Here is a 115,343-nt window from a genome sequence, read left to right on the forward strand (position 1 = left end):
GTGACCGTATCGCTGGCATCGGGATTGGAAACGGAGGTTACGGTAACCTCCGCCGTGCCCAGCCCTACCGCGATACATACATTGTTTTCGTCTATGAGAACGACATCGGGGTCACTGGAGACCACCGTTACCTCCTGATCGGTAGCATTGGGCGGGTCGAAGGTGAACGCAGGGGGTATCTCGTCCCCGAGCTTCATCTTGATCGTATCCTGGCTCGAAAGGGTTATCGATATTACCTCTATAAATTCCACCACGTTGAAGTCCACACCGGCCTCGATCTCCTGTCCGTTGCTGTCTCGCAGGGTGAAGACCAGTTGCTGCGGGCCTATCTCCGAAGGGGTGAAGACGAGCGGGTAGGTGCCGGGGACGATAGGGCCGTATTCCCCCTTTGGGGCGTAACCGTTCTCCTCCGAGGGCCCGAGGCTTCCCGCGCCCGAACCGAGCCCGTATACGGCCTGGTAGCCGACCTCCAGGTCGGTGTCCAGCCTTTCGAACACCAGTGAAACGTCCACCGGTTTTTCCAGTTCGAGCTCCGAGAGCTCGCTGGAGGCCTCCCAGACCACCGGTACATCGGAGAGCTCGTAGGAGACCTCTATATCCTGTGAGATCCCGAAGTTGTCCGCCCCGGTTATTTTTACCCTGTGGCCGCCGGTCTTGGAACCCATGTACACCAAGGGAGCGGAAAGGCCCTCGGATATGGGCCACCCCTTCCCGGGTTCCACGCGGTTGCCCTCCATGTCCTCGAAATGGCCCTCGCCGTCGAGTATCTCATAGGTGATGGTATATTCGTAGTTCTCCAGTACCTCCTCGGGAACGATGGTAAAGGTGCTGGGAAGCCCCTGGTTCACATAGCCCTCGGCGGTGTGCTGCTCGCTGAGCTCGAACTCCACCTCGGTGATGAGCCCTACCTCCTTGGTACAGGCAAGGGCCAACAAAAAAAGACAAAAAAAGGATATCGGGATCTTTATGTAGTTCTTCATTTTTCCAGTATGGGGACCAACGACTTTTTTTAATTATCCGTAAACAATAAAACTCTCGCTTTTAAAAGAAAGTCCTACAAGATATGCAATCCGTTCCAACCCTGCATAACCAAGGAACTTTTTTGATCGGAACTCTGGACCAAATGCAGGATTATTGGATAAGACGAAAATAAAGTCTAAATCCATACCGCTATAGATCAATTGAAATAGTAACGGATACCCAAACCGCTATAGTTCGTAAGATTACCGAAATCACTATTAACATGATAGAACTCAGAGGTCTTTATCAATAACGAAAGATGTTCCGTAAGTATAATGTCCAAATCTGCCGTAACTACACCGCCGTATATAAACTTGCTCTCCCCATCAACGGATACGATATTGCTTAACTGCAAGTTTCCGTTGTTAACCGACTCATATCCTGCCAAGACTCCTCCTCCCAAAGAAAGTGACTGCATTTTCCTGTTTCTACTATAAACTGTTATAAAATAGGAATAACTGGCTGTTACGCTCATATATGGAATACGGACGGCTCCACTTTTATAGTTGGCATACGTACCGTTCAAAGCTATTTGAGTATGGGTTGTTTCACTTAAGTTGGTATTATACGTTATCTCTCCTCCATAACCGTCACCAAATAACCCCCCAGACACCGAGAAAGTATTGGAATAAGTTTGAGAAAAAGCTAGTATTGGAAAACATAGCAATGAAAATATAATTGTGATATGTTTCAATTCGAGGGAGAATTAATTAATAAATAATCGAGTGGCAGTATCACCAAGTTGTCACTATTTGTATCAGCTAAAACTACAGAAATTTTTTCCTTGGCACTAATATTAAAATTTTTAAACACATAAACAACCTCATTTATGCCTTCTGGATCTATACTTTCTTGAAGATTAAAAGTGTATAGGGGGTTCATGATTTTTTCAAGTTGCCCCACTTTTGCTTTTTTAAAAAAGCTGAGCCCCGCGATATCATATTTTCTTTTTGAGTTATTCTCTATTTGCACCACAAAATACTTCTCGTTCCGATCCACCAAAATATTATTGAGCCGAACAGCAATTTTTTTGTTTTGTCTAAAACTACGTTTAAATACGGTTTTCTGCAGATAATTATTTTCACAAAAAATGCGATAGTACTCTTCACGATCTACATCATACAAATCTTTTTCTTCCGTATCATCATTACTCATGTACACCGGTTCTTGAATAATCGTATATTTTTGACTTTCTGAAACATTCGTAGTTAGTGCTTCGCTTACCTTATTTTTTGGTTGATTGTTGGCTGTGACATTTTCAATAGGAATTTCATTGGTTTCCACAGTTTCTTGACTGTCATTACCAGAAGGTTGTTCAACAATTTCAGGCCTCTTAGAGCTCTCGCCATTACCTGACATGGTTTTACTTATTGCTTGATCTGTTGTTAAAATAAAACTGAATTCCGGAACTTCCTCTGCATAACTCAATGCAAACGAGTAGATATAACCTTGTTCGGTAATAACCAAAAGATTGCTCGCCCTACCCTTCCTTCCTTTCAGCAATCCAATGTTAGAACCACTTTCATAACTAAAACTAAAATTTGCCGCAGGCTCAACTACCTTTTTAATAGTAGATGGAAAAAATATGGTTGTAGTTACAAAATCATTAGTTTTTACAGAAATAGGGGTCTGCGACCAAAGGATGTGACTCGAAAATAACAGGCTACCCAGAAAAAAAATAAGTTTTATAGGGAACGACTTCATAAGTAGGTGTAATTTCTTTCAATGAATAATTTAGTGTCTTACACGAGAATGAAAAACACAAAAATACTAATTAACTGGACAACTATCCAAATAATCGATTAAGAGAAGGATTTAAGGGTTTTAGGTACTGTAAACCTAATATACAAGAGGAATGACACCAAAAGAAATAATTACAACACACTTTTTTAACCCAATAATCCATATTGAATACGAAGGGTTAACCTGTTGCGTAATCTAATACAATCATCCCTTCAAGTATTTTCTAAGACTTCTTTAATTATAGGTATATATCCATAAGTTTTGCGTGAGGCAATTATGTTTTATTATGTTGGTAACCATCACCTATATTTGAAAATAAGTCTTAACTAAACTATCAATATCTTTGACCTTAAAAATTTTATCAATTATAATAAGGTGATATTTTAGGAATCAACCATATCAAACCAATGTACAGAAGTGAAAAACTAGCGCTTAAATATGATATCAGATAAAAAGTACCTACATTTTTCTCTTTTTTGCTTTCCATTTCAAATTCTGCCAAGTATTTTAAGTGCTTATCTTTATAATGATAAAAAAGTTCGCAGAAATATAAAAACACTAAAGCTATAATAGCAATTACTACGTTACTATTTCCAGTAAAGACCGACACCAAAATAGTTTTATCATTCACTGCATATAGAAACACAAGAGTGAGAAAAAAAAGTTGTAAGATATGTGTAAATGCCAATGTAATAGCAACTGAGGTCTTTGGAGTGCTATTTTTAGTCTCCATTGCAAAAATGTACAGGCGATAATAAATGTAACGCAAAAATTTTGGCGGGTGTAGTTTGAACATAAAATCCATTAATATCTATAGTTGAAAATCATTTTCCTTCTGCTGCGCACAAGTATTCAGCCTTTACTTCAATCTGTTGTAGTTTTTTCAATTTACGATTTCTAGATGACCTAAATCCGTATTTACTTTTTTATATGTGGCCGTATCAACTTCGTTGGGCTGGTTTATGACCATTAGACTATCTTTAAAGGCCACTTATTTGATACAACGGTTCTTCATTTGAATAAATAGTATTATCAACAATGTTATATTTTGAACAAAACCCTATGCCTACCTTGTATTGAATCATTTGACCCTGATTATCAAAAACCAAATAAAAATGGTCTATGTCGTCACCGTCTTCCGGTGCATCGTTTGATTCTTCGACAACATCTTCACCATCTATTTTCATGGTAAAGCCTATTTCCGGCTTTGAACGGCGTGCATAATGCCAAGTTCCGTTTAAACCAATTTCTTTTTCATTATTACTATCTTGAAACGATAAAACGGAAATAGAGAACAAGCTAAGGTATACTATTACAAAAATTTTCAGTTTAAAGTTTAATTATCGTTCCAGAAATTGATTTACCTTATTTTTTTGTAAAGAAAATCCCGCTTTCTTTATTTCGCTAGTGTCGGTTATAAGAAATCCTTGCTGTAATACAGAATGTTCCGGATTTCTCGTTGAGTACTTTACCGTATAGTACTGACCGATTTTGACTTTATGATCACTATCATAAGCATTACTATTTTCATAAACTTGACCCGACACATAATACCTATAGTAAATATACTCTCCTGATGTAACACCTTCCATATAGTCGTATACGAAACCAATGGTATACTCTGCATTTGTATTTATATCATTTTTGATATACCTAGAAACAAAATAAGTGGTCAGGAACAAAAAAACCACTATAATAAGTACCTTAATTTTACTTTTGTCCAAAATCATTCTCGAAATGAAATATTATCCCCCCCCCCGCTAGCGCTCTTATTTTACGAGTGCCGTCTATGCTACTCACATTACAGTTTTCATCTTACTATCTAAAATACAAATGACTTTAGGTAGCTTTTTCTAGTTTAATCCAGCTCTTTCTATGTACGTCACTCGTTGCAAACGAGCGCTATAGAAGGAAACAGTCTAATTAAATTTTATAGTAGAAGTCAATTGATTGAACTTTTCAATATTCTCCTGAAAGTTTTCTTTGGCACTTCCCATTATAACCACCACTCTTCTCCCATTATTGATTGCCGTAAAGACAGTCTGGGTTTTCACTCCTTCGGATTCGCCATACACCATTTCCTGAAAACAATCATAACCATTGATTTTATTTTTAGAAGTCTGTTTTCTGCTGGTAACTTTAAACCCTTTCTCAATACTGGAATTGATGATATTATCAACTACGAGTTTCAAATTTGGGTTAGTGGGATCGACGAGTATTTGGTTTATAACATATGAAGAACTTGTGTCGTTGGGGTATTCGCCGTTTTCAGTAAAGTGAAATATTTCATTAGCCTGAAAAAATAGTTCGAAGCCACTTTTTTCTACATCAACGGAAAAAAATGCAGCTTCCATCGAACCTATTTCTCGGTCTTTGTCATATTTTATGCTTTTAAATGAATTTATTATATGACTAACTTCAGTATTATTTGTATTGTTCGTAACGGCAACCGCTAATACAGAAAAAAAAGCATCGCCAAAAACTAAGGTAACCGATCGGTTTGCATAATCACTATTGGTAACGAGCACTTTTCCATAGTAATCATCAATTATCGTTTCTTCAAAGTCATATACTTTTGCACCAATGTTCTCGTAAGCTTCTTTTGAATATTTGTTAGAATTAGCATAATAATCTGTACCGTACATATCGTAAAACCGGATTATTTCATCATTACCATTTTCGAGACCGATAAAATCTTTGGACAAATGAAACCCCAAAGGGAGTTCAAGGTATATTCTGGTACCAGGAATTAATGTTAAACCTCTTTTTGCTTTATCGCTGACAAGGTTCTTTTGAGAAGAACATAGAAATGTAAAAAGAAACAGTGTAACTAGTAATAAAGATGTTTTAAGATTTTTCTGTTTCATGTCAACTACATTTTATTCTTGAAACTGATTTCTTTTCTTTTGTGGTAAAGAAAATCCCGCTTTCCTTATTTCGATGGTATCAGTAACGGGTTGGTCTAATAAAATCTCACTCCAACTTGGGTTTTTCTCAGCATATTTTACTTTATAAAACTTAAATGAGTTTTTGGAAAAGTAGTGTATATCAAATCTTCCTTCAAACTTTTTCTTATCTACATAATATATGTACACACCATATTTGGATCCCTTACCTTCCCTTTTTCCCAATATTTTTGCAATACCATAACTATCAATACTATTTAAGGTTTTTTTTCTACATTCATCATAACCTATCAAAAGTACTGTAATAATAACAACTAGGACAATACCTTTTCCTTTTCCACTTAAAGTCATTTAGTCAATAGTTCGAATTAGTTTTTTCCTCGGAATTTTTCTTTTTAATAGTTTCTATTGTCGTATTGATATTAAACTGTATTGTTTCATTCATTAAGTTACCAAAAACAGGGGATATTTTTTCCATGGTATGACCGATAGTCTTATTAAACCTCTCATTAGTAGTTCCTAATACTTTTCGATCATCTATATAAAATTCAAAAAATACAAAATTTGAAGAATTTTCTTTTTGAATTGATACACATTTTGCTATACCATAAGTATCTAGACCATTACTTCTTGAGGCCTCTAACTTATATGAATCGGAATTTTCATTGGAACGAATAACTGTAGAATAAATAGCTATAAAAAAACAAAAAATGAGATATAAAAAGACAAAATAAGTACCTTTACCCCGTTTTTTCTTATCCAAATGTTTAAATTCTTTTAAAAACCCCTTCCATTTAGCCTTATAAAAAAAAAGATAATAGTGTAAAACAAGAATAAAACCAATAAATAACAGCATATTCCCCTTACTTATCCTTTGAACATTATAAAGACTACAAATAAGTATGTATATAAACGTATGAGGAATAGCTAAAAAAATCGCCGCAGTATAATGGGCCGTTGGTTTTTCACTACTATATGAAGAATACCACCTGTATATAATGAAAAAAAAATACCTTAAGTATTTTGGAGGCTGTATTTTCTTAAGCCAAACTTTCATTAAAACTTCAATTTTTGAATATTTACGCTTGGAGCCACAAAAGTATTATCTATTTTAACCTGTCTTTCTTCCTAGTATAAATCAATTTCTTGAGATTTTATAGGAGCCTTATAATCCACTTCAAATTTTAGAGGTTTACTCTCATTACTTTGATATTATCCAAAAGCTAGCAATTAACATTACTAAACTTACAAAAATATAAATAAATAGATAGACCGATTTTTTACTGTCAATTGGGGTATTCTCAAATTCTTCAATATAATTAAGGTGCTTGTCTTTATAAGAATAAAACAACTCTACCAGATAAAGAAATAAGAGTGCTACAATCCCAAAAGCCCATCTTCCAATCCCATCGAAAAAATATGTCCATATATCAATCCCGAACCCTAAATTTAGTAAATCAATAAAAAAAAGAAATTGCACCCCATGCGTAAAAGCCATTGTTATTGAACTGGATAACTTTGGCGTAGTATTATTTATAGCTAATGCATAACTATACAAACTATAATATATAAATCTTAAAAATTTAGGTGGTTGTAGTAAAAGTAAGGACTCCATCAATATCTAGTATCGAAAATCATTTTTTTCCTTTCCACTCACAAATTATCTTGATTACCGTGCGTCTTCAAGAAAATATTTGTTTCAAGTTTTAATCAAAGTAACTCTAATTCGATAAGTCTATTCCAAGGAAAAAATCAAAAAAAATAGGATATGACGCTAAGAACAAACACACAAATAAATATAGAAAAAAATGAAAATTTCTATTTTCTTTTTCAAGGTTTCCAAATTCATTTATAATAGCTACCCACTTATCATTTTTGTAAAATAAAAGATAACTTAAACCTAAAAATAAAAAATAACAAATTAAAACATAATGGGGTCCAACATTCTTCAGCAAATTAATCCCGAAAGAAAACTTAAGAACATAGGAGATCGTAACAATAAGAAATACGAACTGCGCCATTAAGGTTAACGCAGTGCCTACTAATGCAGAAAACTGAGCGTCATTGTCCCAAAGACTCCGAGAGAACTTGTACTGGAGGTAAAACATATACCTATAAAACTGTGGTGGACGTAGATTTTCTATCCAACTCATTAATAAAATTTCTTAAAAAGCCCCTCGCTAGCGCTCATATTTTACGAGTGCCGTCTACGTTACTTACAATACCATTTTTCATCTTATTGTCCAATAACACTAATGATTTCAGATAGCTTTCTTTTTAGTTAAATCCTGTTCTTACTTTGTGCGGTACTCGCTGCAAGCGAGCGCTAGCTGAGGGTTACTTACATTACCATTTTTATCTTATAATCTAATAATACTAAAGATTTCAGATAGCTTTCTTTTTAGTTTATTGCTGTTCTTACTCTGTACGGCACTCGTTGCAAACGAGCGCTAGCGAGGATTCGACCTTACTTGACACATAGCCCAGAGTTGCATTTGAGTCTATTTTTTGAGGCAATATTTTTCTTATTGCGGTTAGATATTCAGGGCAGTTTTCCATTAGATTACCAGTAAAAGTAACTGCAAAAGCATATGCTACTTCCTCTTGGTTGTCGGTTCCTATTTGCCGGGCAATCTCTTTTCTTATCGACTTAACCTTATCAGGATTATTATTTCGTAAATTTAAACTAAGTTTGGCCATATCCTTCAAGATATTTTCTGCGGAACTATTCGATAAATCTAGCTGCTTAATGCCTTTACAGAATTCTGTAGACATATCTTGCGAAAAAGCCTTTTCTTTACAAGAAATAGCAGAAATAAAAAGAACTATCATTAATATAAACCTCATAGCTATTTTTTTTATTCACATTATAAAAAGTAACCAACTCTTTTGGTTTCTCCATTTTTCACTACCCACTATATTCGTTAATTTGTTATGCCAGCTAATGGTTGCTCAGTCCGAACATTGAACGGTGCCATGCAATATTTTCCTCTACTAAAATACCGAAGTTTTACCTATTAATTTTTGCTCTTCATTCTGTTTCCAATTGCATTACCAACACCGCCTAAAAGTGCCGCCGTTACAACTTCTATCCAATTTATGCCACTGTTTGGCTCTCTTGTTAAAGAAGAATAGACCATATAAATTATGACCGGTGCATAGGAGGCTATAGTAATCAAATTGTTTTTCATACGGGATACTTTCAAATTTTAAACGTAGCAAATACTAGATTATTTTTTTAAGCTAAAACAGAATGCAGTATGATCATAAACACAAAAAGAACATGACTATTCTTTTTTGCTTTTTAACTTGAAGCCCGCCGCTTCAACGGCAGAGGCATCGGTAATCATTTCATCCAATAGAATCTCATTTATTTCAGGGTTTTTACTTGAGTATCTTACCTTGAAGTATTTGTTGACCAAAAATTGATCTATATTTCCTCTATCGTAAGTTGCTCCTTCTATTTTTTTGTTATCCACATAAAATTCATACATGGCATAAGTAGAAGCATTTTGGTACTTAAAATGAGTAAATTTACCAATGGTATAAGCCGAATAATATTTGAAATGATAAATTGACCTAAAATATTTGAACGAAAAAAAGCAAATGACTAATACCAGCAGTAATTTCACCGGTTTTTTGGAATTTAACCAATCCATCATTTGTCCATTTCTTTTTTAATTTCAACTTCAATAGCGAGAAAAAGGTCCTATTACTTTGGGATATTAATGTTATCCCTTCTAATCCAAACTAAACCCAGCCTTCTTTATTGCTACGGTGTCCGTAATTGGATGATTCAACAACAATTTACTTTCGTTGATTTTTTTTCTTGAATATTTTACCTTAAAGTATTTATTGATCAATGATTCATCAATATCTTCTACATTGGTAGTTCCTAATATTTTTCGATTATCTATATAAAATTCAAAAAATACAAAATTTGAAGAATTTTCTTTTTGAATTGATATACATTTTGCTATACCATAAGTATTATAATTTTTTGCATCATCTTTAATCCTCTTTTCTTTTCTCGTTTTATTTCGCTCTAATTCTCCGAAGTAAATTGGACTAGCGGCAAGCGTAATTGAAAAAAAAAGATACGTAAACAACAAAATTGTCCCTTTAAATCTTTGATTGTCACTAAGATGTTTGAATTCTTTTACATAACCTTGCCATTTATTTTTATATAGAAATAAAAAATAATGAATAACACCTAATATAATTACTATTGAAAACACTAATGGGTATTTGTAAGAAATTGAAACAAAAACATTTGGCAAAAAGACTAGTAGAAGAAAAAACAATAAGAAGAAATGAATAAAAGACAAAAAAAGTACAGATGTATAATGCGCTTGATACCGCTCACTTACATAGCCAGTATACCATCTATATGATATATAAAAAAAATATCTTAGAAATTTGGGCGGAGTTAATTTCTCTAGCCAAACTTTCATTAAAACTTCATTTTTTGAATATTTATGCTTGGAGCCACAAAGGTATTATCTATTTTAACCTGTCTTTCTCCCCTATACCAATTAATAAACATTGGGTTGAAACAATCGAATTTAATTAGGCTAAAATCAATGATAATAAGGCGAAAAACTGATAATGATATAACCTATAATGAACAATGATATTGGGATACTTAAAACCAAATATAGAATTAAATAAATCGTTCCTCGCTTATGTTTGGCTTCTGTTTCACTTTCAAACTCCGAAATATATGTTTTAAATTTGTTACCGTGCTGATAAAAAATCTCAACCACATAAAGAAAAGTTAGAAGCATAGCAGCTAAAACAACTCTATTAACCTCTTCAAATATAACACCCCAATAATCTTTTCCAAGGATTGCCCCTACACTTAGTATTATCAATAAAAGTTGTATAAAATGTGTGAAGGCTAAAGTAATTGATGCTGACAATTCAGGGGTTCTGTTGTTTGTTTTTAAGCCGAATATGTAAAGGCGATAAAAGATATATCTTAAATACCTTAGAGGTCTAATTTTTGTCAAAAACTCCATTAATATCTATTATCAAAAATCATATTTTTCCTTTCCACTCACAAATTATCTTGATTACCGTGCGTCTTCAAGAAAATATTTGTTTCAAATTTTAATCAAAGCAACTCTAATTCGATAAGTTTATTCCAAGGAAAAAATCAAAAAAAATAGGATAGAACGCTAAGAAAAAACAAAAAAATAAGTACATAAAAAAATGAAAATTCCTATTTTCTTCTTCAAGGTTTCGAAATTCATTAATAATAGCTTTCCATTTATTATTTTTATAAAATAATAAATAACTTAAACCAAAAAATAAAAAATAACAGATTAGAACGTAATTAGGTCCAATATTCTTAAGCAAATTAATCCCGAAAGAAAACTTAAGAACATAGGAGAGCGTAACGATAAGAAATACGAACTGCGCCATTAAGGTTAGCGCAGTACCCACTAATGCAGAAAACTGAGCGTCATTGTCCCAAAGACTGAGAGAGAACTTGTACTGAAGGTAAAACATATACCTATAAAACTTTGGCGGACGTAGATTTTCTATCCAGCTCATCAATAAAATTTTTAAAAAAGCACCCTTTTCCTTGGGACTCCTGTATTATCTTGCTTCACCGTACGTTCTTCTATATAGTACTTTCTTTCTTCCTCCATAGTTGGTTGGTACTCAATTTCAAAATTCATGTCTTTCATAAGAAATCCATATTTTTGGTCAAATAGCATCTTATTTCGTAAACTATTCTCACTCAGTGACATTCCACTTGGCTTGCCCCCGCTAGTGCTCGTGTTTTACCAGTGCCCTCTATATTACTTACGTCACTAATTTCATCTTATTATCTAAAAACACAAAAAAATTAAGATATCTTTCGTTTTAGTCTATCCCTGTTCTTACTCTGTATGGCACTCGTTGCAAACGAGCGCTAGCGGGGGGATAAAATTAATAAAAAGGCGAAAAACTGATAATGATATAACCTATAATGAACAATGATATTGGAATACTTAAAACCAAATATAGAATTAAATAAATCGTACCTCGCTTATGTTTGGCTTCTGTTTCACTTTCAAACTCCGAAATATATGTTATAAATTTGTTACCGTGCTGATAAAAAATCTCAACCACATAAAGAAAAACTAGGAGCATAACGGCTAAAACAACTCTATTAACCTCTTCAAATATAACACCCCAATAATCTTTTCCATGGATTGCCCCTACACTTAGTATTATCAATAAAAGTTGTATAAAATGTGTGAAGGCTAAAGTAATCGATGCTGACAATTCAGGGGTTCTGTTGTTTGTTTTTAAGCCGAACATATAAAGGCGATAAAAGACATATCTTAAATACCTTGGAGGTCTAATTTTTGTCAAAAATTCCATTTTCCTTCTGCTACGGACAGGCAATCTCCTTTTACTACAATCTGTTGTATTTTTTTTCAATTTACGATTTCTAGATGACCTAAATCTGTATCTACCTTTTCATATGTGGCAGTATCAACTTCATTGGGTTGTTTTATGACCATTAGACTATCTCTAAAGGCCACTATTTGATACAACGGTTCTTCATTTGAATAAATAGTATTGTCAACAATGTTATATTTTGAACGAAACCCTATGCCTACCTTGTATTCAATCATTTGACCCTGATTATCAAAAACAAAATAAAAATGATCCATGTCGTCACCGTCTTCCGGTGGATCGTTTGATTCTTTGATAACATCTACACCATCTATTCTCATGGTAAAGCCTAATTCCGGCTTTGAACGGCGCTCATAGTGCCAAGTTCCGTTTAAATCGATTTCTTTTTCTTGGCATGAAACAGCTAATGGAAACAATACAGCCAAAATTACAAAATAGCGCATTTACTATTGTTTTAGCTTGTAATTACTTTATAAAATCAATCTTAAATTTTAGGCATATAATATCTGTTCTTACTTTGCATGACACTCGTAAAATACGAGCGTTAGCGTGAGGATTAACTATAATACCCAAAGATTACAGCTGCTAAAACAAGAATCAAAAAAATTATGCCTCCAATCTTTATTTCCTTCGCTACTTCTATTTTACCATCAGCTTTATGAGCTAGATTCATTTTTTTATATCAAATTTATAAATGAAAATTAACCGGAAAACACTTCCAATTGTTTGAAACATGAAAAAAGTAATCTATTATCCTCTACATTAATATTCATAATTGTCTGTACCTCTGATAATCATTTCTATAGTTTCTCATTTAACATAAACATTATACATAACATGCTGGGTACTCGTTTTTATTTGTATGCTATCGTTGCCTCTATCTATAAATAGATAATCTCTTATGTACCCTTCAAATAACTGACTACCTTTTTTCTCAAAAGTTATATCATAAATAGGGATAATGCTATCTCTTATTCTTGCATAAGTATCATACCTTTTCCTTTTGAATTCTTCAAAATTATTAGATAAAGAATCCGTTTTAGCAAAATGAAAATCAATGACATGGGTATCATCATTCCCCATCTCATCAAATTCAGAATGATAAATTAAATGCCCCTTCAAAGTATCATTAATTTGAATAGTATCAGGAAGATAATATCGCATTTCCTTATCAGTTCCTATTATTTGAAACGTTTTCTCATCCAGTACTTCTACACTTTTTGTTTGCTTTATATTATACTTATTGTCTCGACATCCAAAACAAATCAATAAAACTCCTAAAATACTGATTCTAGTAATTTCCATTATCGAATTTTTCTTCAGCTAATTTTTGATTCTTTTTATTGGTAGTAATTATAAAGTCCTTCAATTTACCAAGCTGTCGTTTATCAACCAGAGTATCATTGATTTCTCGAAAACCAATATCATAAAATGCTCCATTCCTATATGTCATTTTCCCCACTAGCGAGGGGGTTATTGAACGAACACATCTCTTTCGAAGTATTTGATATGCTCTTTAGCAACTAGAGAACTATCGGAAGGAATGTCGTATACTATTTCCTCCAAGATACTACCTCTAACTGTCTGATTTCCTTTTTTTCTAGCGAAAATCCCAAAACCCGGAGTAAAAGACCCATCACTAAAAGTGTCTTTTTTTATCAACCCATTTTCATATTCATTTTCAACGATTACGGTTAAGAAATGGTAATCCGACAGGTAATATTTATCCGATGAATAGTTGGAATTATAGTTCAAAACTTTTCCTATATTTTTACCTACCTCAATCGTATCTGGTATTTCCAACCTAAAGAAAGAACTATTTTTCAGGTCTATTTCCCCATTATTCATATAATGTAATGATTGATTCTTGTACATACTGTCATGGATGACCAGGTACTCCTCCAAACTTTTTGGTTTCCCGTCTTCTTGATAATAGTACCACCAACCTTTTTTAATATCATTTTGAAAAAGTCCTTTTGCTTTCAGTTTCCCATTTCTGTAAAATAAATAAACCGTATCCGAAATACTACCATCTATGTATTTCCCTTTGGTTTTGACTTCTCCCGAATCATAATATTCAGTATATCCACCATTAAACAATCCATTTTCCCCTATCGTAGATTCAAACTTTAAATTACCACTTGGGTAGAACTCTTTGTGTACTTCATTTTTACAGGAGAACATAACAAAAAAAATGAGTAGAAAAATTGACGTACGAAACATTATTAATTTTGTTTTAACCAATGGTTTACCCCTCCTCTTTTACTATCATTTTCTCGACGGATTGAATCTCGGACTTTTTGTCTTTGGGCAGGACTACCTTTTAAAATCACCTTTACTTTAGTAGAGTCTACCCATGTAGTGAGCTTACCATGAACATCTTTATAAGAGTTCCACTGAGTTATCTAGAGCGCTTCAACACTAGACTCTTCCCGAAACTCTTCTTTCAATATTTCTATTGCTTCCCCACCACTACTACCTTGCTCAATACCTCCAGAAACAATCTGAACCGCTTTTATTCCATATTTTGCCCAGTTATCTAAATGCGCCCAGAATTTCATCCCTGCTCCGCCGCCACCAGGTATAACAAATTCATCCATATAATACGGGCTTCCAACGACACTGTTTCTTCCCCTTCGATTACCTAATTCCATACTCCCGCCTCCAGTACCCCAGACCGGGTTTCCACTAACTCGGTCTTCAAACCAATCCCAACGCGCTTCTGGAAAAGGGTTTTTGAAACTAAGATCAATTGACTTATTCCACCAATGATCTTTTTCCACAAGATTAGTGTTCAATTTATGCCGCCTTTTAGACTTATCCACTCCTATCACCACAACTTCATCCAACTCATTATAACAATTTTCATCGGTAAAAGTATACCAATCTGAACCTCCACAATTACAAGGATCGTTATCTCTAAACTCTTGGTTGGACATTGCCCGTTTTAAATTTCGTTTTAAAACCGAACTCGTTCTTTTCTTTCGTTTTTCTTCACCCTCCAAACCATAATGGTTGAATTCATCAATATCCTCAGTATTAATATTTGACACCGCAACTTTTGTTTTCTGTAATGCCTTTTTTATACCGTAACGTTGAATTACATCTTCCATTCCAATCATGAGCGAAATGTTTTTAAATTTAAATTTGAAAAGTGGCTAGCAAAGGATTTATTCTCCCCAGCTATTTTCGAAAACCATATCGCCAACCGTGATACTTTTGGCAGAAATAACCAGTGTCTTTTGCATAGGCATTTCATCATTTGCATCAAACTCTTCCTCAAGACTAACACAATACGCTTTAGAGAATTTTACCTCTTGCAGCTTTGATAAGGCATCACGTTTAAAAAAAACAATGGAACCATCTTTTGTCTGCTCTGGCTCTTTCATCCAATGAAAAAGGTCCTATTACTTTGGGATATTAATGTTATCCCTTCTAATCCAAACTAAAACCAGCCTTCTTTATTGCTACAGTGTCCGAGATTGGATGATTCAACAACAATTTACTTTTATTGATTTTTTCTTGAATATTTTACCTCAAAGTATTGATTTATAAAATCATCCAAACTCAATAAAGTATTAAAAATTTTGTGTAAACCGAATTTCGGATACCGTCAATTAAAAATTAGCTCAATCGATTTCTTGAAATTCGAATTCTATAACATTTGCCCGGGGAAAATCTTCCGCTGGTAAACCCATTGCCCGAAATTGTTCATTTACTAAAAATGCTTTTAAATAAGTATCAGATGTGTTTAAAAGATGTATATGAATATCAGTTATTGGTTGTATGTTGGTCCACTGGTCTTCTGATTTGTAATCCGAGAAATAAGAATTTGAATAATCAATATTTGTTATTATAGAGTCATTAGCTCTTTTATAAAGTTCGTTTAATGGGAGATTTTGCCATTTTGCCATAAAGCCTTGTACTCTGTTAGAAACATACTCTATCGTACCGTTAGTCTTAATTGGTCTTTCAATTATTGCTCTTCCCATTTTAAAGTAAGAAGGGCAATTCTCCATCAAATTCGTTACAAAATCTGTTGCGAAAGCGTAACCGATATTCTTTTCGTCCGTCGATTTTATTTCTTTAGCTATTTCTTTTTTAATCGTATTCACCAAATCAGTATTTTCACTGCTTACCGCTTTTGCAGCTACTAGCATATCTTCTAGAATGACTTGGTTAGATTTCCCATTCATTTCAATATTTTCAATAGCCTTGCAATATTTTTGTGAAAGTTGTTCGACCAATACAACTTTGTCTTGGGATTGACAGTTTGTTAAAGTCAATAATAGTATTACAAGATTAAATTTCCTAAAATTCATATTAAACATGAAATTAATTACAATTCTTGTGTATATGCAACAAATGTTAAGCTTGATTATTGTTTTAGTTCGCAATACTTAAATCAAAACCAGCAGCTTTAATTCTATTTGTATCAATTACCTCCTTATCTAACTGAATCAGTGATTTTGAAGGATTTTTTGTTGATATGTATACTTTATAATATTTATTTACTATAGCCTGCGTCACTTCTATATCTGCAAACTCATCAGAGTTATAGATTTCGTTATCGTATACATATTTATATTCCACAATGGTAATGTTTCGATTATCAGGAAGGCCCGTAACCATTGCGACAGTTTCGTGAAGGTTTGAATTTATCTCATTTTTATTCTTTTTCTGTTTTATCATGGTAATAACAACGATAAAAAAGCCAACAGAAAGTAGTGTTATCGAGAATAAATATTTTTTTGGAATAGACATCAAGGAACTTGATTTTTAATTTCATCTGATATTCCTTTTCCTACAGCATTCCCTCCTGTATTAATAATTATACCTCCATAAATATCAAAAGAAGTCTTAAAGACAGGTGAAAATTCGTTTATCGGTTTGACCAAAGCATTAAATTTATCAGAAGCTTTTCCTGCTAATAAATTAGAAAAAAATGTTCCATAAAAATCTGATTTTAAACTGGGACCAAAGGTAAATCCATCCACAGAATCATAATTTAATTGGAAATACGATTCACCTAAATTAGAAACCAAACCTCTTGTTGCACCGGCAAAAACAGGTTGCATTAAGTTAATTTCCTTATCAAACTTAAAATCATTAACTACAAATTGTCCCACTAAATTTGTAGCTGCATTAACCCCTCCTAGATAAGCATTTGTTTCTAAAACACCATTAATAGTCATTGTAGATGAAACATAGTTGGTCCAAAGATTACTCCAAACCGGTCCAGATGTAGAAATTAACTCTGCTTCGACAGCTAACACTGGCATTATTTCAACTATTCCAATAGTGGCTAGGGGAATACCTAAAGTAACCATTATAATCCCTTTCTCATCAACAGAGTTATAAGAATTATAAATTTTTTTCTTATCCTCTAAATCAACCGTTATGTTATATAGTTTGGAAAATATTTTTTTCGAACTAGAAACAATCCTACTAAACTCCACATCTTCAGGAAAAATTTCTCTTTTCCGAATATGCCAAGTCCCTACTTGTGAGTTTAAAAAAACTTCATCATAAAATTCTATTACAAAATACCTATTTTTTGGCGTTCCGTTTTTTTGCCTATAAATTTTACCTAAGGTTTTATCAAAGTACCAATCAAGACCCCGCGTATGCGTACGTCTCAATTCATTTAAAAAATATTGCTGCAACCCTTTTTCTGCTGCAAGTTTAACTTTTTGTTTATCAGCCAATGTCAAAGACCGATTACAATCGATTTTGACACGGGACACTGATTTCTTAAGCTCATTATTCAATCGCTGAATCCGTGCCTTTTTTAAAGCTTGCTCCATAATACTACTCCCCCCAGCTATTTTCAAAATTCATATCACCAATAGTAATAGTTTTAGCCGATATGATAATTTGTTTCGTCATTGGTGTATCACTTATAGCACTAAATTCTTCCTCAAGACTAACACAATAAGCCTTTGAAAATTTCACCTCTTGCAGCTTTGATAAAGCATCACGTTTAAAAAATACAATGGAACCATCTTTAGTTTGCTCCGGTTCTTTCATCCAATGAAAAAGATCATATTTCCCCTGAGACTCTACGGTAACCATTATTCTTCCTCCCAAAGGTTTACCTGCGGGCTTCCCTGTATTATCCATGGGTTGTTCAAAATGATATTGACAATGAAGCACATTATAAATCTGTCCATCAACAGTAAGCTTTGCTAAAAATGACATAATTTTTCAGTTTTTTAAAGTAGCGGGTTACTGTTTACAAGTTAACTTTTAAGCAAAAGCCTCCTTTACAAAACCCAAGTTTTTGTTTATTATTCTCTATAACAAGACCTTAGAAGATATAACTTCGTTTAGAACTGTCTTACTGTTGTGCGTATTCCGTATCCCAATCCGTACCTTCGTCTCCTTTTTGACCATCCATTTTAATCATAAAGTTTTTAGCCGGGAAATAAGGTTTTAGGCGTACATCTAAATAAATACGGTCTTTTTGGTTCGGGTCTTGCTCAAACCTTCTAATCTCAAAATTTTCAATTAGTTTGTCCGGCCCTGTAATATCATCTAAAAACCGTACAATCTGTGATTGTATTTCATTACGGGTCTTTGTGCTAAAGTTTTCAAAAGCCCTACGGTTTAAAAAGTCCATTAATACTTTGGCCACATAATCAAACACTCGTACTACAGAATAGGTTTGAAGCCCTAAGTTATCTCCGTTAAAGAGCGTCTTGGCAGAAAAGGCCATAACCTTACCATATTCATTAACCATAGGTACAAGACCTAGGTTCTCTAGATTGGCAATTTCACTTTTTCTCAAATCAAAACTTACACCATCTACCTCACTTAGGCCACCGTGTTTTTTACCTGCGGTTACCTGAGACATTAAGGTTTTATATATTTTACCGGCAAGGGCTCCAGAAGGCGGTACATGTACGTCTTCTTCTTCGCCTACTTCTTCGTGTTTGCCACGGCCTACCAACCAGTTACAGGTCATGATAGTGTTAGACAAATACATATCTCCACTAGCCAAATTGGCACTTTCAAACATTTCCATTACATCGTCCGGCTCATCTAAATGTGCAAAATCTGTCACTAAGGTAACTTTATTGTCGTGTGCTACTTTTGCCCATTTATCCACAACAGATTTAGAGCCCAAATACCCAGGAAGAACCATAAGGGAGTAGTTTTCACGAAGATCCAAACGATCATATTTAGAAACCAACTCTTCTCTTATGTGATCAAAGAAACGGGTATTATCCAAATCCGTTAATTGATCAAGTTCCGCATTAATAATGGAAACATTTTTTAAAGATGGTAAATCTGTATTCTTATAGAACAAGGCTACGGAACGGTAGGACGTTTCAAGTTCACGAGTTTCCTCAAGAGCAGATTTTAAATTTTTTGTTAGTACCTGCTGCGATAAAGCTGCTTTATCATCTGCTGCCTGTACTAAATCTATGATATCATCACCAGATTTAAGTGTTTCTGACCAAAGCTCCAATTTTTTCAAGAGATCATTGCGCTCTTGTTTTTTGGTATTTTCCGTAAGGAACATTTTCCGACGTGCCTTACGATCGGGGTTTAGATTCTGTACATCATCAATGGCAGATTCCAAAAGATCGTACCCGCCGTATTTGACAAGTCCATCCGATTTTTCCTTTATCTGTTCCGCATAAGGTTTTTCACTTAACTGTGCGGCTTTTTGGTTGTTCTGTGTATCGGCCATGTAAAATTATTTAGCGTTTTTAATTTCAGCGATCAAAGCATCTATGGTATCTACCAAAGATTTTTTAGCGTCAGGATCTTCCAAAGCAGATTTCAAAATCTTGTTGGTCTTTAATTGCTTGATCATTTTTTTATATTGATCGCTCTCTATTTCAAGCTCTTTTAAGAAAACACTATTATTGATAATGCCTTTTTTACCGAAATCACCAAGATTTCTGAACTTCAAGGTTTCGTTTACGGTACCGCCATTTTTATCCTCAAACGGGATTTTCAGTTCGGGTTCGTAATGCTCAAAAATATCTTCAACAGTTCTAAGACCTTCTACCACTTCGGGCTTTACAGGTGCATTAGGGGTAAGTTTACCCGCAATTAAAGCCCTGTTCTGTGGAATGCTGTTCAAGGCTTCACTAGCGTCACCTTTTACCTCATTACCACCAATACCTACGTTATCAATAGCCATATTTATATATTGTTTTAAGTTTTAAATTTACTCAAAAAAATGTTATACGCAAACAAAGTACCTGAATGAGCCTGAGTAAGTTTTTTCTTTACTACGCTTCATATATCATCTACAACAAAAACACAACTAAAGCATTTTAGAACACCAAACCAGTAACGTATTGCCGTACACGGGCATTATTACTATTTAGAAATCATTTTAATCAGCTAAAAAGTAAAATATACAATCGTAAAAGCTTGGCGCATTCATTAGAAAAGTAAAAAAAAGGAGGCGTTTGCTTGCCTCCTTTTTAAAAAATTTATTGCAAAATGGATTACATTACCCATTCGTTCTGGTGCTGACCACCACCAATATTCAATTCCTTAGCAGACAAAGTAAAAGTCTCCGTTAAAGGATTGGTACCTGTAGCATCAAAATTCTCTCTGTACTTTACCATATAGGCTTCAGTAAACTTGATTTCTTTTAGGGTAGCATCCGTATCTCTTTTTGTATACGTTATAGAACCATCCTTTTTACCAAAGTTATCCATCATTAACTCAACACCAGCGGTGTCATCATTGGACTCTACAGTAACAGTAATCTTACCTCCTCTTGTAACAGAAGACGGACGGCCTGTTGGATCTGTTTCTTGAAAAAGATCGTAGTTACAGTTTAAGATGTTGTACTCTTTTCCTCCTAAATTTAATTTAGCTTTAAAAGACATAAAAAATGATTTTTGTGGTAAATAATACCTGATTAAAAATTTATATAAACGTCAATAAGACGATGCTAAACTATTAAATATCTGATACTCTCCAAATATTTTTCGATAAAGTGCAAGCTTTTATAATTATTCTGCAGAAAAAATAACGTAGGAAAACAGCTATTTCAAAAGAACTAAATACGACTAATTTCTGAAGTTAAATTCATTGTAAAAATATCATCTCAACACTGAATTTTATTAAGTCTCACCCTACCCCAATTATAGGTGAAAATTCATAAAACTAACTTATTCTAAAAACCGATTCTTGGTTACGCAGAAAAGAAATTATCCAATTTTATCAAAAAAACTAAATCAGCCACCATTTATCGGTTTAAACAAAATTTGTGCGTCAAATACATTTTTTATGATTGCGCTTGCTTATATGCGCTCACTAAAAATTCTTCCAAAACAATCCTTTTTTGGTGCGCATATCTACAGTCATACTTTTTATGCAACCTGTTTTCTTGTCCCTGTACAGTTTAAGACTCTTAATCTCAATCTTAACGTCTCGAACAGCTTTAAAGAACTGACTAACGGTAAAGCGATCTCCGCTTTTATTGAAAACGGGAATATTCGTTACGCAAAAATAATTCCGAATACTAATGTCATCAAGATTTCTTACCGAGTACCTTAATAACATATCCTCTATTTCTCCACTTGAAATTTCAATATAAGGTGGTTCATCTACATTATCCTTATCTTCAACTACAGGCTCCTCTTCTTTTGGCGCTTCCGGAATTGTAGCCAGTACATTCTCTATAGGGGCACTTGCATTTCTGCTTCTACCAATACGCTCTTTCTTTTTTGAAGGATATACAGTTAAAATACGTTTAGCTTCATGTCTACGATCACCATTAACGACCAATAAAATTGTTTTTTCGCCAGGAGTTTTATAAGTATATTTCTCCCTTCTGTCATTACCATCTACTGCTGCAGTTTCGCCAAAGCTCCATTGCCATGAAGTGGCAAATTTAGAATCGTTGAAAAATTCAACTTCGTCTCCTACCCTGACTTTTTTTGGTAGAACAATATTAGGTATGAGCTTTGCATCACGTATTATTTTGTCTTTGGAAATTACTATTTCACGTGAAGCTACACATTCGCCGTTCATTTTTAAGGAAACGGAATATTTACCGGGTTTCTTAAATTGATGAACAACATCGGACCTATACGCTTCCGGTTCATTATCCCCAAAATTCCACGTCCAGTTAAACCCTGAAGCATCTGTACTTTTGAACTCTATTAAATCCTCTGTAGTGTAGGAATTTGAAATAATCTCAAAATCTACATTACTACAATCTACCTCACTGTTCAAACGAAAAGAAAAAAGGGCTAATCCAGCAAATAACAATACTAAAAAAGTGATAAACACGTTACTATCAAAGTGAGTTTTAATACTTTTATTATTCATAATTAATCTCTAATTTTATCCATTCTTCCTTTCAATTAAATGTACGATTTTTAATATGAAATTAAAACTGTCTTTTCTTTTAATTATTGCATTGCTTGCCGGTTGTGCCAATAAATCCTCGGTAGCGGGACAAGGCGAGTATTACAGACAAGAAATAGAAAAATCAAAACGTTTAGCTGCCCAAAAAGAAGCACAAGATAACAAACAAATAGTTACTGTTGAACCTTCATACCTTACCAAAGAACAAAGATTGCATTTTTCCGAACTTTTAGAAATCCCGTACGAAGAAATTAAAAACGAAAAACTATATGCCAGTATAAATGAATGGATGGACACACCTTACCTATGGGGCGGTACTACCAAAAGTGGAGTGGATTGCTCTGCGTACGTGAGGGATATTTATCAAAAAGTATATAGTTTTGAGCTCCCAAGAACTTCCATAGAACAATTTAATTTGGATCTTAAAGCACACTTTTCCGGTCAAAAGTTTTTGCAGCAAGGAGATTTACTTTTCTTTAGGTTAAAAGATGAGGATAAAGTGGTTTCCCATGTGGGCATTTACCTTCAAAACGGAAAATTTACAGGCTCAAATTCCCCTACTGGAGTTCAAATTGCTGATTTGAACTCAAAATATTGGCAAGATAGGTTCGTCTCTGGCGCACGCTTGCTAAAAAACCTTTAAAAATGACCCCCTTATCTCCAGATAAAATACGACATGAGTTATTTGACCTTGATTTTGACCTAAAGGCCGAAACTTTTATTTCTTACTTAAATGAAGAGACCGAACTAGATATTGTCCTCTCTGATTTTTTCAAAAGACGCTTTAGTAAGGACATTACCTCAATACAAGAAAGTCTAGACAAAAAAAACACTTTAGAGGTTAAACTTAGCCGTAGAAGTTTTTACAATATTTTTCCTGAACGTTTTTTTCATCGCACCTATTCTAGTACACCTTATGTGGAAACAATGGTTACCGATTACAACGGAAGGAAAATTGAGGAAGAAAATGCGCGAAAGTTTTTCAGCCCTCTGGAAACTGAGTTTTTCTTGCAGCGGGTTGCTATAGAATCGGCAGAAGACCTTACCTTTAAATCTTTAGGTAGCCCAGAATTAGTAGATTTTTTGTTGAATCTATGGCAGATAGACTCAAGAATTCCCGGGAGCATAGCCGCAAAGATTTTAAAGACTATGCCCTTCATGTATAAGATAGCAGGTAATTTACCGTTGTTAAAAATAGTTTTGGAAAATATTATTGAAGAACAGTTAATAATTGAGAAGGATTACGCCACAATAGCAACGGAAACCAAACAGGAACCGTGGCAATTGGGCATAAACATGGCAACAGAAGGAAAACCGGTTACGTTTCTTCCAAAATACATTTTTATCATCAATAACATTAGAAGACCTGATAAAATAGTTGATTACATGCCAAATGGAAAAATTAATACGCTAATTCAATTCTTTTTAGAACATACATTGCCCTATGAAGCCGATTTTGAAATAAAATTTACACTGGCCGAGAAGAAAAGAAAATTTGTGATTAGTGAAGATGTATATTCCGGAAGACTTGGAGTATCCGCTACAATTTAGACCCCTATGATTGGAAGTTACCTAAAGAGATTTATAAACATAGAGGCCTTGATTCCTTTTGCGATTGTCTTGGTCTTTATTTTGTTGGCACTTGGCCTAATTGGTCGAAAAACCCCTGGGTTCAAAAAAAGAAGGAAAAAATACTACTATTACCTTGCGGCGTTAATTGCGGTAATGGGTATATTTTTAGCTATTATATACAACTTAAGGCAGTCTACAGTAATGTTCCGTTATTTCTGGATGCTTGCCTTTGCTACAATTATGGGCGGGCTTCATGTATTTTTCTATCGCTATCTCTTTGAAAAATTCGATTCCAACCAGGGTCTTAAAGAATTACTTTTCGGGATAATTACCTCTTTTGCTGTAATGGTTCCTGTAATCATGATTGCAGCACACTATCAAGATTTGCAGTATCTGTCCTATTATTTTTTAACGATGGCCGCATTTACAGTGCCTACTAGCTTTTTTGTACTCTATAAATATTCCGTTTCCATTCCTGTAAAGTTATACACAAAATGGTATTACCCTCTTCAGAAAAAATATGACACACCGGAGCATTACGAGCTAAAGAACATGATTATACTCAACTTCATGTTCTATAAAAACACCGAAGCCGGAAATATGACTAGCTTTAAGGCCAAAGCTCCAAAAAATATGGAGTTCGGTAGATTGTTCTATTTTTTTATTAATGATTACAATGCCAAAAAAGCAACCACAAAAATAGAACTTACTGACACGTCCGATGACCCGCACGGCTGGTATTTTTATAGCAAACCTAAGTGGTATGGGGCTTCTAAACATATTGATTCAGAGCTTACAGTAGAAGATAATAACCTAAAAGATGGCGATGTAGTCATTTGCCAACGCATATAAAAAGAACATCATGATAGAGGATATCAAAAATTTTAAAATCAATTGGGTAGATGGCATGAAAATCTCCAAGGAGCATTTTGAAAGCCTTCAAAATTTTGCCGAAAACAGCATAAAGGATGCGTATGTGGTTCGTAAAGGCAGATACGGTCATGGGTTCTTGGCTTCCTATCTTAATGGCAACAATGAATATGCTATTAATCTAGATATTCACAAAAGCCTAAAAGTAAGCATCAAAAAATTACGGGCAATTACCCCAAACGGTAACCGAATAGAAATTACGGAAAATACACCATCCGTAAAAGAAGAAATTGTTGTTGATGAATTGGCCGACAATAAGTTGGATGAGGGTTTTTTACTCATAAACTTAGATACGGAGAAAACCATACCTTTTGGAGAGCAAGACCCTAAAGAAATGCCTCCAAGGCATCCATTTTTAACCAATGGTCAATTTTTTACTTTTATTACAAGTGATGATTTGGCAAAATCAGGATTATCCGGCAACCAATTACCGATCGCCAAAATTCATAAAGAAGGTAAAAGCCTATCCATTGCAACAGACTATATTCCTCCCAGTTTAACTCTAGGTGCTCATGAAAGTTTAGTAGACTTTTATAATGACGCCGAGAACTTTGTAAAGATGACGGAGCGAAATGCAATCTTGATCGTTCAAAAGATAATGGCCAAGCAGACCGACAATCCTATTGCAGATGCCATGCACTTGGCCGTTGATAAAGCCTATGGCTATCTCGCACAACAGATTACCAAGATAAAATGGGAAGAATATGACATGCATCCTAAAGAACTTTTACAGATCATAGTAAGTTTTGCAAGAGTCTTTAAAGGAGCCGTAGATGTCTCCTCTCCACAAAACAAAGAAGAACTTTTTAATTATTTTGGAGAATGGACCGACCTAAAAGGAGGTGATTATGAAAAGATATTTACAGATGTGATCAATATGCAATACAATCATAACGATGTAAACCAAAATGTACTTTTAGCTACTGGTTTTATGAACGTTATTGATCGTTTACTTACTGTACTAACACAAGTAGATTATATTGGAAAACGAAGGGATATGGGAATTTTCGTAAATGAAAATATAGTACAGAACAAACAAGATAAATCAAACAAGCCTTCGTTTTTATCTGAATAAAACATACTATGGAAATACTTAACAAAAAGGAAAGAACCTCTTCTTTTCTACTATTTTTATTAATGTTCGCCATAACGGTCGGTATTCTGTTTACCGCATTTTTCTACAGTTATAAACTGCCGTGGAAAGAAAATGCCGTATTACGTGAGGACAATAAAAAAATGCAATATGAATTTCTTTACCAAAAGAAATTCATAAAAGCCTTAGAGGACGTAGACAAACAAATAGACTCTCTAGACACGGTAAAAGAAGGCTGGTTCTTTGTAGAACAATCTATCATCAAGAATTTAATAGACCTTAGAAGTGATATTCCAAAAGATTCCTTGGACGATCGCAGTATGTACGAGAATTTGGTGTTGACCTATAATAAACTTGTAGATGCCAAGAGAGATTTAAAACAGGTAGAAAGTGCAAGACATGAAATAAATGAGCTTGAGGAACAAGTTGCAGATTATGAAAAAGAAATCAGCAGACTCAATACCGCATTAGATCTTGCTAAACGTATGAACCGAAACTAACCATTGCATGAATACCGAACTAGAGAAAGCTATACACATTGCCACGCAACTTGCAGAAGAGCATCAACATGAAAGTTTTGGTCCCGCACATTTAATAAAGGCCTCATTAAACAGAGACCTTTCTTTACTCCGTATATTACATGAAAAAGGAGTAGATGTATATTTTATTGAAGAATGGGCCGATGTTAATATGGAATCCCATCCCAAACGTACTAGTCGTACCTTATCGGTAAAGGCTAGTTCAGAGGCCAAGATGGTTTTTGTTGAAGCGGAAGAAGTACAAACCAAATTGAACAGATCTGATGTTGATCTTGTTTGTTTGTTCATATCTGCAATTACACCTGGAGTAGGCTTCAGTTTTGACCAAGTAAAATCACTGCCTGTAAGTAGTTCGGAACTGTTCGATAGTTTTTCGGCGGGAATCAACACCTCCGGTAGCTCAAACAAAAAAGTCGTCAACAGTACTAGTGACTTTACTCCGGATACGGATATCCTAAAAAAATACACCAACGATCTACTTGTTGAAGCTTCCAACGGTGATTATGATCATATCATTAATCGTGATCGTGAGTTAAAGCAAATTGCCGAGATTTTAAGCCGAAAATCCAAACCTAATGTTATGGTCCAAGGAGAGTCCGGCGTGGGCAAAACCGTTTTAATTAACAATCTGGCCCAAGAAATTTATTCCAGAAAAATTGTAGGCACCTTACAAGAAGCCAGTTTACTAGAAATAGACACTGCCGTATTACTATCGGGTGCATCCTATAAAGGCGAGGTAGAAGATCGCTTGCAAAGCATCTTTAACGAAACTAAAAATTTGGTAAAACCTATTTTGTTCATTGATGATTTTCATGTGTTATTACAAGATGCAAGTGCCAGCCAAGGCATTTTAAACGTCATAAAATCAGAATTGAACAAAGGGGAAGTCATTTTGATAGGTGCAACTACTGCGGATAATTACAGGAAACACATTGCAAATGATGATGGACTCAACAGAAGGTTTGAATCTGTTACTGTGGAAGAGCCCGATTCCGAAATGGCTTTTCGCATACTAAAAAGTGTGGGCCAAACCTATACAGAACATCATGCGCTTGATATTGATGATGAAGCCTTAAAGGAATCCATTCGTTTATCAAAACGGTATTTAAAAGAAAAAAGCCTACCAGATTCTGCCTTGGACCTGGTTGATAGAACTATGGCCGCAGCAAATGTTTCTACGCAATCTTTACCGACCGATTTGGAAGATTTGAACACCAAACTTGTTGAAATAGAGTCAGAAACTGAAAAACAACAGGAATCGGACAAAATCCAAGCTATAGATTGGGTCTATATTGAATTAAAAAACAGATTAAGCCCAATTGTAACGGGCAAATTTGATACGGAAGATAGCCTACGTTTACCTACCTATGAAAAGAAATCGGCTTACATAAAAAAAATACTTTCAGGTATAACAGACCATTCAAAAGAAAAACGAACAGCAGTAAACGAAGAAGACCTAGCAGCCATGGTTGCTGGTATTACGGGTATTCCGGCCGGTAAAGTACAGAGCCAGGAAAGAGAGCGTTTGTTAGAAATGGAAGACACGTTAAAGAAACGGGTTATTGGTCAAGATAACGCCATACAAACGGTTTCGGAAGCAATTATAGAATCTAGATCCGGACTTTCAAAAGGTGGGCAGCCCATTGGCTCATTTTTCTTTTCAGGGCCTACCGGAACAGGAAAAACGGAATTGGCAAAATCGTTGGCAGAATTTCTGTTTAACGATGAGACCGCCATTATTCGTTTTGACATGTCGGAATTTAAAGAAGAGCATTCTGCAGCATTATTATATGGAGCGCCTCCAGGATATGTAGGTTATGAAGAAGGAGGAGTTTTAGTGAACAAAATTCGCCAAAAACCGTATTCAATAGTCCTCTTTGACGAAATTGAAAAAGCCCATCAATCCGTTTTTGATGTGTTTTTACAAATTCTTGATGAAGGAAAATTAAACGATCGTTTAGGAAAGGTAGGAGACTTTTCAAATGCCGTTATCCTATTTACCTCCAACATTGGCTCAGATTTTATTAGTAAGTCTATTGAAGGAGGCAAAATCCCTAAATCCAATGAGTTATTGGAGATTATGTCCAATTATTTTAGACCTGAATTTTTAGGCCGTATCACTGAAATTGTGCCTTTTGCTCCAATTTCCGAAAAAAATGCCCCTTTCATTTTTGACCTCCATTTGAAAAAAGAATTATTGGTGCTCACAGAAAGATTGGGAATCACCTTGGAAATAGACAAAAAAACCAAAGACCATTTGTCTTTGGATGGGTTCTCCCCTACTTATGGGGTACGACCGTTAAAGGCCGTTATTCGTAATAAACTAAAAAGGCCGTTGTCCAAAATGATTATCTCTGGAGAGATAAAGGCACCACAAACGGTAAAAATTACGTTAAAAAAAGGTGACCTTGACTTTAAAGTAATAAAAAAGTAGATAGATACCGTTCTATGTAGTTTAGCAAGCAGTACTAATCGTATTTGATTTTAAAACAATGGCGAAACCGTATTACCAAGCACCATTTGATTTTAAGCGTTTTTTTGAGAAAAAAGAGCTTAAAAAACTATCGCTCCAAGATTCTATTTCTCAGTTCATAAGTGTTATTATAACCACCTATTTTGAAGAATATACTTTTGATGAGCAGTTTGGCAGTGAAATATGGGAAACAGATTTTGACCTTTTAGTCAATACCAACGTTCTAAAAGAAAGAATCAAAAAGTCATTGACCAAACAAATCAAAACCTATGAAAAACGTTTGTCTAACGTAGACTTGAATATTGAATTGATGGAAAGCCTATCATCAAAGACCAATAAGGTACGTTTAAAAAAATACCTCTATATAACTATTAAGGGAACCATTGTAAAAACAGATGAACCTTTTACGTTCAATGGAGATTATTATTTAGCTCCTTTATCCTATAAATAGATACCACACAGTAAATGATAGCGAAAAATCCAAATTCAATTATCAGCCAAAAACGTAACTAAATGAAAAGCCTTACAAAAGAAGAAATAAAAGATAGGCTTATTCGCAGGGCCGCAGATCATTGGGGTGTGGACGATATGGAAATAGAATACTCCTTTGATCCTATTGTGGGTATTCTTTTTGATGCCTGTGCACATGAGTTTGAACGTATTTCAGATACCATAAAAACGAGCCGTACCAAAGTCACGGAACGTTTGGTAGACCTCCTTACCCCAGAAATATCAGTAACCGCTAAGCCAGCGCATGCCATTATGCATGCCTTGCCTATTGATGATAAAATGGTAATCAATGAACGAAGCCAGTTCTTTCACCGAAAAAGAATGCCCTTGTTCAGAGATAGCGGAAAGGAAGATTTTAAGGATTTTTTCTTTTGCCCATCGGGTGAATTTACCGTAAACAACTGCGAACTAAATTATATTGCTTATCCCAATAAAGTGGTCTCGCACCAAAATCACCGGACCACACCTTGGCTTAAAAGTTCCGATTTTGAAGGTAGCACAGAAAACTCGAGTATTTATATTGGTATAAAGCCCGCCCCTGGTGTAAAAACTCTTGATGATTTACTGTGTTATTTTGACCTTCTAAATTTTGCAAATAAAGAGCTTTTGGTACACCACCTAGGTATTGCGGACTGGTCTATAAACGGGGAATCATTAAATGTATCCAAAGGGTATGCCCAGCGAGAAATCGTTAAAGACGATTATAGCGCCTACATTAACGAAAGCATTCAAAGTAAGATTCAATTTTACGAGGAATACGTAAGAGAGTTCTATAGAAATCATTTTTACACCGTAGAAGGAAGTATTGACATAAAAGGAAAGCTAAAAAAATACCCTGAAGCTTTCAAGGCCTTCATGAAGCAAAAAGATCTTGATGCTCTTACTACTCCGCTGTTATGGATTAAAATAGAATTTTCTACAGTGGTTTCTGCCGAAATGCTGGACAACCTACATTTTCACGTGAATTGTTTTCCTGCGTTGAATAAGAAATTGCACAATGTTAATAAAAGGCTACAGCCCAACTTTAATATCATTCCATTGGAATCTGGAGACGATTTCTTTCTAGATGTCCAAAACGTACTGGGTGATAGCGGAAACGAATATTATGTTCGAGATAGGAACAAAAAGGATGATGCAAGACCTCAAGCCTATTTGCGTTATGGTGGTGTGAGCAGATTTGACGAACGAGATGCTTCGGAACTGTTAAATTACACGCTAGACCTACTTAAAGAAGACAGCGTAGCTTTTTCGGCCATGGGCGATGATTTTATCAATTCAAACTTAAAAGACCTTAAACAGATTGTTTCACGGATTGAGCAACAGATAGAACTGCGCAATTTCAGAAAACACAAAATTCCTTATTTAATAGTAAACCGAAATAGTGTAGAGAAGAATAGGGACAAAATTGTCTTTACCGATTATTGGACGACTACAGGGGAAAAAGCAAACAAAATAAACCCTTACAGTAAATTGTTTCAGTACTCGGGAACCGCTTTTAAACCGGATACATTAGTGTTTATAACCGGTAGCTTGGGCGGTCATGACGAACCCAACCCTAGCGAGAAGATTTATGCCTACAGGGAACAGATTTTATCAAGAGGACGTATTATAACACGGCAGGATATTATACACCATTGCTATGCCGTCTTTAAGGATGCCATTAAAAAGGTAACCGTAGAAAAAGGAGTTATGGTTTCACAGAACAACAGCGTAGGCTATACCCCCACCACTGATATTCATATAACCCGGAGTGCAGATGCGGATTATAGCGAAACAGATTGGGAGCACTTGAAAAAGGAGTTACTTATAGGAATAAAAACCAGATCGGCCAATGTTTTGCCTTTTCGGGTTTTCTATACCTAGAAATATACAATAAGCCAATCTCCGTTTACGTTGAATATTGGTTAGTAAGATAAATTTATTGTTCTTTTCTGTTTAATATGTTACTAATTGGTGTTTGGCCAAAATGGGCAAGCCTGTAAAAAATGACTTGAAAATCAGTTGCATATTCAACAGTATTTTCGGTTCAAATAATAAAAAATAATGGGATTTCTTATCTCAAAAATCAATATATACAATAAACCTTGTACGAAATACCGTTCATCGAATTCAATTCTAATTTTTTGGTAGCCCGTACAATTCTAAATATCTTAATCAGCTTAAAAACCTCCGCATGTCTAAAATTGTTGATATCAAGCTTATTTTAAACGGTAACGCTTTTCTTCCAAATTCGGGCTATTCCGTTTCCGTAGAACAGGCCATTGGCGGCCATAGCACTTTTCGTATCGCTTTTCCAGCGCATGCCACGGAGACCTATGCAGGCCCCCTTATGAAAAATGCCTTGGGCTATATCGGCAAGAAAATGTCTATTGGCCTAAATGCGGGCCAAATGGAGTTTACGGGTATTGTCACCAACGTAGACCTCCAAAAAGGAAACGGTGCAGCGGGCACCCTGGTAATTTCAGGGCATGGACCATCAGTTCTACTAGCTAATTCGGCGCAATGCTTAAGCTACGAAGAGGGCACATCCTTATCTCAAGTGGTAGAAGACACCCTAAAAGGACATTCCACCGATATTCTTAAAAAAAGCATGGGAACGGGAACGGATTTTTCGCTCCCCTATACCGTTCAATACAATGAGAGCGATCTCTCTTTCTTACAAAGGCTCTGTAGCCGTTATGGAGTTTGGCTATACCACAACGGCAGGAATTTTTGTGTTGGAAAAGCCGATAATACCACGCTTAACGGTGTTTACGGAATAGATGTACTCTCTTTTAATTTATCCACCTCACTTAAAGAACAAATTTTTGATATTAAGGGACACGATTGGGTAAACGACACCTTTTTGGAGGCTAGTTCAACTTCCCACGCGGCCAGTTCGTCCCACCCTTATCATGCATCCGTAAAAGGTGAATCCGATACTTTGTTCAATAAGAAAAGTAGTTACGACTACACTATAGGCCAACATGAGTATAGTGCTCAGGGCGGTTTGGATACCGCTGCCAGAGTAAACACCTTGGGGCGGGCATCAGGTATGGTTACAGCTTCCGGAACCTCCGAACTTGTAGCATTGCGCGTAGGTGATACGCTTTCATTAAAAGGCCTTAATTTCTCGGACCCGAAAAAACAGGATCCTTACGGATCTTACGATATTATAAAAGTAGTGCACCGTTTTGACCATAGCGGACATTACAGTAATTCTTTTGAGGGCGTACCAGAAGGTACGGAACACCTACCCTACTCCAACAGTTTTGCAGCACCCCGATCGGGCGCGCAAAGAGGTTGGGTATTGGACAATGCAGACCCGGAAGGACTGAGCCGTATCAAGGTACAGTTCCCTTGGCAAAAACCCATGGGCACCAGTACCCCTTGGATCAAGATGGTCACACCCTACTCAGGTAGCGATAAAGGCTTTTACTTCATCCCCGAAAAGGAGGAAGAAGTCTTGGTTGGCTTCGAGGCCGATAATCCTGAAAAACCCTTTGTACTCAGCGCCGGTTTTAACAGTAGTGCCAATAGCGGTTTTGCAAATGCCGACAATAACATCAAGGCCATCAAAACAAGAAGTGGGCATACCATAGAACTGAACGATACCGATGGAGGGGAGAGTATTACAATCACAGATAAGAATGAGAATATCATCAATATAAATACTGCCAGTAATGATATTACTATTTCGGCACACAATGATATTTCGATAACTGCAGCTGAAAACATGACTTTGAATTCCAAAAACATGCAGATTAACGTTGAGGAAAACCTAGACATTAGCGTAGGGGCCAACAAGACCGAAAGCATTAACGAAGGCTACACCTTAATGGCCAATACCGAAGAACACCAAATTGGCGAAGACATTAAAATCATCAGCAGCTCCTACAAGCAAGAGGCCCAAGAAATTTCTACGGACGCCAGCGGCGGGATAACAACCAATGCCGGTGGTAAGATTACCATTGCAAGTGGTGATTCCATTGAGTATGGGGAGTAGCAAAACGCCCAATTAGATGACAAAAAAGAATTTTATAAAAAAAGGCGCCTTAGGCGTTTTTATTCTAGGCTGCATATGCCTTGCAGCTTGCCAAAGCAATCTGTTTATGAACAAATATGAATACACCTCTGGTATAACGGCGGCACGTTTTTATCCTGCCTATATTATAAATGGTAGCTTCTACTATCCTGGGGGCAGCGTATATATACCAAATAATCGTGTCTTAAGTTTGGGCACTTGGGGAATGACCAGTACCACACATGTTAGCGGTGAGGATTTTAAGCCCGTACCCGACTCCTTTAGCATTAGTTGGCTATGCTTGGCAGAAAGGCAGTCCTACACAGGAAAGTTCCAGTTACCCTCAGAAAAAATTGATTCCCTGTTCAAGACAGGTTATAAAAATCGTTTAAATAAACAAGAAACCTATGATGAACTGATAGTTGGTGTAGCTCCTGGCGGCGTAGCAGTGGTATGGATATCCGGAGGCGACCTAGAACTGGAGATAGGACGCTACCAAGCGGAAAAAATACCGCCTATCGACATCAAAAGGTATATGCCCTCATCCGATTATAAGGACACCGACGACTTCATAGATTTTCAGCTATCGACATTGGATGAAACCGCCAAAGCGGCCTTGGATGTAAACAATATTCCCTTTGGGCAATGGGACAAATGGAGAAAGCGCTACACATGGCACCCGATTTTTAAATTTAACAATGATAATCAAAAGTTCTTAGATTTAGTGGTTCGATATTATAACGGTGAGCGTTTTTTTATAAAAAAACCGAACCCCATACTGACCGAAGACAGGAGCTGGGGAGTGCCCAAATATATAAAACCGAATTGGTATGCAGCTGACACCCTTTACGGAGCCATTATAGAACTGGACGAAACGGAAACCTTTGAGGCCTTCCAACATATTTTCGAGCAAGAAAACAGCGCTCATCCCCAGTTTATGGTGGAAGTCGATAAATACAACTCCGAAATCAAGGTTTACCTGAAAAACGAGGCCCAGACCATAGAGCTTGTCAAGGCCCGAAAAAATGTATATCTACAACGGTAATAAAATAGTCTAAAATGAGTCAAATAGGATTATCATCACAAAGTGTAGGTGCGGAAGAAGTTAAAAATGTCTTAAATGGCATAGAGGTTCAAACCGCACCGGTACATGTAGGCGACTCCGACTATGAGGAAATGATAGAGGATGATGCCATAAATATAACCATTGGGGTATTTTTTGACGGTACCGGAAATAACCGTAAAAACACGAAGGCTAGAAAACTATATGAAGAAAGGGAAAACGGAAAACAACTGGGTGAAGATAAAAATGAGATAGCCGCTAAGTATCGCAAATTTGATATTTGGTCCTCAGGTGTAGATATTTATAAAAATAAAGGGTTTCATAAGAATAGAACCGGTAGTTACGAAAATGACCTGAGCAATGTTGCCAGGTTAGAGCAATTTTATGAGGATACCGACAAAGGGAAAAATTACTTTGAAAAAGTCTATATAGAAGGTATTGGCACTACCGATTACGAAGATGATGACATACCGGGCATGGCCACAGGCATGAGCGCTTTATGGAAGTTCTATAACACGGGCATTAGGGACAAGGTCGAAAAAGGCTGTGAAAAATGTGGCAAACTAATATCAAAAAAAATTACGAAAAATATCAATCATTTGACCATTGATGTTTTCGGTTTCAGCCGTGGTGCTGCAGCGGCCCGTAATTTTCTTCATGAAATACATAAAAAGAAAGGGGACTTCAAGGAGCTTGTAGCACATGCGGGAACCACTCCTATGACACCCTATTCAACAATGATAACCTATTCCGAAGAAACATATAAGGCAGATGGTGGTTTTTTAGGGGAATTTCTTGTAGAAAACAACATAAAGGTAAAAAATGCCACAATACGTTTTGCTGGACTTTTTGACTCCGTAGCCTCCCATGGCCTTATTCAAAGTAACGATGTTAAAGACCTAGGTTTGAGCGCCGTTAAACATGCTCAGCACACCTTTCACTTGGTAGCAGCAGACGAACATCGTTTTAAATTTAGCCTGACCGATATTAGCAGTGCTGGAAGTAAAGGAGTCGAAAAATACTTGCCTGGGGTACACTCAGACGTTGGTGGTTGCTACGAGCACAATAAACCCGAAGAGAATATATTTTTAAACTTTGCCACCTCTAGCTCTTCAAGTCAAAAAAGGTTTAAAAAAGACTATGAATACCTCCAAGAACAAGGATGGTATGATAAAGAACAACTAACTATTCGAGAAGAAATTTTAGATTTAACCACCTTACTCGGTATCAATGACGACTCCTGCAAAATCCTATATGGAAATAGGGAAAAAATTAGTAACAAATACAGTTATATCCCCCTACATTTTATGGGAAAACAACTTTTTGACAAAAAAGTTTTCAAAGAAGATAACTTAACACAACTTAAGAAAGAATTTAAATTTTCAGATGATCCTGTTCTTGCAATGGCAGAAAAACGATTAAGAGAGTATGTTTTTGAAGGTGGCAAACCCTTAGATTTTTATGGCAATGAGGAAGACCGGAACATTTTATTATCGTTACGTAATAAATATTTCCATTTTTCAGCTCAATACTTTCATAATATGGACAGCATAGGAATGCAACCAGAGTGGAGCGGTAGCTATAGAGCAAGGGAAATTTATTCTGATACTGGTAGAGCTCCTAAAATGGTTCCATTACAATATTATGAGTTCAGACACAAAAAAGTAAAAACAGAAAACCAAAAATATCAAGGAAATAAAACTATTTACCAAAAGCAAATAGATGAAATACAGAAAGTACCTGAAATAACCCCACTTAATAAGTTTATTCCGAGAAATTAAAAACTCAACTATAGCTTTTGAAATAGGAGCAAACCAGTAAAAAAAAATTGGACATTTGCTAAATCTTCATGACGAAACTAATAAAAATTTATGTTTCTAAAAAAATTAGGGTTTGTATGCTTCTGTTTAATTCTTGTTTGTTGTAAGCAAATAGGAAAAGATAAGAGAACCCTGAACTTAGAAGCATCAGCTTTAAAAACATTTGAATGGCTACCCACCGAATCTGCCCCTAAGCATTACCCTATAGGAATTTATCAAGGTAGTTTTATAGCCGAGAACGATGACTATATTATGATTCCCAGTGGTGGTGTGGTTTCCAACGGCTGGGGAAACTTTGGCTCTACTTGGGTCACCGGGCCTAATTTTAAGCCCGTTCCTAATAAATTAAAAATAATTTGGATATCCTATACTGAAAATCAATTTTATTTTGGAGATTTTAATTTGCCCAAAGACAAAATAACAGGACTGTTTGAACAAGGATATATAGACGAACAAGGAAAACCACAAACTTATGATAACTTAACGGTTGGTTTGGCCCCGGGAGGTGCTGTATCCGTTTGGATTATGGGTGCGGGTGCCAGTGTAGAAATAGGGCATTACCAAGCGATAAAAACAGAAGTGGCCATGGGAGATTTTTCACCTCATTCCTCTATGAGCCGTGACGAATATGTACAAGATGTAAAAAATTATTTTTCAGATGAAACCAAAAAAGTCAGAGCCCAGGAAGGGATTCCCATAGGTAAATGGACGGATTACAGGCAATCCTTTCTTTGGAAACCTACTTTTAAGCACAAGGATGACGGAGTTCTTGTAGATTTTTCTAGTGAATTTTACAACGGCGAAACTTATCTGGTACGTGTGGACAACCCCATTCTAAAAGAATTTAAGCATTATCCCCCTTCTAAAAGTTTTTGGTTTCATTGGAAGGATAAAAACAATAATGGCTACGGTGCTAAAATAAAATTTGAGGAAAAAGAAATCTGGAATGCCTTTAAAACGGTATACGATAATCCTGAAACAACACAGGCAGACTTAGTTTTGGAAATCGATAAATACAATACTAGTTTGAAAATCAGCCTAGAGAGTGCCAATGACACCATTTTAATTGAAAAGGCAGCCATTAAAATGTATCCATCAAATTAAATATAACAGATTATTACAAAATCATTTAATGCTAAAAACCCAAACATCATACACATCTATAATAGAACTCAATGGAGAGTCTGTAGTACGTGGTTATACTGCTGAAATCAAAAATGTAGTGGCCAAGGGCAAAAAAACAGAACATTCGTGTGTAGTTCTATTTTTTACACTTCAATATCTTGGAACTACCGAAGAAGGTAATTTAAGATATAAAAGCAGTATACAACGTAGATTCTTTTTAGATGACAAAAACAGGCCGGTATTCAAACCTTCCAAGGCCCAAAAATTAGCGCTAAACGTTGCCAAGATCAATGATGAACTAATTCTTGAAGTCAGCAAAAACTATAAGTTCATAGGAATCATCAATATAGAGGATGTCCAAAAAAAATGGCATAAACTTAAGGGTATATTGCAAGATTCCTTTACGGATCTACACACTATTATCGGTGATTTTGATTGGCAGATGCAAACCGAGAACATTCAAAAAATATATAGAAACGATAACTTCTATAACTTCTTTTTTTCCAATTTTTTCTATCAGGAGTTCAATACAGAAAAATCTCTGAAACATAAAAAGATACTTAGTAACGGTATTCATAATCTTGATGTTCCAATACTGGAGCAAAAAACGATTACCCAACAAGATTTGCTGTTCCAGAACATAACTATTTCAACCTCGGCAGAACTGGACACCAAAGACAAATTATTTCCATTAGAGAAAATGAACGTGTTTCTCGGGGACCTGCTGGTGACTAAAGGCAGTAAGCATTCTTTGAATTTCAACTACGATGGCTTCTACAAGGTCAAACCCAGAATAGGTCTGATAACGGAGGGACATTTAACATATTCTTTCAGCATTAAGGATATCTATACAAAATCAACCACCATTAACTTTAATCTAGAGAAAGATGAGTAGTAAAATATATGTATTAGATGGTGCACTATTAGAATGTGACCAAGGCTTTACCCCTGCCAAGCTTAGGGTTACCGAAAATAAAAAAGTAAAGATTCAGGGTCAGTTCAAGGCTACGGATATGGATATTCAGATTCCACAGACCTTTGGCCAGTGCAAACTAAAACCTTCTGGTAGCAGTTATTTACCTTGCGTTCCCGCTCTACAGAAATGGACGAAAACCACGGAAAAAGCCACATTGGGCAAGACCAAAAAATTCTTGTTCGAAGATTCGGAGTGTATGTGCGCCACGGGGGGTATGGTCACCATATTACAACCCATGCAAATCAATACGGCCGGCAGTGTCATGGAAGAATTCAAAAATATAGCCATGACTATACCAGGAGCTATGTTGGGTAACGATAAATCTCCAAAGGTTTTAAAAAGCCATTGGATGAACGAAAGCGGAAAAGAAAAAATAGACAGTTTAGCCTATGGAGAAAAAGCTTCTATTTTTGTACAGACCGAAAATTTGGATCCCGGGGAAAATATCAAGATTTCCGTAAAAGAAAAAGAAGGGCAAACAATTGATGGTGACCGAGATACCATCGTGTTCTCCGGTACGGTCAAAGCCGATGGTACGGCCGATCTAAAACCTTTTGAAACCGCTGAAGATTGGAACGATGAAAAAACCGACAATGTATGAGCACTACAACAAACCAAGAAAGTAGGGACAGGGTACTTACCTTAGAGGTAGAAGCTGGCGGTAGAACTTTCGATTTTAGCAACCAAAAATTGCAAATGTCTCCAAAAGAAAATCCCGAAATTATAAAAGGCTATTGGAAAAAAGATAAAGCAGGAAATGAATTTATAAAAAAAGCGGTTCTGGGCGATACGGTATACTTTCATTTTACGACTAAAGGGTTAGAAGGTAAAGTGGTTAGTTTAAAGCTTTACGACCGTGATTTTTATTTAGGATTGGATTGGTTAGATCCAGATGACAAAAAATTTCCTGTAAGAGAAATAATAAAGACTGCTAGAATAAAAAATAACAGAGGTTTTGTTGAACTTTACTTAGATGAGGGCTGGGAAGGATTAATTGCTGACGATAAGAACTTTTTGGGATTCTCTAATGAGCAAATAGAACTATATTGGGAAGTTACTTATGAAAATAAATATAAAACAGAACTTCCTCATAAGAAAGAACATTATCTACTAGTTGAACAAAATGATAGGAGCCTCTATATTAAACCCTTTAAAGACGGGTATCATATGCCTGAGTTTTTTGATTATGACGGAAATCCTTTGGCGCATTTTCAACTAGATAAGAACAAGAGTATAGACCCACAATTTGAAGATGAAACTCAAAATCAAAAAGAAGTTTTAGAACACATGGGGGGAATCATTAAAGACCAAGCAATTGGAAGTACTACAGAGTTTTTAGAAAAAAAAATCAGTTCTGTGGCATTGGCTAGATTTGACAAAGCAACATTTGCCGCACAAAACACTCCGTATTCCCCAAATATTTTTAACGACATTTATACACAAGACCCAAAAATAATTGAGGAATTAAAACATCATGATTTTAAAAAATTAATTAAGAACAATGGCGTAAGAACTTTACAGTTTTATGGGAAAACCGGAGCAAAAATGAAAGTAGTAGGTTTTATGAAAAAAACAGGTGCTAATACTGGAACTGCAATTGATTTATTTGATTTATTTAAATTTGGTGTTAGCGATGGGTTGGATTTTGAGAACCCATTATCCTTTCCCGGTGTAGGAGGACTCGGACCTATTGGTGCAGCTTTCTCTTTATTAAATGGCGTTGCCGGTTTAATGATCAAACAATTAAAAGATGAAGATGATGCTACCTTAACTGCAGATATCCAAAGGCAAATTAATAAAGCGAAGTTTCAAGGTTTAGATGCCGCTATGGCAGAGGTAGGCAGTTGGTTCCACAGACTTAACAAATGGAAATTCAAATCAATTACGAAAAAGTCTGCCAATTTACTTTTAGAAGGAAAGTTTCGGAAAATGGACGAATTATTGGAATTTGATTACGAATTATATGATGAAAATAAGGATGTAACCTTACTTTACCGATCCGTACATAATAAAAATAAAGGCTATGAAATTGATATAATTGAAACTATATTTTTTGATATCTAATTTATAATCTTTTATGAAAAAAACAATCGTTTTAATAGTAATATCTATACTTACTGTCTGCTGTGATACATCCAAAGAACCAATTACTATAACTTTTGCGCCATCTACAGAAGATGTTTACTTACATTATAATGAGAGTTGGAATACGATATCAGCGGTAAGCATCCCATTTAATTTTGATATTGAAAACAATAGATTCAAAAAGGAACAACTGGTTCGCTTTTCTTACAACTACGGTAACACAATGGAAGGACAACCAGTTAGATTGTTCCTAAGAAAAGATAAAAGTTTTGAGAAATTAAAAAATTCTGAAGATATTTATATTGATCGTTATAAAACCAATCCGTATAGAGTCAGGACCAAACATTATGTGGATACCACAAAATCAAAACAAGCTTTTTTTGAGCCCTACATGAAAGATATACAGCGTTTAAATCAAGATAGCTTAAACATTGGTACTGTATCAGAATTGGAAGCTAAACATAAAGAACTGCTTGACAATCTTTTACAGAACGATAGTCTTTCCTTTTTATTTTTAGATGAAAACTCTGAAACTGGCTTTAGAATAAAGACTAAATCGGTAGAGTATTAAATGATTCCACTAGTCCGTTTGTTTATAATAAATAATTTAAAGTTTTTTCTATACTAAAAAAAATATCCAAGCATCAGGAAAGAAGTAGAACTGTAGTAATTGTTCTTAATACTTAAGACTTTCAACATCCAACAATGGAAGAAATAATATTCTCTATCGTGTTATTTGCTTTGGTAACTATCACTATCAAATGGATATCAAGCTGGCAGCTAAAAAAACAAACTTGGCAGACCAAAGCTTTGTTAGAAAAACTAAAACGTATTGAGGTTAATACAGATACCATAATTGTAGATGGCATTAATTATAATGAAAGCGTACCCGTAGATGTTTATGGTACAGAGTTAAACCCAGATGATTCTACTTTTTATAGGGGCACTGGTTTAAACAACTATAGCATGAGAAAAAGGTTCCATAAACAGGAAACTATCACTAGGTTTAAAGCAACCTTTTATATCCCCATCATTTACCAAAATCAGGAATACAAATTCTCTACAAATCTGCCAATAGACCAAATAACGTTGAGAATGAAATTTTATATGCAGAAAGAAATCCCTGTTTATGTACAAGAATTTAATGGGTCAGGGAAAACCACAGGTGTTAAGTTTTTTTTGGACTTTAGATTTTTAAATGTAAAGTCGATCAATTTGGTTACCACCAACTATTACAAAGTAAAGTAACTGTAATTTAATACTGTATCTTGACATGTTTCAAAGTTAATTTATACAGCCAACACACTCTTATCTTACCGTCCAGTTAAATATAGTAAGTCCAGCCTGGCCGCTTTTTATTATTCCTCTAGTAGTTGTAATTCTTACCGCAGCGTATGACACCGGTAATAAATAAGCATAAAAGCTACCTCAATGTTTAGATAGCTTTTATAGTTTCTAGAATCAACCCAACTGTTTTTTATTTTATTTCTTTTCCTTTTTTAAGTTTACAAATTAAAACCCACGCCATCCCTTACCCTACATTCATCCGTATGTAAAAAGAGTACTTGTACGAAATGCCGTTCATCGATTTCAATTCTGATTTTTTGGTAACTCGTATAATTCTAAATACCTTAAACCACTTAAACACAACCGCATGTCTAAAATCGTAGAGATCAAGCTTATTTTAAATGGTAATGCTTTTCTTCCAAAATCTGGTTATTCCGTTTCCGTAGAACAGGCTATAGGTGGCCATAGTACTTTCCGTATCGCTTTTCCGGCCCATGCCACAGAGACCTATGCCGGTCCTCTTATGAAAAATGCCTTGGGCTACATCGGCAAGAAAATGTCTATTGGGCTTAATTCGGGCCTAATGGAATTTACAGGTATTATCACCAATGTAGACCTTCAAAAAGGAAACGGTGCAGCGGGCACCCTTGTAATTTCTGGTCATGGACCATCCGTTTTGCTGGCCAATTCAGTACAGTGCTTCAGTTATGATGAGGGCACATCGCTATCACAAGTAATAGAAGACACCTTAAAAGGACATTCCACCGATATTCTTAAAAAAGGCATAGGAACAGGTACCGATGTTACATTACCGTATACCGTGCAATACAACGAGAGCGACTTATCATTCTTACAAAGACTCTGTAGTCGATACGGGGTATGGCTTTATCACAACGGCCGGGATTTTTGCATAGGGCGAAAAGATAGCACTACGCTGAATGGTGTATATGGAGTTGACGTACTTTCCTTTAACCTATCCACTTCGTTGAAAGAACAAGTTTTTGATATTAAAGGCCATGATTGGGTAAACGACACGCTTTTGGAAGCAAGTTCAACGTCCCACATAGCTAATTCATCTCATCCTTACCTCTCCCCTGTCAAAGGCGAATCGGATACTGTATTTAATAAAAAGAGTAGTTACGATTATACTATGGGCCAGCATGAATATAGCGCCCAATCCGGCCTTGATACGGCTGCTAAGGTAAACACCTTTGGAAGGGCATCGGGTATGGTTACCGCTTCAGGTACTTCTGAGATAGTAGCTTTGCGAGTAGGCGATACGCTTTCATTAAACGGACTTAATTTTTCGAACCCAAAAAACCAAGACCCTTACGGATCTTACGATATTATAAAAGTGGTGCACCGTTTTGACCATAGCGGACATTACAGTAATTCCTTTGAGGGCGTACCCGAAGGTACCGAACACTTACCCTATTCTAATAGCTTTGCTATGCCTCGGGCTGCCGACCAACGCGGGCTTGTACTAGACAATGCCGATCCTGAAGGATTAGGTAGGATAAAAGTACAGTTCCCATGGCAAAAACCAATGGCTACAACTACACCGTGGATTAAAATGACTACTCCTTACGCTGGTAATGGAAAAGGGTTCTATTTTATCCCGGAAAAAGACGAAGAGGTGTTGGTAGGTTTTGAGGGAGGCAACCCTGAAAAACCTTATGTAATAAGTGCAGGCTTCAATACGAAATCTAAAAGTGATTATTATAATTCTGACAATGACCTCAAGGCAATAAAAACCCGTAGTGGGAACGAGGTTATTATGAACGATAAAGACGGGAGCGTAACCATTTCCGATGCCGATGGTAACACGGTAGTAATGAACGGAAAGGGAGAAATTACAATCTCGGCGAACAAAAAACTAACCCTCAATTCAGAGGAAATAAATATAATAGCATCCAAGACTGTCAATATAGATGGCTCAAATAATGTAAATATAAATTCTAAGGAAGTATTGGCCGACGGCACATCTAAGGTAACCGTGAATAGTGCTGCAAAAGTTGAAATGACCGCACCTAGTACCCAAGTAGAAGGCAGCGCCGAACTTAAGTTGAAAAGTGATGGTATTCTAGATGCAGATGGCACGACCATGACAAATATCAAAGGCGGACTTTTAAATCTTAATTGATACCTGGAATTATGAATAACGAGCATAATCCGGTAGCACAATTGGTAACCCGGATCCAACAGAAATGGATTTCAGAGGTAAGTCCACACGAACATATTCAATGGGTGCGGTGGATTATTAAACCTGACCATGCCCGATTGTACGAGGGGTTTCTTCGTTTGGAATCAACTTCACATGGGGCTATTCCCGATATTCCCATTGTACTTCTTAGTCCTTTTGAAGACAGCAAGTCATATAGCAAAGCGCTCTTAAAAGATTGGTTGGACAATTATGAAAAGGATGAAAAAGTTCAGGAACAGATAAGAACAGGAGAATTGAAATTGACCTGGAACAAGGATTATTTTCAAAACCAACTTCAGAAAGATGATGTCAATTTTGACTTACTCTTAATCGAACTGCTAGAAAATTTTCAAAAGTCGTTGCCCAATTCCAGACAGCATTTAGTTCTTTCGTTACTACCCTATACGGTACAATCAATAGAAGACTACAGAGAATGGATGAATACAATTCTTACTAGCGGTTTACCCAATAATGTTCGATTAATGGTTTTTGACCACAGTCCTGAAAATTATTTTGAACCCATACAAATAAAGCATAAGGATATAGCAAAATCGCTCATGGTTGATCTGGACCTAGAGGCTGCTACCAAAAAACTAGCCCTTTCCGGTGACCCAAACGACCCGGAAGTACAATTTAGGGAGTGCATGCTCGAAATGGGCAATAGTGCAGCAAAAAACAACAGAAAACGCCTCCACCAGTGGGGCGAAAAGGGAATTGAGGTCACCCAAAAAACAGGAAATAAAGCCTCGTTTGCAACGGCACATACCGTTTATGCTGGCATGTTATTCAATTTTAAGGAGTTTGATACAATTGACAAATTGTTGAAAAGAGCTCAGACCATAGCCAAGCAGGCCTTCTCATCGGGGGATGATTCCGTAAAGCCCATACTTTTGCAGACTTATGGTTTTATGGCGGCCAGCAAACAGCACCAAAAGGAAGTTGAGAAAGCGGCAGATTTATTTTGCCAGCAGGCTGAATTGGCCATATCTTTTAAAATGGCGCAACAAGCATTAACCGCCTACATGACCGCCTATACGCTAGTAAAGAAGAAGAATACGTTACGTTATCGGGAAATAGTGGCTAAAGCTTACAACTTTGCGCAAACCCTTACTCCCGAAGCGTTAAAAACAAGTCCCATAGGTCATATAGCCTTGGAACATCATTCGCTCTCAGACCCAAAGGTCCAAAAACAAATAGATTCCTTCATGACAGAACTGGAGGACAAAAATTGGAAAGAACAATTGGAAATGCAGGAACATAACCTTAAATCAAGTGTTTCTGCCTAATGAAGGGTCATACGAATTTTATCATACGGCTATTGCTTTTAGTGCAAGGCCAAGATTATTTCATTAATGAACAGCTTTTGCAATTCTGATAGTTTTAGGAGCAAATGCCCGATCAGTATAACAGTTTTAACTAACGATTAAGCCCATAGAAAATGCTACTGGCCAACAAACATTTTACACCGGTTTTAGGAATAGATATTCACATCATTATTTTATTCGGTGTTCCTACGCCCCTGCCCCATCCCTTTATCGGAATGGTAATGGACCCAATGGACTATATTCCCTTTATTGGATCTACGGTAAACGTAAACAGTGTTCCTAAAGGCAATAGCCAAACAGCAGGTATTTTGGGCACTTATTTTCATATTCCAATGGGAGGGCCATTTTTAATGGCTCCCATGATCGGCCATGATTCCGTTAACTTTTTTGGTAGTACTACGGTAAGTACGGAGGGTAACTATTTTTCTCCATCTGGCCATATGCTAATGACCTGTAATGATATTGGCCTGCCCTTAACGTTGGCTCCAGGAAAAAAATTGAAGCCCATACCCAGCATGTATCTTCCGTCATCAATGACCATTCCCTTACCCATGGGCCAACCGGTTATGGTGGGTGGGCCTTATGCACCCGATCTTTTGGGTATGTTAACAGGACTGGCAATGAGTTTCGGTTTTGGTGCCCTTATGAAAGGGGTGGGTAAAGGTTTGGGCAAAGGCCTTAAAAAACTGAACCATTCTGTCTTTAAAAATTTCCCGGCAACCGAAGGTTTAAGCAAAAAGCTTTGTAAAATGGGCTTTGAACCCGTAGACCTGGTAACCGGACGCATGGTGTATGATGGAGAGGATTTTAGTCTTACGGGACCTATCCCAATAACATGGGAACGCAACTGGTATTCAGATTCAAAGTACGAAGGGTTAATGGGGCATGGTTTTCATTCAAATTATGATTTAGCCCTCCACATAGACGAAAAAGAAGATGCTTCCGTATTGCGCTTAGAAGATGGCCGGATTACAGTTATGCCAATATTAGCAATACCCGGAGAACAATATTATCACCGTAGTGAAAAGCTTACACTTACCTACATAGACCGAAACACCTATGAAATAGAAAATCATGAAGAGCAACTTACCTATGTCTATAGCAAACGTACTCCCGCCTTATTCAAGCCTACGGAAATAAGAAATCCTGACGGCTTTAAATTGCAACTGGAATATAACGCAAGTAATGCGCTTACCCGAATAATTGATAGTGTTGGCAGAACTGTAGAGATGCGGTTGGACAATAAAAACCGAATTACCGAAATTTCTGCCGAACACCGTGGTCAATACAGAAAATTGGTCTCTTATAGATACAATAAAGAAGGTGACCTTATAGGAATTGGCGATGCTTTAGACCAGTATACTACAATGGAATATGAAAACCATTTAATGGTTAAAAAGACCGACCGTAACGGGCAGGCCTTCTATTGGGAATATGATGGTAAAAAAACAGGTGCCAAATGTATTGCCACCCGTGGCGACGGGGATATACTTTCCGGAACTTTGGAATATGGCAAGGGTAGAAATATCATTACCAACTCACTTGGTGAAACAAGTATTTATTACTTTAATGACTTGAATCTCTGTACGCAGGTCACCGATCCAATGGGCGGGCACATCTTTCATGAATACACCCCATTTATGGAACCATACAGAGATATAGATGAAGAAGGTAATATTACCGGATACAGCTATGATGAACGTGGAAACTTGGTGGGGCTGCACAGTCCGGATGGCGCTGTAACCACTTTTGTGTACGATGAGAAAGACCGTTTGGTACTGACAAAACCACCTATTGGCGGTTCTACGGTACGCACCTTTAAAGAAGACCGCCTACATGCTATTATTTCCGCTGATGGCGGGGTAACCTCTTTTGATTATAACGAACACGGGCTTATAAACGAGGTACGTGACAATGCTGGTAACACTTCTTCCCTAGCCTACGATAAAGACTTTAACCTTTCTAAAATGGTGCTGCCCAACAAAGCAGCAGCCACTTGGAAGTACGATGCTTGGGGCCGTTGTCATAAAACCAAAAATGCCGCCGGACACGAACAGAATTTTGATTATGACGAGCTAGATCGGCTAAAGCAAGTGGTAGAAGCCGATAATAATGCCGTACAGTTTAAATACAACGCTTATGACGAGGTTACAGAGCTACATCAAAAAAACGGAAAAGTAAAGTTCGAATACACCCCTATGGGAAGCCTCAAAATGAGGGAAGAACGTGGGAGAAAAGTATTCTTTAATTATGATACGGAAGAACAACTAAGTTACATAGATAACGAGCACGGAGAGCGCTACCGCTTTAAACGCAACCCCAATGGGGAGATTATTACCGAAACCGGTTTTGATGGCCTTACCCGCATGTACCAACGCGATCGGGCAGGTAAAGTATACCGGGTAAACCGCCCCGGTGGCAAGTTTACCGAATATGAATATGACAACAATGGTAGAATTACTAGGGCCGAACACAGCGATGGTACATGGGAGACTTATAGTTACGACCGTAACGGCAATCTTATTGAAGCCGTTAACCAAAATAGTACCGTACAACTCATCCGCGACAATGCCGGAAGAGTTGTTGCCGAAAACCAAGACGGGCACCTTGTTGAAAGTACCTATGATAAATTAGGCAACCGAATACAAATTACAAGTAGTCTAGGCGCGGAAATAGACCTATTGCGAAACAAAATGGGCCAGATTGAAACGATGAACGCCCAAGTCTCCGATGCAGCGGCTGAGGACAGCAAAGAAAATGGTTCCGTCTTACACAAAAAGGCGGGAACCTGGTCCGCCAACTTTGCCTACAACAGTGTAGGCATGGAAATAGAACGCCTACTTCCGGGCGGAGTAAGGGCCGAGATGGAATATGACGAGGCCGGGCGTCCCGTACGCCAAAAAGTTACCCGTGCCCGAAGCGAAATGCGCCACAGAACCTATAACTGGAGCGTGAACGACCGGCTTAAGATAATGGTAGACCAGTTGACCAAAGGACAAGTCTCTTACACCCATGACCAGTTCGGTAATTTGGCCTCTGCCAAGTACGAGAATAATGATATGGACTATAAGTTGCCCGATGAAGTGGGCAACCTTTATAGAAGCCAAAGTAAAAGCGACCGTAAATATGGTGCAGGTGGACAATTATTGAAAGATGGCCGTACCACTTTTAAATATGACGATGAAGGTAACCTGACCGAGAAACGGACACCTAGCGGAACCGAAGTATACGATTGGTACGGCAATGGTATGCTACAAGCGGTAACCAAAACCAATGGAGAAAGAGTAGAATTTGAATACGACGCCCTAGCAAGGCGTACGGCTAAAAATGTAATACCGGCACGGGCCAAGTCGAGAAGTGGCATAACGCGCTTTGTTTGGGACGGCAACGTACCGCTACATGAATGGAAGTACCCTTTAAAGGACCGCCCAGAATGGATGGTAGATGAATGGGGCATGCTTACAAAGGATAAAGAAGAACCAGTTAAGAATTTAATTACCTGGGTATTTGATGAAGGCACCTTTAAACCTGCCGCCAAGATTGTAGATGGTGAACACTTTAGTATCATCACGGATTACTTGGGCACCCCCATTGAAATGTACAACGCTCAGGGCGCAAGAACTTGGGCAGTGGAGTATGATATTTACGGAAAAGTTCGTAAACTTGTTGAAGGTGATGTTGGTGATTGTCCTTTTCGCTATCAAGGGCAGTATGAGGATTGTGAAACTGGATTGTATTATAACAGGTTCCGTTACTACGATAGTTCCACGGGAACCTACATAAGTCAAGATCCAATTGGACTTAGTTCAGGAGAACCTAACTTTTATAGCTATGTCAATGATAGTAATAGTTGGGTTGACTCTTTAGGCTTAATGCCCATTCCAACGGATGTAAGCTTTGCAGGAAGTCCAGATTTATTTCCAACAACAGGTAATCAAAAAAATATAGTCCAAATTGTCCTTACTGGTGATAGGAGCTCTGATTTTACTAGAGCTTTTAAGGAAGCAGGGATAAATTCCGGCGACGCTGGAGATTACACTTGGCATCATGTTCATGATTTCGACCCAACAACAGGCACTTCAACAATGGAATTAGTAACTACTGAAGCGCATAAATCAAAAATACCACATAAGGGATCGGCGGGTCAATTTGCAGATTATTTTGGAGTTAAATATGATACTTATGAAGCAAAGATGAAAGCTTATGAACAAGGTTGGAGAAAAAAACCTAAAAAGAGAAAACCTAAAGTAAAGGTTTGTAATTAATAATTGATGAAATGTTCAGAACTACAGCTAAACCAATAACTGAGGAAGAAATATTAGAAATAGAATATAATTTGAATATTAAATTTCCTTTAGATTTTAAAAATCACTATTTAAATTTTAATGGAGGGATTCCTGATAATCCATACTTTTATATGGAAGAGTACGGAGTTTTCCTATGGATTAACAGTTTTATTCCTTTAAAATATGAAAACGAAAAGACTAAAAATTGGACGATTGAAAAATCATACTTAAATTTTGTCAGCAAAAATACCATACCAAAAAATTTCATTCCTTTTGCTGCTGATTATGGGGGAAATCAAGTTTGTATCGACATAGACACAAAGGAAATTTATGTTGTTTATATGGATTTAGGTAACCCAATGGATAACCCAGACGCTATAAGAAAAATAGCTGCTGATTTTCAAAATTTCATAGATAATCTTGAAGAAGAAGGTGAAGAAGAAGAAGATGTATAGCTAAAGGTGAATAATAATTAAATATGAAAAGCTCCCCGCTAGCGCTCGTTTGCAACGAGTGCCATACTGAGTAAGAAACAATATAAGAGCTATCTAAACATTTAGATAGCTCTTGTATTTTTTGGCAAGGCAAGATTGCCCGCTTTGTTTGGGACGGAAACGTACCGCTACATGAATGGAAGTACCCTTTAAAAGACCGTCCGGAATGGATGTTAGATGAATGGGGCATGCTTACAAAGGATAAAGAAGAACCCGTTGAGAATTTAATTACCTGGGTATTTGATGCGACCGAACGTTAAGAAATAGCCCGGTGGGCTATTTTAGTGAGGGGCGAGATGGTGCGCGGGGAAAAACCTGCCGCCAAGATTGTAGATGGCGAACACTTTAGTATCATCACAGATTACTTGGGTACCCCCGTTGAAATAGGGAGGAGCGTTAAGAAAATGTCCTGTGGACATTTTTAGCGAACTAGCCAGCTGGCGCGTGGCATTCACAAGGCGAAAAAACTTGGGCGGTTGAATATGATATTTACGGAAAAGTACGTAAACTTGTTGAAGGTGATGTTGATGATTGTCCTTTTAGATATCAAGGGCAGTATGAGGATGCGGAGACTGGGTTGTATTATAACAGGTTTAGGTATTATGCTGCTGACACAGGAACTTATTTGAGTCAAGACCCAATAGGGTTACATTCTGGAGAGCCTAATTTTTATAGCTATGTCAATGATAGTAATAGTTGGGTTGACTCTTTAGGCTTAATGCCCATTCCAACGGATGTAAGTTTTGCAGGAAGTCCAGATTTATTTCCTACAACAGGTAATCAAAAAAATATAGTCCAAATTGTCCTTACTGGTGATAGAGATGCTGATTTTACACGTGCTTTTAAAGAAGCTGGTATTACAAGGGCTGAAGCTAAAGCGCAAGGTAAGTATACTTGGCATCATGTGCATGACTTTGATCCAGTAACGGGAACATCTACTATGGAGTTGGTTACAACTAAAGCTCATAAAGCTACTATTCCGCATAAAGGTTCTGCTGGACAATTTTCAGACCATTTTGGAGTAGAATATGATACTTATGAATCTAAAATGAAGGCTTATGAACAAGGTTGGAGAAAAAAACCAACGAAAATATCCTGCGGTTAAAAATTCAAGAATATGTTTTTAAATTGTTCAAATCCAATATCGAACGTAGAATTAGAAGAAATAGAAAAAGAGATAGGTTTATCATTTCCTATAGAACTGAAAGAACATTATTTAAAATATAATGGTGGTTCTCCTGTTAATGAACACTATTTAATGGAAGATTATCAAGCTTATATATGGGTCAATAGTTTTTTTTCCTTTAAAAAAAGTGACGATGATTGGACTATAGAAGAAGCTTACTCAAATTTTATAAACAAAAAAGCTATTCCAAATAACTTTATTCCTTTTGCTGATGATTTAGGAGGGAATCAAATATGCATCAATACTGATACAGGAGAAGTTTATATTGTGTATATGGATTTAGGTAATCCAATGGAAGTAGAAGGAGCAATAAGAAAAATAGCAGATAATTTTCAATACTTTGTAGACAATCTTGAAGAAAAAGAGGAAGAAGATGTTTAGTAAAGTATTGAGTAAGGCATAAAGAATTAAGAAGTCCCCCCGCTAGCGCTCGTTTCTAACGAGTGCCGTACGGAGTAAGAAACAACAAACTGAGAGCTATTTAAACATTTTAGATAGCTTTTGTATTTTTTATACATTGGAATTATAGTACCCCCCGCTAGCGCTCGTTTGCAACGAGTGCCGTACGGAGTAAGAAAGAACAAACTGAGAGCTATCTAAACATTTAGATAGCTTTTGTATTTTTAGACAATGAGCAGAAAGTACAAGTTTAAAAATCCCCCCGCTAGCGCTCGTTTGCAACGAGTGCCGTATAGAGTAAGAATAAACTATAAACAAAGCTATCTAAACATTTAGATAGCTTTTGTATTTTTAATACATTGGAATTATAGTAACTCACGAAACATTTTTAATTACCATACAGTTCTGAAAATTGACGATATTGGATTCTTAGAATAAAACGGGTTAAGGTAAAATACATTTTGTTGCAAATAATATGAGTTACAATTTAAAGAAAGTAAGGGACAAATTAACTCTGGGTAGCATAGAATTGCTACATAGCCATACTTTTTTTAATGGTAGAAAATTTCCACAGTCTTATATAAATTTTGTAGAAAATTATGGTTACGGTCTATCATGCGACCTATTTATAATTTATGTTCCAATGGAAAATTATCCCGATTCTTTTTTTATAAGAAGTCAGGAAATCATTGGCACTTATCAAGACGTTCTTGACAACGAAGACGAACTCTGGTTCGACATGGAACCGGACTTATCATATAAAAAATTAAAAGATTTGATTCCATTTGCCATGAGTGAAAACGGACATTATCTTTTTTGGGACATAGAAAGTGAAAACTCTGAGGAATTTGATATTTATATAACAGATTTCAAAGGTTTGGGCTTTACTAAAACAGGGAAAAACTTATACGATTTCTTTGAAAAGCTAACATCTAAAAATAAGTTTAAAGAAATTTTACCTTTCACTGAAAGTTCTTTACCAGCTACCTTTGACCCCATTAATATTAATCCCCGCTAGCGCTCGTTTGCAACGAGTGCCGTTCAGCGTAAGAAACAGCAAACTAAGCTATCTAAACATTTAGATAGCTTTTGTATTTTTAGACAATGAGATTATAGTAACACAAGAAACTTTGCAGGTAATCATTCCCTACTAAAAATTGACGATATTCATTTCTTAGAATAATAAGTAACTGGAACGGCACTCGTAAAATACGAGCGCTAGCGGGGGGGCTTTGATGATCCGGACAACAACATTAAAGCTATCAAGACCCGCAGTGGACACTTGATTGAGCTTAACGATACGGAGGGCGAGGAAAGCATTACCATAACGGACAAAAACAGCAACAAGATTTTCTTGAATACCAAAGACAGTAGCATTAGTATTACCGCTCCCGGGAATTTATCTTTAAATGCCGATACTATTGATATTAAGGCTAAAAAAGGCATTGACGATGAAGTCAGAAGAATCTACTATTGCCATTGGCGCCAAAGATGCAATTGGTATGCACAGTACGGAAGCTACGGTTCAAATTAGTGGTAAAGAAAATGTAGATTTTCGAAGTACGGAAGCAGAGGTCAAAATCAAAGCGAAGACCACCACCAATATTGTTGGAAACAAAAAAGTGGATATCCTTTCTGGAAACGAGCTAGCCATGCATGGCAAGTCTACAAGTAAACTTACCGGTGGTGAAGTTCATGTAAATAAAGGTTAAGATGGAGGTAGAACTGCAGATAAACCCTTATGCCCTACAGCATAAAAACTACCGTCATACAGCAAAATCCATTGTAGCAACTAAGGATATGATGATGAAAAACTCATCTGAAGCCGTTTTACAAAAAACCTACAAACAGCCCAACATATCTGGTAAGGGACTCGTTTTTGATGTAAAAACAATTTCCGAAAAATTTGGGAAAGGGAGTGCTACGGAGAAGCTTAACCGAGAAATGAATACTTTATTACATGAGATTACTGTGGGTACCGATGGAAATGGAAGTTTCAAAAAAATATATAACAAGCCAACCGTAATCGAAAAATGGAACAAAGTTCGAAAACAATGGAAAAAAGAAGCCAACAAAGATACTCGTGAGCAAATAAACAAAACCATCGCCATTGTAGAAGAAAACCTTACCAATGGCAGTTTTGAAAAGGAAGTAGCGAACCAAGGCGCACTTTACTTTTTATTTCCGGGATTATACAGAACCTATAGTTCTAATTCTGAAACCATAGTAAAGCGGCAGCTTGCTAAATTTTTGGTCACCCAGCCTTTACCTTTAAAAATAGAATATAAGTTAATTTCACCGGGCAACGCCAAGGACCCCATAGTTATAGAAGGTATTGGAACCGTTGATGAAGAGAAGTTAGATGCCAAGGAACTGACCAAGTTCATACGCACACTTAAGGATAAAATAGACATGAAGGTGGAGCTTCAAGTAGACTATAAAGAACGGTTGGAGTTCAGTCGAGACCATTGGCTTACAAAGGGTTCACAGCAAGTAAAGGTGAAAATTCCCGGTTTTTATATGACCGAAAGCAAACAAGACATCATTGAACTAGAAAAAGATACACATGGCGAATAAAAAATATGTTCCGCAAGGCACCTATTTGGCCTGTGATAAAGGTACGGTTCCGGTAGAGTTTAAAATTACGAACAATAACAACACTTTCTTGTTTGACGAGCCCGTAGCTAATACAGGAGACATGGTTCCTATGGTAAACGTACAGCCCATGGGGGTTTGTACCGTTACCAGCAGTGCATGTGTACCCGCACCTATCATGTGGGACGGTTTTGAAGATGGCATCTTCGTAGGCCTCTTTAACCCTTTGTTGGAAGACTCGGTATTGCCGTGCGGTGTTGGCGGAAAAATAGAAATCTTTTACTCTTTGGAAGAAGCCACAGCTGCCTGTGCCGAAGAGGAATCCAGCTTTTGGGAGACTTTAGGAAAAGTAGTACTTGTGGTGGCTGCCGTAGCACTCATTGTAGTTACAGGTGGAATGGCCATTGCCGCCATTGGGGCCGTAGCAGCGGCTTCGGGAGCATTGGCAACGGGTATAGCCGTAACCGTTGCCGCATTGGAAGTGGCAGGGTGTCTTTTAACCGTAAAAGCATTGTACGACTACTCCCAAGATGGCGATGAAGAAGCTCTTTTTAAGGAAGTTGCACTAGGTTTCTTATTTTTGGGTGCTGGGAAGGTGCTGGAGAAAGGATTTAGAATGTGGAAGGCGGGTAAGGCTGGAGATGAACTTGTTGAAGTATTCGGAGAAGGTTTGGAGCCTATGTTAAAAGGCAAGGTTGTTAGTCTTCCTAATATTCAAAAAAGTATTTTTAACTATGTAAAGAGAAGTGCCGATGAAGTAGCCGATCTTAGAAAAGCTTTTAATAGTAAAGCGAGAAAAGAATTCTTAGAAGATTTAGGAAAGAATGAAGATTTACTTAGAAATAAAGGTTTCTCAGATATAGACATAGCTAAAATAAAAAATGGAAAAGTACCAAAAGATTATCAAGTACACCATAAGTATCCATTAGATGACGGTGGCACTAACGAAATTGATAATCTTGTTTTAATCAAAAACGACCCTTATCACAAAGCGCTAACAAATCATCAAAATGCTGTTACAAGAGGAATGACTGCGGGTGATACAAGAAACGTTAATTGGTATACTATGGAAGGGTCAGTATACCCATAAAAAAATAAATAATGGAAATTATTAAAGAGTTGATTGTAGAAATTAAAAATGAACAAAAAGAATATGGAGAAAATCTGCAACCACCTGCCGAAATAGAAAATACTCATAAATTAAAATTAAAAATACTAGAATCTTTTAATTTCAACCTGAGTCCTATTTATCTAGATATTCTTGAAATTACTAACGGAATAGATTATGACGGGACAGTTTTATATGCGACAGAAACAACTAAAATTGTCGGGTATGATGACAGGTTTATTGATGGTTTTTTTGAAGCTAATGAAATTTGGCACGAGGACGAGTATAAAAAATCCTTTCTAGTATATGCTGAATCTGATATGTACCTGTTCTTTCAAAGTCTGGAAGATTCAAAATTTTATGTAGTCCCTAAAGATAGTCTCGATGTTATTGTTTATCAAACTCTTAATTCAAAAGACTTCTTCCAAAAAATTCTTGAAAGTTTTCTTGGACGCTTTGTAGAGTAATAGATTTATTTAATCTAGGAAAACCCAGTAAGCTTGCTAGAGAAACTGATAAGGCTGCAATAAAAAAAAATAAAAAAGCAGCAATGAAAAATGCCGAGAAAGCAAAAGCCGGTAATTCTTTAGATGAATATCCATTCGCGTCTTCCAAGCAAGGTGGCGCTGGAGCAAACGTAAAGTCCGTACCTGCAAGCGAGCAGAACATTCAAGGGGGGACCATGTCAAGCTTTTACAAAAAAATAATATTCAAGACGGAGACGAATTTATAGTTGAAATAATTGATTAGGATGAAATAATTTTTTACTAATATAAAAAATTGGCTGAGAAAACTCAATAGAGATATAGTTCTTAGAACTCTTCTTCCTGGAGCAGACGGACAACTTGCATATAGGTTTAAAAAAGAAACAGGCATGAATATTCCTGATGATTTGTAAGCTTTATACAAAAATTCTCAAGGTTCTGATGTTAAAGAGGGAGATAAATTAGAACTTTTTCATTTTTTTCCTGGATTTTATTTTATGCCTTTGGAAGATTCCTTCCTAGACTATAACGCTTTAAAAGACGATAAACGGTGGGATTCAAATTGGTTTCCTATTTTTGCAAATGGTGGGGGGTGATTTTTATTGCGTAGATTGTTCAAATGAACTTGAATCCCCCGCTAGCGCTCGTTTGCAACGAGTGCCGTACGGAGTAAGAAACAACAGACTAAGAGCTATCTAAATGTTTAGATAGCTTTTGTATTTTTAATACATTAGAATTATAGTAACTCACGAAACATTATAAATTACCATACAGTTCTGAAAATTGACGATATTGGTTTCTTATAATAAGCAACTGGAACGGCACTCGTAAGATACGAGCGCTAGCGGGGGTTAAAGGTATTGATGGTATCTATGAAAATGCCACACCACCACCTAAATTTGTAATTGATGAAGCCAAGTTCAACACTGCCGGTTTAGGGAAAACCAAAAGTGGTAAACAAATGTCTGATGATTGGATTAAGAGTGATAACTATAAGAGATTACAAAATCAAGTTGGTCCTAAAAAAGCCAAGGAAATTTCCAGGGCAATGCAAAATGGAGAAGTAGAAAAAGTACTAAGTAGAGTTGATAAAGCAGGTAATGTATCAACAAAGCAGTTAGACAGTGCTGGCAATATAATTGGCAATTGGCCATAACCCTAAACATATTATGAACCTGAGAGATACACTAAACACAAGAGAAGGATATCAAGAATTAATCGATGACTCAATCGAAACTATTAAAGAAGATAAAGAGAGAATTATATCTCTAACCAAGGATATAGAAAATGGCATACAGAATTATCCTAGGCCCAACAAAGAAATAATAAAGGCCATAAAAGACGATTTTGCTGATAAATATTTTGATGTTTTCCTCACCAAATATTCAATTGGTGAACCTGTAAAAGAAATTATTGAATTAGTAGAAATTTTTAATTTGCAGCTAGTTGACTCTTGGGAAATTGAAAGTGGTTACGTTCAAATGGTAAACGCCTTATCTATAGGGATTTTAGTAGAAATTGAAAATTCCAAATTCGACAAATTAGTTAGATTGGTAGAACGAGATAATGTAAACGATTATCTAATCGATTTTTTAATTCGTCATAGAAAACCTGATTGGCCACAATCAGATAAATTCCTTTGGAACAAACCCTATAAGGGAATTTCTGAAATCGTAACCCTATCACAAGAAGATAAAGCAAAAGCCCTTGAAAGATTAAAAAAGTATCTTAGCGAATGGTATAGAAACCTAGAAATCAAGACCCACGAAAGTAAATGGAACATACATACAGGCTATTGGTGTTGGGAAGCAGGTGCTATAGCAAAAATCCTCGGTCTTGACGATAGTAGCCTAAAAGACCAGCAATACTACCCATACGATATGGTACATTGGAAAGACTAGACTAATGAAGAAAATTAGCTCCCTATTAGACTTAGCAGAATTACTAACTGAGGACACCTCCTTAATATCGGAGGTACAGCTGGCCGAAAACCAACCTTTAAACTACTTGAGCCAATTTGCCAATGTATTACAAGAACGTGGTATTGATAAACCTGTACCCGAGCTTCCCTGGCTTGCCATGGTAGACGGTTTGGCCAGACGCGACCTTTTAATAGAACTGGATTGGAAAGATGACCCAGAAGAACTTGTCTCGACAGCACTTCAATTACTTAGGGGCCACACTGATTATGATTCAATTTCTAAACAACTATTAATAATAGAACCTTTTATAGACGAGGATGTAGAGGAGTTTATACCACAACTGAACCGGAAACTTGAATCGAGTAAGGTGCAATTAATTTGGTTGGATATCGATAGCGACAGTTACCCATTAACAACTATTTCCCTAGCCGATTTGACTGTCGCAAAACAATTGGCTATTGAGGCTGGTTATGGTAAAATAAAGAGCTAAGTATTATAATTTAGTACTAGCACTCGTTTGCAACGAGTGCCGTATTGAGTAAGAAACAAACAAGAGTTAAAACAAAGCTATCTAAACATTTAGATAGCTTTTATATTTTTAGATAATGAGATTATAGTAACACAAGAAACTTTGCAGGTAATCATTCCCTACTAAAAATTGACGATATTCATTTCTTAGAATAATAAGTAACTGGAACGGCACTCATAAAATACGAGCGCTAGCGGGTGGTATAATCGATACTTGGTCCGTTAAGTCCGCTTCATTTGAAACAACAGGTGGAGGAACACAATACTTTACGGATAATATTGATGTTTTTGTTCCAAAAAAATAAAAGAAATGAATAAATTAAAAGCAATAGAAACTGTTGAGAAAGCGATTCAAATGTCGGAAGAGCTTTTTAGCCGAAATTCTGATTGGGAACCCATCGTATCTACCCGAATTCAGTTAAAATATATTCTAGAAGCATTGAAAAATGAAGGAGAACGTACAAGACTAACTGATTTGACAATAGGTATTTTTGCTGTAAAAGAATTCGAATCTAATTATGAAAAATTTGCAAACTTAATTTATGAAGTAGTAGAAATAACAACCTTAATGAAGAAAAATAGATTGTAAAATTTATTTTTATGAAAACTCCCCTCGCTAGCGCTCGTTTGCAACGAGTGCCGTACAGCGTAAGAAACAACAAACTAAGCTATCTAAACATTTAGATAGCTTTTGTATTTTTAGACAAGAACTAAAGTTGAGACATCCTATAAGAATGGCCTAAGAAAAACCTACAGCATCACTTTACTTCTTCTAATCATCAGCTACGCAATCAAAATTAAGAACTATTGGGCTTCTTGGCTCAAAGTCAATATCATCCCTATAATCTATTACCTCAAAATTATGTTCGGGCCAGACGATATTGGTCGGGTTACAGGAATCATAAACAAGGCAATCTATTATTTTATTATTTCCGGTGTTTTCGGCAGTACCAAAAGCTGCGAATATTAGAGAGTTAGAGGTAGGATTCCCTCTTCCTTGACCTAACTCGCCACAAATGATTTCTTTAGCCCGAATTCTAGTGAACGTTACATTCTTAGAACCTTCTACGGATGAAACAACGCCATTACCCATCTCTAAAAAGTCCCCCCTGCTAGCGCTCGTATTTTACGAGTGCCGTACGGAGTAAGAAACAACAAACCAAGAGCTATCTAAACATTTAGGTAGCTCTTGTATTTTTTATACATTGGAGTTCTAGTAAATCACGAAACATTATAAATTTCCATACAGTTCTGAAAATTGACGAAATTGGTTTCTTAGAATAATAAGCAACTGGATTGGCACTCGTAAAATACGAGCGCTAGCGGTGGCAAGTTTACCGAATATGAATATGACAACAATGGTAGAATTACTAGGGCCGAACACAGCGATGGTACATGGGAGACTTATAGTTACGACCGTAACGGCAATCTTATTGAAGCCGTTAACCAAAATAGTACCGTACAGCTTATCCGCGACAAAGCCGGAAGAGTTGTTGCTGAAAACCAAGACGGGCACCTTGTTGAAAGTACCTATGATAAATTAGGCAACCGAATACAAATTACAAGTAGTCTAGGCGCGGAAATAGACCTATTGCGAAACAAAATGGGCCAGATTGAAACGATGAACGCCCAAGTCTCCGATGCAGCGGCTAAGGAGAGTAAAGTAAATAGTTCCGCTTTACACAAAAAGGCGGGAACCTGGTCCGCCAACTTTGCCTACAACAGTGTAGGCATGGAAATAGAACGCCTACTTCCGGGCGGAGTAAGGGCCGAGATGGAATATGACGAGGCCGGGCGTCCCGTACGCCAAAAAGTTACCCGTGCCCGAAGCGAAATGCGCCACAGAACCTATAACTGGAGCGTGAACGACCGGCTTAAGATAATGGTAGACCAGTTGACCAAAGGACAAGTCTCTTACACCCATGACCAGTTCGGTAATTTGGCTTCTGCTAAGTACGAGAATAATGATATGGACTATAAGCTGCCCGATGAAGTGGGCAACCTTTATAGAAGCCAAGGCAAAAGCGACCGTAAATATGGTGCAGGTGGACAAATATTGAAAGATGGCCGTACCACTTTTAAATATGACGATGAAGGTAACCTGACCGAGAAACGGACACCTAGCGGAACCGAGTTATACGATTGGTACGGCAATGGTATGCTACAAGCGGTAACCAAAACCAATGGAGAAAGAGTAGAATTTGAATACGACGCCCTAGCAAGGCGTACGGCTAAAAATGTAATACCGGCACGGGCCAAGTCGAGAAGCGGCATAACGCGCTTTGTTTGGGACGGCAACGTACCGCTACATCAATGGAAGTACCCTTTAAAGGACCGCCCAGAATGGATGGTAGATGAATGGGGCCTGCTTACAAAGGATAAAGAAGAACCCGTTGAGAATTTAATTACCTGGGTATTTGATGAAGGTACCTTTAAACCTGCGGCCAAGATTGTAGATGGTGAACACTTTAGTATCATCACGGATTACTTAGGCACCCCCGTTGAAATGTACAACGCGCAAGGCGAAAAAACTTGGGCGGTTGAATATGATATTTACGGAAAAGTACGTAAACTTGTTGAAGGTTCTTTGGAAGATTGTCCGTTTAGATATCAAGGACAATATGAAGATCAAGAAACTGGACTGTATTATAATAGGTTTAGGTATTACTCGGCAGATACTGGGACTTACTGCTCTCAGGATCCAATTGGGCTTGAAAGTGGAGAGCCTAACTTTTATGCTTACGTATTTGATAGTAATTCTTGGGTAGACCCATTTGGTTTAGCAAGATCTAATGCAGGAAAAGCTGCTCTACACAAAGGAATAATGAATGACCCAAAACAACCTAGTCATGTTAGAGGTTGGTTCAAACAACAGCATAATAAAGGTGTGCCATTTAGTAAAATGACTGTTCCACCAGGTTACGATCGTTCTCATTTTAGAGGTTATGAAAGTGCTAAAGGTTATGATTACAGGTATTCAGAATTAAATTTAGAATCAAACCATAAATTACAGCATAAGTATGATGATTATGGGGCTAAGAATAAATAAGGAGTAAGTAAAAAAGGAAAAGGTATATCTAAAAAGAGTAAAAAGAAAGGAAAAATAAAATGTCATTAGACTCTTAAATTTATTTGTAAATGATTGCAAAACAAAAAATTCAAACTTCAGAATATCAAAAAAGAGAGAGAAATTTCATCAAGACAGTGACATCTGAATCTACTTTTCAATTGATTGTAGGCAATGACAAAAGTGATACTTTAATGTTATGGCAGGATGAATATTATATGGAAGAATATTTAAATTCCTCTGGAAAGGATATTGTTTTAAGCAAAATAGATACTATAGAATTTTTGAAATTTATAAAATTGAGTAATTCCAATCATCATTTTTTTATTCATCCAGTCAAAGGAGAGAAAGCACCGACATTATCGGTTGATGAAATCTCAAAAAAGATTATAGAAAAATTAGAAAGTGACGGTGACTACTACGACTCACTGAGAGAAAATAATCTATTATGACTAAGGAAAATTCACAAAGAATAACGGCAGATTTAGTTCTGAAAGATATAAGAGATAATAATTTAAAAAAACGAATTAATGCTTCTTTAGCTATAAATTTGGATGAAGTTTTAGCAGACTATGAACTTGATGAAATAGATGAGTATCCAATTGATATCGATGACAAAGGAATTATGATTGGTTTTGGTGCAGAAACTATCAAAGTACCACCGAGAATAGAATATATTGATTTAAATATAGAAAATAAACCTAGTAGTATAAATTACCTTGAAAAGAAAATTGATATTAATCAAGACTTTTCTAATTTAAATTCGATTAAAAAACAATTAGCACCTTATTCGCATATTAGAGTTTTTCATAAAATAAATGATTTAAAAACAATAAAGCGAATTGTATTTGAATACCTTAATTTGAGATATGAATTAATTATAACAGAGAATAACCAATTATCAAGGATAAGGTTATCTAAATACGAAAATGAATCGGATATAAATATGAGACCTATATATGCTTTTGGTTGAATGGCCCCGATAGGGCTTGCAGGGAATAACCCTAATCAATATGCATATGTAAAAGATGTAAATAGTTGGCTTGATAAATTCGGACTGAATGTTGAATATTACCCTCTAGATAGCCAAGGTAGAGCAACTGGAGGTATTGCGGAAGTTAATAATTCTACCTTAGGATCTGGAACCAAGGCAGGATTATATGATCCACCAGGATGGCAGGGGGGAGCTCATCCATACCATCAAGAACGTGGCCACTTAATAGCTAGAAATCATGGAGGAAGTGGAACAGACCCAAGAAATATAGTTACCATAACAGACGGAACCAATCACCCTGGTATGACAAGGTTTGAAAATAGTGTGACTAGACATGTGAGATCAGGAAATACTGTACTTATTGAAGTAACACCAAATTATTCGGGAAATAATCCTATTCCAGATTCAATAAACATGTATGCTATTGATCAAAATGGAAATGTAATTGCGGACACAACTGTACAAAATGGACTTAGAAAAAATACTGCTTGTTGTAATTAATTATGAGTTTTAATTTAAAAAAAATAGGGAATAAAATTTACGAAAAAGGGGATTTAGTATCCCTATATACCTATAAATTTAAAAATGGGAAAGGGTTTCCTAAATCATATAAAGAATTTGTAGAAAATTATGGCTATGGATTAACTGGTGAATCTTTCATTGTATATATACCTATGGGAAATTACGGCGATTCGTTTCATATTCAGAATCCAATTTTCAAAGAAGGTTTTTTGGATGTTTTGACTTGGGGTGACCCAGAAGAACTGAATGAAGACATATTGTATCCCGATGGAAGCCTTGAATTATTAAAAAGAGCAGAGCCATTCGCTAAAAGTGTGGATGGAGAATATCTCTTCTGGGATATTGAAAGTGAAAACGAAGAAGGAGAGTTTGATATATATATTACAGATTTTCGTGGTTTAGGTTTTACGAAAGTTGCTGAGAATTTATATCAATTTTTTGATAGAATTACGTCTAAGTCTGATTTTAAAAGTATTATACCTTTTAACGAGTTTCCCTTATCCCCCACATTTAAACCTTTTTCAAAAGTAGGATAGCGCGCATTTTTTGGTAAAAACGTACTAGCTACGGCTTAAGAGTTTTCAAGTTGTGGTTTTCAAATTTCCCTCGCTAGCGCTCGTTTGCAACGAGTGCCGTATTGAGTAAGAAACAAACAAGAGTTAAAACAAAGCTATCTAAACATTTAGATAGCTTCTGTATTTTTAGATAATGAGCAGAAAGTACAAGTTTAAAAATCCAACAGCGGCCTATTTTGTTTCTTTTGCTACGGTATATTGGATAGATGTATTTACCAGACAAGAATATTTCAATATCCTACTGGAAAGTATAGACTATTGCAGAAAAGAAAAAGGCATGGAGTTATATGCATATTGTTTTATGCCTAACCATAAACATTTAGTTTTCAGGGATTCTAATGAAGACCCAATGAATCTATTAAGAGATTTTAAAAAACATACCTCTAAAAAAATCCTAAAAGCAATTCAGGAGAACCCTACCGAAAGTAGAATAGAATGGTTACTATGGATGTTTGAAAGAGCTGGAAAACAAAAAGGAAATATATCTAAATATCAATTTTGGCAGCACAACAACAAGCCCATTGAACTATGGAGTACTGCCGTTATAAAACAAAAAATAGAATATATTCATAGCAACCCGGTTGTTTCCGGATTTGTTTGCGACCCAATAGATTGGAAATACTCTAGTGCTAAAAATTTTGCGGATGATCATACGGTCCTAAAAATTGACGATATTGGTTTCTTAGAATAAAACTGGTACGGCACTCGTTACAAACGAGCGCTAGCGGGGATTTGATGGTCCTAAGAAGACGCAAGGTCTGAAGGAAAATATGATAGTTGATAGATATGGTGGATGGTTCGATGATAGTGGGGCTTTTAATGATCGAGGAAGATTTCTTGCGGATGCTAATACACCGTTTCCTGAAAGAGCTATGCCGCCTATTAAAAATAGTACTATTCTTTCTCAATATAGGGTGAAGAAACCGTTTAAAGTTGATTCTGGTAAAATCGCTCCGTGGTTTGGACAAAAAGGGGGGGCAAATCAATATTTCACGAAGAACAAAACTATTGGAGAACTTATTGACTCAGGTCATTTAGAACTAATTGATAGAAAAATTATAAAATGTAAATAAAATATAAGTGAAAAAAGAATATATAAATTTTGATATAACAAAAGGTTATCCAGCAGGTAAAGATATATACTATGAGTGTGGCAAATGCAATGACGAAATTTTCAGTATGCCAGAAAATTTTTCGGAATGTAAGTGTGGGAACCTTATTTTAGATATGCCAATGGCACGATTAACAGTTTTAGATGGTACCTCAATAAGGATATTAAAAAAAATTAAATAGTCATTTATTTGCAATAGTTTGCTGCCTCCCCTCGCTAGCGCTCGTTTGTAACGAGTGCCGTACAGCGTAAGAAACAAGAGTTAAAACAAAGCTATCTAAACATTTAGATAGCTTTTGTATTTTTAATCAATAAGCAGAAAATGGTAATGCGAGAAACCTAACCAATAAAAGCCTTGGTTTTACAATTGGTGTTCAGATTTTCAATAAGTATTAACTGTGACGGCACTCGTAAAATACGAGCGCTAGCGTGGGCTAAACGATTTGGTCCATTTGGGGAAAGGACTTGGTGGAGGATTGAAAAGAAAGCTCTTTTAAAGAACTCAAGTATAAAAAATATTTTTAGAAGAAAACCTCGCTAGCGCTCGTTTGCAACGAGTGTCGTTCAGCGTAAGAAACAACAAACTAAGAGCTATCTAAACATTTAGATAACTTTTGTATTTTTAATATATTGGAATTATAGTAACTCACGAAACATCATTAATTACCATACAGTTCTGAAAATTGACGATATTGGATTCTTAGAATAAAACTGGTTAAGGTAAAATACATTTTGTTGCAAATAATATGAGTTACGATTTAAAGAAAGTAAGTGACAACTTAATTCTGGGTAGCATAGAATTGCTACATAGCCATACTTTTTTTAATGGTAGAAAATTTCCACAGTCTTATATAAATTTTGTAGAAAATTATGGTTACGGTCTATCATGCGACCTGTTTATAATTTATATTCCAATGGAAAATTATCCCGATTCTTTTTTTATAAGAAGTCAGGAAATCATTGGCACTTATCAAGAAGTTCTTGACAACGAAGACGAACTCTGGTTCGACATGGAACCGGACTTATCATATAAAAAATTAAAAGATTTGATTCCATTTGCTATGAGTGAAAACGGACATTATCTTTTTTGGGACATAGAAAGTGAAAACTCTGAGGAATTTGATATTTATATAACAGATTTCAAAGGTTTGGGCTTTACTAAAACAGGGGGAAACTTATACGATTTCTTTGAAAAGCTAACTCCCGCTAGCGCTCGTTTGCAACGAGTGCCGTACGGAGTAAGAAACAACAAACTGAGAGCTATCTAAACATTTAGATAGCTTTTGTATTTTTAATACATTGGAATTCTAGTAACTACGAAACATTATAAATTACAATACAGTTCTGAAAATTGATGATATTGGTTTCTTAGAATAATAAGCAACTGGAACGGTACTCGTAAAATACGAGCCCTAGCGGGCGCAAAAAGGGCTGGAAGCCGTGCTCACCGCCACCGATTCTCTTTTGAATAACAATAAGCTGTTTACCGAAAATTTTAAGGAATCAGAAATTGGCACTTTGTTTTTTCCCGATCTCTATGGTTCTCTATCTTACCAAGGCGATACAATAGAATCAACCAAAATATTTACGGATTTTTTCGGTACTTCCCCCCTCCCCTTTAAGCTAACAACTACTCTAAAAGAAAGAAATCTATCAAAAGATAAAGTCCAAGTTTTTAGAAAGGGAATGTTGGACGAGGAAAATTTTGACCAGTACAATGTTCGAAAACACTTTAGGAAACTGGCAGACAATATACAACTGGCAGTACCGGTACAAGCGGCCTATATGGAAACGTATGACTTGGACAAAAACTACCACATAGCACATGCCGGGCAACTTATTACAGTCAATGTTCCCTCCCTGTTCAACTACGAACAAATAGTTCGTATAACACCTAAAGGAAAAAACCTATGAGCGGAAAGAAATACGTACCGGAAGGCGTTTATCTGGTCTGCGACATGGGTACCGTTCCTGCGGAACTGCGCAGCATATCCTATACGGAGACCACCCTTTTTGGTGAGCATATGTGCACCAAAATGGACAAGACCCTTATTGTGAACTTTGAACCTTTGGGTGCTTGTAGCGCCTCCAACGGGGCACCATGTACAGCGCCAGTACTCGATTGGACCAATGTTACCGATGGCATTACCTTGGGCGGAAACGAATTGTTATTGGAAAATAGTGAACTACCCTGTACCTTGGGCGGTACCGTAAAGATATTTTATTCCTTAGCAGCTGCCACGGCCGCCCTGCCACCACAAGAAGAAGAAAACGGCTTTTGGGACAATGCATGGGACTTTACCAAAGGACTGGGCACTGGCCTTTGGAAAGGTGCCAAAGGGACAGTAACCGGCGTTGCAGACCTTTTAGTTTGGGCCGGAAAGCATACCGTTGCCTACCAGCTTATGAATCCTGCTGGCTATGCCGAGCAACTGCAAAAAGATAAGGAGACTTTTACCGCCATGGGCAATATGGCAAAAAAAGCAGGTACGTTCGTTTACCGTAACTCAGCCGTAAATATGCTCACCGACCCAGCTGATTATATGGCCACCCAACAAGAAAACGCCGTAATGGCTGAACAATTAATGGACAAGGCCGCTAATATGAGCGCGGAGGAATGGGGAGACTTTACGGGACAAGTTTTGTTTGAAGTGGGTATGGAAGTAGCCACTGCAGGAGGAGCAGCGGCACTGACCGCAGCAAAGGTGGCGGATAAAACCATTGATGCCGCTAGGGTACTGGACAAATTGGACGACCTTGGAGATGCCGCAAAAGCTGCCGATAAATTGGAAGACATTTCGGATGGGACTAAATTGCTCCCGCCACCTAAGGAGTTGGGGGATGTGCAGTATTTACAGGAAACCGTAGAAGATATTCCAGTAACTAAAATTAAAACACCTAAACCAAAATACTCTCCGGACGTTAAAAAATGGAAGGCTAAGGGAGGAAAGGTTGAAAACTTAGATGACGGCACTTGGAGATACACTGACTGGGAAGGTAATGTAGTAGATTATAAAAATGGTTTTCCAGATTTCAGTCCATATTCAAGACAATCCGTTGATATTGGTAAACAAAAAGGAAACCACTCAACAGATTATACTAAAGCAAATCAAGCATCAAAAAAAATTCCTCCTAAAAAGGACAATACAACATGGCATCATCATGAAGATGGAAAAACTATGATGGAAGTAGATAAAAAGATACATGATAGATTTACTCACTCAGGAGGTGTTTCCAAAACTAAAAAAGTTGCATTAGGTAAAAAATAATTATATTTAATCAAGATTAATCTTAATGAAAATAAATAAATTTAAGAACGGGGATATTCAAAATATCATTAAAGTAGAAAGTACTTTTAATATTAAGCTGCCAAGTGACTATAAATTGTTTTTAAAAGACAATAATGGAGCTGCAATCCATGATGCTTATTTTTTCGTCAAAGATTTGAAACAAAAAATAATGATGGGGGTATTTTATGGAATTGATTTAGGAAAGGAAAATGAATCTATTGATATTCTTTATCAAAACAAAGAATTTGAAGATGATATTTTAACAAATTCTTTATTAATTGGTAGTGATCCTGGTGGAGCTTGGCTTTTACTTATTTTTGACGGAGAAAATGATGGTGTTTGGTATTATGACCATTCCAACTTTTTCGATGAATCAACAGATGATCTCAATACGTATTATGTGGCCGAGTCATTTTCTGATTTTATTAAAATGTTAGAGATTACACCTCCTCCACACGAAGGATAAATTTTATTCCCCCGCTATCGCTCGTTTGTAACGAGTGCCGTACGGAGTAAGAAACAACAAACTGAGAGCTATCTAAACATTTAGATAGCTTTTTTATTTTTAGACGAGAACTAAAGTTGGGATATCCTGAAAGAACGGTCCAGGCAAACCCTACGGCATCACTTTACTTCTTCTAATCATCGGCTAAGCAATCAAAATTGAGAACTATTGGGCTTCTCGGTTCAAAATCAATATCATCCCTATAATCTATTACCTCAAAATTATGCTCGGGCCAGACAATATTGGTCGGGTTACAGGAATCATAAACAAGGCAATCTATTATTTTATTATTCCCTGTGTTTTCGGCAGTACCGAAAGCTGCGAATATTAAGGAGTTAGAGGTAGGATTACCTCTTCCTTGTCCTAGCTCGCCACAAATGATTTCTTTAGCGCGAATTCTAGTGAACGTAACATTTTTAGAACCTTCTACGGAAGAAACAACGCCGTTACCCATTTCTAAAAAGTCCACATCCTCTACTACACCACCGTAACCGCCACGGGCACCTTCGGTATTTTGGTCCTCAAACAAAACACCCACGCCTGTTGGACTGTTATTACCTATTATAAGACCTTTCTTTATTTCTTGCCCTGCACTTTTATAGATGCTTATATTGTCTTCTGTCCAAGCTACATTGCGATCATTGATGACAGAAAAATTCTCAAGTAAGCCGCCTATGCATTTGTCATACTGTACAAATTGTCCTCTAGGATAAGGACCTCTCATATTATGCCCTTCTATGTACGTTAATTCAGATGCATCACATTGGTTTAATCGAATTCCGGTAGAACCATCTTCAACTTTTACATTAGTAATGACCAGATTAGGAGAATCAAAGCCTTCAATACAGTTTCTGGTAAAATCCTCTAAAGGACCTGCAGAAGGTGCATTGGTATACTTAACGTAGCAATTTTTTATGGTCAGGTTATCGGCGTTTGAAAATTTAATTCCCATGTATGCACCTGTATATTCAATAATACAATTAGAGATTACCACGCCCTTGTAGTTATTGACCTCTATACCATGCTGACTGGATGTTTTAATAAATAGATTTTCTATTTGTTGATGATCCTCGTTAACAACAATAGGTCCGGATTCTTGTAAATTAGATTTACAGAGATTACTAGTAATATTAGGCAAAACTTTATAGGTTACCGCTGTTCCATTTTCTGCTGTTACGGTATAAGTGACTTCATTGCTAAAATCCTGCACAGCTTTTGATGGCGGACTAATATTGGCTCCAGAACTAACTGTAATTGTTGGTGTCAGTTCTTCTATGGAAAGCATTAAAGAATTGAGCGTAACATGGATGGTATTATTATCTTCATTTAAGGTGCCGATTATGTCGGTAGAAAGCCCTTCGTTATCAACGGATTTAAAAGTGAATTCGGTAATTTTTGCCTCTGTATCAACAATCGGTTCTTCTGGCAAATCCTCTATTTCGCTTATTTGGCTTGGATTATCGCTTTCTGTTGAGCAAGAACTAAGAGCCGATAACATTGTTATCAATACAACTATTAATACTATTGCATTGGAGTACATCGGTTTATATTGAATTCTAGCCATAAATCTAATTTTTAGGTTTACTTATAAAAATAGGTACATACTTCAGTAAGCATTTAGATTAGATAACTAATAATAATTGTATTTGTTGTCTTTAAACCATACCTTGAAACCTTATTTATACAAATAACAGCCCTAATGAAAATTTCCCTACTAGTTCTCCTGTCCGCACTACTCTACTGGCCCTTAAGTGCACAGAACACCTCTGAAAATTGGATTGAAACCAAAGCCAAGATTACCGAAATACACAACAATATAAAGGCAAGGGGCACAAGGTCGTTTGCTACAGTTTCCTATAAGGACGAAGACGGCAACCAATATAAAAGCAGAGTTGAACTGTTGGCAATCCCTTTTATTGGCACTTTAAAATCCGTAAACGATTCGGTAACTATTTATTATGATTCCGTAAATCCAACGTTAGCAAAATCTCCCGAAACATCTTTTATACAGTCCTACGGGCTTTACCTTTTAATTGGTCTGGGTATCTTATTTTCGCTCTACAATTTCAGAAAAAAAATGGGGAGCAACGCTACTTAATACAATTGCTATTGTAGTGTATTGGGTATGGAGAAACATCATATCACAAGCTTAAAAGCCCAGTGAGTTGAAACGTGTATAGGAAAGTTGTTTTCCCATGGAAGAATTAGTAACCTACAATTAAAACAAAACCAATTGTAGGTTATAGATACATATTACTTGCCAGGCTTAATTTGTTCCGCATTTAAACTTAACATTACAGAGCGTTCCCTACCCTCCTCTTCTTTGAGCAGCACATAAATATTCTGGCCTTTGCCCAAAGCAAAATCTTTACAGATAAATACTAGATTATTGGCACTGTGGGCAGCAATGGATTCTTGTAAGTTATAAACGAACAATTCTTTCATTTCTATTTCGTGATTCCCTTTTAGTGATTTTATAAAAAACTTCAATGACTTCACTTTAAAATCGGTCCATGAATCGTTTTTAATTTCCATCACAAAATGCAAATCATTATGGTCCTTGATGATATTGTTTAGGTGCAGCCCTATTAAATTAATAGTGTTGGAGCTTTTCTTAAAGCGGGATTTTTTTAAATAACTATTTTCACAAAAAATCTGATAATAGCTTTCCCTATCCGAATTGTAGAGACTGCTTCCTGTATTTTCTGGCGTTTCGTCCTCTTCAGAGTCATAGATCTCTTCCTTAGCTGGAGTTTTTTTATTTACATTTCTTTTTTCTTTGGATGTGGTGCGTGTTAACGGTTCGTTAGAGCCAGCCTCCACAACCGGCTTTTTGTTGTTGGGCTCTTCGTTATGGTCAACTACATCTTCATTTGTATTACTACTTACTGCAACAGCACTAGAACCTTTTAACGTTCCAATAGCTTGATCCGTGGCCAACACATACGTAAAGTTGTTCACCTCATTATCATATTGCAGTAAAAACGAAAAAATACTCCCATCCTTGGTAATCACGGTAAGATTACTTGTTGCTCCTTTTCTGGCTACAAGAGTGGCCATTGTTGCGTTAGGCTCATAATCAAACTTATAATGGGGAGCTGGCTCAATTACCTTCTCAATTGCTGAAGGAAAAAATAAAGTAACCGTTATACTTTCATTTACGGTAACAGGTATAGGCAAGTTATTCGCTTTCATTGCAATTGTAGTAAACGCAATGAACAAAACAAAAAATGTATTTTTCAGCTTCATAAACAAGTAGGTTTTAAGGTAATTTGGGATATTTTACCTTGCCGTTTAGGCACATAGCGCGGTAAAATTATAACCTCTTGTTTAGTTCACACAATTTTTTCGTTGTCCTGATTCTTTAATTTGTTTTACCGACCAAATGCAACATTTTCATCGAAATATAATCGATAAACTACCCTAAAATAAAATTACATAACACAAAAATACTTGGGTGTTATATAAGTTGAACATCGTAATTTTCAACTACATTAATTTCTTAACAACGTCCACTTTCATTAGATTTGTGTGCTTAGAATTTAAATAAAATGAATACAAAAAAGACATTATTCGATAAAGTTTGGGATTCACATGTGGTACAACACATAGAAAATGGACCAGATGTGCTCTTCATAGACCGCCACATGGTACATGAAGTAACAAGTCCCGTTGCTTTTTTAGGTATAAAATCTAGGGGCATTCCAGTGATGTATCCTGAAAAGACGTTTGCTACGGCAGACCATAACACCCCTACCATTAACCAACATTTGCCTGTAGAGGATCCTCTATCTGCAAATCAGTTGCGTATGCTAGAAGAAAACTCCAATGAATTTGGTATTTCATATTGGGGACTTGGCCATGAAAAAAACGGTATCGTTCATGTTGTAGGACCTGAATATGGTATTACACAACCCGGTGCTACTATTGTTTGTGGTGATTCTCACACATCTACTCACGGTGCTTTTGGGGCTATTGCCTTTGGTATCGGTACTTCGGAAGTAGAAATGGTTTTGGCCTCGCAGTGTATCATGCAGACCAAACCAAAAAGCATGCGAATTAATGTTGAAGGCAGCTTAGGTAGAGGCGTTACACCTAAAGATGTTGCACTTTATATTATTTCACAATTAACAACTTCCGGTGCTACAGGTTACTTTGTAGAATATGCCGGACAAGTTTTCCGTGATATGACTATGGAAGGCCGTATGACGGTTTGTAACCTTAGTATTGAAATGGGTGCCCGTGGTGGAATGATTGCTCCGGACGAAAAAACTTTTGAATATGTAAAGGGTAGAGAATTTACACCAACCGGTGAAGCATGGGACAAAGCTATGGCTTATTGGAAATCATTACCGACCGAAGAAGGTGCTGAGTTCGATAAAGAAATTACATTTAATGCTGCCGATATAGAACCAATGATTACCTATGGTACCAACCCTGGTATGGGCATCGGAATTTCTAATGGTATTCCACAGGCGGATGCTGTAGAAGGCGGTGTTGCTACGTATAAAAAATCGTTGCAGTATATGAACTTCAATGAAGGCGATAGTATGATGGGCAAACCTATCGATTTTGTTTTCTTGGGAAGTTGTACCAACGGTAGAATTGAAGATTTTAGATTATTTACCTCATTGGTAAAAGGACGCTCAAAAGCGCCTAACGTTACGGCATGGTTGGTTCCTGGCTCTCATAAAGTTGAAAAAGCAATTAAAGACGAAGGTCTTTTGGCCATTTTGAACGAAGCTGGCTTTGAACTTCGCGAACCGGGTTGTTCCGCTTGTTTGGCAATGAATGATGATAAGGTTCCAGCTGGGAAATACGCGGTAAGTACTTCTAACAGAAACTTTGAAGGAAGACAAGGCCCAGGTTCCAGAACCCTATTGGCGAGTCCGTTAGTTGCAGCAGCGGCAGCTGTTACAGGAAAGGTTACCGATCCAAGGGAATTATTGGAAGTTGAAACCGCCTAAGTTTATTTATATCTAAAATCAGAATTACAATTTGAAATTATGGCATACGATAAATTCAATACTTTAAAATCATCGGCAGTACCACTTCCTATTGAGAATGTGGACACCGATCAAATTATACCGGCTAGATTCTTAAAGGCTACCGAGCGTAAAGGTTTTGGCGATAATCTTTTTAGAGATTGGCGTTATAACGGCGATGGTTCAGAAAAGAAGGATTTTGTTCTTAACAATCCTACTTACAGTGGTAAAATCCTAGTTGGAGGAAAAAACTTTGGTTCAGGTTCCTCTCGTGAACATGCAGCTTGGGCTGTTTATGATTATGGGTTCCGTTGTGTGGTTTCTAGTTTCTTTGCGGATATTTTCAGAAACAACTGTCTGAATATTGGCGTGCTTCCCGTTCAGGTGAGCGCAGACTTTCTTGATAAAATATTCAAGGCGATAGAAGCTAATCCAGAAGCAACTTTTGAAGTTAGCTTACCGGAACAAACCATTACCATAGAAGGCAGCGGAGAGTCTGAAAGCTTTGACATAAACGCATACAAAAAGGCAAATATGTTGAACGGTTTTGATGACATTGACTACCTTTTGAACATTCAGGAAGAAATCAAGGAATTTGCAGAGGATAGACCTTTATAACTTTCTATTGCAGACCTGATAAACGATTACCGCAATCTGCCGGACCATTGGAGTTTCGGCAGGTTGTTTTTTCCTTTACACCAATTACTACAACATCACCTTAATACGAATACAGTTCTAAAGAAACCCTAGAGCAAATGAAAAGAAAACTGGAAATTATGGATACTACGCTGCGCGACGGCGAACAAACCTCTGGCGTATCCTTTTCCGTTTCCGAAAAACTCACCTTGGCCAAATTACTTTTAGGCGAATTAAAAGTAGACCGTATTGAAGTAGCTTCGGCACGTGTTTCCGATGGCGAATTGGAATCCGTTAAACAAATAGCGGAATGGGCTTCGGCAGAAAACTGTATCGACAAAGTTGAGGTTCTTACGTTTGTAGACGGTGGCGTTTCAATAGAATGGATGAAAAAGGCAGGCGCCAAAGTGCAAAACCTGCTTACCAAGGGTTCATTGAACCACCTTACCCATCAGCTCAAAAAAACTCCGGAAGAACATTTTTCCGATATTGAAAAGGCAATTGCCTTGGCTTCCGAAAATAACATTGACACCAATGTGTATCTTGAAGACTGGAGTAATGGTATGCGCACTTCCAAAGAATACGTTTTTCAATACTTGGATTTTCTTACGCAACAGCCTGTTAAACGCGTTTTACTTCCGGATACATTGGGTGTATTGACACACACCGAAACATTCGATTTTATTTCAGAAATTGTAGCACGTTACCCAAATACTCATTTTGATTTTCATGGTCACAATGATTATGACCTTGGTGTGGCAAATGTAATGGAAGCGGTTAAAGCCGGTTGCCACGGACTGCACCTTACGGTAAACGGAATGGGCGAACGAGCAGGAAATGCTCCTATGGCGAGTGCCGTAGCGGTAATAAATGATTTTTTGACGGATGTCAAAATCAATGTAAATGAATCATCTTTATATAAAGTCAGTAAACTTGTTTCTGCATTTACCGGTGTAGGCATTCCATATAACAAACCAATCGTTGGTGATAATGTATTTACCCAAACCGCTGGTATACATGCGGATGGAGACAGTAAAAATAACCTTTATTTTAACGACCTATTACCCGAAAGGTTTGGAAGAAAGCGCAAATACGCTCTTGGAAAAACATCTGGAAAAGCCAATATTCAAAAGAATCTTCAGGAGCTGGGGCTTACCTTAAATGACGAGGAGCTAAAAAAGGTTACGCAACGGATTATTGAGCTGGGTGATAAAAAAGAAAAAGTTACCAAAGACGATTTACCATATATCATTTCCGATATTTTAGATAGCGGAAATCATCAACAAAAGGTTTTTATAAAATCGTATGTTCTTACCCACGCAATGGGCTTAAGACCGTCTACAACCGTTTCTTTAGAAATTAACGGAGAACTTTTGGAGGCACATGCACAAGGAGACGGGCAATATGATGCCTTTATGAACGCCCTTCGAAAACTATACGTTTCCAAAAAAATAGAATTGCCCAATTTAGTCGATTATGCTGTAAGGATTCCTCCAGGAAGTAATTCCGATGCTTTGTGTGAGACCATAATCACTTGGCAGAATGGAAGTAAAGAATTGATTACAAGAGGTTTGGATTCCGATCAAACGGTATCCGCAATCAAAGCAACAGAAAAGATGCTTAATATTATTTAGTCATGCTAATCGCCATACGCTAATAGCATGATTAAAATTGAGAGTTGAATAAAAAATGAGGGATTATAGAAAATATAAGGTTTGGGAGTTAGGCCACGAAATAACCTTAATGGTCTATCAATTAACCAAAGATTTCCCTAAACATGAAATATATGGAATAGTAAGTCAAATGCGAAGAGCTGCGTATTCAATTCCGTCAAATATTGCAGAGGGATGTGGAAGGGAATCAGACGCTGAGTTCAAAAGATTTCTTATAATTTCACAAGGCTCGGCCAATGAATTGGAATACTTTACAGTTCTAGCGCAGGATTTAGGATATATTGAAAACCAAATTTTTTCAGACCTTAATAACAAGGTTGATAGAATCAGGAGAAGTTTAAATAATTTGATTAATAAAATTTAATTAACCTTACACACCAACAAATAGATAATATTAAATAAAGCTATTGGCGTGTAGCGTAAAGCTAAAAAAGAATGAAATTAAACATTGCACTATTGGCCGGAGATGGTATCGGCCCCGAAGTTATTGACCAAGCCGTAAAAGTTTGCGATGCTATCGCAACAAAATATAAGCACGAAATAAGTTGGAAACCTGCACTAACAGGTGCTGCAGCTATTGATGCTGTTGGAGAGCCTTATCCAGATGAAACCCACGAAGTTTGTGCCAGTGCAGATGCCGTTCTTTTTGGAGCAATAGGTCACCCAAGATTTGATAATGACCCTTCCGCTAAGGTGCGTCCTGAGCAAGGTCTATTGAAAATGAGACAAAAATTGGGTCTTTTTGCCAATGTGCGTCCAACCTTTACCTTCCCTTCTTTAATTGATAAGTCGCCTTTAAAACGCGAACGTATAGAAGGTACCGATTTGATTATTCTGCGTGAATTAACAGGTGGCGTATATTTTGGGGAAAGAGGAAGAAAAGATGATGGGAATACAGCTTTTGACACCATGACCTATACTCGTGCCGAAATTCAGCGTTTGGCAAAAAAAGGTTTTGAAATGGCCATGAATCGGTCTAAACGTCTTTGTTGCGTTGATAAAGCCAACGTTTTGGAATCTTCACGTTTATGGAGAGAAACCGTACAGGCCATGGAAAAAGATTATCCTGAGGTTGAAGTTTCTTATGAATTTGTGGATGCCGTTGCCATGCGTTTGGTACAATGGCCAAAAGGATACGATGTAATCATCACTGAAAACCTATTTGGAGATATCCTAACGGATGAAGCTTCTGTAATTTCAGGTTCTATGGGATTAATGCCTTCTGCTTCCGTAGGTGAAAAAACAAAATTGTACGAGCCTATACACGGTTCTTACCCACAAGCCGCAGGAAAGGATATCGCCAACCCATTGGCAACCGTACTTTCAGCAGCTATGCTATTTGAAGATTTCGGTCTACAGGAAGAAGCTGAGGATATCCGTCGTGTAGTAAACAAATCTTTAGCCGAAGGCATCGTAACCGAAGACCTATCCGAAGACGCCAAATCGTACAAAACAAGCGAAGTTGGTGATTGGTTGGCCAAGAACGTTTAAGTAGATTATAATCAAAATAATACTAAAAACCTCCCAAGATTAACTTGGGAGGTTTTTTATTATCATCAATAATGTAATTTATATTTTTGACTCCACTATATACTTCGCCTAACTATTATAAGCCAATTTTCTATATTTATTTGCTTTTTGCCTTCTATACACCAAAATTGAAACAGCCATAACCACGCCAATTCCGGCAAGGACTGCTCCTACAATTCCAGAATATACTACTCCAAAACCATAGGCTATTGGCAAACCGGCCAAGTAAGCACCCGAGGCATTTCCCATATTAAAAGCGCTTTGATTCATTGAAGAACCCAACATTTCATTTCCTTTTGAGGTATTGATAATTGCCATCTGTATGGGTGTTGAAACCGTAAAAGAAGCCAATCCCATTAAAAAGGTCATAATCAATAATAACTGCGGGCTTGATGCAACTACCGCGTTTATCAACAATAAAATAACCATAATACTTAAACTTATAGCTACTGCCTTTAACGGTGCGAACCACTCAGCCATTTTTGCCCCCAAGAAATTACCGACTACCATACCAAGACCGGCTAAAATCATAGCATAACTAACCATATGTTCTCCCATTCCGGCAATATCGGTCACTAATGGAGCTATATAGCTATACCAAGCAAAAAATCCGCCGGTCCCAATCGTTGTCAAAGCAATAAGTGCCCATAACTCACCATTTTTTAACCCCTTGTTCTCGTTAGATCGTTCTTTAGGAAGGTCTGGCGCTATTTTTGGCATCCAAAAAAGCACACTTAAAATTGCCATAAACCCAACGATTCCAGCCATAAAGAAAGACAAACTCCAATCATAGTGATGTCCTATATACGTTCCCGTTGGTACACCAATAACGTTGGCAATTGTTAACCCGGAGAACATTACGGCAATTGCTTGAGCTGATTTTCCTGCCTTAACCAACTTACCGGCAACTACAGCACCTATTCCAAAAAAGGCTCCGTGCGGTAATCCCGACAAGAATCGAGTAATCAATAATGTGATATAACTATCCGAAAAACCGGATAGTGTATTAAATAAGGTGAACCACCCCATTAATAATAATAAAACCGTTCGTGAATTTAACTTGGCTCCTATTTTGGTTAATAACGGAGCTCCAACTACTACTCCTAGTGCATAAGCCGCAATAGAATGACCAGCTTGAGGAATGGTAATACCTAAACCTTTAGCTACATCAGGAAGAATTCCCATGATAACAAATTCCGTTAATCCAATACCAAAGCCACCAATCGCTAGGGCTATTAGCGCTTTTCTGTTTGCTGTGTTTGATTTCATAGCACACATCTTTTTAGTTAGACATAATTGTTTTGTAAGATTTGGAGCTTACATTAAAAATTAATAAAAATTTTAAGCAAAGTTATGGCGAGAAAATCAATTAAAAACATGCGCGATTATCAGATTTATGTTCATAATTACCCATAAAAAAAGAATACCCCTGTAAATAGGGGTAAAATTTTATACTTCAAACCTATGTTAGCGTTTCAGGGGAAACCTTGAAAGATATACAAAGCTACGATTGAAACCTTTGTGCTTTTGTAGTTTAAAGGGATAGATTACAATATATAATCCGTACTAACAAAGTTGGATAGCTTTGCTTCCAATAACTGCTGAATAGTCTCATTGTTTAGGTCGTTATCCTTGAAGGCCACAAACGTTCTAATTGAAAATGAACGCAAAGCATCATGAACGCTTAAAGTAGCTTGAGCCGAGTCTTTTCTTCCGGTAAACGGATACATATCCGGCCCACGCTGGCAAGAGCTATTCAAATTTACACGACATACCAAGTTCACCAAAGTGTCTATAAGTGGCGAAAGCGCGTATACATCTTTCCCGAATAAACTCACCTGTTGACCGTAGTTGCTTTCGGCCATATCGTTTAACGGTTCTTCAATATCCGAGAAGGAAAGTACGGGTACAATAGGACCAAACTGCTCTTCTTGATACACCCTCATATCTTTTGTAACTGGATATAAAACTGCTGGCCATATATAATTATCAAACCGCTGGCCTCCTTTTTTGTTCTTTATTTTTGCTCCTTTGGTAACAGCGTCGTCTATCAACTCTTGAATATAGTCCGGTTTTCCAGGCTCTGGCAAAGGGGTCAGCTTCACCCCATTGTCCCATGGGTTTCCAAATTTTAAAGCATCTACCCGTTTGCCATAACGTTTTAAAAACTCCTCCCTTATATCTTCGTGTACATATATTACTTTAAGTGCCGTACAACGCTGCCCGTTAAAGGATAAGGTACCTGCAATACATTCATCAATAGTTAAATCTAAATCGGCATCGGGCAGAATAATTGCCGGATTCTTAGCCTCCAACCCTAAAACCAACCGAAGTCTGTTGCTCTTAGGATGTTGTTCCTGCAATGCATTGGCAGATTTACTATTCCCTATAAGCGCAAGGACATCTACTTTTCCCGTTTGCATGATAGGTGCCGCCACTGCTCTACCTCTACCAAAAATAATATTCACCACCCCTTTTGGAAAGGAAGATTGAAAAGCTTCCAACAATGGTGTAATCAACAAGACCCCATGTTTTGCGGGTTTAAAAATAGTGGTATTCCCCATGATTATAGCGGGAATAAGTAAAGCAAAGGTTTCGTTTAAAGGATAGTTGTAAGGTCCTAAACACAATACAACACCCAACGGACCTCTTTTTATATGAGCATAAACTCCATCTTGCTTTTGAAACTTAGCGGAGTTACGGTCTAACTGCTTGTATTCTTCTATAGTATCGTTTATATAGTCTACGGTACGATCAAACTCTTTTTGACTATCAGGTAACGATTTCCCAATTTCCCACATCAGAAGTTTTACAATGATTTCTCTCTTAGTCTTCATTTGGCGCACGAAATTTTCCATGCACTCAATACGGTCTTTTACATGCATTGTTGGCCACACCCCTTGCCCTCTACTAAAAGCTTTCATGGCCCCGTCCAAAGCCTCGATTGCTTCCGGTTCCCCCATATCTGGAATAGTACCCAATAATGTAGGCTTGTATTCTTCTGTAGATGATATAGTGGAGTATACTTCGGTAGTATTACCGGACCACGTTTTTAGTTCGCCATTTACCAAATACTTTCTTTGGTCTATTGTATTTTCTATTTGGTATTCTTCGGGTATTGCTTTCATTTTAGGAATGGTTTATTATAGTCATGTAAACTACCTCTAAGAAAGTAGTTATAACGAAAATACATAATTAACAAATTAGATAAGGTTATGAAAATTTTAAATAAGCCTAGCTTTTCAGATTTTCATAAAAGAGTCGCAAATTGTGAAACCCTAGACCAAATATTGAAAAAGGTCTGGTTTATCATTTAGATAATCGCCATAAAAATTATTGGCTTTCATACGCTGCACCAATGGTTTTAAGTCTTCAGGACTTTTCAATTCAATACCTACAATAGCCGGGGCATTTTCTCTACTGGATTTTTTAGAGTATTCAAAGTGGGTAATATCATCGTCCGGACCTAAAATCTCAGCCACAAATTCCTTTAAAGCACCAGGTCTTTGCGGAAACCTAACTATAAAATAATGCTTAAGCTGGCCATAAAGTAGTGCACGCTCTTTGATTTCTGCAGTTCTGGTGATATCATTGTTGCTTCCACTAAGAATACAAACTACATTTTTCCCTTTTATTTCTTCAGCAAAGCCATCTAAGGCAGCAATGGTCAAAGCTCCTGCAGGCTCAACCACAATAGCATCCCTATTGTAAAGGTCTAGAATGGTTTGGCATACTTTACCCTCTGCAACGGTAACCATGTTATGGAGTCCGTTCTTACAGATTTCAAAAGTAAGGTCGCCCACTTTCTGCACTGCAGCACCATCAATGAACTTGTCAATTTTAGAAAGTTCTGTGTTCTTATTGTTTTCTATGGAAGTTTTCATAGAGGGCGCCCCTTCTGGTTCTACCCCTATAATTTTGGTATTGGGAGATAGTTCTTTAAAAACACCTATTAATCCTGAGGCCAGTCCACCACCCCCTATTGCAGCAAAAATATAGTCTATCGGCTCTTTGGATTGTTCCAATAATTCCAAACCTACAGTACCTTGCCCCTCTATTACCTTAGGGTCATCAAAAGGATGAATGAACGTTTTTGAATTGTTTTCGCAGAACGTTTTAGCGCTCTTGGAAGCATCATCAAAAGTATCTCCTTCCAACACGACCGTCACCCACTCACCACCAAACATTTTGGTTTGTTCAATCTTTTGTTTAGGAGTTACGGATGGCATATATACCGTACCCTGAATCTTTAAGTGATTGCATGCAAAAGCTACTCCCTGCGCATGGTTTCCAGCACTGGCACAAACAATTCCGTTTTGTCTTTCCTTTTCCGAAAGCGAACTTATCTTATTGAACGCTCCACGAATTTTATACGAACGTACCCTGTGCAAATCTTCTCTTTTCAGTAGAACATTGGCATCATACATTTTGGATAGGCGTATGCTGGACATTAAAGGCGTAACCGTGGCCACTTGGGCAATAGTTTCTGCGGCCCTTCTTACATCAGATATATTTGGAAAATAGGTCATATTAAAAAACCCTGTCTAGAATTTTAATTCCCCATGATAAGGAAGATAAAATAACCGGACAGGGTTGTTCTATTAATTATACAATAGGCTTCATAGCCGTCATAGAGGCACGAAGTCTTGCTCCTACAATTTCTACTGGGTGATCACGAAGTACCTTGTTAACTGTAATTAATTTTGCGTTATCTACACTGTTACCTTTGTCACCGGCATATGCCTTACCAATTACGTCCGTATCTATTTTCTTCATAAAATCGGTCAATAATGGTTTACACGCATGATCGAACAAATAACAACCGTACTCGGCCGTATCTGAAATTACTCGGTTCATTTCAAACAATTTCTTTCTTGCGATTGTATTCGCAATCAACGGAGTTTCATGCAATGACTCATAATAAGCAGACTCACCAATGATTCCAGATTCCGTCATACTTTCAAAAGCCAACTCAACACCAGCTCTAACCATAGCCACCATTAACACACCGTTATCATAAAACTCTTGTTCAGAGATGTTATCATCACCTGCCGGAGTTTTTTCAAAAGCGGTTTCACCCGTTGCTGCACGCCAAGTCAATAAGTTTTTATCGTCATTGGCCCAGTCTTCCATCATTGTTTTAGAGAAATGACCGGTCATAATATCGTCCATATGTTTTTGAAATAGTGGACGCATGATATCCTTTAATTCTTCCGAAAGTTCAAAAGCCTTGATTTTTGCAGGATTGGACAAACGGTCCATCATGTTGGTAATACCACCGTATTTCATTCCTTCGGTAATGGTTTCCCATCCGTATTGAATCAATTTAGAAGCGTAACCGGCATCTATACCTTTCTCGATCATTTTATCAAAACAAAGGATACTTCCTGTTTGTAACAACCCACAAAGGATAGTCTGCTCACCCATTAAATCCGACTTTACTTCCGCTACAAAAGAAGACTCAAGAACACCAGCTCTATGCCCACCTGTACCTGCGGCATATGCTTTAGCTTGCTCCAAGCCTTTACCCTCTGGGTCATTCTCTGGATGAACGGCAATTAAAGTAGGTACGCCAAAACCTCTTTTATATTCTTCACGCACCTCAGAACCTGGACTCTTTGGCGCTACCATTATTACAGTAAGATCCTCACGAACCTGAGTACCTTCTTCTACAATGTTAAAACCGTGAGAATAGGATAACGTAGCTCCCTTTTTCATTAATGGCATTACTGCACCAACCACAGCAGTATGCTGCTTGTCCGGAGTTAGGTTGATAACCACATCGGCACTAGGAATCAATTCTTGGTACGTACCAACGGTAAATCCGTTTTCGCTAGCGTTTAAAAAGGATTGTCTTTTTTCTTTAATTGCAGCATCACGCAAGGCATAAGCGATATCCAAACCTGAATCGCGCATATTTAGACCTTGGTTCAAGCCTTGGGCTCCACAACCAACAATAACTATTTTTTTTCCTTTTAAAGCTGATACACCATCTGCGAATTCTGAAGCATCCATGAACCTACACTTGCCCAATTGCGTCAGTTGATCTCTTAATGATAATGTATTAAAGTAATTTGCCATTTTTCAATCGTGTTTTTCAAATTCCGCCCAAAGTTATACCAGTATAGCTTTTGACCAGAATCCTTTATTAAATTAATTATTGATTTTTATTTAGTTATTAGTCTTGATAAAATTCTTTTAGCAAAGCGGTAATCTGCATTTCTTCTTTAGAAACCGAAATACGCCCAGAACGCACAAACTGCATAATACCAAAGGGCTTCAATTGATCGTACATTTCATTGATTTCGTTTCTCCTGCCCGATTTTGCAATTACAAAAAAGTCTCTGGCAACCGTAACGATCTGCGAATTGTTATCTTTTATAATATTCTGAATCTGTCTTTCATCAAAAAGTAGATTAGAAGCAATCTTGAATAGAACCGATTCTTGATAAATGGTTTCCTCATCTGTATGATAAAAGGCTTTTATCACCTCTATCTGTTTCTCTATTTGCCCTACGATGTTACGCGTCCACTTCTCCGTAGTATGCACAACTATCGTGAACTTAGAAACACCTTCTATTTCTGATTTTGAAACATTTAAGCTCTCTATATTAATGTGTCTCTTTAAGAATATACCAGAGATTCTATTCAGTAAACCCACATTGTTTTCCGAATATACCGATATGGTAAACCATTGTTTTTCCATTGTTCAATTTAATAGGGTTTTATCGAGCGCAGCCGATAACTAACATTGTATTTTTTTAACCTCTCAACTGCACTTGAGAGCGGATTTTCTTTTAGAACAACCCATTATTTTCACTCACAAACACTTTTACTAACTGGTTCTTACCGCAAGAACCAACCCTGTAGACCAGTTTAATTTGGTAAGTGTAAAGTCTTTTCTATTTTCCAAATAAGCCAATAAACGCGCCACATTATCCTCATGCCCTTCCGGCCAATTGGGTTGAGCGGTCATATCATCAATCACATAAAAACCACCCACTTTTACCAAATCTAAAACTTCATCAATTTCGCTGTATTTTCCCGGCCACGCATCGGCAAAAACTAAATCGAAATTTTCACCCGTATAGTTTTTTATCCATTCCGAACCGTCTTCACAACACAATTGAACTCTTTTATCAGACTCAAAATAGTCTTTGACAATAAAGATCAACTTTGGGTCATTATCTACCGAAATTAATTTAGACTCAGCATCCATACCATCTACCATCCAAGATAGACTCAACCCTATTCCCGTACCCAATTCCAAAAAGCTTCCTTTTCGCTTAGAGGATACCAGCGTTTTTAACAATGTACCTATGTACACATCCGAAGGCATGGTAAAACCAATTTCTTCCGACTTTTGTTCGATTTTCTGATGGATTGCAGGTTTATCCTGTATGTTGGAATCTATCACTTCTTTCGCTTATAAATGTTACGTGTTCGCCTATTATCAATCGGTTATTTTAAACGAACCTCAGAAACTGATGCCCCAGAAGGAATCATAGGGAATACATTGTCTTCTTTCTCTACTTTTACTTCTAAGAAATACGGCCCTTTAGAAGCAATCATTTCCTTAACGGCAGTTTTAAGTTCCTCTCGGGTGCTTACTCTTTTGGCCTCTATATTATAGCCTTCGGCAATCTTAACAAAATCTGGATTGGTCATAATAGTTGAAGCATATCTCCTATCAAAGAAAAGCTCTTGCCACTGGCGTACCATACCCAAGTGATCATTGTTCAATACCACTATTTTTACAGGTACATTATGCTGAAAGATTACACCAAGCTCCTGAATGGTCATTTGATAGCCACCATCACCAATGATAGCGACCACCTCACGCTCCATAGCTCCCATTTTGGCACCAATTGCCGCTGGAAGGGCAAAGCCCATGGTTCCTAACCCACCTGAAGTAATGTTACTTTTAGTCTGTTTGAACTTCGCATAGCGACAACCGATCATTTGATGTTGTCCTACATCTGTTACGATTACAGCTTTCTGCTCAGACTCTACATTTATTTGCTCAATAACCTCACCCATAGTCAACCCTTCTTTAGTAGGGTGAATATCGTTTTTGATTACCTGATCAAATTCAATTTTGTACAACTTCTCAAACTCATTGCGCCAAGCTTCATGCTTATTCTCCTTGATCAATGGCAACAATAGACCCAAAGTTTCTTTTGAATTTCCCAAAACCGCCACATCTGCATGAACGTTCTTGTTTATCTCAGCTTTATCAATTTCAAAGTGAATCACTTTGGCCTGTTTGGCGTAAGTATCAAGATTACCAGTTACACGATCATCAAAACGCATACCTATGGCAATGAGAACATCACATTCGTTCGTTAACATATTGGGTGCATAGTTACCATGCATACCCACCATACCCACATTTAGAGGGTGCTCATTATCCATGGCCGAAGCCCCCATTATGGTCCATGCTGCCGGCACGCCGGACTTTTCAACCAAAGCTTTCAACTCTTCTTCCGCTTTACCCAAAATAACACCTTGACCCCAAACAATAAGCGGTTTTTTAGCGTTATTTATAAGTTGGGCCGCAGCTTCTATAGATTCAACTTTTGGTTTAGGCTCGGGATTGTAACTACGTACAGCAGTACACTTTTCATAACTGAACTCGAACTCATCAATCTGTGCATTTTTGGTAATATCAACCAACACCGGACCCGGTCTACCCGACCTGGCAATGTAAAATGCCTTAGCCATTATTTCAGGAATTTCAGAAGCTTCGGTTATCTGGTAATTCCATTTAGTAACCGGTGTAGAAATCCCGATAATATCAGTTTCCTGAAAAGCATCCGACCCCAACAAATGACGGGTAACCTGCCCTGTAATACACACCATTGGCGTAGAATCTATCTGAGCATCGGCCAATCCCGTAACAAGGTTTGTAGCCCCAGGTCCGGACGTAGCCATAGCCACACCCACTCTACCGGAAACCCTAGCATACCCCTGTGCCGCATGCGTAGCACCTTGTTCATGACGGGTTAATATATGGGTAAGTTTATCCTGAAACTTGTATAATTCATCATAAACGGGCATAATGGCTCCACCTGGATAACCATATAGCAAATCCACTCCTTCAGCCAACAAACAATGTATAATGGCTTCTGCACCACTAATCTTAAGCTTTGTTTTCTTTGGGTTCACTTCGGTTTTTATTTTAACTGTTTCCATAGGTCTTCATTCCTTATAATAGCTAATTTGCAGAGACCTCTCTGCTCTTGGTTTCTCATCACATTTTCAAGAAACCCTTTCATGTTCATTAAAACTCATCAGTTACGCAACCTTGCGCAGCAGATGACACAGATCGTGCATATTTATACAATACTCCTTTTTTAAACTTCAACTCAGGTTCTACCCAAGATTCTTTACGCTTTGCCAATTCCTCATCCGAAACCTCAACATTAATTGAATTGGTCTCCGCGTCAATCGTAATAATATCACCATCTTCTATTAAGGCAATGTTACCTCCTTCTTGTGCTTCAGGCGAAATATGCCCAACCACAAAACCGTGTGTACCACCGGAGAAACGACCATCTGTAATAAGAGCTACATCTTTACCAAGACCAGCCCCCATAATAGCAGCCGTAGGCTTAAGCATTTCAGGCATACCAGGACCACCCTTTGGACCTTCATAACGAATAACCACAACATCTCCTTTTTTGACATAACCGGTACGAATACCGTCATTAGCGGCATATTCCCCATTAAAAACTTTAGCCGTGCCTTTAAAGAGTAAACCTTCCTTACCAGTTATTTTTGCTACAGAACCATTTTTAGCAAGGTTTCCGTACAACATACGCAAATGCCCCGTAGCCTTAATAGGGTTATCCAAAGGCATAATTACATCTTGCCCTTCTTCCAAATCCGGAACTTCCTCTAGGTTCTCCGCCAAAGTTTTTCCCGTTACGGTCATACAGTCTCCGTGAAGCAATCCATTTTTCAAAAGATATTTTAAAACAGCAGGTATACCACCTACTCTATGAACGTCTTCCATTAAGTATTTACCACTTGGTTTTAAATCTGCTATAAACGGAGTAGTGTCACTAATATGTTGGAAATCCTGAAGCGTAAAATCTATATCCGCAGCTCTTGCTATTGCCAAGAAGTGCAATACAGCGTTGGTAGACCCCCCCATTATAGTAACTAAACGGATAGCATTTTCTAGGGATTTACGTGTAACGATATCCAAAGGTTTAATATCCTTTTCTATAAGAATGCGCATTTGCTTACCAGCAGCAATACACTCCTCTTCTTTATTACTACTAATAGCAGGGTTTGAAGAATTATAAGGCAAGGACATACCCAAAGCCTCTATTGCAGAAGCCATAGTATTAGCGGTATACATACCCCCACAGGCACCCGCACCAGGAATAGATTTTTTAATGATACTTCTATATTCGGGCTCTTCCATAGTACCCGCAACTTTCTCGCCCCATGCCTCAAAAGCGGAAACGATATCTAATTTCTTACTGTTATGACATCCTGAAGCTATGGTACCACCGTACACCAAAATTGAAGGGCGATTTAAACGCAACATAGCCATTAACGCACCAGGCATGTTTTTATCGCAACCTACTACGGTAACAAGACCATCATAGGACATACCCTGAACAACGGTCTCCATAGAATCTGCAATAATATCTCTTGATGGAAGTGAAAAACGCATACCCGGAGTTCCCATTGAAATACCATCACTAACTCCAATAGTATTAAAAATAAGGCCAACCGTTTCTTTTGAATTGACACCCTCTTTTACCAACTTGGCCAAATCGTTCAAGTGCATATTACAAGGGTTGCCCTCGTAACCGGTACTTGCGATACCAATTAATGGTTTGCTAAAATCTTCATCTTTAAAACCTATTGCATAAAGCATTGCTTGTGCAGCTGGTTGTGTTGAATCTTGTGTTACGTTTTTACTGTATTTATTCAGTTCCATTAAGCGCTATATAATTGGTTGTTCAGTTTACAATATGTACTCTTTACATTCAAAGGTATTGTTTTCTTTATTTTGGTATTTGCCGTGTGTCTTTCGTATCTAAATCCAATAGTTAAAAAAAATATATAAAATATTGATTAACAGATTTTTAACCAATATATTTTATCATATTCAATTCACATTAATTCATCAAAATACATCATTAAATTTGTCTCTTATCAACGGTTTTCTCAATACCAGGGCTTCAATAACAAAAAAAGGCCTGTATCGAATCAATTGGATACAGGCCTTTCTAAACAATGAAAAACTGCATCACCCCCTTACGAGAATGACGTTTACGACAACAATTGTATGTGTGTTTGTTTTCATTGGAACAATATTAATCAAAAAGATAGGGTTTAACAATAAATTATTCGCAGAAATAACACCGATTATTTATGAATTTAATTTAAACTGAATTTCGTCTCCATATTTTTTTTGCGCCAGTATTGACAGGGCTTTGTCCAAGAGCTGCAGTACGCGAGGGTACCCCCCAGTAGTCTGCCCATCTTTCATTAATAATATGAGTTTACCGGACGGTGTTAACTGAACCGTACCAGGAAGCGTGGCCGATGTAATCATTGAAGTCTGAATGCCCTCAATTTTTTCCTCTAGCTGATAAGCCATTCTATTATTTTCGTTGGATATGCTAAACTTTTTAGCGAACAACATTTCCAATTGTCTATCCGAAAGGCTTTCATACTCAGGCCCTCGGGTAACCTTTAAATCCGTTTCGCTTAGAAAAGAATCCACCTTTAACTTACTTATCCTAGGTTCAAAATGAGAACAGGCGTCATATTCCACCTCATCCCCATCTACAAAATGATTCTTTTGGGTTACCGAGGAAAAGAGCGACCGGCTACCTAAAACCACCGGCGTTTTAAAGCCCTCTTTTACGGCAAGGTAGCTACGAAAACCTTTTTCGAGTTTTCCGTAAGAAAGAATATCTCCTTTATTCACTTTCAACACCTCGTAATTACCTACGGGTTCATTATTTAGAGTTGCCGAAAGCAAAGCTCCCCCCATACTAACATAGGTTTCTTTTTCAAACAACAAAGTAGGTCCGGTCATGGTTATTTCCAATACGGCAGCATCATCTTCATTATCCAAAAGCTGATTCACCTTTCTGGCCGAAAATGCATCCATATAACCCGCCACGGGCACTCCTTTGTTCAAATACCCATATCTACCGCTATCTTGGACCGTAGTAAAAAGTCCTGATTTGAGAATCTTAAGCATTTACTATAATTTTTTCAAGTTTATAAATGCCTACTTCGTTTTCTATCTTATGCAAATCATATTCGGCCTTTGTTATTTCATAGAATTGAACCTGGTCACCCACACTTACAAAACAAGGTTCTTCCGCCTTGGGATCGAACATAGGTACAGGGCAGTTCCCCACAATATTCCAACCTCCCGGTGAATCTTGAGGATAAATTCCTGTTTGTTTACCCGCTAGGCCTACGGACCCCTTTATAACCTTTGAACGTGGTTGAGGCCTTCTGTTAAACTCCAAAACCTGAGGAAGCCCCCCTAAATAGGTGAACCCAGGAAGAAAACCAATTCCGAAAACGGTATACACATGAGATGTATGAAGGCTCACTATTTCCGTAACGGACAGACCGGATTTTTGAGAAATTTCCTTTAAATCAATACCAAAATCTTTATCATAACAGACGGGAAGGCGCCATAAAACCTGTTCGCGCGCTACTACTTTAATATCCTCTTTGTACCAACTAAGCAGCTTGGTTTTTAACTCAACAAAATCTATAGGTTCTTTTCTGTAGATAAGGGCTACCGAGTTATAGGCCGGTACTATTTCCCAATCCTTATCCTTTAAGCAACACTCTTTAAGGTACTGGGTAAATTGAAGTATATCTTCAAGAATAGCTACATCTACCCTACCAGGCCACTCTAACAAAATTGCATGGATACCAAAGGGCCGTATTGAAATGGAGTACTTATTCACTTTTTAAATAAATATTATGGTTGGGTAATTCTTTAGTAAGATACAATACTATTTCTAATGCCGATGGAGTATCTCCGTGAATACAAAAAGTATCTGCCAAAATTGATGGTTCAGTTTCCCCTACAGTTCTCACTCTATTGAACTTTGCTATTTTAACCACATGTGCTAAAACTTTTTCTTTATCAATTATTAGCGCATTTGGTTTTTGCCTGGAAACCAAACTTAAATCCGGTTCATAATTACGGTCTGCAAACGCTTCGTACTTTATCTTAAAACCTAACTCCACAGCCTCTTTTGCGATTGCCGAACCATATGGCGCATAAACAGACACTTCATCTTTATATTTTTCAATCGATTTTAAAAAACAAAGCGCCAAGGAGCTATCTTTTGCTATGTCATTATAAAGTGCTCCATGAGGCTTAATGTGACTTAGTCTTGCATCCTCCGTTTTTATAACCTCAACCAAACTTTGTACCTGAAACTTTATGCTCTCCATAAGCGCTTTGGCACCCATTTTCATGGAAGATCGTCCAAAATTAGTCCTGTCCGGATATGAGGGATGAGCCCCAATCGCCACATTATGTGCTTTAGCCAGCCGTACTACTTGAGTCATAGTCCTCTTATCCCCCGTATGACCTCCACATGCAATATTACAGGAAGACAATAAAGGTAACAGCTCATTTTCGTTACCAACACCTTCGCCCACATCAGAATTTAAATCAATATAAGTTCTTGCCATTTTGGAATTTCTAATTTCGAAAATACTGATAAACTTTAAGACTTCCTGTCAGAAACGACCTTCTATTAACGCACAAAACAATTACCAACACTTCTTTCGCAACCCCTCATTTCACCACAGTTTTAACATTTTTTAATGCCGTTTATCTAAAAAATTGCAGTTCATCTAAAACTAGGGTGCCGTATATCGAGTCTACATAATATCCAGAAAAATTACGGGTTATTATTATCCCAAATCGAACTTCCCCCTCATTTTAATCGGGGCCTAATTGACCTACCGAAATGAATTGTTTAGAATGTAATAGAAAACTTGGTTATACAGATCACAAACACTCAATGGACCTTCTTGGTGTTGAATTGTGTAGTGAACATAGACCAAGAATGATAAAACTAGTAGAACTTAACGATACCCCTCGTGAAGCCATACAACTATACTATGGATTAAAAGAAGCCGGAGTGCCTTCTATGTTAGAATGGTGGGACGGTTCAAAATCAATAGATATTGCCATATCTAGAGTAAAACTCAATATTGAAATAGATACGGAATATCATATGATGACCCATGAACAAGCCATTAACGACTTGGAAGAAGCCATGCATTCGTTTAAAAATGGCTTTACCACCATACGAATACCCCATGTACTTATAAAATATTATCTTAAAGAAACCGTTACAAATATTCTAGGGATAATGGAAGGCTTGCGTGTACATATCAAAGCGATATAAACTTAAAACCTATTGCCATGTCAAATAATACAAAGATTTTAAAGACTCCATTGAGAATTTCAATCGCAATTTTGTTGTTGGGCATGCTATCTCGCATTTTTCATTGGCCGTACGCGTCAGAAACTATCTTCCTGGCATTTACAGCCATTCTTATCCTATATACTATACGTTTTTGGAAAAAGGAAACCAAACTGTTTGTTGATATCGTTAAAATGGTAATGGTAACCAGTTGGGCACTTAATGGGCTTTTCCGGATAGTTGACCTACCGTTTACCCTACTCTTTCAAATACTAATTGCTATCTCTTTCATTACTTGGTTTATTATGGAAGGAACTGCCTATTTTCTGGACGAGGACCGCAGACAAAAAAATAATATGGCCCGTGTATTGTGGAATTTAGCCATGGTAGTTGGAGCTCTTGCCATTATAGCCGGAAGCCTTTTGAATATGTTAAACGAATCTTATGCCATTCCGCTTCTAGCTGTAGGAATAACTATAATCATTGCTTACATTTTAAAGGACGTATTTGCCAACAACAAAGGAAAAGAAGGTCACGGCAACGGAGAGCTTCAATTGTAATAGCATCTACATACAACTTCTTACTCAATACCACTCTTTCCCTACCTACTCGTTTTCAGAATTGAACACCAGCCTATTTAAGGCCTCTTCTTAGCTTGTCTAAAGAACTTATCTAAACTAACTACAAGACCCTTGACAGAAACATCTATTGTTCCAAAGGGCTTATTATATCATTTCTCTTTTCTATCTAGATTTTTTTCAAAAAACAAAGAACACAAACTATCAATTAGAGCTCAAACCTTAGGTTGTATTGCTTAAAAAAAGGATAAGGTGTTTTTACATTTATTCCGTTTGTGGAGCTATAAATACCACTTACCGACATTCATGTTTTCAATCGAATTTAATCCCCTTTGCCCGATTGATAAAGGTGTCACTAGCCCATAAAAGCGTTTTATATACAAACCCAATTCTTATGAAAGAAAAAACTACTCTTAATGATTACCTTGTTTATGCTTTCTGCGCTTTTTGTTTTTTATGGTCTTTGTATGTCATCTTTTACACAACAGTGACATAAGTACCTGTAAGAACCTATATGCAATAGCATTAGTCATAGGCTACGAGGTATTAAACTCAACGCAATCACCAAATACCTCAACTATTTGTAAAAAATAACCCAAAAATTGTGGGGTTTTTCTTTGTTCTATTATCCGTGTATACTTTTATTTTTGTGAAGGAACAACAGATAAATATTCTATGAAGACAAGAGACAAACTCACTTACGCCTATGTTGCATTCAATGTAATTTTTATAATCGTAATGGCGATTTTCCTATACAAAAATCACCCGTTCTAGGAGTCCCTTAAAATTCAAGCTTAGATTATCTAGCTCCTACTCTGTTTACAGATAGGAGCTTTTTCTTTATTTGTACGCAGTCTAACCAAATTACCCTAACCAACCCTCTCTATCCAGGCTACGATATTGAATAGCTTCCGCTATATGAGTGCCATTTACAGCGTCTACACCTTCTAAATCAGCAATGGTACGCCCAACCTTTAAAATACGGTCATAGGCCCTTGCAGAAAGATTCAAGCGCTCCATAGCATTCTTGAGCAATTCCTTAGAAGCTTCATCCAACCTGCAAAATTCCCGAATCTGTTTGGTGTTCATTTGGGCATTGTAATGCACATTGGGCAAATCAACAAAACGCTTGGTCTGCACTTCTCTTGCAGCGGTTACCCGTTTCCGGATTTCCACACTGCTTTCCCCTTTTCTATCTTCTGACAATTTATCAAAAGGAACCGGTGTTACCTCTATATGAATATCTATACGATCCAATAAAGGCCCGGATATCTTACTTAAATAGCGCTGCATTTCCGCGGGAGACGAAGTTACGGGTGCATCCGGGTCATTAAAGTATCCACCCGGACTAGGGTTCATACTTGCCACCAGCATAAAACTGCTTGGATAGGTAACCGTAAAACGCGCTCTAGCAATAGTAACCTCACGGTCTTCCATGGGCTGGCGCATTACCTCTAACACCCTACGTTCAAACTCTGGCAACTCATCTAAAAACAGAACTCCGTTGTGCGATAATGAGATTTCTCCGGGTTGTGGGTAACTTCCCCCTCCAACTAATGCTGCTGAGGTATAGTACACAATGTGTACAATAGTATATAGCTTTGACAGTTATATACTAAAACAACACCTATGTTAGCTATTTATTGTAGGATTTCGCAGAAGAAAGCACAAGGAAAAGACAGGTCTATAAAGGAACAAAGGTTAAGAGGTATTGAACTAGCTAAAAAGCTAAAAATAAAGTACAAAGTGTTTATTGACGAAGGGGTTTCGGGTACATGGGCTTTAAAGGACAGACCTGCTTTCTTCAAACTAGTAAGTGATTTACTCAATAAAAAAGGTAAAATTACCACGGTTTACGCATTAGACCCAAGTAGACTTTATAGAAATGACGAAACAAGGCTAAGTTTTCTCGCCGCAGTCAAAAAGAAGGACATCCAACTCTATTTTGATAATGGATTATATGATTGGTCAGATCCCTACATGAATTTTATGGGCAAGGTTCTTTCTGCAACCGATGTCTTACACGTAGACGTAACCAAACTAAAGGTTAAGGCGGTTCTTGAACGAAATGCAAAAGAAGGTAAAGGGTTTGGCATTACACCCTATGGTTACGAGACGGACAAGAGAGGTTATTTAACTAAGCACCCTGAAGAATCCAAGACAGTTAAAAGAATCTATGAACTATCCCTATCTGGTGTAGGTACGCGTACTATTGCTGAAACTTTAAACAAAGAAGGAGTCCCAACACGCTACAATAAAATAAAAAAAGGCAGCATTACCACGGTCAACAAGGACACAGGCAAACTAACCACAACCGAAAAGAAAGATGTAAAATGGGCAGGTAATACTATAAGAAACATACTAACCAACCCAATATACAAAGGTCTTAGGATATGGAACTCCAAAGATTCAAAATCCAACAAAGAACGTTTAAAAGAAGGGGTAAAAATTGAACCTGAAATTGAAGTAGAATTACCCGAACTTGCTCTTTTCGATGCATTTTACTGGCAGAGGGTAAACGATAATCTAAAGAACAATGCTAACAACTCGGGCAAGAAGGTTGAGCATAAATACATGTTAAAAGGTTTACTCGAATGTAAAGAGTGTGGAAGGAACTACTACGGACGAACTAGAACCAATAAAAAGGACAATTACTACATGTGTTCCTCAAAGAGATACAAAGAATCAACCTGTACAAACAGGAGCATTAACATTGACTTATTCGAGGGCTTTGTATGGAGCATCATGTTTGATGGTGGTACTATATATGACAAGATGGTACAGACATTTAACGAAGGTGGTAGCGATAAAAGAAAAAAAGAACTTGAAACGCTGATAGAATCACATAACCAATCCTTGTTAGAATTAACTAAGGAGCATAAAAGAATGGTGCAAGCGCTAATAAAAGGTACGTTGAGCGACGACGATGTAAAAGACGAAAAACTGAGGATTACGAGGGCGCAAAACGATGTGAACGAACGATTGGACAAAGATACACAGGAACTATACCAGTTAGAGAGTGAAACAAAGATACTGGATGATATTGCTTTTGATTGGGGCTTTCTATCAGAGGAAACAAAAGAAACATTGTTTGAGAAAGGTAAAGAGAAGCTTAGAGCCGACTTAAAGAGACATCTAACAAAACAAAAACGCCTAAAAGAGTTTAACCCCAACTGGAACGAAAAAAGGCGCATAGTACGAAAGTACTTGAAAAGAATCTATATCGAGAGTGACAAGCAAAACAGAATTTTCATAATCAGAGTTGAGTACAACCTACCAATTGAACAAGAAACTTACCTAATTGATTGGAACTATATAGCATACTACAATGCCACTAAAAAAAGAAGTGTACAATACTACCCCGAAATAACTAGACGTTTTACACACATTAAGGTTATGCAAGCAACGCAGTTACTTAGAAACTACTCAGCTAATTGTATTGAGCAAGATACACAGGAAGCCGCAAAGACCTAAAAAGAACATACCTAGATTGTTTAGCTAATCAGGTTCCAAATAGTAATAGATAAGACCGCTATAGGACATAGGGAATTGTAGCTTAAAATAATCGATAAGTATTCAAAATTTCAACTTTAACCAATAAAAAGCCAAATATTTGAATGGTATTTTTCTTAACCTTTTTCACATTCAAAAGCACTTTGTTTCGCTCCCGAATAGTTGACCGATTCCTTAGCCCTTTGTTTTACGGCCACTAAGCAACCTTTTTACCCCCTTCCTAAACAGAAAACCTGTAGAAAAATTCAGAAAAAACGTCCCATTCCGAGACCCTTACATGTACACGGGCAATTTTCCCCTAGAATATTCACATATAACAAAAGTGAACATTTTTATAATTGATATTCAGTGAGTTGGGTTTTTCATCAACATTTAAAGTTCATTTGTATTTGAAAATACTATATAAATGAACTATATTTACATCATTAATATAATGAATTATGGTAGGTAGTGACTGGATAGAATTTGAGAAAGCTTTGCATATAGGCAACAGGTTAATGAAGAACCCCAAAAGAAAAGTATTAGGTCTTTATATTATTTGTGCCGTTAACTTTGGTCTTAGGATTGGCGACTTACTAAAACTTAAGTATTCCGATTTGCAAGGGGAACGGTTAAAACTGGAAGAAGAAAAAACTGGTAAGAAGGTTGACCGTAAAATTAACCACTACGTGAAGGATGCTCTAGCCAACTTCCAACAAGAAATGAAAGAGCCTGACCAATTCATCTTTGTTTCACAGAAAGGTACGGTATACAGTAGACAAGCTATAAACAGATTTTTAAATGACCAATGGGGCATTAGTTCCCATGGCCTAAGAAAGTCTTTTGGGCGTTATGTGTATGAGTCCAATGGCAGTTGTGAAGATATACTAATCAAGTTAGGGGAAATCTTCAATCATTCTAGTCTAGCCATAACTAAACGTTACCTAGGTATCAGGCAAAAAGAGATAGATGATATTTTCGATGCTATGTGAATAATTAGAATTAATTGCTACCCTCTTGTTCATTCTCCACAACTGCTAACTCATCGGTGTTTTCTTCTTTACCTTCACCTTTATTGGTCAGTGGCAGGAAGCCTATAAAACTTAACAGTAGGGTAATAATCATCCAAAAGCTAATACCGTCGATGAATCCTAAAATTGTTGCAGCAGTACCTATGAATTTTTTAGAGTACTCGATTTCAAAACTTCCTTCGGGGAATGAAATGCTAAACTCGTTGCTAGAGTTCATGTATGTATGCCAAACAACTATTTCGATTTTTTCGTTCGACAACAAGTTCCCAAGAGAAATCTTACTCTTAGATTGTCCTGATTTTAAGTTACCCTCACTATCTTCAAATTGATAGGTACAATCCATTCCATTTGTTAGTAGGTTGATATTTTTAATTTCCTTATCACCCTCATTAGCAATGTTAATAATGGTCTGATGATGCCACGATAGACCTAAGTTTTTCAACTGAGATATAGTTGTGTTCATAACATCGTTATAAAGGTCATAACTACTATTGATTCCTGAACTTACATATTGAGTAGGTATACGAAATTCACTTGTGTCAGCAATAGCTTTTAAGTCATACCTGTTGTCAAAAACTAAATTATATAGCTGAAAACACACCCAAATAAAACTTACTAAAGCAGCAAAATTTCTAATTACCTTCCAAAACTCATTCATTTAGACTATAACTTTTCACTTCATTATACATGCAAAGACCTATCCTATAAAAACCCATAAAACTTTCAGGGAAATTATGAAATAGTCATACTACAAAGATACATTGTCATTGTAAGTATATTCGTCTATATTGCAAACAGTTGTCAGTAAGTTATTAACGTCAAACTAAAAAAATGAATCGGTACATTAAGGCCATGGAAATCGGGCGAGCCAACGAAGAAAACGGGATAACCTATTTTGATTTGGTGAAGGAAGTTGAAAAGGGTTTGGATAGAAAGTTCAACGAGTCAAGCGAAGCAACATTTTACGATTGGTTTACAGATAGCTTTATCAAAAAAGGGGGTAATGATGAATTGAAAGAGCAAATGTTCAGATGGAAAATTCGAAACTATTTCACAAATAAATATGTAAACCCCGATAGTAGGTTTAAAGAATCTAGAGACTGGAAAGATGTTGAAAATATACTTAACACACATTACTTCTTGAATGGAATAACATCAAAGCAATATTTAGACTATTTAGAGTTAAAAGAAGCAAGAAAGAATGCAAAACAGGCAACGGGTTTTTCTTTGTTCTCAATCTTTGTGGCCGTGGCAGCAATTGTTATAGGTGCTATTCAAAGCATTTCAAGTCCAAAGCCACCATACGAAGTACAGGTTATAGAGGATAGGACAAGAACCAAGGAACTACAACAAGAAAATCAAGACTTGAAAGAAGAGCTATACAAGGCTCAAATGTTGATTGCCGTCTACGAAGATACCCTACAATAGTTTCTGCATACCTAGATAGTACATTCATGTTTAGCCACGATTCTTTCTAGCATCCCAATTTGCTCACTTACTAGATAACCTTTCCTATCAAAATTTAAACCAGTAGATTTAATAGCTATGGCCACTAAGGATTGATGATTGTAAGTATTGCTTTCACCCTCTCTAAAACAAAGGTAAATGTTGAGGTTCTTTGGGCTGTAATGGGCATAGGCTATCGGTTTACCTCTTCTATAAAATAGCCCTGTAGCCATATTGTTGTTGGAAGAGACTACTTCAAATGTAATGTCGGTTGGTGCATTCATTGGTCGGGGGAATAGATTTGGGTGTTTGTTTTACACTTAATACATAACGAGCCGTATTTAAAAATAGTATCTTTTTATTGGTTAGGTCTGTTATTTAACAGGGTTGACAAAGTATTCATATCAAATAACCAACACCCTTTAACCTATACGGCATTATCTTTTCTCTTTGGTCTTATGTTACCATCGAACGAAAACAAAACGTTACAGAGAGAGATAGCCCTTCTTTAATAATTGCCCAACAAATTGATAGAGATAGCCAAAATAAGCCAAATACCCGTGTTTTTGGGGTTTTTCAGTCTACTACTACCGGCTCGGAAATTTTTTGATTTTTTCAGGATAACTTTTAAGGACTTTGTCCTAAACACGTAACACGCTCTATTTAGCTAAGCGTTCGAGATGAGAGAGCGTTTCTTTTGAAAAAGGTATAATGTACTGACTAGATAAAAGATAAGCCCTATTTAGGGGTACTGTCACTAAGGCTTTAATTAAGTGAATATATAACACTCTTTTATGGCAATATCTTAAAACAACCAATTTGTTAGACCCCACCACCGTTACCGTTACAGCTTTTATACTCGTAGTACGTACATGTATATATCAATCTACAACGTATCCATTCAACAACGTATCCATTCAACAACGTATCCATTCAACAACGTATCCATTCAACAACGTATCTTTTACAACATATCTGTTTACAACATATCTGTTCTACAACGTATCTGTTCTACAACGTATCCTTTCTACAACGTATCTGTTCTACAACGTATCCTTTCTACAACGTATCCTTTATAACGTATCTTTTCTACAGTATTTGTTAGGAACTAATGACTTTGACTAGTAACGGCTTTATTTTGGACGGTTTTGGGCATTCTTCTGCACTGCTGATTGCTATAGTCTTTCATCAGGTGCCCTTTTAAACAGGTTTTGGTGAGTAAGGCCGTTGTTTTGCTAAGCCCGTGCTTAGTCGAGTCGGTTCTTAGCAAGAGACCTACCTATGGTTCTATTTGGGTTTACTTTAAACAAAGGTGTTGCTCCTTGTCTGAACCTGCTTAGATTAGACAACGGTTTTGTCAAGCCCGTGCTTAATGATTGAACTTCCTCTACTATAAATGAATACTCCTAACAATATGATAAAACCGAAAAGAATCGACTTTTAGCGACCTGAAAACCAAAGCTCTCACGACACCAAGGGTAAATAGCAATAATTTTTTTTGTGATTCTTTTGGAAAAATGAATATATAAGCGTAATTTTGTAATTAGCTCATTTTTTTATATGCTTCGCCACCGCACATTGTACGTTGCTACAAGGCAAAAGTAACAATAAAAATGATAACGAAATGTTAAATAGAAAAATAATCGATGAAATGCATAAAATTTTAACACTTAAGTAAATGGAAAAACTAAGAAAATTCATTCAGGAGCGTAAAGCGTTCAATCACAGCTATTTGGCACGTGAATCTCAATGGGACAAACTCGACTTTTCAAAGTGGATACGAAACAAAACGGACATAGTTCCACAGAGGGTACTAGACAACCTCACAATTGTCTTAAAACAATACGGATACAATGACTAAAGAAGAGAAAAACAAAGTACACAACGACCCAACATTATGGTTAAAAGACGGTAAAGAAGCCGTACCGATTAAAAGCTTGCAAAAACATGAGGTTAATAGAGCCCTAGATTTTGCTTGCACGCTAAGAAAAAAGATGCAACTAAGTATTGATCTTCAATCATTTAGACTAAAAAGGCTTAACGCTAAGATTCAAAACCTACAAGCAACTAAATAAATACAAGCCGTTAAGTCCTCCACGGTAACTAAGCGAGGATGTCCTAAATTTTAATATTATGGCAAATAATCATAAAAGACCTATATGGCAGAACCTTAGAATACCTATACCACTAAATAACAGACTTATTGAACTAAGTGAACAAAAAATTATAAAGGGTAATGCTACACTATATAATTGCCTATATATCATCAGTTCTATTACTAGCAATCAAAAAAAGAAATATAGAGACTACAAAACCTTTAGATCTGTACCATCTAGTAGGTTTAAGTCGATGATAGGTGAAGCATATAATAAGCCATTGAACTTGCTATTAGACAATGGAATATTAGAGAGATCTGGCAAGGCTTTTCCTGCCTTTACCAACGATAACGGTAAACGTTTAGAATCTGAATGCTACAAGTACCGTATACATCCTGACCTTACAGATAGTGAAGAATCGGTGAAGGTAAAATTCAAGTACACCGAAAGAACCCCAACCTACAAAGAATTCAACAGGCAAAGAGAGTACCGAGAGCAGTTTATCAAAGACTTTAATTTGTTGGACATACCATTTATGGAACTTTACAAGGCAGTAGAAGACCATGTAAACAGCTTAAAAATAGATAACTACGAGGTCAATGAAAGAATGTACTGGAAATCAGGGTATAAAGATGTACACGAAATAGATAGTACCTATGTAGAACTGCCACCAGTTAGAATGAGTCTTAATGAAGCCTTGCTCTATGCCGACCAAAAGAACATGGTGCTATTTAGCTCCGGTGGTAAAATAAAAATGATGTACGAATCAATGTACATGGAAGACCAAAGAGCCTTTGTACGCAATTCATGGTTAGAAGCAATAGACAACCTTAAAGAGGGTAATCTTTACGCTAAAAGAAAGAATAGATTGTACAGCAACTTTACCAATTTTCCCAAAAAGCTATTAGAGATTATAAAAAAGAGGAACAATTTGGGTGAAAGCGATGTAAAAAGTAGTCAACCTGCATTCTTAGCTTATTTGTTGGATAAAGAAGGAATAAGAAGCCACGACATTAACGAGTTCCAGAGATTGGTAAATGAAAGTGATATATACCTACACTTTGCCAAAGATGGAATGAGTAGAGGTGAAGCTAAAACCATGATGTTCAAAATCTTGTTTTCCAAGCCTACTTCAACGTTTCAAGATGTTGAGATTTTCAGAAATGAGTTCCCTAATGTAATGGGGTACATAGACGACTTTAAAACCAAAGAGGGTAACCAATACAATGATTTCGCTATTATGCTACAAACAATTGAAAGTGAGGTTTTTATAGATGGTATCTATCCCAAATTAAGAGCGTTGAATATACCATTCTTCACTAAACATGATAGCATTATCTATAATCGTAAAGATGCAGATATAGTACAGAAAGTAATGCACGACCATTTCATTGAAATAGGTTTCAGAGGTCAGTTAGACCACGAGTATAAATTAAACGAACAACCAAAGATTAAAATAGCTTAACCATGGAATTAATAAAAGAACTACCCGAAATCTTTACCAAAAAAGGTAAAAAATATATACAAATAGGCAAAAATGATAGTGCGTACCTCTATGAGGTAAATGACATTGAACCAGATAAAAATAGTCATACTTACTTTGAGGTATTTTTTAGGCGTATCGAAAAAGCTAGAACGTATCCAAATGGAAATAGAGTGCCAAAAAGGGTTATTTACCCATGGGATGAAGCCTTTGGAGATTGGGCTTATTGCATTCATAGAGGTAACGATGTTAGCACGGCACGAAGGATAGCCACATATAGGTTCAACTATATGGATGAGTACGCCAAAGAACAAAAACAAAACAGACAATCAGCATAGTATTATGAGTGTACCGAATAACTATAGTTTCAGCTTACAGGACGTGCAGACCGAACTTAACCTAGGTTCTACAGCATCATTACAAGATTGTTTTAATGCTGCAAGAAGTGGAGGTTTCAACAGTACATATCAAGGTTCAAAAGACAGGTTAAGGAACTTTAGAGCGTATGACCGCAATAAGAGTTACGGCACACAAATACAAAGTGTTGGCTATGGTGGTAGTTCTTCCAATGCATGTGGTAGTACCCGTTTTAACTTTTATACCGAATACGGTAAGTCATGGGTAAATACCAACTCTATTTGGACTAATTACCAAGGCACTATCAAAGCACCTGCACAATGGTACTCGGACGGGTACGCATCGAGGTATTGGAACGGTAGCTCTTTCACCTCTTTAGGCTCTTGTAGCTAAATACATAAACAATTAAAAATCAAAACATTATAGATATGAAAAACACAGAAATCACAGAAGAACAATTTGAGAAAATAGCCTACTACTTCGACTCTTCTAAGTTTTCACTAGCGGAACAAGCAGCAAAGAAAAGGCTCGCTGCATGGGAAGACGTACAAGAAGAAGCAAGCAAGCTAATCGCACTACCAAAGACCAAACAGCAATTTGAACTATTGTTGGAAAATCCCTTGCAATACGTCAAACAAAAGTTAGATGATATTCATAGACCTGACTTTAATAAGTTGCCGATAAGTCAGGATAAACTATTGGAGTTGTTGGAAATCAACCTGAGGCCGTTACATAACGCTATTGCAACCTTGGACAGACACAAGGGTAAACTATCCTTTACGGTCGGAAGTGGCGTAAATTACGTGCTACGCAAAGAAGACTATACGACCTACACAAAGAACGAGAATCAGAACAAAGAAATCAAACGTATACAGAAGGCTATAGATGCATTAAAAGCGATGTATGATAGTGAAGAAGAATTTAAATCTCACACAAATCTTTACAAACTTCAAGAGTTTAGCCGTAAGGTTGGTACAGAGAACGGTAAACTCGTACCGAACCGCTATTACCTCTACGAAGTCAAATAAATAGTTGTCGAGAAGTCTTGTTTTAGTTTGTAAAGACCCTTATCATTAATTTGATGGGGGTTTTTCATTTAAAGTAGTAAGTGACCTAGGGGGTACCTCAAAAAAACAGAGTTAAAAGCTCTTCTATCTGTATAGTCCCTAGAGACACAAAACCTATGAAAAACCTATACGCATGTACAATAGAGCGCACCCAATAAGGCTTAAAAAGCTGTAAGACTTCATGTTTCTTTCAAAGAGGTGGTTATGAGCATGAAAGCACTTACGAATGCATAAAAGCGCACTAAAGGCCAATACCTATGAAAACCCCATACGCACATAAGTAAAAGCTTTTTGCAATAGTCTATAGCAGGTTCAAAAACCCTTGGATTCGTGGTGTCAGGCGTAGGTGTTCATGTAGTAGGTCTTAAAAGATGTGCACATTGTCTAATAACAGGGAACTTATTGTGTGATGTGGGTTTCTGAACGGACGCTGGCTCATAAGCCCCATATTTTTTATTTTACCTACAACACTATGAATCTTGGTAGTTTCAAGTGCCTCATGCAAGGTCATAGGTGGCAAAATAGAAGGTAATCGCTTCGCAAGCATCGTTTTTCCCGCGCCTGGAGGACCGACCAAAATAATATTATGCCCACCTGCCGCCGCAATTTCCATAGACCGCTTGATGCTTTCCTGACCTTTTACATCGGCAAAATCAAACTCCGGAAAATCAAGGGTTTTATAGAATTCTTCGCGAGTATTAATGATGGTCTGCTCTAACGGTGTTCCATTGTCAAAATATTCGATCACTTCAGATATATTATCAACTCCAAAAACTTTTAAATCAGAAACAATAGCCGCTTCCTTGGCATTTTCCTTGGGTAGAATAAAACCTTCAAAACCCTCTTCTTGTGCCTTTATGGCTATGGGCAATGCTCCCTTTATAGGGTGGAGACTACCGTCTAGAGAAAGTTCGCCCATGATAATGTACTTTTCTACATTATCCGACTTAATCTGTCCCGAAGCGGTTAGAATTCCTATAGCCAAAGTCAGGTCATATGCCGAACCTTCCTTTCTAAGGTCTGCCGGAGCCAAATTCAACGTTATTTTCTTGCCGGGAATTTTGTAGCCATTGTTCAACAGTGCTGCCGCAATGCGGTAGTTGCTTTCCTTTATTGCATTATCCGGCAACCCTACCAAGTGGTACCCAACGCCTTTATCTACATTGACTTCTACCGTGATAGTTGTTGCATCTACGCCAAAAACGGCACTTCCAAAAACTTTGGTGAGCATATTCTTTATCTATTTAAATTCTATAGTTGGCTTTTATTCAAGCTAATTCTTTGGCATTAATGTAAGTTGAGACTTTGATGTAGAAAGTATCTCCTCTTTATTGAGCATCATTTTACGAAACTCTCCCTTTGCATACATTTCCGCCTGATCCTTATAATGTTCACTAAAAGGATTTCCTGATTGTCCCGTAGGCAGGATACTCATACTATTCTCAACATCCGAAAAATCTACGACCCTTCTTGTTGATGGCCCAGAACTTACCTTGTTAATACCGTCTTCCGTGTATGGAAAATAGGTATTGTTTATAACCTCCCGAGTTCCGTTTATAGCAAACGGACCTACATTGAAAAAAGATTTTAACGCTTCAACCTGGCCTATAGGATGCCCATGTTCAAGGGTATGCACGTTACCCCAAACCCATGCAGTTGTATCTTTGCCCAATTGATCACCAAGAGCTTCCATTGCTTCCTTAAAAGAAATGGTAACAATATAGCTTTGACTTTCAATGGTACCGGATGTATTTGTATTATCCCACCAAATAGAGCTCTCTTTACCTATTATAGGCGCTATGGTTCGTTTTATAAAGTGTGTATTTAAAATCTCCTCAAAAAGTGTTTCCCCTAATTCGTCCTTAAATGTATTTTTTAAAATAAAATACATCCATCTATGGTATACTGTTGCAGCTGTACCTTTCACAGGGTAATCGCCTTTCCAAGCTTTAAGGTTATCCAGAATTTGCAAATGACTATCGTTAAGACCCTCAACATTCACCTTTTTGAGCAATTGGGATACTATTTCTACATTTACAGGCGAGGTATTATCGGTTATCATATCGCCCACAGCTTTCCTGTCCCAATCGTCTTTACCCTCCAATAGTTCCTCAATTCTTCTCCCTCTATTTTCAGGCAAATAATAACCAGGGTACAACATACCAGCAATAGAATCCGGTTGGTTGTTAGCGGAGTACACATAGTGCCACGGTGGATTTATCGCATGCGGATTTTTACTAAAATCCAAATATTTCTTTTCCACAGGCAGACCTTTTCCTTCCTCATATACAAATTTGGTATTCACGCTGTCCGGAATCTCATAAAGCTTAGCTGCGGCCCACCATGCCACATTATCATCAGCATCACCATAAACAATACCTAATCCCGGAGCATGTAAGTCACCCAAAGCTTGCTCAAAATCACCCAATCCCTTGGCGTACGACATATTATAAAGGGAAGTAAGTAACTTATTTTCAACTTTAGTGAAAATCCACCACATAGAAATGGGTCTATCACCGGTAATTTGATCAGCAATACCATTTAATACCGGACCCCTATTCGTTTTTTTATAAGAAAAGTGAACGTTCTCAGAATCCTTCACTTTAATGGTTTTTGAGATAACCTCATAATCCTTCCACCCACTACCCTCTTTATATTTTCTTGGGTCCGTTGGATGTGTTTTCTCATAATAAAAATCTACATCATCATTCTCGAACATGGTCATGCCATAGGCCAGCTTTCGGTTATGGCCCAAGATGGGATAAGGAACTCCGGCAAGATGATACCCGTATTTCTCATAATTTGGCGTACTTACATGAGCCTCGTACCAAACTGATGGTTGCGAATACCCAATATGTGGGTCGTTCGCAAAGATTACCTTTCCGCTTTTTGTTTTTTCTGGAGCAATGGCCCAACCATTACTTCCTTCAAACAATGGAATTGATAGTTTTTCTAGAGAAGACATCACCTCTGAAATAGATTTACGTATGGAATCGTTTTTAGTATTGGGGTAGTTTTTTATCCATAACGTTGTAGTATCACTATGAACCGCCAAATCCTTTAAGTACTCAAACCCCAATTTATCCTTTATTTTACTCAATAACGGGTCCGTTTTATGAGCCATAGCAAAACTAAAAGCCATATACCCAAGGGTATTGTAGACATCCTTTAGTTCAAACGGTGTTTTTTCTAAACCCGTTAGATAAAACTCCACGGGAGTGGGCCCTTCCTTTACAAATTCATTTACGCCATCCAAGTACGCTTGAGATAGTTGCACTGCCACATCGGATGAATTAAGTTTTGCTATAGTCTCCGTAGAATACTCATCTATTCCTAAAGCCAAAAAGAACTTATCCGTACCCAATAAGTCTTTCCCGAACACCTCTGACAAACCACCCTTTCCTATACGCCGCAAAAGCTCCATTTGCCACAATCTGTCCTGGGCATGAACATACCCAAGCGCTTTAAATGCGTCCGTATCATTTTCCGCATAAATATGAGGAATCCCATAAGTATCATAATATACCTGTACTTCTCCGGAAAGATTTTGAAGGGACTTTTCCCCATCATAGTCAGGTTTTAAATGATAGGTGAAACTTCCTAAAATAACAGCTAGCACACCAATAAGAGCGAGGAAGCCCCACCCTAAGCGCTTAAGTTTTCTCATTCAAGTCTAAGTTTTGACCTAATATAAGAATTATTTACAAGGAGCTAAGAAAGAACGGATACCTCGCTTAAAAGCATCTATTAACGACCTATTTCTATTAAAAACAAAGGTTTGTTTTAATTACAAAGACACGTTTATGCACAACAAAAACAACCTAACATCAAAAAAGTAAGAAAAAACTACAATTTTATTAAGTGATTAAATCTGAATATTCTTATTTTTAGTTAAAATAAACCTAAAAAACACTATATGAAAAATGCTTACTTAAAAATTGCCGGAACTATTATTGGCGCCGGACTTTTTCTTGTTTCATGTACCAAAGACGAATTTGAACTAAGCACCGAAGACAGCCTAACCCCTTTTACCTCAAAAATTGGCATTCCCTCTTCAGACTTTAATTTTAAAGCCCCGTCATTGATTAAAAAACTTCCTGAAAAGTCAATGTTTCATGACGTTCCCTTTAATTTAGCCTCTATTGTAGAGCCCAGTAAATGCACCTTAACTCCTTTAGACGACGTAATTGCTGCTTCGGTTTCCAGCAATCTGGATTCCATTGGTTTTGATTGGTATGACCTCTATGCAGAAATGAACTTTCTATCCACCATTACCGATGATAGCCCGCAGTATTTTGGAGCAGACGGGGAAGACACCCAAAAAGTAAAGAATATAACCAAAAGTCTTGAGAGATTCTGGTTTATGCCACATGAGATAGAGGTGCGCGGGCAACACAAAACCACTCTAGAAGATTATGACAAATTAGTAGATATTCTTATGTTCTGGTATGAAAGACCTGCATCAGAAGCAAATGCCCTTGCCTATTATTTTACAAATTTTGTAAACGTAGAGAGCACCTTTCTAACGGAGACACCATTGATTACCGCAGATGGATTCGCAATTGCTCTGGACGGTGCCTTTGGACAGAACGACCTTATTGTAATTGGTGATGGTATAGTAGACCTACTTGAACAAACGGGTATACGGCGAGGTGTAATCTGGAATGGCATCATGGCCCATGAATGGGCTCACCACATACAATTTAACAATCAGGAAAAATGGTACCCTAACGGTGCCGCTGATAATGTTCCCGAAGCTACCAGAACAACGGAACTAGAAGCCGATTTCTTCACCGGGTATTATGTAACCCATAAAAAAGGTGGTACCCAAAACTGGAGACGAACCCAACAATTTCTAGAGCTTTTCTTTAACATTGGCGACTGTAGCTTTACAAGTGATGGTCACCACGGCACGCCTTTACAACGTATGGAAGCTGCAAGAAGGGGCTACCTACTAGCTAGAAGAATCCAAAATAAAGGCAAAGTCCTAACTGCCAACCAGGTCCATAATAGGTTTTTGAAGCAACTGGATAAAATTCTTGGCAACGAACCCGCTAGAGTTATCCAATCAACAGACGATGAAATTCAAGATGAGTTTCAATTTGACGTTCAACCGGATGCGCTTCAATAAGAACAAAACTTAACCTATGAAAAAAGGGCGTTCCAAAATATTTTGGAACGCCCTTTTTCTTTTAATAGGAATACTAAACTAGTTGTTTTTGAAATTCACCAATCCCTTCTTTAACCATTCCTCATACACATCACTATCCGTATACTGCACTGCGGTATTTAGAATTTCCATATCAGGTGTCATCAAAACGTAGTAAGGTTGAGAAGCCGCATTAAAATTAACCGTCTGAAAAGTACCCCATTTCTGCCCTACGGTCTCAATATGTTTTACACGGCCGGTATCATATTTAAAATCAAATTGCTCTGCCTCAGAAAGTTCCTTTCGGTCATCTACGTACAAAGAAATAAGAACGTAGTCCTCCTTTAAAATAGCATACACGTCAGGTTCGCTCCAAACATTCTCTTCCATCTTCCTACAGTTCACACAGGCCCAACCTGTAAAATCCAACAGGATAGGCTTATTTACTTTCTTTGCATGAGCTACTCCTTCATCAAAATCCTTATAACAATCTATGCCCAACGGACAGTCGCTCTCGGTTTCAAAAACACTGTAAAATGCCGGTGGCGGAAAACCACTCAAAAGCTTAAGATTAGAAAACCCTATAAGCCCCAAAAGAATATAAATTGAAAACGCGGCACTTACCAATCCCGTAACTTTTCTTCCCGCTGAAAGTTTTTGCTTTGGCCCGTCATGCGGAAACCTAAATAATCCAAAAAGATAAAGCGCAAGCAATACGAACAATACCACCCATATACCCAAGAATATTTCACGTTTTAAAATACCCCAATTGCCTACAAGGTCTGCATTGGAAAGGAATTTAAGTGCTAATGCCAGTTCTAGAAAACCTAACACCACTTTAACCGTAGTCATCCACCCACCGGATTTTGGCAATGAATTCAACCAGGCAGGGAATAATGCAAAAAGAGCAAACGGCAGAGCAAACGCCACACCAAAACCGGTCATGCCCGCTGAAAGGTTCACAGCTACATCTCCCTCTTCCAAAACGGTGCTCCCTAAGAGTCCGCCTAAAATAGGCCCTGTACATGAGAATGAAACAATGGCCAATGTTATCGCCATAAAGAAAATACCTATTACGCCACCTATTTTGGAAGAAGCGGCATCCATCTTATTTGCCCAAGAACTAGGCAAAGTCAATTCATAGTACCCGAAAAAAGAGAACGAAAAGAACACGAATATCAAGAAAAAGGCAATGTTCAACCAAATATTGGTAGCTATGGTATTTAATATCTGGGAGTCTACCGAGTCAAAAATATGGAAAGGCAGACTCAGTAAAAAGTATATTAAAACAATGAAAAAGCCATACAACAGGGCATTTATAATGCCTTTGGATTTTTTTTGCGAGTGTTTGGTAAAAAACGATACCGTAAGCGGAATCATAGGAAAAACGCAGGGCGTCAACAACGCAATTAATCCACCTAAAAATCCTAAGCCAAAAATCATCCATAGACCGGAACTTGCCTCACCTACTTCGTGTGTACTTCCTAAAAGTTCCTTATTCTTTAAATCGATTTTTAAAGCCGAACTCAAAGATTTACTGTGTTCATCTATAGTCTTCTCCTCGTTTACAGCCACCCCTCCATCTAGAACAAAACTAAAATCTGCATCCACCGGAATACAGACCTCTTTACAAACCTGATAGAAAAAGTTGATGTCAATTTGATTGACATCCGGATTAAGTAGTTTTATTTTTTGAGTAAAAATGGCCGTTTCCTTAAAAAAGGTTTCATCTACCTCAAAAATATCACTGTACTCAACAATGGTTTCACTCTCTAAAGTTTCACCAACAAGCTCATAGTTTTCGCCTGCACTTTTATAACTGAATTCACTTGGCAAGGACCCTCCTTCAGAAGTGAACTGAGAGTACACATGCCAGCCTTCCGCAATGTCTCCTTTAAGAATCAACTCATAATCTGTGTCGCTAATTTTTTTTACTTCTTGAGACCATTTCACGGGATTGTCATCATCCTGAGAGAAAAGACCTAAAGAACTAAAAAACAATGTAATAAATACTATTATATATTTCATTAATTTAATATAAATTTTAAAATATTACTTGTATCTTCCTTTACCTTAAAACGCTCATCTGCCCGCCTACCTATTATCCAAACTACATCTTCACCGGAACAAAGCAACCATTGGCGCTCTTTGGAAACAACATCAATCTTTTCATCCTTAAAAAACTTGGATAGCTTTTTCTTTCCCTGCATTCCTAAAGGATAAAAGTAGTCGCCATTTTTCCATTTCCTTATCGTTAACGGATACTTTAACGCTTTTTTATCTACGTACAGTGTGTGGAGATCCTTGCTTGACAAACTATCTGCCGATTCAATTGTAATATGAATGGGCTCTAAAACTTCGGTTTGCCCTTCCGAAATAGCATAAAACTCGGTATCAACTTTCTCAGAAACTTCCGTCAACAATAAAAACTCCCTATCCTTAAGCAAGCGGTGGGTTTTAGAATAAATCTCCTTCCCGCTCATGGCTGTTATTAAATTTTCAACATCATCCCATTCCGTGAACCCATATACCTTAAACAGAGCATGTATATGTGCTGAAATAGGCTTTAAATCCAGTAATGCTTGAGTGGAAATACGAATTACACCCTCCTTTTCTTGAAACAAGCGCAACTTCAATTCCAAAACATGGGCGTCAACAAGCGCCGCACTCTCCGAAAGGTGTTCTTGTGTTTTTGTAAAATTCTTTAAAAAAGAAGGGTTTAAATCCTTTAGCAAAGGCACAATTTCATGGCGGATTTTATTCCGAAGATATTTGGTATCCGCATTAGTGGCATCCTCTCTCCACTTTAAGTTTTGAGACTTAGCATATTCCAAAACCTGACTTCTAGAAAAACGAAGTAGCGGCCTTGACAAAGTCTCCGTCTTTTCTGGAATTCCGGACAGCCCGTCAATACCCGTTCCCCTGGAAAGGTTAATTAAAAACGTTTCCAAACTATCATCCACATGATGGGCAGTTACCAAGGTTTTAATATCATTTTCACGCATGACTTCAGCAAACCAACGATACCTAAGCTCTCTTGCACCAACTTGAACTGAAACTTTATTTTTTTCAACGTAACCAATTGTATTAAAATTAGTTGCGAAAAATTGAATATCGTTACTCGATGCTAATTCTTGAACAAATTTCTCATCGCCATTGCTAGCCTCTCCCCTCAAGTTAAAATTGCAGTGCGCAATGGCAAAATCCAATTTACACCTAATGCAAAGATGAACCAAAGCCACACTATCCAACCCTCCGCTACAGGCCAATAAAAACTTGGTCCTTACAAGGTTTTGAAAATTAGCTTCAATATGTTTTTGGAATTCTTCTAACACGATATAAAGGTAAGCAAGAATTAGAATTTGGGGGTCACAATGCGTATCTTTAAACAGGCTTAGCCTTCAAGGACTTCTCGCATAGCTTTTGCCTTCAGCAAACACTCCTCATACTCTTTTTCCGGAATGGCCTTTGCCGTAATGGCACCTCCCACGGAATAGGAAACGTATTTTTTGGACGCATTATAAAGAATACTTCTTATGACTACATTAAAATCGAAATCCCCATTGGGCGTAAAATACCCCACAGCACCACTGTACAACCCTCGTTTAAAAGCCTCCAATTCCTCAATAATCTTCATGGCCGATACTTTTGGAGCTCCTGTCATGCTACCCATAGGAAAGGATTCTTTGATTACATCAACAGGATTAGTGCCTGACGGAACTTGAGCCACCACAGTGGATATCATTTGATGTACTTGTTGAAAGGTATAGACCTCACAAAGCTCTTCAACCACCACACTGCCTTTTAGGGCACTTTTAGACAAATCATTACGGACCAAGTCTACGATCATTATATTTTCAGCTCTTTCTTTAGGGTCTGTTTTAAGGGCATTCACCAGCTTATCGTCTTCCTCCGGCTGTTTGGCTCGTTTAGAAGTCCCTTTAATAGGTTGCGAAATTAACTTCCCTGCTTCTTTACGCAAATAACGCTCTGGAGAGGTCGAAAGCAAATACTGGTCATAGACCTTTAAAAAAGATGCAAAAGGCGCTTCTGATATCTTATTTAGCTTTTGATAGGTCTTATAAGGGTTGATTTGCGTGTCTTCTGCATAGAATTCTTGACAGAAATTTGCTTCGTAAATATCACCCCGGTGAATATGGGACAACATTTTACCTACTTGTTTAAAATATTCGTCCTTAAAAATACGGAGCTTTATTTTGATGTTTTCCGTCACTGAGATGCTTTCCTTCTCCAGAATTCCGCCGGAAATCAAGTCAAAATCGGACTGTATTTCATCATCTACCATCCGCAGATATTCAAAAACCACGGTATTCCCATTTATCTTAATAATTTTCTTCGGTTGAAAAAAGAACAACTCCGCAAACCCTAGTCCATCGTGATTTTTAGATGACAGACGCTCCACATCATTCTTAAGGTCGTACGAGAGATAACCAAAAATATAGTCTTTGGCCCTATCTTGAAACTCCCTTAATTTTTCAAAAGCCTTTTCGCTATCAGTTTTAATGGTCGTTAGGGCATCTACAGCCAGTAAAGCATCAAAAGAGCTGTACTTGCTATTGTGCCTATTGCCATCCAACCACACCACTTCTTCAAACTGTTGCGCCCAAAGCAATAGGTCCTCCTTAAACTTTTTAATTTCAGAAACCGTGAACGTAGTAGAAATACGCAAATGAAAGAGACTTTAGAATTTACTTAAAAACTGGTCCACAGCAGCGCGGTGTGCCTTAGCAAGCTCAGTATTCGTTATACCTTCCCCTTCCTTAAAATTTTCTTGATAAGAAGGTAAAGAAAAAGTAGCGGCTACTTGAGCTCCAAATCTAGGCAAAACCTTTTCCGTGGTTTCCAGAGCCGTCACACCTCCTCTTTGCCCTCCTGAGGTAGACATTAACAACACAGGTTTATCCTCTAAAAACTTACGCTCAACACGTGACAACCAGTCTGTTAAATTCTTAAAATAAGCCGAAGGACCACCGTTATGCTCATTAACCGAAATAATGACGCCATCCGCCTTAAGAATGTCATTTTTAAGTTCTACCAAAGAGTTTGAATATCCATTTTCTCTTTCATAATCCTCACTGAACATAGGGAAAGGAAAGTTCACCATATTTAATAATTGAACATTATACCCCTCAATAAGAGAGACGGTGTGCTTTACCAATTGATAATTTATTGATTTAGAGGAGTTGCTTCCTGCGAATGCTAATAGCGTTGCCATAATTAGTAGTTAGATGTGTTTTAGCGAAAATATAGCAAATAGAGTTGAATTGCGAGTATTTTATCTAATTTTGCAGCGCAAACATCCAAACTAACTGTATTACAAGTATATATGACAACTACTCCTGTTAACAAAGGAGCAGTACAACGAACAGAAGTACTAAAATGCAAAGTTTTAAGTTTTAATGATGCTTTTGCCAACTATTGATCGTATTTGCAGTGGAAAATAAGACAGCAAGATTGTATTTTATTGATGCCATGAGGGCATGGGCCATTCTAATGATGCTCCAAGGGCATTTTATAGATGGATTGCTAGACCCTGTTTATAGAGATGGGTCCAATACGGCTTTTTCTATTTGGAAGTACTTTAGAGGCATTACCGCTCCCGTATTCTTTACGGTTTCAGGGTTTATCTTTACCTATCTTTTAATTAAAGGCGATAAAACCGGACTTCAGAACCCTAGGGTAAAAAAGGGCGTGAAAAGAGGGCTTGAACTCTTGTTTATTGGGTATTTATTGCGAACGAACCTTCTAGGTCTTCTACAGGGAAAAATCTATGATTCCTTTTATCTGATTGATGTACTGCATTGCATAGGACTTTCTTTACTTGGGATCATTGGTATTGATCTATTCACTGAAAAACGAAAGAAGTTTGTTTTCCCAACTATACTGTTGAGCGCAACCTTGATTTTATTCATATTTGAACCTACTTACAAGACCTGGGAATTCTCATTTTTACCGGATGCCTTTGCCAATTACCTAACCAAAAGCAATGGTTCTGTTTTTACCATTCTCCCATGGTTTGGCTATGCTTCATTTGGAGCTTTTTTATCGGTTGTTTTTACGAAATTTAAAAACTTGAAATATTTATATTTTATAGCCATTCCTCTTTTTGCCGCAACAGGGGCTACATTAATAGCCTACTCATCCGATTTGTTTTTACTCGCGTCAAAACATACAGGTTTACAGCTTTTTGCAAATATTTATTTCAACAATTACTTATTCATAAGACTAGGTGATGTACTGCTTGTTTTTAGCGTATTTATGCTATTTAGAACCCTACTTAAAAACAAGAGTATTTTAAAAATTGGACAAAGCACCCTATCAATTTACATCATACATTTTATTATCCTATACGGCACATTTACAGGATTAGGACTATATCGGTTTTTACACCATTCCCTTTCCCCTGTAACCGTTATTTTAGGAGCCTTAACTTTTATGGTCGTCTGTACTTATTCCGCTCTTGTTTATGAAAAAAATAAGGAGCATATAAAACTAAGAATCGCCACTGCCCTAAGATTTGTTTTGACAAAAATTGAGATTACTTCAATCTATATATTTCAACTTTCAAAAAGTAGATTTTTTAGATTCTTAAGAAGAGTTGGTTTGGCTAAGAATTAATTTCTGCCATCTTTAAAATAAAAGAAAAAGAATCCGAGTTTATAGCTCGGATTCTTTTTCTTTTGAACAGCAAGGCATTGAGTTGTTCAGTTTAACGATTCACTACGAATTTGCATTGATCACCTTCATCTCTTCTTCCGTAAACGTTAAATTATCCAACGCTTTTACATTTTCTTTTAGTTGACCCGCAGAACTTGCCCCCACCAATACAGAAGAAATAGCCG

At 37.1% G+C, this 115,343-nt stretch carries 115 protein-coding genes and 3 pseudogenes (1 of these 118 running past the window's edge); 65 read left to right on the forward strand and 53 right to left on the reverse strand.

All coding sequences use genetic code 11. The annotated features are described in order from the left end of the window. The 29 genes and pseudogenes from Q4597_RS07335 to Q4597_RS07475 all read right to left on the reverse strand — a co-directional run. Positions 1-980, reverse strand: a 980-nt coding sequence (locus Q4597_RS07335; protein WP_303405554.1) for an Ig-like domain-containing protein, incomplete at its 3' end; no start/stop codon positions are given. A 33-nt stretch (positions 981-1,013) separates the two neighbouring features. Further along, complete coding sequence (locus Q4597_RS07340; protein WP_303405555.1) at positions 1,014-1,166, reverse strand: hypothetical protein; 153 nt, start codon at positions 1,164-1,166, stop codon at positions 1,014-1,016. 11 nt (positions 1,167-1,177) lie between these two features. Further along, on the reverse strand, positions 1,178-1,633 hold the full coding sequence (locus Q4597_RS07345; RefSeq protein WP_303405556.1) for a conjugal transfer protein TraO: 456 nt from the start codon (positions 1,631-1,633) through the stop codon (positions 1,178-1,180). Positions 1,634-1,710: 77 nt separating this feature from the next. Continuing rightward, positions 1,711-2,724, reverse strand: coding sequence for a hypothetical protein (locus Q4597_RS07350; protein ID WP_303405558.1), 1,014 nt, complete (start codon positions 2,722-2,724; stop codon positions 1,711-1,713). A gap of 1,019 nt (positions 2,725-3,743) precedes the next feature. Continuing rightward, positions 3,744-4,061, reverse strand: coding sequence for a hypothetical protein (locus tag Q4597_RS07355; protein ID WP_303405560.1), 318 nt, complete (start codon positions 4,059-4,061; stop codon positions 3,744-3,746). A 42-nt stretch (positions 4,062-4,103) separates the two neighbouring features. Then, entirely contained in the window at positions 4,104-4,493 is a 390-nt protein-coding gene (locus Q4597_RS07360; RefSeq protein WP_289039991.1) for a hypothetical protein, read from the reverse strand. A gap of 189 nt (positions 4,494-4,682) precedes the next feature. Further along, on the reverse strand, positions 4,683-5,630 hold the full coding sequence (locus tag Q4597_RS07365) for a hypothetical protein (protein WP_303405564.1): 948 nt from the start codon (positions 5,628-5,630) through the stop codon (positions 4,683-4,685). 12 nt (positions 5,631-5,642) lie between these two features. After that, entirely contained in the window at positions 5,643-6,020 is a 378-nt protein-coding gene (locus Q4597_RS07370) for a hypothetical protein (RefSeq protein WP_303405565.1), read from the reverse strand. Between the two features lie 4 nt (positions 6,021-6,024). Beyond that, positions 6,025-6,726 carry a hypothetical protein gene (locus Q4597_RS07375; RefSeq protein ID WP_303405566.1) on the reverse strand — a complete coding sequence of 234 codons (702 nt, stop codon included), beginning with the start codon at positions 6,724-6,726 and terminating at the stop codon, positions 6,025-6,027. A gap of 1,361 nt (positions 6,727-8,087) precedes the next feature. Then, on the reverse strand, positions 8,088-8,516 hold the full coding sequence (locus tag Q4597_RS07380) for a hypothetical protein (RefSeq protein ID WP_303405567.1): 429 nt from the start codon (positions 8,514-8,516) through the stop codon (positions 8,088-8,090). 170 nt (positions 8,517-8,686) lie between these two features. Next, on the reverse strand, positions 8,687-8,860 hold the full coding sequence (locus Q4597_RS07385) for a hypothetical protein (RefSeq protein ID WP_303405568.1): 174 nt from the start codon (positions 8,858-8,860) through the stop codon (positions 8,687-8,689). 96 nt (positions 8,861-8,956) lie between these two features. Then, the gene (locus tag Q4597_RS07390) at positions 8,957-9,331 is read right to left on the reverse strand and encodes a hypothetical protein (protein WP_303405570.1); all 375 of its coding nucleotides are present in this window, start codon (positions 9,329-9,331) and stop codon (positions 8,957-8,959) included. Between the two features lie 78 nt (positions 9,332-9,409). Further along, positions 9,410-10,123, reverse strand: coding sequence for a hypothetical protein (locus Q4597_RS07395; RefSeq protein ID WP_303405571.1), 714 nt, complete (start codon positions 10,121-10,123; stop codon positions 9,410-9,412). 126 nt (positions 10,124-10,249) lie between these two features. Then, complete coding sequence (locus Q4597_RS07400; protein WP_303405573.1) at positions 10,250-10,591, reverse strand: hypothetical protein; 342 nt, start codon at positions 10,589-10,591, stop codon at positions 10,250-10,252. Between the two features lie 648 nt (positions 10,592-11,239). Further along, the gene (locus Q4597_RS07405) at positions 11,240-11,365 is read right to left on the reverse strand and encodes a hypothetical protein (protein WP_303405575.1); all 126 of its coding nucleotides are present in this window, start codon (positions 11,363-11,365) and stop codon (positions 11,240-11,242) included. Between the two features lie 244 nt (positions 11,366-11,609). Continuing rightward, the gene (locus Q4597_RS07410) at positions 11,610-12,107 is read right to left on the reverse strand and encodes a hypothetical protein (RefSeq protein WP_303405577.1); all 498 of its coding nucleotides are present in this window, start codon (positions 12,105-12,107) and stop codon (positions 11,610-11,612) included. Then, entirely contained in the window at positions 12,104-12,529 is a 426-nt protein-coding gene (locus Q4597_RS07415; RefSeq protein ID WP_303405579.1) for a hypothetical protein, read from the reverse strand. Before Q4597_RS07415 ends, Q4597_RS07410 begins: the two co-directional genes overlap by 4 nt. Positions 12,530-12,896: 367 nt before the next feature. After that, complete coding sequence (locus Q4597_RS07420; RefSeq protein WP_303405581.1) at positions 12,897-13,391, reverse strand: hypothetical protein; 495 nt, start codon at positions 13,389-13,391, stop codon at positions 12,897-12,899. Between the two features lie 168 nt (positions 13,392-13,559). After that, positions 13,560-14,309 (reverse strand): toxin-antitoxin system YwqK family antitoxin, encoded by a 750-nt coding sequence (locus tag Q4597_RS07425; RefSeq protein WP_303405582.1) that lies wholly within the window; start codon positions 14,307-14,309, stop codon positions 13,560-13,562. 182 nt (positions 14,310-14,491) lie between these two features. Continuing rightward, positions 14,492-15,208 carry a hypothetical protein gene (locus Q4597_RS07430; RefSeq protein WP_303405584.1) on the reverse strand — a complete coding sequence of 239 codons (717 nt, stop codon included), beginning with the start codon at positions 15,206-15,208 and terminating at the stop codon, positions 14,492-14,494. A 48-nt stretch (positions 15,209-15,256) separates the two neighbouring features. Next, positions 15,257-15,478: pseudogene (gene tssD / locus Q4597_RS07435) on the reverse strand (type VI secretion system tube protein TssD); the annotation flags it as partial. A 237-nt stretch (positions 15,479-15,715) separates the two neighbouring features. Further along, on the reverse strand, positions 15,716-16,408 hold the full coding sequence (locus Q4597_RS07440) for a hypothetical protein (protein WP_303405588.1): 693 nt from the start codon (positions 16,406-16,408) through the stop codon (positions 15,716-15,718). Positions 16,409-16,472: 64 nt separating this feature from the next. Continuing rightward, positions 16,473-16,850: a hypothetical protein gene (locus Q4597_RS07445; protein WP_303405590.1), complete on the reverse strand. Its 378-nt coding sequence runs from the start codon at positions 16,848-16,850 to the stop codon at positions 16,473-16,475. Continuing rightward, positions 16,850-17,893, reverse strand: coding sequence for a hypothetical protein (locus Q4597_RS07450; RefSeq protein ID WP_303405592.1), 1,044 nt, complete (start codon positions 17,891-17,893; stop codon positions 16,850-16,852). Before Q4597_RS07450 ends, Q4597_RS07445 begins: the two co-directional genes overlap by 1 nt. 4 nt (positions 17,894-17,897) lie before the next feature. Further along, on the reverse strand, positions 17,898-18,287 hold the full coding sequence (gene tssD, locus Q4597_RS07455; protein WP_194527489.1) for a type VI secretion system tube protein TssD: 390 nt from the start codon (positions 18,285-18,287) through the stop codon (positions 17,898-17,900). Positions 18,288-18,426: 139 nt separating this feature from the next. Next, positions 18,427-19,785, reverse strand: coding sequence for a DUF5458 family protein (locus Q4597_RS07460; protein WP_215439443.1), 1,359 nt, complete (start codon positions 19,783-19,785; stop codon positions 18,427-18,429). Between the two features lie 6 nt (positions 19,786-19,791). Next, complete coding sequence (locus Q4597_RS07465) at positions 19,792-20,244, reverse strand: hypothetical protein (protein WP_289039996.1); 453 nt, start codon at positions 20,242-20,244, stop codon at positions 19,792-19,794. 313 nt (positions 20,245-20,557) lie between these two features. After that, the gene (tssD, locus tag Q4597_RS07470; protein ID WP_289039997.1) at positions 20,558-20,947 is read right to left on the reverse strand and encodes a type VI secretion system tube protein TssD; all 390 of its coding nucleotides are present in this window, start codon (positions 20,945-20,947) and stop codon (positions 20,558-20,560) included. 430 nt (positions 20,948-21,377) lie between these two features. Beyond that, positions 21,378-22,397 carry a PKD domain-containing protein gene (locus Q4597_RS07475; RefSeq protein ID WP_215914418.1) on the reverse strand — a complete coding sequence of 340 codons (1,020 nt, stop codon included), beginning with the start codon at positions 22,395-22,397 and terminating at the stop codon, positions 21,378-21,380. A 55-nt stretch (positions 22,398-22,452) separates the two neighbouring features. On the opposite strand from Q4597_RS07475, the gene Q4597_RS07480 reads away from it, so the two are divergent. The 34 genes from Q4597_RS07480 (at position 22,453) to Q4597_RS07645 (ending at position 59,032) form a co-directional block, all read left to right on the forward strand. Further along, a complete protein-coding gene (locus Q4597_RS07480; protein ID WP_289039999.1) occupies positions 22,453-23,079 on the forward strand; it encodes a C40 family peptidase in 627 nt (208 codons plus the stop codon). A 2-nt stretch (positions 23,080-23,081) separates the two neighbouring features. Then, a complete protein-coding gene (locus tag Q4597_RS07485) occupies positions 23,082-23,987 on the forward strand; it encodes a hypothetical protein (protein ID WP_303405594.1) in 906 nt (301 codons plus the stop codon). A gap of 6 nt (positions 23,988-23,993) precedes the next feature. Then, on the forward strand, positions 23,994-24,860 hold the full coding sequence (locus Q4597_RS07490; RefSeq protein WP_289040001.1) for a TssN family type VI secretion system protein: 867 nt from the start codon (positions 23,994-23,996) through the stop codon (positions 24,858-24,860). A gap of 10 nt (positions 24,861-24,870) precedes the next feature. Further along, positions 24,871-26,013, forward strand: coding sequence for a hypothetical protein (locus Q4597_RS07495; RefSeq protein ID WP_215914421.1), 1,143 nt, complete (start codon positions 24,871-24,873; stop codon positions 26,011-26,013). A gap of 8 nt (positions 26,014-26,021) precedes the next feature. Beyond that, a complete protein-coding gene (gene tssO / locus Q4597_RS07500; RefSeq protein WP_303405597.1) occupies positions 26,022-26,531 on the forward strand; it encodes a type VI secretion system TssO in 510 nt (169 codons plus the stop codon). A gap of 7 nt (positions 26,532-26,538) precedes the next feature. Then, complete coding sequence (locus Q4597_RS07505) at positions 26,539-29,004, forward strand: AAA family ATPase (protein WP_303405599.1); 2,466 nt, start codon at positions 26,539-26,541, stop codon at positions 29,002-29,004. A gap of 58 nt (positions 29,005-29,062) precedes the next feature. Continuing rightward, positions 29,063-29,494: a GPW/gp25 family protein gene (locus tag Q4597_RS07510; protein ID WP_215439424.1), complete on the forward strand. Its 432-nt coding sequence runs from the start codon at positions 29,063-29,065 to the stop codon at positions 29,492-29,494. Positions 29,495-29,556: 62 nt separating this feature from the next. Continuing rightward, a complete protein-coding gene (locus Q4597_RS07515) occupies positions 29,557-31,416 on the forward strand; it encodes a hypothetical protein (protein WP_303405604.1) in 1,860 nt (619 codons plus the stop codon). Between the two features lie 310 nt (positions 31,417-31,726). After that, on the forward strand, positions 31,727-33,538 hold the full coding sequence (locus Q4597_RS07520) for a type VI secretion system Vgr family protein (RefSeq protein ID WP_303405606.1): 1,812 nt from the start codon (positions 31,727-31,729) through the stop codon (positions 33,536-33,538). A gap of 106 nt (positions 33,539-33,644) precedes the next feature. Next, positions 33,645-34,601, forward strand: a complete 957-nt coding sequence (locus Q4597_RS07525) for a DUF2931 family protein (RefSeq protein ID WP_303405608.1) — start codon at positions 33,645-33,647, stop codon at positions 34,599-34,601. Positions 34,602-34,615: 14 nt separating this feature from the next. After that, positions 34,616-36,400, forward strand: a complete 1,785-nt coding sequence (locus Q4597_RS07530) for a DUF2235 domain-containing protein (RefSeq protein WP_303405610.1) — start codon at positions 34,616-34,618, stop codon at positions 36,398-36,400. A 90-nt stretch (positions 36,401-36,490) separates the two neighbouring features. Next, positions 36,491-37,543: a DUF2931 family protein gene (locus Q4597_RS07535; protein WP_289064271.1), complete on the forward strand. Its 1,053-nt coding sequence runs from the start codon at positions 36,491-36,493 to the stop codon at positions 37,541-37,543. 28 nt (positions 37,544-37,571) lie between these two features. Next, complete coding sequence (locus tag Q4597_RS07540) at positions 37,572-38,459, forward strand: hypothetical protein (RefSeq protein WP_289064272.1); 888 nt, start codon at positions 37,572-37,574, stop codon at positions 38,457-38,459. Then, the gene (locus Q4597_RS07545) at positions 38,452-39,141 is read left to right on the forward strand and encodes a PAAR-like protein (RefSeq protein WP_303405612.1); all 690 of its coding nucleotides are present in this window, start codon (positions 38,452-38,454) and stop codon (positions 39,139-39,141) included. The genes Q4597_RS07540 and Q4597_RS07545 overlap by 8 nt, the downstream gene beginning before the upstream one ends. Continuing rightward, a complete protein-coding gene (locus Q4597_RS07550) occupies positions 39,138-40,604 on the forward strand; it encodes a hypothetical protein (RefSeq protein ID WP_303405613.1) in 1,467 nt (488 codons plus the stop codon). Before Q4597_RS07545 ends, Q4597_RS07550 begins: the two co-directional genes overlap by 4 nt. Before the next feature lie 13 nt (positions 40,605-40,617). Then, positions 40,618-41,196: a hypothetical protein gene (locus tag Q4597_RS07555; protein WP_303405614.1), complete on the forward strand. Its 579-nt coding sequence runs from the start codon at positions 40,618-40,620 to the stop codon at positions 41,194-41,196. A gap of 134 nt (positions 41,197-41,330) precedes the next feature. Next, positions 41,331-41,873, forward strand: coding sequence for a hypothetical protein (locus Q4597_RS07560; RefSeq protein WP_303405615.1), 543 nt, complete (start codon positions 41,331-41,333; stop codon positions 41,871-41,873). 406 nt (positions 41,874-42,279) lie between these two features. Continuing rightward, the gene (locus Q4597_RS07565; RefSeq protein ID WP_303405616.1) at positions 42,280-44,055 is read left to right on the forward strand and encodes a type VI secretion system Vgr family protein; all 1,776 of its coding nucleotides are present in this window, start codon (positions 42,280-42,282) and stop codon (positions 44,053-44,055) included. An 11-nt stretch (positions 44,056-44,066) separates the two neighbouring features. After that, a complete protein-coding gene (locus Q4597_RS07570; protein ID WP_303405617.1) occupies positions 44,067-45,401 on the forward strand; it encodes a hypothetical protein in 1,335 nt (444 codons plus the stop codon). A 152-nt stretch (positions 45,402-45,553) separates the two neighbouring features. Then, a complete protein-coding gene (locus Q4597_RS07575; protein ID WP_303405618.1) occupies positions 45,554-49,705 on the forward strand; it encodes a DUF6531 domain-containing protein in 4,152 nt (1,383 codons plus the stop codon). 11 nt (positions 49,706-49,716) lie between these two features. Then, positions 49,717-50,181, forward strand: coding sequence for an SMI1/KNR4 family protein (locus Q4597_RS07580; protein WP_303405619.1), 465 nt, complete (start codon positions 49,717-49,719; stop codon positions 50,179-50,181). 526 nt (positions 50,182-50,707) lie between these two features. Beyond that, positions 50,708-51,325, forward strand: a complete 618-nt coding sequence (locus Q4597_RS07585) for an RHS repeat-associated core domain-containing protein (RefSeq protein WP_303406054.1) — start codon at positions 50,708-50,710, stop codon at positions 51,323-51,325. Positions 51,326-51,337: 12 nt separating this feature from the next. Continuing rightward, complete coding sequence (locus Q4597_RS07590) at positions 51,338-51,787, forward strand: SMI1/KNR4 family protein (protein ID WP_303405620.1); 450 nt, start codon at positions 51,338-51,340, stop codon at positions 51,785-51,787. Positions 51,788-52,280: 493 nt separating this feature from the next. Then, a complete protein-coding gene (locus tag Q4597_RS07595; protein WP_303405621.1) occupies positions 52,281-52,823 on the forward strand; it encodes an SMI1/KNR4 family protein in 543 nt (180 codons plus the stop codon). Positions 52,824-53,087: 264 nt separating this feature from the next. Then, positions 53,088-53,339 (forward strand): hypothetical protein, encoded by a 252-nt coding sequence (locus Q4597_RS07600; protein WP_303405622.1) that lies wholly within the window; start codon positions 53,088-53,090, stop codon positions 53,337-53,339. Next, positions 53,257-53,517, forward strand: coding sequence for a hypothetical protein (locus Q4597_RS07605; protein WP_303405623.1), 261 nt, complete (start codon positions 53,257-53,259; stop codon positions 53,515-53,517). Before Q4597_RS07600 ends, Q4597_RS07605 begins: the two co-directional genes overlap by 83 nt. 1 nt (position 53,518) lies before the next feature. Next, on the forward strand, positions 53,519-54,382 hold the full coding sequence (locus Q4597_RS07610; RefSeq protein ID WP_303405624.1) for a hypothetical protein: 864 nt from the start codon (positions 53,519-53,521) through the stop codon (positions 54,380-54,382). Then, the gene (locus tag Q4597_RS07615; RefSeq protein ID WP_303405625.1) at positions 54,372-55,490 is read left to right on the forward strand and encodes a PAAR-like protein; all 1,119 of its coding nucleotides are present in this window, start codon (positions 54,372-54,374) and stop codon (positions 55,488-55,490) included. The genes Q4597_RS07610 and Q4597_RS07615 overlap by 11 nt, the downstream gene beginning before the upstream one ends. Positions 55,491-55,501: 11 nt before the next feature. Then, complete coding sequence (locus tag Q4597_RS07620; protein ID WP_303405626.1) at positions 55,502-55,975, forward strand: YrhA family protein; 474 nt, start codon at positions 55,502-55,504, stop codon at positions 55,973-55,975. Further along, positions 55,975-56,241, forward strand: a complete 267-nt coding sequence (locus tag Q4597_RS07625; RefSeq protein WP_303406055.1) for a NucA/NucB deoxyribonuclease domain-containing protein — start codon at positions 55,975-55,977, stop codon at positions 56,239-56,241. Before Q4597_RS07620 ends, Q4597_RS07625 begins: the two co-directional genes overlap by 1 nt. A gap of 713 nt (positions 56,242-56,954) precedes the next feature. Further along, positions 56,955-57,149 (forward strand): hypothetical protein, encoded by a 195-nt coding sequence (locus Q4597_RS07630; RefSeq protein ID WP_303405627.1) that lies wholly within the window; start codon positions 56,955-56,957, stop codon positions 57,147-57,149. A 13-nt stretch (positions 57,150-57,162) separates the two neighbouring features. Further along, positions 57,163-57,894 carry a PoNe immunity protein domain-containing protein gene (locus Q4597_RS07635; protein ID WP_215439415.1) on the forward strand — a complete coding sequence of 244 codons (732 nt, stop codon included), beginning with the start codon at positions 57,163-57,165 and terminating at the stop codon, positions 57,892-57,894. Positions 57,895-57,898: 4 nt separating this feature from the next. Beyond that, positions 57,899-58,405 (forward strand): DUF6630 family protein, encoded by a 507-nt coding sequence (locus Q4597_RS07640; protein WP_303405628.1) that lies wholly within the window; start codon positions 57,899-57,901, stop codon positions 58,403-58,405. 348 nt (positions 58,406-58,753) lie between these two features. Then, a complete protein-coding gene (locus Q4597_RS07645) occupies positions 58,754-59,032 on the forward strand; it encodes an immunity protein Tsi6 family protein (RefSeq protein WP_303405629.1) in 279 nt (92 codons plus the stop codon). A gap of 183 nt (positions 59,033-59,215) precedes the next feature. Here the strand turns inward: Q4597_RS07645 and Q4597_RS07650 are convergent, their stop codons facing one another. Beyond that, positions 59,216-59,536 carry a hypothetical protein gene (locus Q4597_RS07650; protein ID WP_303405630.1) on the reverse strand — a complete coding sequence of 107 codons (321 nt, stop codon included), beginning with the start codon at positions 59,534-59,536 and terminating at the stop codon, positions 59,216-59,218. A 510-nt stretch (positions 59,537-60,046) separates the two neighbouring features. On the opposite strand from Q4597_RS07650, the gene Q4597_RS07655 reads away from it, so the two are divergent. The 12 genes from Q4597_RS07655 to Q4597_RS07710 all read left to right on the forward strand — a co-directional run bounded on the left by Q4597_RS07655 (position 60,047) and on the right by Q4597_RS07710 (position 68,468). After that, the gene (locus Q4597_RS07655; protein ID WP_303405632.1) at positions 60,047-61,492 is read left to right on the forward strand and encodes an RHS repeat-associated core domain-containing protein; all 1,446 of its coding nucleotides are present in this window, start codon (positions 60,047-60,049) and stop codon (positions 61,490-61,492) included. Positions 61,493-61,581: 89 nt separating this feature from the next. Then, complete coding sequence (locus tag Q4597_RS07660; RefSeq protein ID WP_303405633.1) at positions 61,582-61,962, forward strand: hypothetical protein; 381 nt, start codon at positions 61,582-61,584, stop codon at positions 61,960-61,962. Continuing rightward, positions 61,959-62,483: a hypothetical protein gene (locus tag Q4597_RS07665; protein ID WP_303405635.1), complete on the forward strand. Its 525-nt coding sequence runs from the start codon at positions 61,959-61,961 to the stop codon at positions 62,481-62,483. The genes Q4597_RS07660 and Q4597_RS07665 overlap by 4 nt, the downstream gene beginning before the upstream one ends. Next, positions 62,484-63,005 carry a DNA/RNA non-specific endonuclease gene (locus tag Q4597_RS07670; RefSeq protein WP_303405636.1) on the forward strand — a complete coding sequence of 174 codons (522 nt, stop codon included), beginning with the start codon at positions 62,484-62,486 and terminating at the stop codon, positions 63,003-63,005. A gap of 2 nt (positions 63,006-63,007) precedes the next feature. Further along, positions 63,008-63,562 carry an SMI1/KNR4 family protein gene (locus tag Q4597_RS07675; RefSeq protein ID WP_303405637.1) on the forward strand — a complete coding sequence of 185 codons (555 nt, stop codon included), beginning with the start codon at positions 63,008-63,010 and terminating at the stop codon, positions 63,560-63,562. 172 nt (positions 63,563-63,734) lie between these two features. After that, positions 63,735-64,292 (forward strand): REP-associated tyrosine transposase, encoded by a 558-nt coding sequence (locus Q4597_RS07680; RefSeq protein WP_303405638.1) that lies wholly within the window; start codon positions 63,735-63,737, stop codon positions 64,290-64,292. A gap of 79 nt (positions 64,293-64,371) precedes the next feature. Beyond that, complete coding sequence (locus tag Q4597_RS07685) at positions 64,372-64,674, forward strand: TNT domain-containing protein (protein ID WP_303405640.1); 303 nt, start codon at positions 64,372-64,374, stop codon at positions 64,672-64,674. 7 nt (positions 64,675-64,681) lie between these two features. After that, positions 64,682-64,894 carry a hypothetical protein gene (locus Q4597_RS07690; protein ID WP_303405641.1) on the forward strand — a complete coding sequence of 71 codons (213 nt, stop codon included), beginning with the start codon at positions 64,682-64,684 and terminating at the stop codon, positions 64,892-64,894. Between the two features lie 564 nt (positions 64,895-65,458). Beyond that, positions 65,459-65,980 (forward strand): SMI1/KNR4 family protein, encoded by a 522-nt coding sequence (locus Q4597_RS07695; protein WP_303405642.1) that lies wholly within the window; start codon positions 65,459-65,461, stop codon positions 65,978-65,980. A gap of 172 nt (positions 65,981-66,152) precedes the next feature. Further along, complete coding sequence (locus Q4597_RS07700; RefSeq protein ID WP_303405643.1) at positions 66,153-66,626, forward strand: hypothetical protein; 474 nt, start codon at positions 66,153-66,155, stop codon at positions 66,624-66,626. Next, positions 66,623-67,981 (forward strand): PAAR-like protein, encoded by a 1,359-nt coding sequence (locus Q4597_RS07705; RefSeq protein ID WP_303405644.1) that lies wholly within the window; start codon positions 66,623-66,625, stop codon positions 67,979-67,981. Before Q4597_RS07700 ends, Q4597_RS07705 begins: the two co-directional genes overlap by 4 nt. Before the next feature lie 25 nt (positions 67,982-68,006). After that, a complete protein-coding gene (locus Q4597_RS07710) occupies positions 68,007-68,468 on the forward strand; it encodes an SMI1/KNR4 family protein (RefSeq protein WP_303405645.1) in 462 nt (153 codons plus the stop codon). 172 nt (positions 68,469-68,640) lie between these two features. Here Q4597_RS07710 and Q4597_RS07715 read toward each other — a convergent pair whose 3' ends face one another. After that, complete coding sequence (locus Q4597_RS07715; RefSeq protein ID WP_303405646.1) at positions 68,641-70,071, reverse strand: right-handed parallel beta-helix repeat-containing protein; 1,431 nt, start codon at positions 70,069-70,071, stop codon at positions 68,641-68,643. Positions 70,072-70,194: 123 nt separating this feature from the next. On the opposite strand from Q4597_RS07715, the gene Q4597_RS07720 reads away from it, so the two are divergent. Then, positions 70,195-70,605 carry a DUF3592 domain-containing protein gene (locus tag Q4597_RS07720; protein WP_368506675.1) on the forward strand — a complete coding sequence of 137 codons (411 nt, stop codon included), beginning with the start codon at positions 70,195-70,197 and terminating at the stop codon, positions 70,603-70,605. A gap of 155 nt (positions 70,606-70,760) precedes the next feature. Here the strand turns inward: Q4597_RS07720 and Q4597_RS07725 are convergent, their stop codons facing one another. Continuing rightward, positions 70,761-71,756, reverse strand: coding sequence for a hypothetical protein (locus tag Q4597_RS07725; protein WP_303405648.1), 996 nt, complete (start codon positions 71,754-71,756; stop codon positions 70,761-70,763). A 302-nt stretch (positions 71,757-72,058) separates the two neighbouring features. Between Q4597_RS07725 and leuC the strand changes: the two genes are divergently transcribed. From leuC to leuB, 5 genes are all read left to right on the forward strand, one after another. After that, the gene (gene leuC, locus Q4597_RS07730) at positions 72,059-73,474 is read left to right on the forward strand and encodes a 3-isopropylmalate dehydratase large subunit (protein ID WP_289063020.1); all 1,416 of its coding nucleotides are present in this window, start codon (positions 72,059-72,061) and stop codon (positions 73,472-73,474) included. A gap of 39 nt (positions 73,475-73,513) precedes the next feature. Further along, entirely contained in the window at positions 73,514-74,110 is a 597-nt protein-coding gene (leuD, locus tag Q4597_RS07735) for a 3-isopropylmalate dehydratase small subunit (protein WP_303405649.1), read from the forward strand. Positions 74,111-74,247: 137 nt separating this feature from the next. Further along, entirely contained in the window at positions 74,248-75,762 is a 1,515-nt protein-coding gene (locus Q4597_RS07740) for an alpha-isopropylmalate synthase regulatory domain-containing protein (protein ID WP_303405651.1), read from the forward strand. Between the two features lie 55 nt (positions 75,763-75,817). Next, entirely contained in the window at positions 75,818-76,165 is a 348-nt protein-coding gene (locus tag Q4597_RS07745; RefSeq protein ID WP_303405653.1) for a four helix bundle protein, read from the forward strand. Positions 76,166-76,236: 71 nt separating this feature from the next. After that, complete coding sequence (gene leuB, locus Q4597_RS07750; protein ID WP_215914444.1) at positions 76,237-77,292, forward strand: 3-isopropylmalate dehydrogenase; 1,056 nt, start codon at positions 76,237-76,239, stop codon at positions 77,290-77,292. A gap of 108 nt (positions 77,293-77,400) precedes the next feature. Here the strand turns inward: leuB and Q4597_RS07755 are convergent, their stop codons facing one another. From Q4597_RS07755 to pxpA, 11 genes are all read right to left on the reverse strand, one after another. Next, a complete protein-coding gene (locus tag Q4597_RS07755; RefSeq protein ID WP_303405657.1) occupies positions 77,401-78,600 on the reverse strand; it encodes an MFS transporter in 1,200 nt (399 codons plus the stop codon). Positions 78,601-78,878: 278 nt separating this feature from the next. Then, on the reverse strand, positions 78,879-80,459 hold the full coding sequence (locus Q4597_RS07760) for an NADP-dependent glyceraldehyde-3-phosphate dehydrogenase (RefSeq protein ID WP_303405658.1): 1,581 nt from the start codon (positions 80,457-80,459) through the stop codon (positions 78,879-78,881). Between the two features lie 150 nt (positions 80,460-80,609). Beyond that, positions 80,610-81,860 carry a threonine ammonia-lyase IlvA gene (ilvA, locus tag Q4597_RS07765; RefSeq protein ID WP_303405659.1) on the reverse strand — a complete coding sequence of 417 codons (1,251 nt, stop codon included), beginning with the start codon at positions 81,858-81,860 and terminating at the stop codon, positions 80,610-80,612. Positions 81,861-81,936: 76 nt separating this feature from the next. Continuing rightward, the gene (ilvC, locus tag Q4597_RS07770; protein WP_303405660.1) at positions 81,937-83,412 is read right to left on the reverse strand and encodes a ketol-acid reductoisomerase; all 1,476 of its coding nucleotides are present in this window, start codon (positions 83,410-83,412) and stop codon (positions 81,937-81,939) included. A 97-nt stretch (positions 83,413-83,509) separates the two neighbouring features. Next, a complete protein-coding gene (ilvN, locus tag Q4597_RS07775; RefSeq protein ID WP_215439386.1) occupies positions 83,510-84,037 on the reverse strand; it encodes an acetolactate synthase small subunit in 528 nt (175 codons plus the stop codon). Positions 84,038-84,166: 129 nt separating this feature from the next. Then, positions 84,167-84,748, reverse strand: a complete 582-nt coding sequence (locus Q4597_RS07780; RefSeq protein ID WP_303405661.1) for an O-methyltransferase — start codon at positions 84,746-84,748, stop codon at positions 84,167-84,169. A 44-nt stretch (positions 84,749-84,792) separates the two neighbouring features. After that, positions 84,793-86,526: a biosynthetic-type acetolactate synthase large subunit gene (gene ilvB / locus Q4597_RS07785; protein ID WP_303405662.1), complete on the reverse strand. Its 1,734-nt coding sequence runs from the start codon at positions 86,524-86,526 to the stop codon at positions 84,793-84,795. Between the two features lie 88 nt (positions 86,527-86,614). Continuing rightward, complete coding sequence (gene ilvD / locus Q4597_RS07790; RefSeq protein ID WP_215439383.1) at positions 86,615-88,291, reverse strand: dihydroxy-acid dehydratase; 1,677 nt, start codon at positions 88,289-88,291, stop codon at positions 86,615-86,617. Between the two features lie 435 nt (positions 88,292-88,726). Next, the gene (locus Q4597_RS07795; protein ID WP_215914450.1) at positions 88,727-89,569 is read right to left on the reverse strand and encodes a biotin-dependent carboxyltransferase family protein; all 843 of its coding nucleotides are present in this window, start codon (positions 89,567-89,569) and stop codon (positions 88,727-88,729) included. Then, positions 89,562-90,299 (reverse strand): 5-oxoprolinase subunit PxpB, encoded by a 738-nt coding sequence (gene pxpB / locus Q4597_RS07800; protein ID WP_303405663.1) that lies wholly within the window; start codon positions 90,297-90,299, stop codon positions 89,562-89,564. Before pxpB ends, Q4597_RS07795 begins: the two co-directional genes overlap by 8 nt. After that, the gene (gene pxpA, locus Q4597_RS07805; RefSeq protein WP_303405665.1) at positions 90,292-91,038 is read right to left on the reverse strand and encodes a 5-oxoprolinase subunit PxpA; all 747 of its coding nucleotides are present in this window, start codon (positions 91,036-91,038) and stop codon (positions 90,292-90,294) included. Before pxpA ends, pxpB begins: the two co-directional genes overlap by 8 nt. Positions 91,039-91,418: 380 nt before the next feature. On the opposite strand from pxpA, the gene Q4597_RS07810 reads away from it, so the two are divergent. After that, positions 91,419-91,763 (forward strand): hypothetical protein, encoded by a 345-nt coding sequence (locus tag Q4597_RS07810; RefSeq protein WP_353889258.1) that lies wholly within the window; start codon positions 91,419-91,421, stop codon positions 91,761-91,763. A 17-nt stretch (positions 91,764-91,780) separates the two neighbouring features. After that, the gene (locus tag Q4597_RS07815; RefSeq protein WP_303405667.1) at positions 91,781-92,341 is read left to right on the forward strand and encodes a hypothetical protein; all 561 of its coding nucleotides are present in this window, start codon (positions 91,781-91,783) and stop codon (positions 92,339-92,341) included. A gap of 882 nt (positions 92,342-93,223) precedes the next feature. Here the strand turns inward: Q4597_RS07815 and Q4597_RS07820 are convergent. Further along, a pseudogene (locus Q4597_RS07820) lies at positions 93,224-93,928 on the reverse strand (YifB family Mg chelatase-like AAA ATPase); the annotation flags it as partial. Positions 93,929-93,988: 60 nt separating this feature from the next. On the opposite strand from Q4597_RS07820, the gene Q4597_RS07825 reads away from it, so the two are divergent. Next, positions 93,989-95,833 (forward strand): recombinase family protein, encoded by a 1,845-nt coding sequence (locus Q4597_RS07825; protein ID WP_303405669.1) that lies wholly within the window; start codon positions 93,989-93,991, stop codon positions 95,831-95,833. Positions 95,834-96,312: 479 nt separating this feature from the next. Continuing rightward, a complete protein-coding gene (locus Q4597_RS07830) occupies positions 96,313-96,843 on the forward strand; it encodes a tyrosine-type recombinase/integrase (protein WP_303405671.1) in 531 nt (176 codons plus the stop codon). Between the two features lie 10 nt (positions 96,844-96,853). Here the strand turns inward: Q4597_RS07830 and Q4597_RS07835 are convergent, their stop codons facing one another. Continuing rightward, on the reverse strand, positions 96,854-97,540 hold the full coding sequence (locus Q4597_RS07835; protein ID WP_303405673.1) for a hypothetical protein: 687 nt from the start codon (positions 97,538-97,540) through the stop codon (positions 96,854-96,856). Between the two features lie 173 nt (positions 97,541-97,713). On the opposite strand from Q4597_RS07835, the gene Q4597_RS07840 reads away from it, so the two are divergent. Beyond that, entirely contained in the window at positions 97,714-98,310 is a 597-nt protein-coding gene (locus Q4597_RS07840; RefSeq protein ID WP_303405674.1) for a hypothetical protein, read from the forward strand. 11 nt (positions 98,311-98,321) lie between these two features. Here the strand turns inward: Q4597_RS07840 and Q4597_RS07845 are convergent, their stop codons facing one another. Then, positions 98,322-98,612, reverse strand: coding sequence for a hypothetical protein (locus Q4597_RS07845; RefSeq protein ID WP_303405676.1), 291 nt, complete (start codon positions 98,610-98,612; stop codon positions 98,322-98,324). 1,394 nt (positions 98,613-100,006) lie between these two features. On the opposite strand from Q4597_RS07845, the gene Q4597_RS07850 reads away from it, so the two are divergent. The 6 genes from Q4597_RS07850 to Q4597_RS07875 are packed head-to-tail and all read left to right on the forward strand — an operon-like array spanning position 100,007 to position 103,292. Continuing rightward, entirely contained in the window at positions 100,007-100,189 is a 183-nt protein-coding gene (locus Q4597_RS07850) for a hypothetical protein (protein WP_303405677.1), read from the forward strand. After that, positions 100,182-100,403, forward strand: coding sequence for a hypothetical protein (locus tag Q4597_RS07855; protein WP_303405679.1), 222 nt, complete (start codon positions 100,182-100,184; stop codon positions 100,401-100,403). The genes Q4597_RS07850 and Q4597_RS07855 overlap by 8 nt, the downstream gene beginning before the upstream one ends. A gap of 58 nt (positions 100,404-100,461) precedes the next feature. Next, positions 100,462-101,889 carry a hypothetical protein gene (locus Q4597_RS07860; protein WP_303405680.1) on the forward strand — a complete coding sequence of 476 codons (1,428 nt, stop codon included), beginning with the start codon at positions 100,462-100,464 and terminating at the stop codon, positions 101,887-101,889. A 2-nt stretch (positions 101,890-101,891) separates the two neighbouring features. Then, positions 101,892-102,245, forward strand: coding sequence for a hypothetical protein (locus Q4597_RS07865; protein WP_303405681.1), 354 nt, complete (start codon positions 101,892-101,894; stop codon positions 102,243-102,245). A 4-nt stretch (positions 102,246-102,249) separates the two neighbouring features. After that, on the forward strand, positions 102,250-102,657 hold the full coding sequence (locus Q4597_RS07870; RefSeq protein WP_303405682.1) for a hypothetical protein: 408 nt from the start codon (positions 102,250-102,252) through the stop codon (positions 102,655-102,657). Between the two features lie 35 nt (positions 102,658-102,692). Next, on the forward strand, positions 102,693-103,292 hold the full coding sequence (locus tag Q4597_RS07875) for a hypothetical protein (RefSeq protein ID WP_303405683.1): 600 nt from the start codon (positions 102,693-102,695) through the stop codon (positions 103,290-103,292). Positions 103,293-103,716: 424 nt separating this feature from the next. Here the strand turns inward: Q4597_RS07875 and Q4597_RS07880 are convergent. Both Q4597_RS07880 and Q4597_RS07885 read right to left on the reverse strand, forming a co-directional pair. After that, positions 103,717-104,562: pseudogene (locus tag Q4597_RS07880) on the reverse strand (YifB family Mg chelatase-like AAA ATPase); the annotation flags it as partial. A gap of 42 nt (positions 104,563-104,604) precedes the next feature. Next, positions 104,605-106,998, reverse strand: coding sequence for a penicillin acylase family protein (locus tag Q4597_RS07885; protein WP_303405684.1), 2,394 nt, complete (start codon positions 106,996-106,998; stop codon positions 104,605-104,607). A 249-nt stretch (positions 106,999-107,247) separates the two neighbouring features. On the opposite strand from Q4597_RS07885, the gene Q4597_RS07890 reads away from it, so the two are divergent. Further along, entirely contained in the window at positions 107,248-108,462 is a 1,215-nt protein-coding gene (locus Q4597_RS07890) for a hypothetical protein (protein WP_303405686.1), read from the forward strand. Between the two features lie 78 nt (positions 108,463-108,540). Here the strand turns inward: Q4597_RS07890 and Q4597_RS07895 are convergent, their stop codons facing one another. Genes Q4597_RS07895 through Q4597_RS07910 form a run of 4 tightly spaced genes read right to left on the reverse strand, consistent with a single transcriptional unit; the run spans position 108,541 to position 113,716 of the window. Continuing rightward, the gene (locus tag Q4597_RS07895) at positions 108,541-110,508 is read right to left on the reverse strand and encodes a thioredoxin family protein (protein ID WP_303405688.1); all 1,968 of its coding nucleotides are present in this window, start codon (positions 110,506-110,508) and stop codon (positions 108,541-108,543) included. Next, the gene (gene tilS, locus Q4597_RS07900) at positions 110,508-111,815 is read right to left on the reverse strand and encodes a tRNA lysidine(34) synthetase TilS (protein ID WP_303405690.1); all 1,308 of its coding nucleotides are present in this window, start codon (positions 111,813-111,815) and stop codon (positions 110,508-110,510) included. Before tilS ends, Q4597_RS07895 begins: the two co-directional genes overlap by 1 nt. A gap of 59 nt (positions 111,816-111,874) precedes the next feature. Continuing rightward, a complete protein-coding gene (locus Q4597_RS07905; protein WP_303405691.1) occupies positions 111,875-113,170 on the reverse strand; it encodes an anthranilate synthase component I family protein in 1,296 nt (431 codons plus the stop codon). Between the two features lie 12 nt (positions 113,171-113,182). Continuing rightward, positions 113,183-113,716, reverse strand: coding sequence for an NADPH-dependent FMN reductase (locus Q4597_RS07910; RefSeq protein ID WP_303405692.1), 534 nt, complete (start codon positions 113,714-113,716; stop codon positions 113,183-113,185). Between the two features lie 218 nt (positions 113,717-113,934). Between Q4597_RS07910 and Q4597_RS07915 the strand changes: the two genes are divergently transcribed. After that, entirely contained in the window at positions 113,935-115,119 is a 1,185-nt protein-coding gene (locus tag Q4597_RS07915) for a heparan-alpha-glucosaminide N-acetyltransferase domain-containing protein (protein ID WP_303405693.1), read from the forward strand. A 102-nt stretch (positions 115,120-115,221) separates the two neighbouring features. Here the strand turns inward: Q4597_RS07915 and mgrA are convergent, their stop codons facing one another. After that, positions 115,222-115,343, reverse strand: the 3' portion of a protein-coding gene (gene mgrA, locus Q4597_RS07920) for an L-glyceraldehyde 3-phosphate reductase (protein ID WP_303405694.1). The gene runs 889 nt beyond the window's last position; 122 of the gene's 1,011 nt are visible here — the last part of the coding sequence; its start codon lies beyond the right edge, outside the window; the stop codon is at positions 115,222-115,224.

The organism is Zobellia sp. 1_MG-2023 (assembly GCF_030549125.1).
In the GTDB taxonomy this organism is placed as follows: Bacteria; Bacteroidota; Bacteroidia; order Flavobacteriales; family Flavobacteriaceae; genus Zobellia; species Zobellia russellii.

Coding starts and splice junctions, on each gene's coding strand:
- Q4597_RS07340 (WP_303405555.1), bottom strand. CDS start 1,166: ATGGATTTAGACTTTATTTTCGTCTTATCCAATAATCCTGCATTTGGT.
- Q4597_RS07350 (WP_303405558.1), bottom strand. CDS start 2,724: ATGAAGTCGTTCCCTATAAAACTTATTTTTTTTCTGGGTAGCCTGTTA.
- Q4597_RS07360 (WP_289039991.1), bottom strand. CDS start 4,493: ATGATTTTGGACAAAAGTAAAATTAAGGTACTTATTATAGTGGTTTTT.
- Q4597_RS07365 (WP_303405564.1), bottom strand. CDS start 5,630: ATGAAACAGAAAAATCTTAAAACATCTTTATTACTAGTTACACTGTTT.
- Q4597_RS07370 (WP_303405565.1), bottom strand. CDS start 6,020: ATGACTTTAAGTGGAAAAGGAAAAGGTATTGTCCTAGTTGTTATTATT.
- Q4597_RS07375 (WP_303405566.1), bottom strand. CDS start 6,726: ATGAAAGTTTGGCTTAAGAAAATACAGCCTCCAAAATACTTAAGGTAT.
- Q4597_RS07380 (WP_303405567.1), bottom strand. CDS start 8,516: ATGAGGTTTATATTAATGATAGTTCTTTTTATTTCTGCTATTTCTTGT.
- Q4597_RS07385 (WP_303405568.1), bottom strand. CDS start 8,860: ATGAAAAACAATTTGATTACTATAGCCTCCTATGCACCGGTCATAATT.
- Q4597_RS07390 (WP_303405570.1), bottom strand. CDS start 9,331: ATGATGGATTGGTTAAATTCCAAAAAACCGGTGAAATTACTGCTGGTA.
- Q4597_RS07395 (WP_303405571.1), bottom strand. CDS start 10,123: ATGAAAGTTTGGCTAGAGAAATTAACTCCGCCCAAATTTCTAAGATAT.
- Q4597_RS07405 (WP_303405575.1), bottom strand. CDS start 11,365: ATGAAAGACATGAATTTTGAAATTGAGTACCAACCAACTATGGAGGAA.
- Q4597_RS07415 (WP_303405579.1), bottom strand. CDS start 12,529: ATGCGCTATTTTGTAATTTTGGCTGTATTGTTTCCATTAGCTGTTTCA.
- Q4597_RS07420 (WP_303405581.1), bottom strand. CDS start 13,391: ATGGAAATTACTAGAATCAGTATTTTAGGAGTTTTATTGATTTGTTTT.
- Q4597_RS07425 (WP_303405582.1), bottom strand. CDS start 14,309: ATGTTTCGTACGTCAATTTTTCTACTCATTTTTTTTGTTATGTTCTCC.
- Q4597_RS07430 (WP_303405584.1), bottom strand. CDS start 15,208: ATGATTGGAATGGAAGATGTAATTCAACGTTACGGTATAAAAAAGGCA.
- Q4597_RS07440 (WP_303405588.1), bottom strand. CDS start 16,408: ATGAATTTTAGGAAATTTAATCTTGTAATACTATTATTGACTTTAACA.
- Q4597_RS07445 (WP_303405590.1), bottom strand. CDS start 16,850: ATGTCTATTCCAAAAAAATATTTATTCTCGATAACACTACTTTCTGTT.
- Q4597_RS07450 (WP_303405592.1), bottom strand. CDS start 17,893: ATGGAGCAAGCTTTAAAAAAGGCACGGATTCAGCGATTGAATAATGAG.
- tssD (WP_194527489.1), bottom strand. CDS start 18,287: ATGTCATTTTTAGCAAAGCTTACTGTTGATGGACAGATTTATAATGTG.
- Q4597_RS07460 (WP_215439443.1), bottom strand. CDS start 19,785: ATGGCCGATACACAGAACAACCAAAAAGCCGCACAGTTAAGTGAAAAA.
- Q4597_RS07465 (WP_289039996.1), bottom strand. CDS start 20,244: ATGGCTATTGATAACGTAGGTATTGGTGGTAATGAGGTAAAAGGTGAC.
- tssD (WP_289039997.1), bottom strand. CDS start 20,947: ATGTCTTTTAAAGCTAAATTAAATTTAGGAGGAAAAGAGTACAACATC.
- Q4597_RS07475 (WP_215914418.1), bottom strand. CDS start 22,397: ATGAATAATAAAAGTATTAAAACTCACTTTGATAGTAACGTGTTTATC.
- Q4597_RS07480 (WP_289039999.1), top strand. CDS start 22,453: ATGAAATTAAAACTGTCTTTTCTTTTAATTATTGCATTGCTTGCCGGT.
- Q4597_RS07485 (WP_303405594.1), top strand. CDS start 23,082: ATGACCCCCTTATCTCCAGATAAAATACGACATGAGTTATTTGACCTT.
- Q4597_RS07490 (WP_289040001.1), top strand. CDS start 23,994: ATGATTGGAAGTTACCTAAAGAGATTTATAAACATAGAGGCCTTGATT.
- Q4597_RS07495 (WP_215914421.1), top strand. CDS start 24,871: ATGATAGAGGATATCAAAAATTTTAAAATCAATTGGGTAGATGGCATG.
- tssO (WP_303405597.1), top strand. CDS start 26,022: ATGGAAATACTTAACAAAAAGGAAAGAACCTCTTCTTTTCTACTATTT.
- Q4597_RS07505 (WP_303405599.1), top strand. CDS start 26,539: ATGAATACCGAACTAGAGAAAGCTATACACATTGCCACGCAACTTGCA.
- Q4597_RS07510 (WP_215439424.1), top strand. CDS start 29,063: ATGGCGAAACCGTATTACCAAGCACCATTTGATTTTAAGCGTTTTTTT.
- Q4597_RS07515 (WP_303405604.1), top strand. CDS start 29,557: ATGAAAAGCCTTACAAAAGAAGAAATAAAAGATAGGCTTATTCGCAGG.
- Q4597_RS07520 (WP_303405606.1), top strand. CDS start 31,727: ATGTCTAAAATTGTTGATATCAAGCTTATTTTAAACGGTAACGCTTTT.
- Q4597_RS07525 (WP_303405608.1), top strand. CDS start 33,645: ATGAACAAATATGAATACACCTCTGGTATAACGGCGGCACGTTTTTAT.
- Q4597_RS07530 (WP_303405610.1), top strand. CDS start 34,616: ATGAGTCAAATAGGATTATCATCACAAAGTGTAGGTGCGGAAGAAGTT.
- Q4597_RS07535 (WP_289064271.1), top strand. CDS start 36,491: ATGTTTCTAAAAAAATTAGGGTTTGTATGCTTCTGTTTAATTCTTGTT.
- Q4597_RS07540 (WP_289064272.1), top strand. CDS start 37,572: ATGCTAAAAACCCAAACATCATACACATCTATAATAGAACTCAATGGA.
- Q4597_RS07545 (WP_303405612.1), top strand. CDS start 38,452: ATGAGTAGTAAAATATATGTATTAGATGGTGCACTATTAGAATGTGAC.
- Q4597_RS07550 (WP_303405613.1), top strand. CDS start 39,138: ATGAGCACTACAACAAACCAAGAAAGTAGGGACAGGGTACTTACCTTA.
- Q4597_RS07555 (WP_303405614.1), top strand. CDS start 40,618: ATGAAAAAAACAATCGTTTTAATAGTAATATCTATACTTACTGTCTGC.
- Q4597_RS07560 (WP_303405615.1), top strand. CDS start 41,331: ATGGAAGAAATAATATTCTCTATCGTGTTATTTGCTTTGGTAACTATC.
- Q4597_RS07565 (WP_303405616.1), top strand. CDS start 42,280: ATGTCTAAAATCGTAGAGATCAAGCTTATTTTAAATGGTAATGCTTTT.
- Q4597_RS07570 (WP_303405617.1), top strand. CDS start 44,067: ATGAATAACGAGCATAATCCGGTAGCACAATTGGTAACCCGGATCCAA.
- Q4597_RS07575 (WP_303405618.1), top strand. CDS start 45,554: ATGCTACTGGCCAACAAACATTTTACACCGGTTTTAGGAATAGATATT.
- Q4597_RS07580 (WP_303405619.1), top strand. CDS start 49,717: ATGTTCAGAACTACAGCTAAACCAATAACTGAGGAAGAAATATTAGAA.
- Q4597_RS07590 (WP_303405620.1), top strand. CDS start 51,338: ATGTTTTTAAATTGTTCAAATCCAATATCGAACGTAGAATTAGAAGAA.
- Q4597_RS07595 (WP_303405621.1), top strand. CDS start 52,281: ATGAGTTACAATTTAAAGAAAGTAAGGGACAAATTAACTCTGGGTAGC.
- Q4597_RS07605 (WP_303405623.1), top strand. CDS start 53,257: ATGAAGTCAGAAGAATCTACTATTGCCATTGGCGCCAAAGATGCAATT.
- Q4597_RS07610 (WP_303405624.1), top strand. CDS start 53,519: ATGGAGGTAGAACTGCAGATAAACCCTTATGCCCTACAGCATAAAAAC.
- Q4597_RS07615 (WP_303405625.1), top strand. CDS start 54,372: ATGGCGAATAAAAAATATGTTCCGCAAGGCACCTATTTGGCCTGTGAT.
- Q4597_RS07620 (WP_303405626.1), top strand. CDS start 55,502: ATGGAAATTATTAAAGAGTTGATTGTAGAAATTAAAAATGAACAAAAA.
- Q4597_RS07630 (WP_303405627.1), top strand. CDS start 56,955: ATGTCTGATGATTGGATTAAGAGTGATAACTATAAGAGATTACAAAAT.
- Q4597_RS07635 (WP_215439415.1), top strand. CDS start 57,163: ATGAACCTGAGAGATACACTAAACACAAGAGAAGGATATCAAGAATTA.
- Q4597_RS07640 (WP_303405628.1), top strand. CDS start 57,899: ATGAAGAAAATTAGCTCCCTATTAGACTTAGCAGAATTACTAACTGAG.
- Q4597_RS07645 (WP_303405629.1), top strand. CDS start 58,754: ATGAATAAATTAAAAGCAATAGAAACTGTTGAGAAAGCGATTCAAATG.
- Q4597_RS07650 (WP_303405630.1), bottom strand. CDS start 59,536: ATGGGTAATGGCGTTGTTTCATCCGTAGAAGGTTCTAAGAATGTAACG.
- Q4597_RS07655 (WP_303405632.1), top strand. CDS start 60,047: ATGGGCCAGATTGAAACGATGAACGCCCAAGTCTCCGATGCAGCGGCT.
- Q4597_RS07660 (WP_303405633.1), top strand. CDS start 61,582: ATGATTGCAAAACAAAAAATTCAAACTTCAGAATATCAAAAAAGAGAG.
- Q4597_RS07665 (WP_303405635.1), top strand. CDS start 61,959: ATGACTAAGGAAAATTCACAAAGAATAACGGCAGATTTAGTTCTGAAA.
- Q4597_RS07670 (WP_303405636.1), top strand. CDS start 62,484: ATGGCCCCGATAGGGCTTGCAGGGAATAACCCTAATCAATATGCATAT.
- Q4597_RS07675 (WP_303405637.1), top strand. CDS start 63,008: ATGAGTTTTAATTTAAAAAAAATAGGGAATAAAATTTACGAAAAAGGG.
- Q4597_RS07680 (WP_303405638.1), top strand. CDS start 63,735: ATGAGCAGAAAGTACAAGTTTAAAAATCCAACAGCGGCCTATTTTGTT.
- Q4597_RS07685 (WP_303405640.1), top strand. CDS start 64,372: ATGATAGTTGATAGATATGGTGGATGGTTCGATGATAGTGGGGCTTTT.
- Q4597_RS07695 (WP_303405642.1), top strand. CDS start 65,459: ATGAGTTACGATTTAAAGAAAGTAAGTGACAACTTAATTCTGGGTAGC.
- Q4597_RS07705 (WP_303405644.1), top strand. CDS start 66,623: ATGAGCGGAAAGAAATACGTACCGGAAGGCGTTTATCTGGTCTGCGAC.
- Q4597_RS07710 (WP_303405645.1), top strand. CDS start 68,007: ATGAAAATAAATAAATTTAAGAACGGGGATATTCAAAATATCATTAAA.
- Q4597_RS07715 (WP_303405646.1), bottom strand. CDS start 70,071: ATGGCTAGAATTCAATATAAACCGATGTACTCCAATGCAATAGTATTA.
- Q4597_RS07725 (WP_303405648.1), bottom strand. CDS start 71,756: ATGAAGCTGAAAAATACATTTTTTGTTTTGTTCATTGCGTTTACTACA.
- leuC (WP_289063020.1), top strand. CDS start 72,059: ATGAATACAAAAAAGACATTATTCGATAAAGTTTGGGATTCACATGTG.
- leuD (WP_303405649.1), top strand. CDS start 73,514: ATGGCATACGATAAATTCAATACTTTAAAATCATCGGCAGTACCACTT.
- Q4597_RS07740 (WP_303405651.1), top strand. CDS start 74,248: ATGAAAAGAAAACTGGAAATTATGGATACTACGCTGCGCGACGGCGAA.
- Q4597_RS07745 (WP_303405653.1), top strand. CDS start 75,818: ATGAGGGATTATAGAAAATATAAGGTTTGGGAGTTAGGCCACGAAATA.
- leuB (WP_215914444.1), top strand. CDS start 76,237: ATGAAATTAAACATTGCACTATTGGCCGGAGATGGTATCGGCCCCGAA.
- Q4597_RS07755 (WP_303405657.1), bottom strand. CDS start 78,600: ATGAAATCAAACACAGCAAACAGAAAAGCGCTAATAGCCCTAGCGATT.
- Q4597_RS07760 (WP_303405658.1), bottom strand. CDS start 80,459: ATGAAAGCAATACCCGAAGAATACCAAATAGAAAATACAATAGACCAA.
- ilvA (WP_303405659.1), bottom strand. CDS start 81,860: ATGACCTATTTTCCAAATATATCTGATGTAAGAAGGGCCGCAGAAACT.
- ilvC (WP_303405660.1), bottom strand. CDS start 83,412: ATGGCAAATTACTTTAATACATTATCATTAAGAGATCAACTGACGCAA.
- ilvN (WP_215439386.1), bottom strand. CDS start 84,037: ATGGAAAAACAATGGTTTACCATATCGGTATATTCGGAAAACAATGTG.
- ilvB (WP_303405662.1), bottom strand. CDS start 86,526: ATGGAAACAGTTAAAATAAAAACCGAAGTGAACCCAAAGAAAACAAAG.
- ilvD (WP_215439383.1), bottom strand. CDS start 88,291: ATGGAACTGAATAAATACAGTAAAAACGTAACACAAGATTCAACACAA.
- Q4597_RS07795 (WP_215914450.1), bottom strand. CDS start 89,569: ATGCTTAAGATTCTCAAATCAGGACTTTTTACTACGGTCCAAGATAGC.
- pxpA (WP_303405665.1), bottom strand. CDS start 91,038: ATGGCAAGAACTTATATTGATTTAAATTCTGATGTGGGCGAAGGTGTT.
- Q4597_RS07810 (WP_353889258.1), top strand. CDS start 91,419: ATGATAAAACTAGTAGAACTTAACGATACCCCTCGTGAAGCCATACAA.
- Q4597_RS07815 (WP_303405667.1), top strand. CDS start 91,781: ATGTCAAATAATACAAAGATTTTAAAGACTCCATTGAGAATTTCAATC.
- Q4597_RS07825 (WP_303405669.1), top strand. CDS start 93,989: ATGTTAGCTATTTATTGTAGGATTTCGCAGAAGAAAGCACAAGGAAAA.
- Q4597_RS07830 (WP_303405671.1), top strand. CDS start 96,313: ATGGTAGGTAGTGACTGGATAGAATTTGAGAAAGCTTTGCATATAGGC.
- Q4597_RS07835 (WP_303405673.1), bottom strand. CDS start 97,540: ATGAATGAGTTTTGGAAGGTAATTAGAAATTTTGCTGCTTTAGTAAGT.
- Q4597_RS07840 (WP_303405674.1), top strand. CDS start 97,714: ATGAATCGGTACATTAAGGCCATGGAAATCGGGCGAGCCAACGAAGAA.
- Q4597_RS07845 (WP_303405676.1), bottom strand. CDS start 98,612: ATGAATGCACCAACCGACATTACATTTGAAGTAGTCTCTTCCAACAAC.
- Q4597_RS07850 (WP_303405677.1), top strand. CDS start 100,007: ATGGAAAAACTAAGAAAATTCATTCAGGAGCGTAAAGCGTTCAATCAC.
- Q4597_RS07855 (WP_303405679.1), top strand. CDS start 100,182: ATGACTAAAGAAGAGAAAAACAAAGTACACAACGACCCAACATTATGG.
- Q4597_RS07860 (WP_303405680.1), top strand. CDS start 100,462: ATGGCAAATAATCATAAAAGACCTATATGGCAGAACCTTAGAATACCT.
- Q4597_RS07865 (WP_303405681.1), top strand. CDS start 101,892: ATGGAATTAATAAAAGAACTACCCGAAATCTTTACCAAAAAAGGTAAA.
- Q4597_RS07870 (WP_303405682.1), top strand. CDS start 102,250: ATGAGTGTACCGAATAACTATAGTTTCAGCTTACAGGACGTGCAGACC.
- Q4597_RS07875 (WP_303405683.1), top strand. CDS start 102,693: ATGAAAAACACAGAAATCACAGAAGAACAATTTGAGAAAATAGCCTAC.
- Q4597_RS07885 (WP_303405684.1), bottom strand. CDS start 106,998: ATGAGAAAACTTAAGCGCTTAGGGTGGGGCTTCCTCGCTCTTATTGGT.
- Q4597_RS07890 (WP_303405686.1), top strand. CDS start 107,248: ATGAAAAATGCTTACTTAAAAATTGCCGGAACTATTATTGGCGCCGGA.
- Q4597_RS07895 (WP_303405688.1), bottom strand. CDS start 110,508: ATGAAATATATAATAGTATTTATTACATTGTTTTTTAGTTCTTTAGGT.
- Q4597_RS07910 (WP_303405692.1), bottom strand. CDS start 113,716: ATGGCAACGCTATTAGCATTCGCAGGAAGCAACTCCTCTAAATCAATA.